We start from the raw sequence: 115,343 nt of genomic DNA, 5'->3' as shown, positions 1-115,343 counted from the left end.
CATGGCACCGCCATTGGGGCCACGCCCAAATTGAATATCGCCGCCCGTTCCACGTACCAGATGTTGCACAATTGACAGACCCAGGCCAACGCCATCGGTTTTGCCCGATTGAAAGGGTCGTATACCGCGCGTCAGCAAGGTTTCGGGGTAACCTGGCCCGGTGTCGGCAACCGTCAGGCAGGCGGTGTTGTCATCGACTTTAAACGAAACCGCAATGGTGCCGGGGCGATCGCCAATGGCCTCGCACGAATTTTTTAACAGATTAAGCAAGACCTGCCGGACGGTATCACGCGGCAGGATGACGCTGTTGTTTTGACTGTCAAGCGTGATTGAAACATGTTTGGGCAGGCGATAGCCAAACAGTTTTACAACATCGCCAATCAATTGATCGCTTGATACCAGCACCGGTGCTTCAAGCGTAAAGGATTTGTTTTGCAGCAGTGAATTTAACAACCGCGTCACGCGGTCCATTTCTTCAGCAATCAGCCCCACCCGTTCGCGGTGATCGGGGTCGTCAAGTTCGACTTCCATATTGCGAAGGGCAACCGAAATACCCGAAACCGGATTGCGAAGTTCATGGGCCAGGCGGGCGGAAAACTCGCCAATTGCCGCCATTTTGGCCCCGTTTTCCAGCTCGGCCTGCTGGCGTAACAAGGTTTCCGAGGCGGCCCGAACCTGACTTTGAAGCTGGTCGGTTTGTTCCCGGCTTTGTTGCGATACCGTGCGCAGGCTGGCGGTCATTTCGTTATAATGTTGATAGATAGGGGCCAGCGGATCATTTTCCGATAGCGGTTCAATATCAACAAACCGCAAACTGGCAACATTATCAAGCAGTTCGGAAAGCCTGCTTACCGCGCGAAAAGCCCGGCGGCGGAGCCATGCCATCACGGCAAGGGCGATGATCGGGGTGGCGATCAAGGCGATCAGGGCAATGGTAAATTCTTCATCGGCCGATTGGCGGGCCGTTTCAATTGCCTGGCGTTGCAGGATGTTTTCCTGTGTCAGTACCTTGCGGATCAGGGAAAGCGCGCCAATCAGGTTGCTGCTGGGATTGTCGATGGGCAGGGCAAGGTAATCAGAGGCCATGCGCAGATTTTCCGGGGTTTCGGGCGATAATTGTGCGTTTTGTTGCAGAAGGCCGTCCAACTCGTCCCGGATATGTTGCAGTTCAGCCGGGCTGGGCGGTTGATGATTGGCTAGGTGGCGGGTCAGCAATTTGCCAATATTGATGTCGGTTTGTTGTAACCCCTGAATTTGGCGGATGTGATTTTCAAGCGGATCAAGCCGATAGGCCGAATGCCAGGCGGTTAGGGCAAGAAACCCAAGCGACAGGGTCAGCGCGATGGTTGCCAGTGCCACAGAAACCCGCAGGGGTTGTAACAATGTGGTGCGCGCCGACATCGGCCTTGCGCCAGCAGGGGGCATGGGCTTTTTTCCTTGAAACACACAGAAAACCACGATCCTGAACCTTTAAAACCGGTTCAGGATCGTGAAAACAGGAGTGATTTGTTTCATAGGAACAGATTAAGGCAAACCGATGTTTGCCGGTAGAATTAGATTAGGTCAGATCAGCCCTGTTCGCGGGCGATCGCGCGCCAGCCAATATCGCGGCGGCAAAACCCGCCTTCCCAGTCAATGGCATCAACGGCCTGATAGGCCAGCTTTTGCGCATCGCGTACATTGGCCGCGCGGGCTGTGATCCCCAAAACCCGCCCGCCCGTTGCGGTCAGTTTATCGCCATCCATTTTGGTGCCTGCATGTAAAACCTTTACATTTTCCAGGGCATTGGCGGCATCGACATGTTTGATTTCTGTGCCTTTTTCATACGAACCCGGATACCCTTTGGCCGCCATCACCACCACAAGGGCAGTGTCGTCGTGCCATTCCGGGGTGACGCGGTCCAGGGTTTGGTTGGCGGAGCCTTCAAGAATATCGAGCACGTCGGATTTAAGAAGGCTCATCAGCACCTGGCATTCGGGGTCGCCAAAACGGATGTTGTATTCAATCAGTTTCGGGTTTTCGTTTTCATCAATCATCAGTCCGGCAAACAGAACCCCGCTAAACGGGTGGCCTTGCGCGGCCATGCCTTCAACCGTGGGCACGATAATATCGCGCATCACGCGTTCTTTAACAGTTGGGGTAAAGACCGGCGCGGGGGAATAGGCGCCCATACCACCGGTATTGGGGCCGGTATCGCCTTCGCCAACGGCTTTGTGGTCCTGTGCTGCAATCAGCGGGATAACGTTTTTGCCATCGCAGACGGCGAAAAACGATGCTTCTTCACCGCGCAAAAATTCTTCAATCACCAGTTTCGCACCGGCATCGCCAAATTTGCCGCCAATCATGGCGTCATCAATGGCTTCATAGGCTTCATCAATGGTTTCACAAATGGTCACACCTTTGCCCGCAGCCAACCCGTCGGTTTTGATCACAATGGGGGCACCGGTTTTTTCAACAAAGGCCCGGGCATCATCGCGGTTGGTAAAACGGCCATAACCGGCGGTGGGAACGCCGAACTTTGCGACCATATCCTTCATGAAACCCTTGGAGCCTTCAAGCTGGGCCGCGGCCTTTGAGCAGCCAAAATACTTAATGCCAGCGGCGGCCAATGCATCCCCCAAACCGGCAACCAGCGGGGCTTCGGGGCCAACCACCACCAGATCAACGTCATGATCGGTGGCAAATTTTACCAGCCCGTCCATATCGCTATCGGCAATGGCAACACATTGTGCAGAATCGGCGATCCCCGCATTGCCCGGCGCACACCAAAGTTTGGTCAAACGTGGGCTGCGTGCGATTGCCCAGCATAATGCGTGTTCCCGTCCACCGCCGCCAACGACCAGAACTTTCATGACTTTTACCCCGACTGCTTGATGGTCATGATGTGATCCTTTAGGGTCAGTATATATTGAATGACCCGAAGCAACACACCTTCACTGCGTAATGTTTTACGCAACCGCGTTCATAATTCACGCGGGCTTTTAGCATAAAGTACCCTTGATGGCGCAAGATTTGTTCGACCCATATGCACCGCAACCGCAACAATCTGGCAACCTGCCGGAATTTTCGGTTTCCGATTTGTCCAACGCGCTGAAACGCACGGTCGAGGATGCCTTTTCCTTTGTCCGGGTGCGCGGCGAAATTTCCGGTTTCAAACGGGCATCGAGCGGCCATTTGTATCTGGCGTTAAAAGATGACAGTGCGGTTCTCGATGCTGTGTGCTGGCGCGGGGCGGCGGCAAAACTGGGCATGCAACCCGAAGACGGCATGGAAGTGATTGTGACCGGGCGTCTCACCACCTTTCCGGGCCGGTCCAAATACCAGATCGTGATCGACAGCATGGAAGTGGCCGGTGAAGGCGCACTGTTGAAATTGCTGGAAGACCGCAAGAAAAAACTGGCCGCCGAAGGCCTGTTTGAGGCAGAGCGCAAACGCCCGATTCCCTTTTTACCCGACGTGATCGGTATTGTGACCTCGCCGACAGGGGCGGTGATTCGCGATATTATGCATCGCCTGCGCGAACGGTTCCCGCGCCGGGTTTTATTGTGGCCGGTCATGGTGCAGGGCAAAGGGGCCGCCGAACAGGTGGCCCATGCGGTGCGCGGCTTTAACGATTTGCTGCCTTATGGCGATATTCCCCGGCCAGATTTGTTAATTGTGGCGCGTGGCGGCGGATCGTTAGAAGATTTATGGGCCTTTAACGAGGAAATCGTTGCTCGTGCGGTGGCGGAATCGACCATTCCGGTGATATCGGCGGTGGGCCACGAAACCGACACCACCCTGATAGATTTTGTTTCCGACCTGCGCGCCCCGACCCCGACCGGGGCGGCAGAAAAAGCCGTTCCGGTGCGGCTGGATTTACTGGCACAGGTCAATGATGACGGTCAACGACTGGCACAGGCGGTACGGCGGCTGGAAGCGGAAAAGCGCACCGCCCTTGAGGGGGCGGCGCGGGGGCTGGGCGACCCGAAACGCCTGCTCGAAGATCGCGCCCAGATGCTTGATAACTGGGCTGATCGCTTGCCCCGCGCGGCACAGGCCCTGTTGCAACAGGCAAAATCGCGGTTAAGTGAAACCAGCGCCCGGCTGGTCAGCCCGCGTGAACAATTGTCGGAAAAACGGGGGCGGTTGGAAAATGCCCGTTTGCGGCTGGCTGGTGCCATGACGGCCCGGTTGCAAACCCAACGATCCCGGCTGGATCAGGCTGTCGCAGGTTTGCGCCCCGGCAATGCCACGCGCGATATTAACCGCGAACGTAAACATGTTGCCGATCTGGCATCCCGGCTGGAGGCGGCGGTTAAAAATACCATTTCGCGCGAAAAGGACGGGCTGGCTCGCTATGACCGGTTGCTGGAAAGTTATTCTTATCGCAATGTTTTAAAGCGCGGCTTTGCCGTGGTGCGCGACCGGGACGGTAAACTGATGGCACAGGCCGCGGCATTTGTGGCAGGCCAGGGTTATGTTTTGGAAATGCAGGATGGCGCGGCGAATGTGGTGGCAGGCAGTGCATCCACGGTGCCCGGCAATCAAACCCCGCCAGATGGGCAGAAAAAAACGGTCCCTGATAAAGATGTCGCATCGGCAAAACATGCGTTGGATGATGAAAAACAAGTGCAGCCGAAACCCGAAAAACCCCGGCGCAAAAAAGATCCGCGCCCCAAAGATGATGACCGCCAAGGGAGCCTTTTATAATGCGTGTGGTGACAAAACGGGCACTTGTTGCCGCCCTGCTGGCCGGTATGGTCGGGTTTGCGATGCCCGCTTTGGCGGTAGCGCCGGTATTTAAAGGCGTTTTTAGCCAGGGCGGTATCGTTTTTGGCCAGACCGACCCGGGCACCATGGTGAAGCTGGATGGTGAAAAGATTGATACCATTGCACCCGATGGCAATTTTGCCCTGGGGTTTGAACGCGATTATCAAGGCCCGGCAACCCTGACACTGACCCATGCCGATGGCAGTACCGAACAGTTCACCTATCCGATCCAACATCGTGAATTCAATATTCAGCGCATTGATGGCCTGCCGCCAAAAATGGTGACACCAGACCCCGCCGTGATGAGCCGGATCAAGGATGATTCCCGCCAGGCCCGCGAAGCCCGCACCGAACGGTTCACCACCGAATATTATAAATCGGGGTTTATCTGGCCCGCCACCGGCCGCATTAGCGGTGTTTATGGATCGCAGCGCATTTTAAACGGGCAGCCCCGCGCAGCCCATTGGGGCGTTGACGTCGCCGTGCCAATGGGAACCCCGGTTGTCGCCCCTGCGGATGGTGTTGTGACCCTTGCCCATCCTGATATGTATTTTTCAGGCGCAACCCTGTTTATTGATCATGGTCTTGGTGTTGTTTCGGCATTTTTGCATTTGTCTGAAATTAACGTCAAAGTCGGCGATGTGGTGCACCAGGGCGATGTCGTTGCCCATTCCGGGGCCAGTGGCCGGGCCACCGGGCCGCATTTGGACTGGCGGGTCAATGTGGGGCCAACCCGCATTGATGCGGCTTTGTTGGTGCCGCCAATGGAACAGGTTTTGTCGGAGGCGAAAAAATGAAAACACAAGGTGCCGTTGCCGCAGGACACGAAGAAACCGCACGGGCGGCCCAAAATGTACTTGAAGCAGGGGGCACGGCCTTTGACGCGATCATCGCGGCGATGTGGACGGCCTGTGTTGTTGAACCGGTGCTGGCATCCCTTGGGGGTGGCGGGTTTTTAATGGCGCGGCCCGCCGGGCAAACGCCCCGGCTGTATGATTTTTTCGTTGAAACGCCGCTGGCAAAGCGCCCTGGCGAAAGCCTGGAATTTGAACGCTGTATTGCCCGTTTTGCCGGTGGCGTAAAACAGGAATTTCACGGGGGATATGGCGCTGTGGCAACGCCGGGCATGGTCGCCGGACTTTTTAGCGTTCATGACGACTTATGCCACTTCCCGATGGCCGATCTGGCCCAGGGGGCGCAAAATCTGGCCCGTGACGGTGTTGTGGTCGATGATTTCCAAAATTACGTTATGAATATTGTGACGCCGTTATTGGGGTTTTGTGCGGAAACCCGTGCCATTTATGGTGCTGGCGGGGCATTGGAACCGGCAAATGAGGGGACTGAGACCGGCTTTCGGGTTGTAAATGCAGGCGAGCTTCACCGCCAGCCCCATCTTGCGGCCAGTATCGACGAACTGGTGAAAAACGGTGCGGCCAGTTTTTATCATGGCGATATTGCCCATGCCTTGATTGCCGCCTGCCGGGATAACGGCGGGTATATTGGCGCCGATGATTTGGCGCAATATCGCGTCTTGGTGCGCGATCCCCTGCTGGTCAGCGGGCGCAACGGTCGTTTCGTTTTAAACCCGCCGCCCGCATCGGGTGGGGTTTTGGCCGGGTTTGGTTTGAAACTGGCGCGTGATCTTGATCTGGGTGATTTTGGCGATGCGCTTCACCTTGATGCCATGTCGGAAATTCTTAAAACAACGTCGATTGTGCGCGGCGAATATGGGGCTGCGCCATCGATTTTGGGCGATGAATTTTGTGAAGGGTATCGCAATCTGATTGGCGACAGGCCGTTAACGCAAAATGGCACCACTCATGTTTCGGTGGTTGACCAGTTTGGCAATCTGGCGTCGGCAACATTATCCAATGGCTCGACCTCGGGCCGGATGATACCGGGCAGTGGCATTTTGCTGAATAACATGTTGGGCGAAGCCGATTTGTCGCCCGACGGTTTTCATAACTGGCCTTGCGGTGTGCGTATGACATCAATGATGACCCCGGCGCTTTATCTGGCGCAGGATGGCAACTCGGTTGCGCTGGGTTCGGGCGGGTCAAACCGTATCCGCTCAACAATGATGCAGGTGTTACTGAACCTTGATGTGTTTGGCATGTCGCTTGAAGATGCGATTGCCGCACCCAGAATGCATTTCGATGATGGTTTGCTCTCGATTGAGCCGGGCTTTGACCCGGCCATTCTTGATCAGCTTTTGCTTAATGATCAGCATCGCTGGCAGGAAAGTGACATGTTTTTTGGCGGGGTTCATGCTGCGGCATGTAACATCGAGGCGCACAAACTGCTGGCTTCCGGGGATTCGCGGCGCAACGGCCATCATTTTATTGTGCAATAACAGCGGTAAAATGCGTTGGTGCCGGGGATTGTCGCCCGGTCTGCGACCCTGTTTAGTGTTATTTTCAGGTTGCAGGTTGCTCGTTATCATGGGGAACAACGGCGGCGACATCAAGCAATGGCGAGGCATCGATTTTTTCGGCATGCATCATGGTTGCCACGCGTTGCAGCGATGACAGCATCTGGGTTTTTTCCCATACCGGCATGTCTTCGAACTGGCGAATGAATTCTTCCTGCAACAGGTCGGGGGCATTGGCAATAATGTCGCGCCCGGCATCTGTCAGCATGGTATTGACCACGCGCTTGTCGGTGGTTGAGCGGCGTCGTTCCATCAGGCCGCGTTGTTCCAGCCGGTTTAAAATGGTGGTTACCGTGGCCTGGCTAAGGGATACGTGGTTGGAAATGCGGCGCACGGTTACGTTTTGCAATTCGTCAATGGCGCGTAAAACCATAATTTGCGGAATGGTCAGTCCGCAAATCTTCATCATGCGTTTTGAATGAAGGTCCGTTGCGCGAATAATTTGCCGCAAGGTTACCAGAACATCCTGCCAATATGGTTGTTTGTTTTCCATTGTTGAATTCTTTGTTCCATGCGCCATGTGTTCCGCGCTAGGGCGTAGCGATCTTTGGGCGGATAATCAATTAAATTGACACCCGCCTGATCGGCAGCATGCCAGACATGCGGTTTTTGGCGGTGTGGATTTAACCCTTGAAACGGCGCAAATATAAATATAAGCCGCCAAATATCGCGGCTAATACGCCAAGCGCCCAGAGAACAAGGAAAAACTTTTCATAGCGCAGGTCATCGGCCATCCGGTCTTGCATATAGGCCAGGATGCGCTTGCGTAAATCGTCGATATCGGGGGTCAGTTCGCGTTGCGGGACGTATAAAGCCAACCCGGCACGCGACAGTAAATCATTGGTTTTATTCATTCTGTCATTATACAGGGCATAGCTATCCTCGGCGGCGCGCACATCTGTTAACGGTGTGGAGGTTGCATTTTCATTATCGACACCAGGTTTGAGGATAACAGCGTCGCGTGTAAGGTCCTGATACGGGCCTGTCAGGCAATTTTCCAATGTTTCCGGGCTGTTTTTGCATTGAATGACCCGGTCCGGCGCGATTTTCAAGGCATTCTTGAGCTGTTTTTGCCGATCCTGGTCGAACCTGGCAATGGTCAGCCGTAATTGCGTGGCATTATTGCGAATGTCGCTTTGGTCCGATGCCAGGCCCAGGCGGGCACAAGATGTTATAAACAGGATCAGTAACAACATACCGGTCAGCTGTCGCATGCGCGCGGCATTGTCTTTCATTGCATTCCTTTAGGCCATTTTCGGGGTAGCCCAGGTTCCAGATCGGCATCAGTCGGGCCAGCGGCGATGGACCCACAGCCATTGAGCGGGGCGTTCGCGGATCCAGCCTTCCATGATGGCGTTGACGTCGGTCATGATCGCAAGAATGTCTTTATGGCGTTCGCCAGTGGCGACAATATCGATTTGCGGGTAAAAGGTCATGCGGAAATATGCCCCTTGCAGGCGTTCCAGACGTACAGGTACCGCCGGTGCATCATATTTCAGGCAAAACTGTGCCAATGCCGGGGCTGTCATCGCATTGCGGCCAAAAAACGGTACGGCGACGCCGTCATTCATTTTTTGGTCAACCAGCATGGCGGCATGGCCCCCTTTGCGCATGAAGGCAGTTAGCTTGCGCGCCCCATCGGGCCCTTTGCGGACCAGTTCCCCCTTAAAGCCGCGCCGTGCCCGGGTAAAAATTTTATCAACCCAGGGGTTATCGGGGGCGCGGTAAACGCACATCATTTCCAGATCCATGGCGCGCGCCAGCAACATGGCCACTTCCCAGTTTCCGACATGGGCGGTAAAAAACTGGCCTGGTTTGCCATCGTTTTTCAGGGCCAGGCCATTTTCCAGCCCCACCACTTCGAGCCGTTCTGATCCTGGCTGGATCGTATGAATGTGGGGCACTTCGGCAATGCTGCGGCCCAGATTTTCCCACATATCGCCAATAATAACATTTATGTCGTCTGGTGTTTTTTCGGGAAAAGCCTGTTGAAGATTGCGTTGTGCCCGGCGCGTGACGCTCAGCCTGGGACCAATCCAGCGGCCAATTTTCCCCCCAACTGTCGATGCTTTATCAATCGACATGATGGAAAATAACCAGAAAAATGCATGTGCAATAAACCCCTGAAGGGGATAGCTGAAAAAGCGCTGAAAGTTGGTGATGTTTTTATTCTTATGCGCCATTGGCTAATACCGTTTCGATCATTTTGGTCACGCCCGGTAAATCGTCAAATTCCAAGGCAATTCGGAGTGTCTTTATGTCGTGTTGAAGGGCGAAAGGCAAGCGCACCAGGTCCTTTTCTGTCGTAACCAGATGTGCCCCATGGTGATGTGCCAGGTCTTGCAATTCCTTTATGTCGCCCGGCTTATACATGTGATGATCGGCAAAATCACGGGTGGCAACAATGTTGGCATCACAATCGCGCAGGCTTTGATAAAATTTTTCCGGACGCCCTATTCCGGCGAAGGCCACAACGTTTGTGTTTTTGAAATCATCCGGGTTTTGTGCACAAATGCGTGCCCCAAAAACCGCGACATGGGGCGAAATATGATGGCGAATGCCGGTTTGGTCCGCACCAATAATGATCGCCGCACGAACCTTGGAAAATCCGCTTTTTATGGTTTCGCGAAGCGGCCCGGCGGGCATGACCCGGCCATTGCCAAACCCGGTTGCGCCATCAATGACAACGATCCCCAAATCCTTGATCACGGAGGGGTTTTGTAACCCGTCATCCATGATAATGACATCGGCACCTGCTGCCTTTATCGCTCTGGCACCGGCAGCGCGATCACGCGAAATCCAGGCGGGGGCGTGCCGGGCCAGCAATAAGGGTTCGTCGCCCACATCCCGGGCGGTGTCGGTGGTTAAATTCACCTGATGCGGGCCGGGCAGGGTGCCGCCATATCCGCGGCTGAGAAAATGGGGCGTGTGGCCCAAATTGCGTAAAATGGCCTGTAATGCCTGCGCCGACGGGGTTTTGCCCGCGCCGCCAACGGTGAAGTTCCCCAGACAGATAATTTTGCACCCCGGATGAAAGGCCGTTGATGTTGCTATTTTCCATGCGGCCCCGGCGCGCCATATCCATGACAGGGGCGTCAGGGCGCGGGCCAGAAGGGTGTCTTTTTGCCAAAAATCAGGGGCGCGCATGCGGCCCCCTGCACGCCACGAGCAGGTCATGAAGGGCAGACATGGTTCGATCGAGCACTTCGGCCTTGCTGTTGGCATAGTGGCGCGCAGCATCGGTCAATGCCTGGCATGCTGGCTGGTTTGACAAAAGCTGGTCAAGCTGGCGGGTCAGGTCTTCGGTGTCGGTGCAGGGGCGACAGGCATGTTCGGCCAGCATTTCACGGCTGATCTCGCTAAAGTTGCTCATATCGGGACCATGCAGGATTGCGCAGCTCAGGCGGGCCGGTTCCAGCGGGTTTTGCCCGCCGCCAACGCACAGGGTTTTACCGATAAAGCAGATGGGCGCCAGGCGGTAATAAAGACCCATTTCACCAATGGTATCGCCGAGAAATATGTCCGTATCTTTTGTAATGATATGACCCATGCTGCGCCGGGCAACCCGCAGGCCCTTTGCCATCAGGTTTGCTTCTATCGCGGGGGCACGGTTGGGGTGGCGCGGGACAATCACGGTTAACAGACCGCGGTGTTTTTCGCGCAGTTTTACATGAATATCCGCCGCAATGGTTTCTTCACCCTCAAAGGTGCTTGATGCCAGCCAGACCGGACGGCCTTCAATCTGGATTTGGGTTTTATGAAGGTCGCTATCATCCACGGGTAGGGGCAGGGCGGCAAATTTAAGGTTGCCTGTGGTGATAACGTTTGGGGCGCCCAATTCGGCGAACCGGGCGGCTTCGTCGGCGCTTTGCGCCAGAACAACGTTAAAACAAGCCATCACCGGGCGGATAAAAGACGAAAACCGGCGATAGCTTTTAAAGCTGTGTTCGGAAATACGACCGTTTAACAGGGCAATTCTGGTTCCGGACTTGTGCGCCCGCGTCAGGATATTGGGCCATAGATCGCTTTCCAGCCACAAGGCGATATCGGGCCGCCAGTGATGCAAAAACCGGGCAACATAAACCTGACGATCCACCGGAATGAACTGGTGAATGACCCCGTCGGGCAGTCTTTCAAGCATCATCCGGGCAGAGGTCACCGTGCCGGTTGTCACCAGAATGTAAAATTCAGGATAATCCTGGCGAAGTCGGTCGATCACGGGCAAAGCCGACAAGGATTCACCGACACTGGCCCCGTGGATCCAGATCAAAGGGCCGTCGGGGCGTTGCTGACCGGGATGGCCGAACCGCTCGCCGATACGGCCCGGGTCTTCCTTGCCGCGGTTTTTGCGCCGATGCAGATACAGCCCAACAATTGGGCCCAACATGCGCGTTGCAGCACGATAGGCGTAAAACAGGCTCATCGGGTGGTGTCTCCAGCATCACGGGGGGGCCGTTTTTGCTTGGCCCCTTCATCAAGACCTGCCGGTTCGATAATGTCCAGACCATATTCGCGGTCATAATGCTGGGTCAGGGCGGTCAGGCTGTTTTCCAGTTCCAGCCGTTTTGCTTCCAGACCGGCAGCATCCAGGTCCTTGCCAACGTAAATCGGTTGGCCCCAGCCAAAAACACCACGGGAAAACGGCAAGGGCAAAATAAACCGGTCCCAGCTGCGCAGGACACGCCGGTTCGATGTGGCATAGGTAAGGGGAAAAATCGGCATGCCGCTCATGCGGGCGGCTGTGATAATGCCGCTTGATGCGCGCATGCGCGGGCCGCGCGGGCCATCTGGCGTCATGCCAACAACGTCCCCGGCCTTCAGCGCCTTTAGAATGTTGCGCAGGGCCGTGGCCCCGCCTTTGCCGGTTGATCCGGCGATGGTCTCAACGCCAAAAAGGCCAATAATCCGTGAAATGATTTCGCCATCGCGATGGGCAGAAATCAGCATTTTGAAGGGGGTATCTCCGCCGACAATGCTCCAGGTATAGGCCATCATTAAAAGGCGTTGATGCCAGAAGGCGACAATAAAAGGCTGGCCGTTTTCCAGCATCTGGCGCGGAAGGTCGGTGCCATCCTGTTGCCAGCGCCCGCTAAAACGGATGACCCGGACATAAAATGCAGCCATATGGCACAGAATTGCCCGTACCATATTACTTTTGATAATTCTTTTATGCCACTTCACGCGTCTTAGTCCTGATCTGTCACCATCTGCGGGTTTTTAAACGGTTCTTCGGAAAATTGAAGGTTATACAGGTTGGCATAGGCACCGCCAAGGGCAAGCAGCTCTTCATGTTTGCCCTGTTCAATCAGTTTGCCCCGATGGATGACGCAAATTTTGTCGGCATCAATAATTGTCGACAGGCGATGCGCAATCACCAGCGTGGTCCGGTCTTTCATCAGGTGTGACAGGGCGGTTTGAATGTGCCGTTCTGACTCGGTATCAAGGGCGGATGTTGCTTCGTCCAGCAACAGGATCGGGGCATTTTTCAACATTGCCCGGGCAATGGCAATGCGTTGGCGCTGCCCGCCTGAAAGTTTGACCCCATGTTCACCCACAATGGTGTCATAGCCGTTTTCAAGCTGCATGATAAATTCATGGGCGGCGGCATTGCGCGCTGCGGCCTCAATGTCGGCTTCGCTGGCACCAGGCCGACCATAGGCAATGTTGGCACGCACGGTGTCGTCAAACAGCGAAATTTCCTGGCTTACCAGGGCCGCGGACTTGCGCAGGCTGTCTAGTTTCACATCGCGGATATCCTGCCCGTCAATCGAAATGCTGCCATTGTTGATGTCGTAAAACCGTGGAATCAAATTCAGGATCGTTGATTTACCGGCACCGGACTGGCCAACAAGGGCCACGGTCTGCCCGGCCGGAATATCAAGGCTGATCCCGACAAGGGCATTGTTTTCCCCGTCTTCGCCATAGGCAAAATCAACGTTGTCAAACCGGACAGTCCCACCCGAAATCGCCAGCGGTTTGGCGTCGGGTTTGTCTTTAATATCGGGTTCCAGATCCAGAATGGTGAAAACCCGCTGGGATGCGGCAAGCCCCGCCTGCAAATTCATATTGATATTGGCCAGGCGTTTGACGGGTTCATAGGCCATCAAAAGGGCGGTGATAAAGGAGAAAAATCCGCCGGCATCGTTGCTGCCCTCAATAACGCGGTAGCCGCCATACACAATGATGGCGGTGACGGCGACGCCGCCCAGTGTTTCCATGATGGGCGAAGAGCGGGCACGCACCTTTTGTGCCTTGAAATTCAGGCGGAAAATATAATCAACCAGCTTGCCAACCCGCGTGCTTTCATATTCTTCCATGCCATAGGCTTTGACATGGCGAACGCCCTGAAAGGTTTGCTCCAGCAAGGTGGCAAATTCGCCAATTTGCTGCTGGGTGTTTGATGAGACCTTGCGCATGCGCTTGCCAAGACGCGCGATTGGCAGAATGGCGATCGGGAACACAAAAATGGCAATAAAGGCCAGTTGCCAGTCTTTGAAAAACATCACCGCGATCAGAAAAATTGCCGTCATCAGGTCTTTGCCAAAACCGGTCAGGCTTTCTGAGACGGCGGACCGCATCGCGCCAACGTCGCTGGTAAAGCGCGCAATCAGCTTGCCGGTGTTGGTGCCGTGGAAAAAGCCGATATCCAGGCTCATGACATGGTTATAAAGCCGGTTTTGAATGTCGGCCAGGATACGCCCACCGACATAGCTCATCATCACGGCCTGGCCATAATTGCCAAAGCCTTTAAGGGCAAAGGTGATTAAAACCGCAGCCCCGACGGGCAGCAGCATGTTGCCGTTTTTATTGATGAAAATTTCGTTGATTACCGGGTCCATCAACCAGGCAGACGCGCCGGTCGTTGCCGCAACGACAACCATGAATAACAGAGCCAGAACAATTTTACCGATATAGGGACGAACCGCTTCACGCACGATCCGCTTGACCATGGGCCAAGTATCCCAATGATGGGCGGTATAGTCGATATTCTGTTTGGACAAGTAGATATTCCTGATTGTTGTAGCAGATATTGGTGACACGGGAAGGTTGCCCCGGTTTTGCCTTTTATCAAGGCCCAATTCTGCCAGATTTTCTGTGCAGTTTGCTATCACGGTGATTGCTTTTGGGCAAGTATCTGTATACGCGAACGCATAGCCCTGCGTGCAAAGCGGACTTTAATAACAGCAAGTCCTATCCTGTATTCAGGCATATATGGTTCAAACAAAAAATAAGATATGGGCAAACAACTTAAAAACAAATTGAAGGCCCCCTTCGCAAAGGCGGGCATTGTGCACATGGTGCGCCATTTTTGCAAAACATCACGATTTGCAAAGCTGGCCGTATCGGGTTTGTTGACTTTGAAGAAGACCCAGAAGGATGGGTGCCGGTTGCTGATGCCCGGGTGCGGGATATTTTGCTGTTTCTGTTTTCAATTCAGCGCGAGATAAAAAACGGCCCGATCTGTTGGAACCTGGCGGGAAAAAATATCATTCACATGCCTGTAATAGCACCGCCCCGTTGCGTGTCTTGGCAACGGGGCGGCGTTGGATTTTTCCGGTTTAAGGGAAAAGTGCTTTAAGACACGTGCGGATATGACCAATCACCAGCCCAACAAGTTTTATTGGGCTGGTTGGGGCTGTGCCGCTGGTGGCAAGTTGTTGCCAGATATTTCGCCATCAATTGCGATGGTGTTTTTCGCGGTTAGACCTTCTGCCAGGGTCATTCTGGCCGCCGTTTCGCCGTTATAGCCCCCGGAAAACGGTGCCAGATTGTGCAGGAACTGCTGGGCAGAGTTATGCCAGCTATATTGTTCGGCAAGGGCGCGGGCATCGGCCCGGTCCAGTTTTAGGGCATCAAGGGCGGCCTGGCGTAAATCGGCGTTAATTGCACCGGCTTTGGTGCCGCGCACGATGTCGGCCGGGCCTTGCACCGGAAAAACGGCAACCGGGGTGCCTGACGCCAGGGCTTCGAGAATAACCAGGCCGAACGTATCGGTTTTACTGGGGAAAACAAAAACATCGGCGGAAGCAAAGGCAACAGCCAGGCTTTCGCCGGTTTTTTTACCCAGAAACTGCGCCTGTGGATGTTTCTGCTTGAGCTCGTTAAGTTGCGGACCATCGCCGACCACAAATTTGGTGCCGGGCAAATCCAGGTTGAGGAAATGGCCGATGTTTTTTTCCACCGCAACCCGGCCCACAAACAGCCAGTGCGGTTTGGGAAAATCGCCAAAGCTGACATTTTCACGCGGGTGAAAAAGCGACAGATCCACCCCGCGCGACCAGATTTGCAAATTACCAAATCCCCATTGGGTCAATTCATCACGCAGGGAATCGGTTGCCACCATGACTGATTGCGATTTGCCGTGAAACCGGCGCATTCCGCGATAGGAAATCGATAACGGCAATTTGGTTCGGGCGTGAAGATATTCGGGAAAGCGGGTGTGATAGGCGGTGGAAAACGGTAATTTCCGTTTCAGGCAATAGGCGCGTGCCGCCCGTCCCAGCGGCCCTTCGGTTGAGATATGAATAGCAACGGGCTGCATCGCATCAATCATACGCGACAGTTTGCGTTTGGCAAAAATCGCCAGCCGGATTTCCGGGTAAGTCGGGCAGGGAATGGTGGTGAATTGATCGGGCGAAATGACGCGAACGTCGTGTCCATCGGCAATCAGTTCTGCGCGTACGGTTTCCAGCGTCCTGACAACGCCATTAACTTGCGGACGCCATGCATCGCTGACAATCAGGATTCTCATGCTGTTTTTCCCAAGGGGGTGCTGTGCGCGGAGGGGGTAGATGTCTGTTTCTGAGCGGAGTTTGCGGATGTCGTTTGCGTGCTGGTACTGCGAAACAGGGACATTAACCGCCCCAGGCCAAGGGCCTGCGGGGTGCTGGCATTGGTGTCGGACGCGCCGATATAAGACATGGCCATATTGCGCATGTCGGCCCAGTGCAGCAGTTCCAGTTCGCCGTTTTTATGTTCGACAAGGGCGGTGCAGCTTTCAACCCAGTCGCCATCGTTGCAATACAGCACCTTGCCAATCATGCGTTTTTCGGCATGGTGAATATGACCACAAACCACGCCGTCTACCTTGCGTTTGGCGGCGGCATGGGCAACGGCGGTTTCAAAATTGCAAATGAACTGAACCGCGTTTTTGACCCGGTTTTTCAGATATGCCGACAGCGACCAGTATCCGTAACCCAGCTTGCGGCGGGCCGCGTTGAAATACCGGTTCAGCATGATGGCAAGGTTGTAGGCGGTATCGCCCAGATAAGCGAGCCAGCGCGCGTATTTGACCACCCCGTCAAATTCGTCGCCATGAATGACCAGCAACCGTTTGCCATCGGCTGTGGTGTGGATATCGTTCATGCGAACATCCACATGCCCGAAGGTCATATCCACAAATTCGCGGGCAAATTCATCATGGTTGCCTGGCACAAAAATAACTTTGGTGCCGTTTTTGGCTTTTTCCATAATATTGGTGATCACGGCATGGTGGCTTTCAGGCCAGTACCAGCTTTTCTTCAAGCGCCAGCCGTCGATGATGTCACCGACCAGATAATAGGTGTCAGCCGTGACTTCATTTAAAAAATCCACCAGCAATTCTGCTTGGCAACCGCGTGTACCCAGATGTACATCAGAAATCCACACCGTGCGGTAATGCGGTTTCGTGTTCATGGCTGTCATCGTTGCCCTCCATGTCCCCAAATAAAGGATGGTCAGGCACCGCTTTATTGGGCTCGACCACTATCTTGATAAAACAAAAAGATCGAACACATAACCCGTTCACATAAATTTATCAGTATTGAAAGGATTTTGTTACACGTTTACTTTTGTATAAGGGGCGTGGATTTTATTTTTCACTTTTATTACAGGTAACATTTGTTTCATGTCCGACGATGGCATCACGATTATTTTTAACCCGCGCGCCGGTGGTAACAAACAACGGTTTTTGTCATCTATATTACAACGGGCGGGGGTAAAGGTTGAATTACTGCAAACAACCCATCCCGGCCATGCCCGTGAACTTGCGCGAAAGGTGCGGGCGGGGCGGCGGTTATATGTTGCAGGTGGCGACGGGTCGTTAAACGAAGCCCTGAACGGTTTGCTTGATGCCCAGATCGATGGTCATGAAGTGCCGCCGCTGGGGATTATTCCGTTAGGAACTGCCAATGTTTTGGCCGTCGAGGTCGGGCTGGGGGTAAATACGCGGGCGGTTGCCGGGTATATCAATGATCCGGTCCATGTCTGGGTGCGACCGGGGCTGGTTAACGGGCGGGCATTTTTTCTGATGGTTGGTATTGGCGCCGATGCCGATACGGTTGCAAATGTATCGTTGAAACTAAAACGCCTGATTGGCAAAGGGGCCTATGTGCTTGAAGGGCTGCGCAACATGGCCTTTCCCCGGCACCGGGATTTTGAAGTTAGCATTGGCCGCGATCAGTACCGGGTTGCCGGGGTGGTTGCCACGCATGCCAGCCATTATGGTGGCAAGTTCATCATTTCACCGCAGGCATCGCTGACCGATAACAAACTTGATGTGGTATTGATGCCGGGCAGCGGCAGTTTGGCAACGGCGCGTTACGGGTTGGCATTGACAATGAACCGGCTTTTTCGTCAATCCGATGTCAGCGTGATCCGCACCGAACGGCTGACAATCACCAGTCACTGCGGCCCGGCCCCGGTGCAGATTGACGGCGAAAGTGCCGGTCAACTGCCCTGCGAAATCAGCCTGTCGCCCTATCCGGTACGCTTGATGGTGCCGCGGGCTTATCTTGGCGTCTCACAGCCAGATGTTGCGGGAAAACCAAAGCAGATGGAAACAAACGGCACGAAGACTTTGCCTTATTTTCCGCAAGAATAAAAACGGGCCATGTTGATGGAAGTCAACATGCAAGACGGGTTCAGCACCCCCGTAAAACATCAGAATCAGCCATTCACATGATCTGGGATAATGCGCCTTTTTCTGCGAAATATTCCCAAAATGGGATATAAAACAGTCTTGATTAAAACGGATACTTTAAAGCATATTTCCTTTAATATGACCCATTTTGTTTGTTTTTGGCGTGTCGTTTGGCAAGGCACAGCGCGCTGCGCGATGCGGCGCATCGGGCGAGCGGTGTAACGCTGCCAAACACCGCCAAAATCAAACCCTGTGGGCCAGCGCAGTCTGCCGCCTGGCCGCGTCGAAATCCTTGTCCGTAAACCCATTACGCCCTGCGGACTTCTCCTTACCAGGCGGCAGAATGAGCTGGCAAAATGGGTCATATTAAAGGAAAAATGCTTTAGGATCAGCTTTCCGATACCTCCCGTATCGTCTCATGCCAGAATTTTCGGGATCTGAGACAGGCGGGATATAGATCGAATAAATTTAAAACCACCCCGCACCGGTACAGGATGCGGGGTGGTTTTATGCTTGCTGGGATGTGCCGGGATTACTGCCCGGCGATTGTCAGGCCATCAATGCGCAGGGTCGGTGCGTTGGTGCCGTATTTGAAAGTCAGATCATTGGCCGGGGTGACCGATTTGAACATTTCCTTCAAATTGCCCGCGACAGTAATTTCAGAAACCGGATAGGCCAGTTCCCCGTTTTCAATCCAGTAGCCCGATGCCCCGCGCGAATAATCACCGGTCACACCATTAACGCTGCTGCCGATCATTTCGGTCACATACAGGCCCTGTTTGACATCCCTGATCATGTCCGCCGGGCTAATCGTGCCTGGTTCCATGTAAAGGTTGGTGGTTGATGGCCCCGGCAGGCTGCCTGCCCCGCGTGATGCGTTGCCGGTTGATTTCAGGCCCAACTGGCGGGCAGAACGCAAATCCATGATCCAGGTTTTCAAAACCCCGCTTTCCACCAGATTGCGCTTCATATTGGCGACCCCTTCGGCGTCAAACGGTTTGGATCGCAGGCCGCGTTTGCGATGGGGATCATCCACAATGGTGATGTTGGGGCCGAAAATTTCCTTGTCCATCATGTTGATCAGGAAGCTGGTGCCGCGTGCGATGCCCGCACCATTAATGGCCCCGGACAGATGACCGACAATTGATGCCGAAACCCGCGGGTCCATAATGATCGGCACCTGCATGCTTTTAATCTTGCGCGGGTTGAGGCGGCGCAAGGTTTTTTCGGCCGCCATGCGGCCAATATCGGCAGGATCACGAAGGTCGGTTGAAAAAACCGCACTGTCATAATCATAATCGCGTTCCATGCCGGTGCCCGTCCCTGCCAGCACCGAAACCGAAATATGGCTGCCACTACCGGCATAGCTGTTGGCAAAGCCGTTGGTGGCGGCCAGTGTTATCTGGTGGCGGCCCCAGCCAGCATCGGCCCCTTCGGAATTGGTAATGCCCTCGACCGAACGTGCGGCTTCTTCACAGGCCTGCGCCCAGGATATCAGCTTGTCCTGGGCAACTTCGCCCGGTTCGCACAGTTCCAGCCCGTCAATATCAAAGGTTTTTGCCAGTTCGGACGGGTCGGCAATGCCGCAAAACGGGTCATCCAGGGCATTTTTCGCCATGGCAACACAGCGTTCCACCAGTTCGTTCAGGGCGCTGTCGCTGGTGTCTGACGACGAAACAACCGCCTGTTTCTTGCCAATCAGCACCCGCAAACCCAGATCGGCCCCTTCGGACCGTTCCAGTTTTTCCAGTTTGCCCAACCGTTGAGCCACCGAAAGCGACGTGCCTTCGACATAAACGGCATCCGCGTCGTCTGCGCCGGCCTTTTTCGCACGGGCCAGCAGATCATTGATGCGATCAAGCGTCATTTCAGTTTTGGGCATTGATATTCCTTTTCACACAAAGTGTCTTACCACCGTTATAGGTAGCCAAATGCCAATGCGCAAAGGGGAACAGCCCAATTTAATGGTTTTGGGGTAAATTTCGCCGATCGTTTGAACTTGCTGCGATATGTTGAACCCGATTATCAGCCCGATGTTGCGGGGGCTGATAATCGGGCGCGACGACAGTTTAACGCAAGACCAACAGCTGAATATCCAAAACCCAGTATCATGCCAATATAGATGCCCGTCCAGCCCAATGGGGTGAAAGTCATCACGCCGTAAGACACCCCGATACCGATCCCCCAATATCCGATTAAAATATGGATATTGAATGTGGTTTTGTGATCAAGGGTCCGCAGGATCGCGGCAAGAAGGATGACAAGGCCGCTCGCCAGCGCCAACACCGGCAGATAAGCGATGGAACGAACGAGAAGGGTCAAAATCTCCTGCGTATTTTGTGCAGGCAGGATGCCTGGATGTAGAGATAGCACGGTTACGCCGCAAACAATCAGGGTTGAAACAACAAGAATTGTTGCCACACTGGCAATAAGGGCTTCTGTGATGTGCGTGTTGTGGTGTGATTTGCCCAGGGCATCGCACTGATGTGTGGCAAGCCTGCTTGACAGGGCCTGTGACAAGCCAACCGGAAACATGAAAACAATATCGAACAACAACATGAACCAGCCATGCATCGCAAGTTGCGTGCTGCCAAACTGGCCCATAAGCCAATAGCTTGACGAAACAAGTGTCGTTTCAACGGTGAGGATAAGGGCGATTGGCAGGCCGTGCCGGAAAAGGTTTTGTGATGTTTTCAGAATGGTTTGCAGGCTGTTTGTTTCCCGTTGGAACAGCATAATCTGGCGCGATTTGATAATTTCGCGCAGAAAAACGCCGATTAGAAACAGATAAGTCAGCACTGTTGCCGCAGCTATGCCCGCCATGCCCATTGAAATGTCCGGTGTGATGAAGCCGGTCAGAAGCAGGTTGCAAAACAGGTTTAACCCAAATGCGATGGCATAAAACAGGTCCAGCCTGGCGGCGCGCTGGATCGAGATAAGATAATGACGCAAGAAAACAGTGATCGCCGCAGGCACGCACGAAACAGCGATCAGGGTTTGAAAGAGGCGCGTTCCCTCAAAAATTGTTTCTGAAATGCCCGTCATGATGGCAAGGCGATCCACAAAAAAGATCACAAGGCAGGCAAAAGCCCCAAGGCCGGTAAAAAGTACCAGTCCAGCCCGGAAATGCAGGTTCATACCGGGCTTGTCGCCTTTGGCATAGAAGGCCCCGTTTACCGGAATAACCGCAAAGGCAAAGCCGGTTATGCCCAGAATGGCGACAAACACGTAACTGTTGATTAATCCGCCTGATGACATGGCCGCCGGGCCAAGCAAGCCGAGCACCAGCACATCAATTAAACTGATGGAAATCATCAGCAGTTGGCTAAGCACCATGGGACGGGCAAAAATAATGAACTCTATTGGCCGGATTGGCCGGGTTGGCCGGGCAGGAACAATCATGGGCCTCTTTCTCATCCGTCTGCGGCGAGCGGGATTAAAATATCAACATGACCGCAACCGGTATCGGGTTTGAAATCAGCGCTATAGCGTTCAAAATCCGGGGCGCTGATCGCTTTTTGGCCTGATTTCGGCAAATACTGGTTCCAAATCGTATATCTTGTCGCCCGAATGCCGGAAATATGGCCGCGATGGGTGAAAACAACATAGTTTTGCGGTGCTATGTCCATAACCGACAATTCAGGGTCTGTGATGCTGGCCGTATCGTTTATTGCCACGCCGGAAATATAGTCAAAGCAACTGGTGCCATCATTTTCGGTATTTTTAATTTCGCTGATGGCGGGTTGGGTTGCTTTTTCTGGCCGGGTACAAACGCCAAAAGTTTCCATGCCAGATTGCCCGTCAATCGTTCCGATCCAGGGGGCAAACTGTTGCCATTGGGCCGGGATCGATGGGCTTGTTTCAACACTGTAGCGGCGACGTAATCCTGCGATCCTAAGACTTTGGTGTTTTTCAAAGTGTGGTTTTTCAAGATCCACAATCAGGTGGTCTGACATGCGTAAACACGGCTGTAATGTCAGGTTTTTAAGGTGTCCGCGTGCTCGAAGGTTTTCCGGTGTCAGACCAAAACAGTCGCGAAAGGCCCTGCTAAAGGCCTCGTGCGAGGCATAACCCGCCTCGATGGCGATTGTCAGGATGGTTTGGCGATGCCGGGCTGGCGTTATCAGTTTTTGTGCCGCGACCGACAGTTTTCGGGCGCGTGCATAGCGCATAACCGACATGCCGCTTGCCGCCGCAAAGGCCCGCATCAAATGGCGGGAAGACACGCCACATTTATCCGCAATCATTGCCAGATCGGGGCTGGTTTCGGCATCATCCTCGATATGTGTTTCAATCAGCCATATGGCCTTGTCTGCGGGTGTCATGTGATCTCCTTGCGGGGGACCTGTTTGATATAGCCGCCCCAAAATCCGGCCATTTGATCAAAAGCGACCTCGCGTGTGATTTATGGCAGTATTTTTTAACCCTGCACTGCGATAGTTACGCAGGCACTGGGCCGGACATTTCCCCCGGTGCCACTTTGCGCTATCTTTGCCTGATTATTCCTGACGGAGACGACGATGTCCAAACTTGCTACCTGTTGTGTTCTTTCTGGCCTGACGGGCATTTTGGGGGCTGTTCTTGCTCCCCAAGCACTGGCCGCCGAGACCACAAAAGCGCTTATCGGGCAAGGCCATGGCGGGCAAGATAATACGCGTGCCGGTAAAACGGCTGTTGATGCAACCGCAAATGATACAGCCCTTCAAAATGCGCCTGTTTTAACACCTGCCTTGCAGGCTGGCCCGGTAACGGATGCCGATCTGTATGGCGAGATGCGTATTCAGGCCGGGCAATATGCCGCCCAAAACATGCACCAGATTTTGGTCGGCGATTTCACCTGTGATGGCCAGCCCGACCGCATTGCGGGCTGGGTCGATCGTGACACCCCCGACGGGCCGTTTTTTGATGTGCTGTTTGTAACGCGCGACGGCGGAAAGCTCAGCTCGGAAATGAAGCACATTCCCTTTGCCCAGGATAAACAGTTTGCCCTGTGTGTGGCCGATGATACCGCCCCGCCGCCCATGAGCTGGCAACAGGTTGAACCCGATTATGTGCGTGATGTCGTGGGGAATGCCGGTTTATGTACCACCGCTGTCCGGGTTGAGGATTTTATCTGTGATGCGCCCCAGTTTTACTGGAACAAGACCGCCGATAAAAACGGCGACCATTGGGTTTTCTATCGCAATTAAACCAAAAACGGGCCGGATGATCATGACCGGCCCGTTTTTGGTTTGGTCTTATTTCCAGATTTTACGGCCTGTGCCCGGCAGGCCGTAGCGCGCCCATTTCTGGTCAACGCGGTCAATGACGTCGTCGGGCATGTATAGTTTTTCGCCCCATTCGCGGTGGGTTTCGGGCGGTAGTTTGTTGGTGGCATCCAGCCCCAGTTTGCCACCCAGCCCGCTTTCGGGCGAGGCAAAATCCAGATAGTCAATCGGGGTGTCGGTGATGGTGGTAATGTCGCGCACCGGGTCCATGCGGGTGGATATTGCCCACATCACGTCTTTCCAGTCGCGCACATTAATGTCGTCATCCACCACAATCACGAATTTGGTATACATAAATTGCCGCAGGAATGACCAAACTCCCATCATCACGCGCTTGGCATGGCCGGGATAGGCCTTTTTCATCGACACCACGGCAATGCGATAGCTGCATCCCTCGGGCGGTAGCCAGAAATCGACAATTTCGGTAAATTGCTGTTGCAGCAATGGCACAAAAACATCGTTTAGCGCTTCGCCCAGCACCGAGGGTTCATCTGGCGGGCGGCCGGTAAAGGTTGACAGGTAAATCGGTTTTTTACGCATCGTGATGGCGGTAATGGTGAAAACCGGGAAGTTTTCGACCGAATTATAATAACCGGTATGGTCGCCATAGGGGCCTTCGGGCGCATATTCATCAAGCGATACATGGCCTTCGAGAACGATTTCGGCCGTGGCGGGGACTTTTAACGGAATGGTTTTGCATTCCACCAGTTCCACTTTTTCCCCGCGCAGCAACCCGGCGAACTGATATTCCGATAAGGTATCGGGTACGGGTGTGACTGCGGCCAAAATGGTGCCGGGGTCGGCCCCCAGAACAACCGCACAGGGCAGCGGGTCGCGTTTGGTATTTTTCCAGCGTGCGTGATGCTGGGCACCGCCACGATGCTTGAGCCAGCGCATAATCGCCTTGTCGCGGCCCAGCACCTGCATGCGATAAATGCCCAGATTGAACACATCGCGCTTGTCGCCATTTTTTTCGCCCACAGACGGGCCTTGTGTCACCACCAGCGGCCACGTAATCAGCGGGGCGGGTTCGCCGGGCCAGCAGCCTTGAATGGGCAGTTTGCCAAGGTCGATATCATCGCCGGTCAGAACAATTTCCTGACAGGGGGCCTTCGATACCGTTTTGGGTTTCATCGCCATCACGGTTTTGGCCAGCGGCAGCATCGAAAAGGCTTCGCGCAAACTTCCCGGGGGTTCGGGCTGTTTTAAAAAGGCCAGTGTTTCGCCCACTTCGCGCAGTTCTTCGGGCTTGCGGTTCATCCCGGCGGCAACACGTTCCACCGTGCCAAACAGGTTCACCAGAACCGGCATGTCGTATTTGCGGCCGTCTTCGCCGACGACATTTTCAAATATTACCGCCGGGCCGCCTTCGGCCAGCAGGCGGGTTTGAATTTCGGTCATTTCCAGATGGGGCGAAACCGGTTCGCTAACGCGCACCAGTTGGCCTTTCTTTTCCAGATCGTCAATGAAATCGCGCAAAGACTGATAGGGCATGGCACCGCAATCTTGTGGGGCGGTTAAACAAAGCCAACCGCATATGAAACAGGGTTACAGGTGGTAATACGCGGATCGGGTCTTGTCCAGTATCTGGCGTGATGACCTTGCGTATCACGGTGATGCAAACCGGCCAGTTCAACAGCGGGATTATTATTTAAACCACCAAAACCCGCGCAACCCCGGTAGTCGAGCGGGATTGCGCGGGATAACTCATGGTGCCTGACAGGTTGATGGATACCGCTTGCTTATGACTGCGTCATGTAATGAATGGTGCCGTCATTGTTGATGGTGGCAAGCTGACCGGATTTGGTAAAGACTGTGGCGCAATCGTCTTCTTCGCTTTGGTCCCACATGCATAAATATTTGCTTTGTTCGACCGTCCACAGGCGTTTTTTCATCCCGCGGTCGCCGTCATCGTTTGACCATGTCATGGAGGCGGCACCATTTTCAAAATAGGTGATATTGACATTGGCGTCTTCTTCGCCGTCGCGATACGAGAAGGTGCGGTTCGTAATCGTAGAAATCAGTGCTGTTCCGGTCAGGGGCTGATACCCCTGATTAACCAGCACGTTGCCAGCTTCGGTCATGTCGGTGCTATCAACGTCAATATCCGTACTGTTAACCGTTGTGGAGGACCCGCACGCCGATAGGGCCAGCGCCGATCCGAGCGCGATCATACCTGCCAGACCGATTTTCTTCATTTTGTTTGCGCGCATCATTCTTCTCCTTGTTTTGCTGTTTGAAACAAGTTTTGGCGCGGGCGAACACCCGAATGCGCCGTTGAAAACAAGGGTTGCTGCCAAACCTGGCAATTAAACGACGGTCATGCGTTGGTTGCATGGCAATATTATTGAAAATGTCGGTTTTGGTTCTTGGGTTGTTTGGTTATACAGTGAGCAGATTCGGTCGCATTGCCCACAGATGCGGCATTTTCACATCACCTATAAAACGAAGGACGCACAGATGGCCAATTACTGGGTTATCGGGGGCACCTATCAGGATACCGGTTTTGACGCACCCGTTGGCGAAGAAACCAAAGTAGGCCCGTTCGGTACGTTTGAAGACGCTGAAAAAGAATGGTCAAAGCTGGCCTGGCAGTCGGTTGACGATGCCAATTCGCGCTATCGCATTGAACGCCTGGACGAATACTGGGTTGTTGGCGGCGAATATGAAGACACCAATTTTGAAACCCCGGTTGGCGGTGCAGAAGAACGCCACGGCCCCTTCACCAGTTTTGAGCTGGCAGAAAAGGAATGGTCGAAACTGGCGTGGCAGAATGTTGATAACTGCAATTGCCGTTATCGGGTCATCGAAGGCTGATTGTTGCAGAAGATGTTTGCCCAATCTGACACCGGTTTGATTGACGACGACGATTTACGTCGACAAATTGAACAGCATCCGCGCGCGCAGGAACTCCTGCGCGCGCTTTTGTATCCCTATCCCGCCCCGGATCACGATTTTATTTTGCGCAATCGGAGGGTTAGCACGTTTCATGCCGGTTCGTCCGAGACCGTCGGGCGTTTGTTAAATGGCCGGGTACCGGTTTTGGCGGCGGGGTCCAACCGGTCTCCACGGCAACTGGCCCGCAAATATTTTCCGCCCTTTGATGCGGGCGATATTCCCGTCACAATGGGCTGGATGGACAATCATGATGTTGTTTATTGCGCGCATTTAACCGGTTATGGGGCCGTGCCTGCCACCGTAACCGAAAGTGCTGGAACCACAGTGCGTGTTGCTGTTAACTGGCTATTGCCCGATCAGCTTCACCATCTGCACGCGACCGAATCGCTGGGAAAACACTACGATTATGTGCAAATCCCCTCGGCGGGCATTGTTCTTGATTGCGGTCTGACGGTGTCGCGGGTTGGGGCCTATGTGGCACGCCATGGCTGCGAATTTTCGCCAGGCGATGTTTTCGCCCTTGCCGATATCAAGGCCGAAAACCGGCGCTTTCCCGCGCGCAGCCAATGGGAAATGCTGCAATATGTTGCACAGCGTGTCGGTCATGTCCCGCACCCCGATTTCATCATCCGCCTGATAGAAGACGAAGAATTTCGCCGCGCCCAAAATGGGTTGCGCAAACCGTAATTGCGCAGGCTGCCAGATCCTGCGTTTTGCGCAGCATGAGCATACAGTTTACCCGCTTTACATTCCCGTGCGATCGGGCAGCAATTGCCACACGCGGGTAAATTTGGTGTCGGTATCCTCTACCGCCACATCAACCGGGACATCATAGGTTTCAAGTTCGTCGATATTGCGCGTCGGGGCATAGGTGCGGCCGGGGTCGGCCAGAATAACGCGCGTGCCCAGCAGGGCCTCGGCCATCAGCCATTGCAAAACGGCATTGGCCATATCTTGCTGATAGCAGACATCGCCGGCAAAAATCACATCCCAGCGTTTTTCCGGGCTGCTTGTGCCCACCAGATTATCGGTCAGGGTGGCAAACTCGACATTGTTGCGCGCTGCATTTAACCGTGTGGCGGTAATGGCGACCGGGTCAATATCGTTGGCGACAACGTCAGCAGCCCCCATCATCACCGCCGCAATGGCCTGCATGCCGCCGCCACAGGCAAAATCAAGCACCCGTTTGCCGCGCACCAGTTCGGGATTATCCAGAATATAGCGGGTAATGGCCTGCCCGCCGGGCCAGGCAAAGGCCCAATAGGGTGGGGGAATGTCGAGCACGCCCAAAATGTCTTCGGTGGCTTGCCAAAGCGGGGTGATGTGCGTTGCCAGATACATTTCGATTTCAGGCGTTAAGGGTACGCGGGCTGGCACCGTGAAGGTGGCAATCAGGTCGGTAAATTGCGGATCATCAACCTTGGGGACCAGGGCATCGGCAAAAACATTGTCATTCATTCACAGTCACCGTCACCTTTCTGGCATTGTATCAGGACCCCCTGACCTGCCGGGGCTTACGGTCTTTCGCCCCGGCTGGCAAGCAAGATCGGTGGGCGGATCAGGCCAGTTTCCAAAAAAGTTGCCCCCAGCCCGTTATGTCGGACGGATTGGCACCAGAAACAACCATCGATTTCCAAACCGCCGTCTGGACCGTGTCATAAATCGGGATGCCCAGTTCGCGTTCCAGTTTGTCGACAATCGGGCCGCCGCGCAGATTGGTGCAAAAGATGACAATGGCATCGGGGTTGGTTTTGGCAACATCGCGGATCATGGTTTCCAGATCTGCTTCGGTTACCTCGGAAAACGAGAAATTGACTTTTTGTTCCAGATGTTGCTCGGCTGTGCATTCATAACCGTGATCGGCATAGTTTTTGATAATTCTGGATTGGATTTCGCTGATATAGGGGGTGACCAGCCCAAAGGTTTTAACGCCCGTGCGCGCGAATATTTCGTTAAGAGCCAACACCGATGAACAGGCCGGTATGCCGGTATGGGCCGTGATGGCCGCACATAACGCTTCATCCTTGTCAAAACCAAGCCACCCCGCCGAGGTGCCATTCCAGCAAATGCACGATACCAGGGCGTCTGCCAGAAGGTCCGATGCCGCCAGCATCGGTTCAAATTCAAATTGTCCCAAGGCCTGATCGCCGAGCGAAATTTCAGTGACGCGAAAGCGCCCGAAATGGGCCGAGACATTTTTGGCCTGGGCAATCATGTCAGATGTTACGGGTTCCAGGATCGTGTTCGAGGACGGGGTCAGCATCCCAAGCAAATGTCTTTTTGATGTTTTCATGGTTTCCTCAGATGAAATTATAAGGCGGGTGCGTCTTGTGGACGCACTGTAAATAATTTTGGCCGGGTCGATGAATGATCGCGCGCGACGCGGTGGCGCAATCCACAGCCATGGTTCATGGTAACGATATTTTGGTGGTACAACGGGTGACGTGTTGAATTTTTCGAGTGAAAAGCAAATGCTGTGCCGGAACGAAAAATGGCAAAGTTTCTTCATCTAACATTTTGAAAAAATTTAACATTCCATGGTTTTGGCGGTTGTGGCGATGATGTAAATTTATCATTTTGAATTCATAATTTTATATTATGTATATTTTTTAATCGAATTGATTGATTTCTAGGCACTCTTCCCACTACAAAAGTTCAGCACCCGTTAGTGATTGTGAGTAAAATGACCTCGTTTGTAAAAAAAACGGCCTCGCCGTCAACCCTGAGCGAAATTCCTGTTCTTCCGCGTCAATCCTTGCACGCCGCTGTCGCAGATCATCTTAGAAAGCTGATTATTGAAGGGGTGCTGGCAGAGGGATCGCGCATTATGGAGGCCGAATTGTGCCTGCAAATGAATGTGTCGCGGACCCCTTTGCGCGAAGCGTTAAAAGTTCTGTCTCACGAGGGGTTGATCGAGCTTTTGCCGAGCCGGGGCGCGCGTGTATCGAAGGTGAGTGCGCCTGAAATGCGCCAGCTTTTCGAGGTTATATCGACGCTGGAGCGCCTTGCCGCCGAAATGGTGACGGAAAAAGCAAACCCGCGCGATATTAGGGATTTACGCAAGCTGCATGATCGCATGGCAAAACACCATCTGGCCGATCAGCGGGAAGACTATTTTGCCCTTAACCACCAGATTCACCTGCGCATTGTCGAGCTTTCCGGCAATCTGGTTCTGGTTGATACCCATGCGGGATTGATGATCCGCGCCCGGCAGTTCCGGTATCAGGCCCTGGCCGATAACGATCGCTGGAACGAAGCCATGGCTGAGCATGAAGCCTTTATGACGGCGATTGAAAATGGTGAAAGTTATCGGGCAGGGTTGCTTGTGAAGGCGCATGTTGTGCGCACGGCAGAGGTTGTTGAACAGTCTGTCTTGCGGTTAAAGTAGCAAGGTTAAGCATCGCCGATGCAGAGACCCGACATTTTGGCACGTTGATTGCTTTTGTCTTGCTGTAAAATAAAGCAGGGAGACTAAAATGCATAAAATAGTGGCAACTTTCGTGGTGGCGGCATTCATGGCGGGTCCGGCTTATGCCGAGACGATTGACCTTAAAGTTCTTGGCCAACCCGCCAGTACCGGTCTTATTCAGAAGAATTCCGAACAGCCTTTCTTTGAAAATTTCGCAAAAAAGACCGGCCTTGATGTGTCGGTTAATTTTCAACCGCTTGATGTGACAGGCATCAAGGATACGGAAGAACTGCGCATCCTCAAGGGCGGGTTGTTTGACATCGTGTCGCTGCGTTTTTCGCAGGTCAGCCGCGATGAGCCGACAGTTCTTGGTCTGGATCTGGTGGGGTTGAATCCGACCTATGCCGATGCCAAAACCTCGGTGGACGCATATAAATCTGTTGTGGACAAGCGCCTTCAGGAAAAATTCAATGCCAAACTGTTGGGAGTATGGCCCTTTGGGCCGCAGGTTTTGTTCTGCAAACCTGAAATCAAACAGCTTTCAGATCTGAAGGGCTACAAGGTTCGCGTCTATGATCAGAACCTTGCAAAATTCATTGCATCGGTTGGCGGGATTCCGGTGCCGCTTGGTTTCTCCGAAGTGCAACAGGCATTGGCGCGCGGTGTGGTCGATTGTGCGGTGACCGGGCCAAGTTCGGCCAATTCATCTGGCTGGCCCGAAGTGACAACTCACGTTCTGCCGATTGCCTTTCAGGTGGCCATGAACGGGTATGCGATTAATCTTGATACCTGGAATAAATTCTCCCCCGATCAACAGACCAAAATTGAGGCCGCCTTTGATGGTTTGACCAAAGAAATCTGGTCTTATTCCGAAGAATTGTTTGACGATGCAATGCGCTGCAATGTTGGCAAAAAGCCCTGCGAGTTGAACAAGCCTTATAATCTGGTCGAAGTGCCGATTTCGGATGGCGATCTGGTAATCGTCAAGAATGCCGTCAAGGAATTGTCTTTCCCGGACTGGGCTGAAATTTGCGACAAAACCAACCCCGATTGTTCGGCTGACTGGAAAGCAACCGTCGGCGCAAAAATCGGCATGTGATTTGTCTTTCCCCGACATTTCCTGCCTGTAATGTCGGGGTTTTTCTTGTTCCTTCATGCAGGATCAAAAAGCCAATATGAATGCATTCATCAAAGTTGTGAGCTGGAGCTTCGGTCTGTTGTTGATCGGGTTCTCTGTTTTCGTTTCGCTTGAAACGATCAGTCGCAAGCTGTTCGATTTTTCGTTTCAGGGGGCCGATGAACTGGGGGGCTATATTCTTGCGGTCTGCGGCTCTCTGGCTTTTTCGCTGGCCCTTCTTGAACGCGGACATGTGCGGATTGACTTCATTTATGACCGTCTTTCGCGCAAATCCCGGTCTGTTTTGAACTGGTTGTCGGTGATGTGCATGGCAGCGGTGGGGCTGTTTTTTGCGCGTTATTGCTATGTCGTGATCCGCGATACCATTTCTTATGGCAGTACGGCGGCCACACCATGGGCAACGCCGCTGATCTACCCCCAAAGCTTGTGGTATGCGGCCTTGCTCATTTTTACGCTGACCAGTTTGGGGCTGGCTATTTGGGTGACCGTCTGGTTGTGCCAGGGAAAAAACCACCAGATCAATCAGCATTTTGGCCCTAAAAGCTCAATGGAAGAGCTTCAGGACGAACTAACGGATATTCAACAAAGATAGGGTGCCGCCAGATGGCAATATCGTCGATTTTTATCGCATTCCTGATCATGTTGGCGATCATGCTTATGGGAATGCCGATTGCTGCGGTTATGGCCCTGACCGGCATTGTTGGCGGGGTTCTGGCGTTTGGATGGCCGCTGGTCGACAGCATGGGGGCCGTGGTTTGGGGTGTTCAGAACGAAAATATTCTAACGGCGATTCCGCTTTTCATTTTGTTGGGTGAATTGTTGTTGCGCAGCGGCATTGCCGATCGGATGTATGGGGCTTTGTCCTTGTGGTTTGGGATGCTGCCCGGTGGTTTGTTGCATACCAATATCGGCTGCTGTGCGCTTTTTTCGGCGACTTCGGGGTCTTCGGTTGCAACGGCGGCAACCATCGGCACGGTTGCGATGCCCGCCCTTAAGGCGCGCGGATATGATAGTTCCCGCTCGCTGGGCAGTCTGGCCGCAGGGGGCACCTTGGGCATTCTTATTCCGCCCAGTGTTAATTTGCTTGTATATGGCGCGATGGCGGAACAATCGATTGGCGAGCTGTTTGTTGCCGGGATCATACCGGGGATTGTGCTGACATTTTTGTTTATGGCTTTTATTGCCATTAGCAGCCTGCGCAATCGCGGCGAAACCGTCATGGAAAAAACGCCGCTGTCGGTTAAAATTGCCGGACTGCCAGCCCTTTTTCCGCCGCTTGTGATTTTCTCGATTGTGATTGGCAGTATTTATCTGGGCATTGCAACCCCGACGGAATCGGCGGCATTGGGGGTGGTGACGGCGTTGATATTTGTAGTCGCCTATAAAAAAATGTCGCTGGAATTTCTAAACCGCTGCTTTGTGCAAACGGCCAAAACAACCGGTATGGTGTTACTGATTGTCACAGCCGCCTTCGTTTTGAATGTCACGCTGTCTTTGACCGGTGTGGCACAAAGCATGACGATGTGGATTGCCAGCCTCGGGTTGTCGCAAACCGGCCTGTTGCTGACATTGATTGTTTTTTACCTGATCCTCGGCATGTTCATGGATGTTCTTTCCATGCAGGTGCTGACAATTCCGATTGCGGTGCCCGTGATCATTGCTGCGGGGATTGATCCTGTCTGGTTTGGCATTTTTGTTGTTCTGATGTGCGAACTGGGGCTGATTACGCCGCCTGTGGGAATGAATTTGTACATTGTGCATGGCATTCGTCTCGATAGCGGACCCTTTTCCGATATTGTCCGGGGGGCGCTTCCCTATGTCATCATCATGCTGTTTTTCACGGTGCTGGTGATCGCTTTTCCCCAAATCGTGATGTGGTTACCAAGGATGATGTACGGATAATGAAGCATACATTATGGAAATGTTCGCTTGGCGAACTGGCCGATTGTCTTGCCCGGCGTGACATCAGTGCGGTTGAATTGCTGGACCATTATCTGGATCGGTTAGGGCGTTATGACCCGGTCTTAAATACCGTTATTGCCCTTAATCCATCGGCCAGAAAGGCCGCCGAGGCCAGCGATGAGCGCCGCCGCAAGGGCATGTCTTTGGGGATGCTTGATGGTATTCCCTTTACGGTGAAAGATAATATCCTGACCAGCGATCTGCCCACGCGCTGGGGCAGCCGGGTTTATGCCAATGAGGGGCCTGGCCCGGATGAGGAATGTGTGCGCCGGTTAAAGGCCGCAGGCGCGATTGTGATGGGTAAAACCAATGTCCCGGAATTTACGCTTGAAGGATTTACCGATAACCCGTTATTCGGGCCAACGAAAAACCCGTGGGACAAAACCAAAACGCCCGGCGGTTCAAGTGGCGGGGCCGTGGCAGGGGTGGCGGCGGGACTGGCACCTTTTGCCCTGGGTACAGATGGCGGCGGCTCCATCCGCAGGCCGTGCGGTTATACCGGTCTTTTCGGATTAAAACCCAGTATCGGGCGTATTCCCCGGACAGAAACCCTGCCGCAGATTTTATCGGATATGGAGGTTGTCGGCCCGATTTCGCGCGATGTTGACGGGCTGATCACGGTTTTTGAAACAATTGCGGGCATGTGCCTGACCGACCCTCGATCATGTTTGGCACCTGAAATATGCGATTATGACGGGCCGGGGAAAAAGCTGAAAATTTTGTATGTTCCCCGATTGGGGGATGCACCTGTGGCCCCGGAAGTTCTGGTTTCGACGGGCAAAATTGCGACCCGGTTCGAGGAAATGGGCCATGATGTGACACAAGGTGACATGCCAATCGATATTGGTTTTCTGACCGAAGCCTGGCCCATGATTGGCCGGGCAGGGTTGGGTTTTTTAGCGCGTCAGGTCGGGGGGCGATTTGAACGGGCATCGGAAAAATACCGGGCCATGGCCGATGACGGAACGCAACTGTCATCGGCAACCCTTTTTGGCATTTTTGATGCAATTGCAAATTTGCGCCGTGCTGCCGCCGCCGTCTTCAATCAGTGGGATGTGATTTTGATGCCCAGTTCGGCATCAATGCCCTGGGCGATAGGGCTTGATTATCCGCCAAAAATTGACGGGGCCGATGTGGGGCCGCGCGGGCATGCGGTTTATACCGGCTGGGTCAATGCGATTGGGTGTCCGGCCTTGAATTTACCAGGGCCGCAAGGGACCAATGGCCTGCCGGTTGGCAGTCAGATCATTGCCGGTTTTAACCGGGATCGATTTGTTTTGCGACTTGCCAAACACTACGAAACGGCATATCCGGCACCAGGCCTTTGGCCTGCTTTGGTGAATGATCAAGGGATGGAATGACGCATGACGACGGGCAGGGAACAGCAACTTGATCGCGCGGCGCATATTTTGGTGCAAAGCCGGATCATGCAAACGGTATCGTCGCGGCTTGCCCCCGATAGTCGGCCTGCAACCATTGAGGAAGCCTATATCCTGCAAAAGAAGGTTGCCTGCCTTTTGGGTGTAGAAAAAACCGGGTGGAAAGTGTCGCCTTATGGCGATGGCAAATCTGTTGCCGCGCCTATTTTTGCGGCCGATATTTTTGCATCAGGGGCCGATGTTGCCCATGTTACCGGCATTGAAACCGAAATTTTGTTGCATCTGAAGGCCGACTTGCCGTATCGGCCAACCCATCCCTATGATCGTGCCGAGATTTGCCAGGCAATTGATTTTTATGCCTTGGGGTTCGAATTGATACAATGCCGGTTTAGCGATGATGACCAGACCATTCTGGAACGTCTGGCTGATTGTTTGCTCAATCGGGGGCTGGTGATCGGGGCGCAGCAGGCCTTTGTTAAAGACGGCCAAATTCCATCAATGCTGCCAGAATTATACCGGAATGACCAACCCTGTTCATTCCGGCCCAATCCGATTGACCCGATTGCAAGCCTGCATGCCTATGCCAATAGCGGGGGAGACCAGTTTGGCGGCCTGTGCGCCGGGCAATGGGTGGCAACGGGGTCGATGACCGGCATGGAAAAGGCCTGCGCACCAGATCGCTGGCGCGCCACCCTGGATGGGGGATTGGAAGTTACGGTTACGTTGGTCGGTTAAGCGGGCTTTAGCCCACCGTCCTGGCAATGATGATGGATGCAGTAACCAGCAGGGCGAAATCGCGGTTGGATTTAAAACGTTTCAGGCAGTTGGCCGCATCGTTGATATTAACCGTGCGCACCTGCCACACCAGATGCAGGCAGCTAAGGGCCAGCAGCGGGAAATAAACCCAGTGCAATCCTGCAAGCCCGCCCGATACCGCCAGAAGGGTTGTTGTCAGGATGTAAAACCCCGTTGCCCATTGCGGGGTGGCATCGCCCAGGCGCAAGGCCAGCGATTTAACGCCGATTTTAATGTCGTCGTCTTTGTCCTGGTGGGCATAGATGGTGTCATAGCCCAGGGTCCAGAAAATGCCCGCCACATACATGGCGACGGCGGCAGGGGCGATGGTGCCGGTGACGGCGGCCCAGCCCACAAACGCCCCCCAGTTAAAGGTCAGCCCCAAAAAGGCCTGCGGCCAATAGGTGATGCGTTTCATGAACGGATAGGTAAAGACCAGCGGCAACGAACAAATGCCAACAATGATGGCCTCGATGCGAAACTGTAGCAGAACGCCAAGGCCGATCAGCAATAACAGCCCCAAAAAGGCAAATGCCTGCCATATTTTGATTTGGCCAGATGGAATGGGGCGGGTGGCGGTGCGTTCCACCTTGCCATCATAATTGCGATCCGCCAGGTCATTGACCACGCACCCGGCCCCGCGCATGACCAGGGCGCCAATGGCAAACAGCACAAACATTTTCCAGTCTGGCGCACCGTTCGATGCCATGGCGGTGGACCACCAGCAGGGCAGCAACACCAGCCATGTGCCAATCGGTCGGTCCATGCGGGCCAGCTTCAGGTAAGGGCGCACAGGGGCGGGCATGTATTTGTCAACCCAGCTATCGGCGGGCATATCATTTTTCGTTTGATGTAACGGTTGGTTGACCTGTGCCATAATAACCCTGTTTAACGCCTGCAAAATGATCGTAAATTTTCAATCCGGTTCGGGGACGATAGATGCATCAAGATACACCACGCGCCCGCCAAAGACTTTTCGTTGCCGATGCCATCACCGCCGGGGCGGAAATTGCATTGTCACCCGAACAGTCTCATTACCTTGAACATGTCATGCGCCTCAAGCCCGGAACGCCGGTAAAAATATTTAATGGCATGGATGGGGAGTGGCTGGCGACCCTTTCCGAACTGCACAAAAAGAAAGGCGTGGTCAGCGTTGAAACCTGTTTGCGCGACCAGCATAACAGCAACGGCCCGGCTTTGGCGTTTGCGCCGATCAAAAAACAGCGGCTGGATTTTCTGATCGAAAAGTCGGTTGAACTCGGCGTGTCGCGGTTAATGCCGATCATTACCGCACACAGCATTACCGACAAGGTGCGCCTGGACCGGTTGCAGGCCCAGGTGATTGAGGCCGCCGAACAAAGCGAACGCCTGGACGTGCCAAAAATTGATCAACCGGTAAAATTGTATGATTGGCTGGCAAACTGGCCTGAAAACAATCACTTGCTGTTTTGTGATGAAACCGGTTCGGGATCACCGATTGGTGATGTCCTGACAGAATCCTTGGCAAAACCCGCTGGCTCGGCTATCGACAACAACAATGTTGTTAACCATATACTCGTGATTGGACCCGAAGGCGGCTTTGCACCCGACGAAACAGACCGGATCAGAAAACAGCCCTTTGCCACCGCTGTCAGCCTTGGCCCGCGCATTTTGCGGGCTGAAACGGCGGCAATTGCGGCATTGGCGGTTTATCAGGACCGGATCGGCGACTGGTCGGCCCGCCCCGTTACGAGAGATTAAGGAATAGTCTGATGAGCGTCAGTGCCGCCACCGGGGATAGCCCGGAAATTGAAAACCGGGCACAACTGGTTGAATGGTTCGAGTCCGGGTGCAAACCCAAACGTGACTGGGCCATTGGAACCGAACACGAAAAATTCGCCTTCACCCGCGAAGATTTACGCCCGATCCCCTATGAAGGGGAACGCGGGGTTAAGGCCCTGCTTACCGCCCTTGCCGAGCGGTTTGACTGGGACCCGATTTTGGAAAACGGCAATGTGATTGCCTTAAGCAAAGAAAAATGTTCGGTGTCGCTGGAACCGGGCGGCCAGATCGAACTTTCGGGTGCACCGCTTAAAAATATTCACCAGACCTGTGGTGAAGTGCACCAGCACCTTCATGAAATTCGCGAAGTTTGTTCGGGGCTGGATATTGATATGCTTGGCGTTGGGCATCAGCCCAAATGGGCACGCGACGATATTCCGTGGATGCCCAAAGGCCGCTACGACATCATGCGCAATTATATGCCCAAGGTCGGATCGCTGGGCCTTGATATGATGCTGCGAACCTCGACCATCCAGGTCAATCTGGATTTCGACTCCGAAGCAGATATGGCGCATAAATTCAGAACATCGCTGGCCCTGCAACCTGTGGCAACCGCCCTGTTTGCCGCATCGCCGTTTGTCGATGGCAAACCCAGCGGTTATCTGTCCTCGCGGTCTCATGTCTGGACAGATACCGACCCGGACCGGTGTGGCATGTTGCCGTTCGTGTTTGAAGACAGTTTCGGCTTTGAACGCTATGTCGATTACATGCTTGATGTGCCTATGTATTTTGTTTATCGCGACGGTAAATATATCGATGTGTCGGGTAAATCTTTTCGGGATTTCATGGCGGGCAAGCTTGATGTATTGCCCGGCCAACGTCCGACCCTGAATGACTGGTCGGACCATATGACGACGGCATTCCCCGAAGTGCGGCTTAAAAAGTTTTTGGAAATGCGCGGTGCCGATGGCGGCCCGTGGCGCCGTATTTGTGCCTTGCCCGCGTTTTGGGTTGGCCTGCTTTATGACAGTGCCAGCCTTGATGCCGCCTGGGACCTGGTGAAAAACCTGACGACTGAAGAACGCGAAGCCTTGCGCAATGATGTGCCGAAACTGGGCATGCAGACGCCGTTTAAAAACGGCACCATGCAGGATTTGGCCAAGGATGTTCTGGCGATTTCAAAACAGGGCCTTAAAAACCGCGCCAAACTTGACAGCTACGGCGATGATGAAAGCCATTTTATCGAAAGTCTGGAAGATGTGGCGCAAAGCGGTCGGACCCTTGCCGACGAGTTTTTAGACCTTTATGAAACCCGTTGGGAAGGCTCGGTTGACCCGGTGTTTCGCGAATATGCCTATTGATTGTCAGGTGCGCTAAAACGTGCAAGGGCGGTGGTAAATCCACCGCCCTTGTTGTATCAGGCATGACGTTAAACCTGATTGCCACCCAAAAAAAGGATGCCCGAGCGATGAAAGCTGTGCCGTGCGAAACCATGCAGGATGTTCGCGACAATGTGGACCGTCTTGACCGGGTTTTGGTCGGAGTGCTGGCCGAACGGCTGGGCTATATCGAACAGGCCGCCCGCATCAAACAATCGCGCGATGCTGTGCGTGATGAAGACCGTATCGAAGATGTGATTGCCAAGGTGAAAGCCCAGTGCAAAATTGACGGGTTAGATGAAAACATCGCCGAACGCCTGTGGCGTTTCATGATGGAAGATTATATCGCCCATGAATTTGTGAAGTGGGATGATCTGCGCAAAAACGGCTAAAGCATGTTTCCTTTAATATGACCTATTTTGCCAGCGCAGTCTGCCGCCTGGCAAGGAGAAGTCCGCAGGGCGTAATGGGTTTACGGACAAGGATTTCGACGCGGCCAGGCGGCAGACTGCGCTGGCCCGCAGGGTTTGTTTTTGGCGGTGTTTGGCGGCGTTACACCGCTCGCCCGATGCGCCGCATCGCGCCGCGCGCTGTGCCTTGCCAAACGACACGCCAAAATCAAACAAAATGGGTCATATTAAAGGAAATATGCTTTAAATACCGGTTTGTAATCCACAAAAACGTCTTTGTGTGCTGGCGGTTGCAAAACAGGGTACTATATCTGGCGCATCGCCGGGTTCCCGCCCCGGTCAGTTTCATTTTCTGACACGGAGGAAATTTTGACCGACCAGCCACAAACCCGCACTGAACAAGACACCATGGGCGAAATCGAGGTGCCTGCCGACCGTTATTGGGGCGCGCAAACCCAGCGGTCGCGTGAGAATTTTCGCATTGGTGGCGAAAAAATGCCCGAAGCCCTGATCCGTGCCTTTGGCCTGCAAAAGCTGGCAGCGGCTCGGGCCAATCAGGTGTTGGGCAATCTGGAATCCAAAATTGCCGATGCCATTCAGGCAGCAGCGCGCGAAGTCGCCGATGGCAAATTATCTGATCATTTTCCGCTGGTGGTGTGGCAAACCGGCAGTGGCACGCAAACCAACATGAATGCCAACGAAGTGATCGCCAACCGGGCCTGTGAATATTTGGGCGCACCGCTGGGCAAGCGCGAACCGGTGCACCCCAACGATCATGTCAATCGCGGGCAATCATCGAATGACAGTTTTCCAACCGCCATGCACATCGCAGCCGTGGTTGAAATTGAAGAACGCCTCAAACCGGCCCTGCGCCATTTGCGCGAAACCCTTGAAACCAAAAGCCGGGCCTTTGAAAATATCGTTAAAATTGGCCGTACCCATATGCAGGACGCGGTGCCTTTGACATTGGGTCAGGAATTTTCCGGTTACGCCACCCAGATCGAACTGGGACTGGACCGCATTGAAGACGCCCTTAAACGTCTGTCAAAGCTGGCACAGGGCGGCACGGCCCTTGGCACGGGCCTTAACGCGCCGGACGGGTTTGATAAACAGTTCGCCCGCGAAATCAGCAGCCTGACCGGTTTATCGTTTGAAACCGCCGCCAACAAGTTTGAAGCCCTGGCCGCGCATGATGCCTGCGTTGAAATGTCGGGCGTGATGAATGTGTTAGCCGCATCCTTAATGAAAATTGGCAACGATATTCGTTTGCTGGGGTCTGGGCCGCGCTGCGGGCTGGGCGAGCTGATTTTGCCCGCCAATGAACCAGGATCGTCGATTATGCCCGGCAAGGTAAACCCGACCCAGGCCGAAGCCCTGACCATGGTCTGCGCGCAGGTGATGGGCAATCATGTTACGGTGACGGTGGCGGGGTCTAACGGTCACCTTGATCTGAATGTGTTCAAGCCGGTGATTATTTATAACCTGTTGCAATCCATTCGCCTGATTGCCGATGCCTCGGTCAGCTTTGCCGATCATTGCATTGTCGGGCTGGAGGCAGATGAAGAAAAGATCGATCATTATGTTGAACAAAGCCTGATGCTGGTGACCGCACTGGCCCCGCATATTGGCTATGACAATGCCGCTGCGGTGGCCAAAAAGGCGCATAAGGATCGTTCCAGTCTGAAAGAGGCCTGTCTTGCGCTTGGCTTCCTTGACGGGGATAAATTTGATGAGCTTGTTCAGGCACGCGACATGATCTGATGTGCCTTGCTGCGGCACCCATCCGTAATGATATGTGGCCGGGTGTTTAAAGCCCGGCCAATTTTATAGGGGGTAGGCCGCCTTTAGCATGGCCGGGACGATGACCTTGTGAAAGGGCATGATCGTTGCCAGATAGGCCCGGCCAAAAAGGTTGTAGCACTTTGTCAGGGTGATGGTGCGGATCAGTGTTCGATCATTGGTAATATGTTCAACCTCAATCACCAGCCTGAAATCAAGATGCCGGTCATCCAGCCCCAGCGTAATCGATGTATCCGTGCGGGAAACCACTGGAAAAATTCCGATGATATTTGGGTTTTCACTGTCATTTGCGCCGGATTTCAAACCAAACGGACTGACGACAAGATCCCGAAACCGCATTAGGTGAACGACCCAGTTTGGCCTGGACATCATGATTTTGCGCGCGGCATTTTCGGGGGTAATATCGCGATTTGATGTTGTGATTGCGAAAGCATCGGCCCAGTCGGCATTTGGCAGGGACGCATGAGGCAAGGATACCGGAACGGTAACTGCATTTGGCACGTGGCAGCCCTTTTTCGAGGTCCTGGACTGGCAATTTCGCCAGTATGCCCGGAACAAACTGATTGACGCGATAGTCGTATCAACTGATTTCGCGTGTATCAAGGACATAGATCTTGTTGAGGGCCTCGATGGTGTCGCGGTATGTGATTAATCCTGATCGGATCGGGGATTCTTCAGCCCGGTTTGATATAGGACATTGCTGATTGAACAGGGATTGGGCATACCATCCTGTATGGCAGCAAGATTCTCAGCATTTTTGTCGTATCCTGCCACGGTGTTTGATCCACTGATGGCTCGATTACGCCGCACCCTTGATGGTGTTCAAGGCTCCCCGCGACACAATCTGCGGGTGTGGGGGCTGATTTGTATTGTCTTGCTGGCATCGCTGACCCAGGCAGGGGTGCCACTCGCCCTGAATGGGGCCGGGGCGAAAGGCCCCGGATCGCTTCAGGCGGCATCGGATATTATCTATATCTGTACTGGAAGCGGTATTCAGCCGGTCCGTCTTTCGACAGTTGGTTCTGGCGTGGTCCCTGTTTCACTGGCGAGTGAAACCAGAGACCCCGGTACGAGCGGTAAGGCGGCACCATCCCATGCCTTTTGTGCCCATTGTGCATTTTGCCATACCATGCCGGTTATTACGGCCAGTTTTACCTGGACCCATTTAGCACGGCAAACCCGGTTGGCACCGGTTATTCGGGGCAGCCATACGGTGTTTGTGGCCACCGTTCTTGGTTTTGCGCCGCGTGGTCCACCTTTGCGCATCTGATCGGCCACATCTAAATTTTGTTTTTATATCAGACAGATGGAGCGCGTTATGTTGAACAGATTTTTGGGAATTGCCACCGTTGTCGCCGGAATTGCGGTGGCATTGCCTGCTTTTGCGGGCGATATTGCTGTCAAGGATGCCTGGGCCAAGGAATCAATCGGTCGTGCGCCCAATGGCGCGGTGTTTTTTACCATCGAGAATAACGGCGAAGCTGATCGCATTATCGGTGTCACGTCCGAGCTGGCAGATCGCACCGAATTGCATACCCACATTAAGAAAGACAATGTGATGAAGATGCGCCGGGTTGAGGGCGGCATCGACATTCCGGATCACGGCAGCGTTGCGTTTAAACCGGGCAGCTATCATGTGATGTTTTTGGACCTGCATCAACCGCTTGGCGTCGGCCAGCATATTAAATTGACCTTGCAACTGGAAAAGGCTGGCAATGTGCCGGTTGACGCGACCGTTCTGTCGCTAAGCGATGCCGCAAAGATGGATCATGCGCCGATGATAAGGCAGATGCAGGGCATGGGCGGCAACAAGGGGAGCGGAATGGGCGGCCAGAAGGGGAGCGGAATGGGTGGCCAGATGCAGATGCAAGGCAATGGTAATCAGACCGGGGACTGCGCGGGTCAAATGCAGATGCAGGGCACTGGCGCTCAGACGGGTGATTGTGTGCGCCAGATGAAAAAGCAGCCTTGATCTCCTTGATCTCTGCGTGGGCCGTGTTTGCGCCGTGCAAGAAACATGAACTGTTTTTTCCAAGGGTGCGGATTGAATCGCACCCTTTTTGCCATCATGATCAGGTTTTGCGAACAGGATGGTGAGAATGGCCGTGATCGACGCGCTGATTGACAAGCTGAACTTGCGGCCCCACCCCGAAGGGGGCTATTACGCCGAGACATTCCGCGCGACCGAGGTCACCAACCCGCAGGAGCGCTATCCTGCGGATCGGTCCACCGGGACGGCGATATATTATCTGTTAACCCCGGATACATTTTCGGGGATGCATATTTTAACCTCGGACGAGATTTTTCATTTTTATCTTGGCGATGCGGTAGAGCAATTGCAGTTATTTGCCGATGGCAGCCACCGTGTGGTTGAGATCGGGACCGGCATTGCCGCAGGTCAGCGCCCGCAACAGGTGGTGCCCAAAAATGTGTGGCAAGGCGCACGTTTAAAGCCCGGCGGCACATTTGCCCTGTTGGGATGCACGGTGGCCCCCGGGTTTGATTTTGCCGATTTTACCATGGGCAAACGCGCTGACCTGATCGCGAACTGGCCCGATGCGCATGAGATGATTACAGCCTTGACCCGGGACTGATTTTACGGCGCTATTGGCAGGTGAAATGATGTTTTTCTGTCGGGGTGTGTGATGTCTTTTGATGCGTGGCTGGTATTTGCTGGGGCTGCCTTTGCTTTGTCGATGGCACCAGGCCCCAATAATTTGATGGCAATGTTTAATGGGGCCCGGCATGGCGTTTGGGCGTCGGCCACGGGGGGCATTGGCCGCTTGTTGGCCTTTACCCTTATGATCATTGTTGCCGCCACCGGCCTTGGTGTGGTTTTGGCCGCCAGCGAGGTTGCCTTTACCCTTATCAAATGGGGCGGGGCGGCGTATCTGGTTTATTTGGGGGTGAAAACCTGGCGTAGCCACGTTCACAACCCGGCAGGGGATGCCGGGATTGCCGGGCAAGAAGGCGGATTTCAACCACGCCCCAAGGCGCTGGATTTGGCCCGGCGCGAGTTTTTAACCGCCATTGGCAATCCCAAAGCCATTTTGATTTTCACCGCTTTTTTCCCGCAGTTTTTAAATGCGCAATCCCCCTATGGTGCCCAGTTTGCCACGATGGGGCTGACTTTTATTGCCATGGAGGCCTGCGTGTTGATGGCATATGGGCTGGTTGGCGGGCAGGTGAAGGGTTTTGTGCGTTCTGCACGGCATTTGCGCCTGTTAAACCGGGTTAGCGGTGGTGCATTGATCGGTGCCGGGGCGTTGCTGGCTGCTGCACAGCGCTAACCTTCGTGGGGCATTGTCCTGTTTGGGGCGTTGAGGCAGGGTAGGTAAAATAGAAGGGCTACGTTCAAAAAGCGGCCCTTCTATTTTGATGATTTGGGCAGCCGATATGCTCTTTCGATCAGGCTGCATTCATCATGCTTGAAATGCACATGCCAAAAACAACCAATGTTAATGCAACCAGCGCATAGGCCCAATACCGCACCCGGATAAAAAAGATGCTATCGCCCCGTTTTAACAGAATGGTTTCGCCTGTTTTTGCATCAATTACTTCGCGGCCTTTGTCGGATTTTTCCAACCAGCGCATGGTTTGAAAACCCGCCAGCGTTGCGCCCAATGTAACAAAAGCAGGGAACAGCGCGCTTGGGATAATACCCTCAAGCAATGCTACGGCGAACATTGAAACAAGCGCCCCGATCAAGGCACCAAGTAACAACAGAACGCCCCAGCCTCTCCAAACAATAAACATATCAATCCCCGTTTTTGTGACGATGCTTTGTTCAACCCCTAAGCATTTGATATATGAGCCAGGATTGATTTATTGAAAACAAAAAATTGTGTTTCTTAATGGAAATATGCCCAGGAAAAGCAAAGGGGCGCAGCTTGTGAAAGCGCCCCCCTTTGCGGTTTGGTTTGCCCGGCGGTCCGGGGGATTATTTTTCGTCAGACAATCTCTTCAACCCGGTGGCAGGCGACTTCGCGACTGTCAATCATACGAAGTTCCGGGCGGTCCTGGCTGCAACGCGCGGTCGCAAACGGGCAGCGTTTGTGAAACGCGCACCCCGAAGGCGGGTTGATCGGCGAGGGGAGTTCGCCGCTGAGTGGTTCGGATTTTACCCGGTGGGCCGGGTCAATTTTCGGGGCTGATGCCAGCAGCGCCCTTGTATAGGGATGAAGCGGGCGGTTAAACAGATCCTCGGTCGGGCCTTTTTCGGCCACCCGGCCCAGATACATCACCATCACATCATCGGCAATGTGGCGTACCACAGACAGATCATGCGAAATGAACACATAGGCGACATTCATTTCGTCTTGCAAATCCATCATCAGGTTTAAAACCTGCGCCTGTACCGATACGTCCAGTGCCGAAACCGGTTCGTCGGCGACAATGACCTTTGGTTCCAGGATCAGCGCCCGGGCAATGGCAATACGCTGGCGCTGCCCGCCGGAAAACATATGCGGATAACGGCCATAAAATTCTGGCCGCAACCCGACCTTGGACATGGTGTCATGCACCCGTTCCTGGCGTTCCTTGCGGCTTAGATTATCCATATTCAGCAAAACCGGTTCTTCCAGAATCTGGCCGACCTTTTTGCGGGGATTAAGCGACCCGTAAGGGTTCTGGAAAATCATCTGCACGGTACGACGAAACAGCCTGGCGTCTTTGTCCGACAAATTTCCCACTGCGTCGCCATTGATTTTAAGCGCGCCCGAGGACGGTTTTTCGATCAAGGTTAACTGACGGCCAAGGGTGGATTTGCCACAACCGGATTCCCCGACAACCGCCAGGGTCTTTTTGGCTTCCAGCGAAAAGGAAACACCATCAAGCGCCTTGACCGATGCGGTGGGTTTGCCAAATCCGCCGCCTACAGTGTAATGCCGCGCCAGATTGTCGCCTTCCATCAGGGCGACGCCGGGTTTGGTATCAAGAAAGCTCATTTACACGTTCCTCCCGGTGGGCTGCCCGTTATCGTCCAGCGGATAGAAACACCGCACATCACGACCATAATAATCCGTCACCAGCGGCTGCTTTGCGACACATTGATCGGTAGCATAGCGGCAACGCGGGCTTAGCAGGCAGCCGGTCGGGCGGTCATGTGCGCCCGGAACCACACCGGGGATGGTGCGCAACCGATCATGCCCGGCGGATCGTTCCGGTAATGCTTCAAGCAAGGCCTGGGTATAGGGATGGCGCGGGGCGGCAAACAGGCCGTCCGCCGGCCCGCTTTCAAATAATTGCCCGGCATACATTACCTGAATACGGTCGGCGGCCTCGGACACCAGTGCCAAATCATGGGTGATCAGGATCAGGGCCATGTCACTGTCGGCCTGCAATTTTAACAACAAATCAATGATCTGGGCCTGAATGGTCACATCAAGGGCGGTTGTCGGTTCGTCGGCGACCAAAAGACGCGGATTGCACGCAATTGCCATGGCAATGACAATGCGCTGGCTCATCCCGCCCGAAAGCTGGTGCGGATAGGCCTTCATCCGTGATTTGGGGTCTGGGATGCCAACCTGGTTAAGCAGGTCAAGCGTGCGTTCACGCCGTTGCTTTTTGTTGCCTCCTTCATGGATCTTAAGGGCTTCCATGATCTGGGTTTCAACGGTGTAGCACGGGTCCAGCGACGACATCGGATCTTGAAAGATCATGGCGATGTCTTTGCCGGTGATATTGCGGCGCTTGCGCGCGGGCATACGCAACAGGTCCTGGCCGTCAAAGGTCAGGCTGTCGGCGGTGACGCGACCGGGATAGTCAATAAGGCCCATCAGGGCCAGGGAACTGACCGATTTGCCGGACCCGGATTCACCCACGATCCCCAGCACTTCGCCGCGTTCGACCGAATAGCTGACAGAATCAACCGCACGAAACGGATTGTTTTCCGAACCAAATTCGACCGTCAGGTTTTTTACTTCTAACAATGCCATGACGATTTACCGCTTCATCTTGGGATCAAGGGCATCGCGCAGACCATCCCCCATCAGGTTGAAGGCCAGCACGGTGATCAGGATACACAGGCCGGGCAAGGTGACGATCCACCAGGCAGAGCCGACAAATTCACGGGCATTTGCCAGCATCGACCCCCATTCCGGCGTCGGGGCTTGTGCGCCAAGGCCCAGAAAGCCAAGCGCCGCAGCATCAAGAATGGCATTGGAAATACCCAGCGTGCCCTGAACGATAAGCGGGGCGGCACAGTTTGGCAGAATGTTGATAAACATCTGTCGCAATGCACCGGCACCGGCAATTTGCGATGCGGTGACATATTCCTTGTTGAGTTCCGAAATGACAGAGGCCCGGGTCAGCCGCACATAATGGGGTAATTGCACAATCGAGATGGCCAGCATCGCATTGATCAGGCTGGGACCAAGGATGGTGACAATGGCAAGGGCCAGCACCAGACTGGGAATAGACAACATGATGTCCATCACTCGCATGATGCCAATTTCGACCCAGCCCCGGAAATATCCCGATACCAGACCCAGCGTTACGCCAATAAGCACCGACATCACGACAACGAACAGGCCGATAAACACCGATAGCTGCGCGCCATACATCAAACGTGAAACCATGTCACGGCCAACGGCATCCGTGCCCAATAAATATTGCATATTGCCGCCATCCTGCCATGCCGGGGGCATCTGGATGGCGGAACGGTCCTGTGCGATCGGGTCGTAAGGGGCAATCACCTGGGCGAAAACGGCCAGAAAAACCACAATGCCAACCACGATCAGTCCGGCCAGCGCACCACGGTTCTGGCGAAAATAGTGCCAGAACTCGGCAAGCGGCGAGGGCGGCTTTGCCAGCAGGCTTGCGTCAAGTTCCTTGCGCGCGGCATCGTCCTGGTTGGGCGTGGTCGCAGGATTTGTTTGTGTACTCATAAACTTGCCATCCCTTAGCGCGTATGACGAATGCGGGGATTGATCACGCTGTAGGTCAGATCAACAAACAGATTGACCATCATGATCATGATCGCGATCAGAAGAATTCCGCCCTGAATGGTCGGATAGTCGCGACGGCTCACAGCTTCGACAATCCATTTGCCAATTCCGGGCCAGGAAAAGATCGTTTCGGTCAGAATGGCACCTGCCACCAGCACGCTGACTTGCAGGCCAATCACGGTAACAACCGGAATAAGGGCATTGCGCAAACCGTGCAATACAACCACCTTGGTCGGGCTAAGCCCCTTGGCACGCGCAACACGGATGTAATCCTCGCGCAGGACTTCGAGCATCGAAGATCGCGTCATGCGGGCGATAACCGCCATTGGAATGGTGCCCAGTGCAATCGAGGGCAGGATCAGATGCTGCAACGCATCGACAAAGGCCCCTTTCTGGTCGCTCAGCAACGTATCGATCAGCATGAAGCCGGTCGTCGGTTCGATATAGTAAAGTACCGATAATCGGCCTGAAACCGGCGTCCAGCCCAGAAAGACCGAGAAGAACATGATCAGCATCGTTGCCCACCAGAAGATCGGCATCGAATAACCGGCCAGCGAGATGGTCATGGTGGTGTAGTCAAAGATGCCTCCCCGGCGCACGGCGGCGATAACGCCCAGAGGCAGGCCAACGACAATGGCAAATAAAATAGCGATAACGCCCAACTCAACCGTTGCCGGGAACAGGGTCATGAATTCTTCAAGGACGGGTTTTCTGGTTACAAAGGATTTGCCAAGATCGCCTTGGAAGACGCCCAGTAAATAATGGAAATACTGAACAATGACTGGCTGGTCAAATCCGTATTGTGCCTTGAGTTCGGCATAGCGGACAGCATCAACGCCACGTTCCCCCGCCATCATCAGGATGGGGTCGCCGGGAATGAGGCGGATCAGGAAGAAGACCAGCAGGGTGACGCCGAAAAACGTCGGGACGATGTCACCCAGTCTGCGGAAAAGGAAACCTAGCATGCCTTGGGGCCTTTTTGCTCATTCAGGCGCTGATCGAGCACGTGAATGTTCTCTCTTTTATTTTTTGATCTGGTAATGCGAAGAGGCCCGGAAAACCGGGCCTCTCGATAAAATGAAAGCGCGATTATTCTTTGATATCGACGCCATAGAAGATGTGACCGCCAAACGGGTCAATCTTGTAGTTTTCAACTTCCTTGCGGACCGGTTCGAAAACGACAGAGTGTGCAATGGTTGCCCACGGAGCCTGTTCTTTGAACACAACCTGTGCCTGTTCATACAGGCGGGTACGCTCCAGAACGTCCGAGGTGGTCTTTGCCTGCTGGATCAGCTTGTCGAAGTCTTCGTTGCACCATTGTGCGCGGTTTGAACTGCCAACGGCATCGCAACCCAGCAGAACGGCCAGGAAGTTATCGGGGTCACCATTGTCACCGGTCCAGCCCATCAGGAACGAACCTTGTTCGCCCTTTTTGGTGCGTTCCAGATATTCGCCCCATTCATAGGAAACGATTTTTGCCTTAACGCCGATCTTGGCCCAGTCAGCCTGGATCATTTCAGCCATGCGGCGCGCATTCGGGTTATAGGGGCGCTGTACCGGCATGGCCCAGATGTCGGTTTCAAAACCGTTCGGATAACCGGCATCGGCCAGCATCTTTTTGGCAGCTTCCGGATCATAGGGGTCATCAACGATGTCGTTGTTATAAGACCAGATGGTTGGCGGAATCGGGTTTTTCGCCTTGGAACCGGCACCCTGATAAACCGCTTCAAGGATGGCATCCTTGTTGATCGCCATGTTCAGTGCTTTGCGCACTTCGGTCTTGGTGAACGGTTCTTTTTTGGTGTTATAGCCAAGGTAACCAACGTTCAGACCTTCCTGGCTCATCAGGTTGATCGACGGGTCGGCATCCATCGCTTTCAGATCAGCCGGGTTCGGATACGGCATGACGTGGCATTCGCCCGCTTTCATCTTCTGATAGCGAACGGTGCTGTCCGGGGTGATGGCGAAGATCAGGTTGTCAATCGCGGCCGGGCCTTCCCAGTAATCGGGATTCGCCTTATAGCGAATGACGGCGTCTTTTTGGTACTGAACCAACTGGAACGGGCCGGTGCCGACTGGCAGCAGGTCAACCTGCTCCGGGGTGCCGGCTTCGAGCATGTTGTCGGCATATTCGCCCGACAGGATCGATGCAAAATCCATCGCCATGTTGGCAATGAACGGTGCTTCCGGACGGTTCAGAACAAATTTGACGGTGTAATCATCAACTTTGACGATGTCCTTGATCAGGTCGGGCATCGACATGGCGTTGAAATATTCGTACGAACCACCGCTGACACCGTGATAGGGGTTTTCTTTGTCCCACATGCGGTCAAAAGAAAACAGAACGTCGTCGGCATCGAATTCACGGGTCGGGGTGAATTCCTTGGTGGTCTGAAACTTTACACCTTTACGCAGGTGAAAGGTATATTCCAGGCCATCAGGCGAAATGTCCCAGCTGGTTGCAAGGCCGGGAACGATCGTTGTCGTGCCGCGCTTGAACTGAACCAGACGGTTAAATACGTTCTTTGACGTCGCATCAAAGGTCGTGCCCGAGGTGTAAAGCTGCGGGTTGAAACCTTCCGGGCTTCCTTCCGAGCAATAAACCAGGGTTTTTGCCGAAGCGGCCGTCGGTGCGGCCATGGCAGTTGTCGCAACAAGGGCTGCGCCCAAAGCCGCTTTGACGAAAGTCGCTTTCATTTATATGCCTCCCTCAAGGCTGGCCCGAACCGTCGTTTTGGTTTGCAAGTCTCACCCGCTGCATTCCGTACGATAAGTTCAGGCTGGTTGAGCCGATTCAACACATGTGTTGGTAATCGTCGCCCGAAAGTAATCAGGGTTTTTGCGTACCGTCAACGGTTGCTGAGGGAATTTACTTGGAAATCGTATCCGGGCAATAGATGAATTTATGTCAAGTGTTTGTTATTTTTATGAAATTGACGATAAATTTTTTCACTGGCTGCTATGTGTTTTTTTCAGGGCTGCTTGTGCTGCGACGTAAAAATGCGCCCGTTCTGTGTAGAAACAGGGCGCATTTTCATATTTTATCCAACATCGGGATTCGTGCATCGTTTCAGGAGATTAGTGAAACTTACAATCCGTGCAATCGCGTTTTCAGGGCATTGATTGCATTGATATCGCTGTTCCATGCGGTCACAAATCGATAGGCATTGGTACCAAGAGACGGCCAGGAATAAAACAGCATTCCGGCATCGCGTAATTTTTGTGCAATGGTATCGGGCAGGGCCACAAAAAGTTCATTGGCCTGCGGGGCAAGCAACATTTGCCCGCCCTGATCTGTTAGAAGGGTTGCCAAAGCCTGTGCGGCGCTGTTGGCATTACGGGCATTTTTCAACCAAAGATCGTTATCAATATAGGCGGCCAGTTGCCCGGCCAGATAGCGATGCTTGGACAATAAATGGCCGCTGCGTTTGCGGGCCTGCTCTGCCTCGGCGCGGCGTGCCGGGTCAAACAAAATAATCGCCTCAACCGCCATTGCCCCGTTTTTGGTACCCCCGAAACTTAACGCGTCAACCCCGGCTTTCCATGTGATGTCGGCGGGGGGACAATTCAGGGCGGCAACGGCATTGGCAAACCGGGCGCCATCCATAAACAGTTTTTTGTTAAACTGTTTGCAGATTGCGCCAATGGCAGCCATTTCGTCGGGGCTGTAAACCGCGCCCAGTTCGGTGGATTGGGTGACGGCCACACATTCCGGCGTTACCGAATGTACCCCGCGATCAACCCGGCTTTCGAGATAGGTGCTCAGGGTGGTTGCTTCAAGCTTGGCCGCTGGCCCATCGATCGGCAGCAATTTTGCACCACCGGTAAAGTGCGCCACGGCTGTTGATTCGTCTTCGTTAATATGGGCTTCGTGGTGGCAAACAATGCCGCCATAAGGCGATACCAAGGTGCTCAGGCTAATGCAGTTTGCTGCTGTTCCGGTGCTGACCGGAACCACGGCAACCTCGTGATCAAACAGGTCGGAAAAGGTGCGATCCAGCGATGCTGATACATCATCCCCGCCATAGGCCGGGGCGTTGCCCTGGCACTGGGCATCAATGGCGGCCTGTATTTCGGGGCAAACCGGGGTCACATTGTCGGAGGCAAAATTCATTGGGGGCTCGCTTTTTGTCGGATGTTAGATGTGGTCATAAGACCTGCAAAATGATGCATTGTTCTTGCATGGCCGCGGCGGGATACGCAATGTTTTGCTATGTCAGGTTCAGGTGTTGGGGCAGGGATGTAATGGCCTCAAGCGGGCTGTTCCACGCTGTAACAAACCGGTACGCGCCGGGGCCAATGGCAGGCCATGGGCGAAATATAATGCCGGTTGCACGTAACAGAGCGGCGAGGTTATCGTCCAGGCGGACAAACAATTCGTTGCCCTGGGGTTGATGCACCGTGGTGGCGCCCAGACGGGTCAGGGATTGCGCCAGCAGTTTTGCTGCCATATTGGCGTGGCGGGCATTTTTTAACCACAGGTCATTTTCCAGATAGGCCAGCAGTTGCACGGCCAAATAACGATGTTTGGAAAACAGGTGACCGCCGCGTTTGCGCGCCTTTTCGGTTTTTTTGCGCAGTGACGGATCAAACAACACAATCGCATCCACCGCCAGGGCACCATTTTTGGTCGCCCCGAAACTTAAAACATCAACCCCGGCCTTCCAGGTTATATCGGCCGGATGGCACCCCAAAGACGCCACGGCATTGGCAAAACGTGCCCCATCCATAAACAGGCGCATGTCATGGGTTTTGCACACCTGGCCAATGGCGGTAATTTCATCGACAGTGTAAACCGCGCCAAACTCGGTTGCCTGGGTGATGGCAACACATTCGGGGTCAACCGCGTGAATCCCGCGATTGCTTTGCGCGGTTAAAAATTGATCAAGGCGGTCAGCCTCGATTTTGGCCGATGGGCCATCCATGGTTAGCAATTTGGCCCCACCGCCAAAAAAGGCGACACCGGTTGATTCCGTTTGGTTGATGTGGGCTTCGTGGTGGCAAACAACCCCGCCATAGGGGGAAACAAGGTTGGAAAGGCCGATCAGATTGGCCGCTGTGCCGGTGGCAACCGGCACCACAACGCAGTCGGTTCCAAACACGGCGGAAAAGGCGGCATCCAGTTTGGCAGACAGCTCGTCCTGTCCGTAAGGCAGGGCACTGCCTTCTGATTCTTGGGTAATGGCAGCTAAAATTTCGGGGCATAAAGGTGAAACATTGTCGGATGAAAAATTCATGATGACCCGTTGTGCGAACTGGAAACAGGGGGTGGAATTTTACCCAGCATTGGCGCAACAGGTTTGAAATGCAAGCAGAACAAACCCGCCAGGCAGGGCGCGCGGCGGGTTTGTTGGTTAGGTAGCAATTGCGGGTTCTATTTGCTTGTCGCAACAAAAACACCGTCCCAGTCCGGGCCAGGGGGGCTTTGACGAAAAGCAGCGATGCGTTCATCATACATGTCATAAAGAACAGACAAGTTGCGCACCGGATTATGGCGCAAGGTCGCCAAAAGAGCCTCGGCCTGATCCCAGTTTTGTCGACGATAGGCGGTAATCATGGCGTCATGCTTTTGGGCCAGTTCGGTAAAATCGTCGCTGTCACGCAGATCGTGGTCGCCCAGCACGGTGAAAATTTCCACCGCTTCGCTTTTGCCTTTCACCGCAATCAGGTCCAGTTGCAAAACCGCAAAGCGGTCGGAAACTGTGATGGCACTATCCTGACCAATCACAATATCAACGCCATAGTTTTTAGACTGCCCTTCAAGCCGAGATGCCAGGTTAACCGCGTCGCCGAGAACCGAATAGTCAAACCGCTGGTCGGAGCCCATATTGCCAACAACGCAGGTGCCTGTATTCACCCCGATACCGATATTTAGCGGTAAAAACGGGCGGCCTTCGGCATGGGCTTCGGCCTCGCGTTCGGCATTTAAGGCCCGCAGGGCGACAAACATCGCCAGTGCGGCTTCACAGGCCTTTTCCGGGTGCAGGGGTACATCTAGCGGGGCGTTCCAAAACGCCATGATGCAGTCGCCCATATATTTGTCGATGGTGCCATCACGCTGCAAAATACAGCCGGTCAGCGGGGTTAACAGCCGGTTGATCAATTGGGTCAGGCCTTGCGGGTCTGATTTATAGCTTTCGGAAATGGTGGTAAAGCCGCGCACATCGCAAAACAGCAATGTCATATCACGCATTTCCCCGCCCAGTTTCAGCCGTTCGGGGTGTTGGGCCAATTGTTCGACCAGGGCTGGCGACAGATAGGTGGAAAAAGCGCCACGAACCTGGCGTTTTTCCCCTTCCGTGCGCATGAAACCGATCAGACTGCCTGTAATATAAACCAGAATGGTCGCGAGACTGGCATATAACGGATCAATCAGGATGTGGTGTTCGCGAAAGGCCCACCACGAAAAGCCAACGGCCCCGCCGATCATGCCAACACCGATAATCGCGGGCCAAAGTGGCCCCAACCGGGGAATGGCAATGATGAAAAACAGGCCGACAATCACCAATGCCAGCGTTTCTGCCTGCGATGCCCAATAGGGGCGGGACAAAAATTGCTGCAGCAGCATTTGTTCAAGCATTTCAGCGTGAATCTCGACCCCCGGTAAAACCGGGTTTAGCGGCGAGGATCGTAAATCGAGCAATCCCGCCGCACTGGTGCCGATCAGAACGGCCATGTCCTGAAGTGCGCCTTCAGGCAGTTTGCCATTTATGACGTCGGCTGCCGAAAGATAGCGGTCCTGTTGATGGCCGGTAAAATAGACCCACATATTGCCCGTGGCATCGGACGGAATGGTCAGTTGCCCCACCCGGATGGCATCGACCCCGTCGGTGGTTGTCCAACGGGCCGCACCACTGGCACCCGACAGGCGCACATTCATTGTTTTGGGGGCATCTTGCATTACGCGCAGCATTTCCATGCTTAGCGTCGGGTAAACCGGTTTGCCGATCAGGGGCTGTTCGGCATCAAGGGCCAGCAATAATGGCACGCGGCGTACAACCCCGTCGGCACCCGGTGTAACGTTAATCAGGGCATTGCCCGCAGCGGCGTCCTCGATGGCGGGCAGGTTGGTAATCGCCCCGCTCAGGGTCGGGATATATTCGGCAATGCGGCGTCCCTGGGACCCCGCGACGGAAAAATTGCCAATCTGGCGCGGGATGGTGCCCAACGGGCCGTTGGTTAACTGGGTTGCAGTTACAATCTGCCCCACGCCGCCAATGAACTGGGCAAACAGGGCATCATGGTCGGGCAGGCCGGTTGCCAGTTCGCGGATCTTGGCGGTGTTATCGTCTTGCGGCCAGTCACCAATCACACGCGATGGCGATGTGCGGTCGGGTTCGGCAAAAATAACGTCAAATCCGACAACAACCGCTCCGGCCGTGCGAAGCCGGTAAATCAGTTCGGCAAGGCGGGTGCGCGGCCATGGCCATTGGCCCAGTTCGGCCAGGCTTTTATCGTCAATATCAACAATGCGCACCCCGGCATCCTGATATTGGCGCGGTTCGATGCGTTGATAGGTATCAAACACATTCATCCGTAATTGCCCGACCAGTGGCACGTCCTGCCAGCGCAAAACAACGCATGTGACCAGCACAAGCAAGGGGATCAGATAATGTAAAAGTCCCGACAGTTTTTTGCGCATGATGATATTGCTTAACTACTCAAGGGCCAGTGGGGGTCGGTGTTGGCAGGTCGGGTGCATTACCGGGATCGGGGTCAATCTGACCACCGCCGCCGCAGTGAGGGCAATTATCAATGAGTTCATCCAGATCATATGAAGTTTGCGCACCTTCGGGCACGGCCGTTGTTGCAACATCAACATGTACGCTGGTTGGTGTTGTAAAAGTCACCGTTGCGGAACAGCCCGCTGCCACACAGCCTTCAGTTCTGTAAAAGTCTTCATTGGTCAAAATGGCATCGCCAGATCGACCGGTATAACTTTGTGAGTAGTGCATTGAAATATCGCCGTTGTATTGTTTCGATGAATTTAGTTCTTCGATATTGTTAATGTCCTGAGAAATGTATCTGTTCGAGAAATCTACTTGTGTATAGGATTCGTAGGCGAGCGAGCCATTATTTACGCTCGCGCCTTTTGCATAGGTTCCGCTTGTGATATTCTGCATTGCCTCGAATGTCGCAGCGTTCGTCGTACTTCCCGGGGTTTCATCGGTGACCGACGGATCGCTATGCACATCGTTGCTGGTCTGCGATGTTTCGTTGCTGGCGGCGCTCGACGTTGTCGTGACACTGGTTTGGGTCATAGCAACATCCAGCGTTCCGGCAACGGTTTGACCGCTATCGCTGTTGGCCGACGCCATGGCATTGCTGCTCAGCGTTGAACCGCTTCCGCCCGATGTCGATGTTCCCGACGAACCGGTACCAGATGCCGTCGGCGATGCTGACGACGACTGGGCAGAACCACCGCTGTTGCTGCTTCCGTTTCCGTTACCATTGCCTTTGCCGTTTTGTTTTGCATCACGCGGGCTGGGGCGGGTGACCAGTGAACTGATATCCAGCCCGGCAAGGTCGGCGGGAAAACGGGTGGGTGGGGTCACGGTATCGCCGGTCATAAAGGCACCAAAGCCTTCGCTCGACAAAGGCTGGGTGACGCCGTTGTTCGACGTCAGTTCAACCGCCCCGGGCCGCGAACCGGAATCATTGCGCCCGGCACCCGGCCCAAGATTAACCACGCCAACAATCGGCCCGGAATTGTTGTTTGACGAAGACCCTAGCTGATCCTGGGCAAATTTTTGGGTTGTCGGCGACCAGCTGTTTGAACTGCCAGTACCATTATTTCCGCCATTTCCCGGGCCATCCTGCACGGAGACCAGAAACTGGGTACCACGAATGCCGATGGAGCCGACCGGCAGGTTTATTTTCATGGTTTTCGGGTCGTTATGGGCCAGTTTCCCGGTCAGAACACGCACAACGCCACGGGTGATACTGGCGGTCATATGGCCTTGATTGTTTGACGGGTCATAGACAAAATCGTCAATGGCGATTTCGCTGTTCGGGCCGATGGTGAAAACGGTTTCATCCATCAGCAATATCTGCATCCCCGAGCCGGGTGAGGAGGTAATATAGTCACCCAGATAAATCGGCTGACCACTATCAATCCGGGTGCCGACCACGCCTTTGGCCTCTGCCAGTTCGACCTCGCCTCGCACAGCGGCACTGACCCCTGCCTGTTCACCGCGTGCCAATGCCGGATGCAGCGGAAGCATGGTGCCAAATGTGAACAATACCGCCAGCGAAGCACCCCGCAGCCCGGCCTGAAGGTGGGCGGGATCTGATCGTGTGTGGCGTTTGTCGAGGATGGAAACCGTCATGATCATGGTGCCTTGTGGTTAAAATGCCCAACGGCGCGAGAGAAGCAATTGCGTGCGCCAGTTGTCGTAATCGTAGTTCGCAATGTTGGAAGATGTCGCCTGGTATTCTTCGGTAATCGACCACGAAACGGGTGCGATGAACTGATAAATATCCTGCCCGATGTCGCTGCCAAACCACGATGCTTCCAGCAGGTTTCCGACATTTGATCCATAAGAAAGCCGGGCGCGTAGCGGATAATCCTTGCGTGTCATTGGTGTGTTGCCCGTAACCAGCGCGTCAGGTTGCTGATATTGGTCAACCCCATAGGAAAAGCTGCCCATCACGTATTTGCCACCAGCGAGCAAAAGGGTGTGGCTAAGCTCCGCACCAACACTGCGATAGGTGTAATAGCTGCGGGCGGCTTCCTTGCGGGCCAGTGTCAGGCCGAATGTGGTGCGGTTCTGGTTGTCCCAGGTATAAGTAGCACCGGTTTTCCCCTGATAGCGCTGACCTGATCGCAGCGGCAGTGCGCTTGAATCCGGTGTTGCACCATAGCGTTCGTCAAAATAGCTGGTTTGGCCCCACAGGGTGGTGTCGGGCCTGAATTTCCAGTCAGCACGCACCCGCACCCCGCGAGAGGTCAGGAATTTTTCGTTGTCAAGTTCGGCTGCCGTCTGGATCAGGGTCGGGGTGATGGTTAGATACGGGCTGCGCCAATGGCCGCCAATTTCGAAACTGGCGGTGCCAACATCGAGGTTATCGAGGCGGACTTGATCGTCGTAATAGCCGGTGACACCGGCAAAAACATCGTGCCCCGCCTGATAGCCGAGATCATAGGTAATGTCGTAATGGGCCGCCCCCATATAACCAAAATCCGACTGATGGCGGTCTTCGGTATTCGTGATTGTTTGCAAAGACCCCAAAACCATGCGTTCGTTATCGCTGGGTGCTGAATTGCGGTTGGTATCGTAATGAACACCGAAACTGACAGACAGGGTTTGTTTTACCCGCTGGCGACGTTTGTTGATGGCATCCAGATATTGGTCGATCTGGGCGGCCACGTCGGGACTGATCGGCAGCGCACGCAGTTTTTCAAACTGTGCTTTTGCGATATCAAGACTGTCGAGGCGATACAGGACGATGGCATAATAAAGCCGAACCGGCGCCAGATCAGGGTCAAGGATCAGGATGCGTTCAAGCGTTGAAGAAGCCCCGCGAATGTTGCCCTGTGCCATTTGCGCCTTGGCCCAGCGAAAATTCAGCACAATATTGTCAGGGTCGCGCAAAATATCGGCAAAGGTAATGCCTTTGCCGTCATCGGTGGATAACAAAAACCGTGATTTTTCCGCAGCCCCTGAAAGGGCCTGAAATTCCTCTTGTATTTGTGCAGAACGTTGTGCCGCATCCACAGCAGGCGGTTCCTGTGCCCACGCGCCATTCACAGCCAGTATCGATACAACGGCGCAAGCGGCACCTGCGGCGTACCTGCCGCACCGGAAATTCAAAACAGACAATTCAAGACCCCAATTCGCAGGTAAGCCAATCATGCGACATGGTCGTCATTTACGATTAAGGCTTACCAACCCCATATTATACGAACAGACTAAACCGAACCGAGGCTGTTGAAAAGTTCTAGATCATAAGCGGTAAGATTAAGGTGCACGCAGTGTCAGAGTTGCTTGAAAATGATGCAGAAACTACAAAGGCGCTGCCCGTTAGAGCATGTTTCCTTTAATAAGACCCGTTTTGCCAACGCATTTTGCTGCTCAGCAAGGAGAAATCCGCAGGGCGTAACGGGGTTACGGACAAGGATTTCGACGTCGCCGAGCAGCAAAATGCGCTGGCCCGCAGGGTTTAATTTTGACGGCGTTTGGCGGCGTTACACCGCTTGCCCGATGCGCCGCATCGCGCAGCGCGCCGTGCCTTGCCAAACGACACGTCAAAATTAAACAAAATGGGTCTTATTAAAGGAAATATGCTCTAAAAGCAGCGCCTTGTATTTTTAGCAAGTTTTGCAGGCGATTGGTTTACATCGCGGTGCCGCCAACCGTTAATCCGTCAATGCGCAGGGTGGGCTGGCCAACGCCAACCGGGACCCCTTGCCCATCCTTGCCGCAGGTGCCAATACCGTCATCCAGTTTCATGTCGTTGCCGATCATGGAAACTTTGGTCAGGCTGTCTGGTCCGTTGCCGATCAGGGTGGCACCTTTGACCGGCGCACCCAGCTTGCCATTTTCGATCAAATACGCTTCGGATGCCGAAAACACGAACTTGCCCGACGTAATATCCACCTGGCCGCCGGCAAAGTTAACGGCGTAAATGCCTTTTTTCACCGATGCCAGAATTTCTTCGGGGCTGTGATTGCCGCCGAGCATATAGGTGTTGGTCATGCGGGGCATGGGGGCGTGGGCATAAGACTGACGCCGTCCGTTGCCGGTGGATTTAACGCCGGTCAGGCGCGCATTCAACCGGTCCTGCATAAAGCCGGTCAGGATGCCATCCTCGATCAGGACAGTGCGCTGGGTGGGCGTGCCTTCATCGTCAATTGATAATGACCCGCGACGGTCATGCAAGGTGCCATCATCGACCACGGTGACGCCGGGTGATGCAATGCGCTGACCTAAAAGACCGGCAAAGGCCGATGTGCCCTTGCGGTTAAAGTCACCCTCAAGGCCATGGCCGATCGCTTCATGCAGCAAAATACCCGGCCAGCCCGGCCCCAGAACAACGGTCATTTCACCGGCAGGCGCGGCAACGGAATCCAGATTGACAATCGCCTGACGTAACGCTTCATCGACGGCGGATTTCCATGTTTTTTCGTCAAAGAAACCGTCAAAGCCGATGCGCCCGCCTTGCCCGTGCGATCCGCTTTCCATGCGGTCGCCATCCTTGACGACGACAGAAACGTTAAAGCGCACCAGCGGGCGAATATCACCAATACGCTGCCCGCCCGACCGCCAGATCTGCACCGCCTGCCAGTTGCCCGAAATCGATGCCGAAACCTGGGAAACGCGCGGGTCTTTGGCCCGGGCATAGGCATCAATCTTGCCCAGCAAATCGACCTTGGCTTCAAAGCTGGCTTCACCAAGCGGGTTAATGTCGGTGTAAAGCGAGACATTGGTGCCAATTGACCCCAAATCCACCTTGCCCGACCGGCCCGACCCAACCGCCTTGACGGTTTCTGCCGCCCGGCCCACGGCGGCGTTGGACAATTCGTTGGAATGGGAAAAAGCGGTGGCTTCATCGGCAACAGCGCGCAGACCAAAGCCCTGGGCGGTATCAAAATTCGCACTGCGCAGGCGACCATCATCCCAGGTCAGGCTTTCGGACTGGCGATATTCCAAAAACAGTTCGCCATCTTCGGCTGTGGCAAGGGCATCATTAACCTGGCTTTCCAGCCGGTCACGATCAAGTTCGCCCTTGTCGAAAAAGAGGCTATCGGTTTTGCTCAGATCGGTCATGAAACCTCCTTGTCCGTCAAAATCGCGCGGGGGGCGGATGACGGGTGAATTGTCCCTGCATGGCAAAAGTCCTGTGACAGTATTTACCCTTAGGTTTTGGGGCTTTCTGCTATTCTGGATTTTCGTTTATACAGAGTTCTGTAATATCTCTATATAGACCGGCGAAGGCGAAGATGAAAGCCCGTGGCAATGTTTGTTGAACATCCCCAGCGTGTCGCACTTCATAACGAAATTCATGCAAGGCCGTTTGGCGGCGTGCAAAGCCCGATGCGGTGCAGTTGTCTGGCTTTTCACGCCGGAGAGGACCTTGATGCCGAGGTCCGGCAGCATTTTCGCAGTTTTTGCGCGCGCTATACCCTGACGCCCCCCGCCGATGACCAGAAATATTTTGAAGCGGCCTGCGATGGCTTTACCGTTATCTGGGAGCGACATGCCGAATTTACGGTTTATGTTTTCAAGCGCCAGGCACCGTTTGAGCAGCCCTTTGAAGACCCGGTGATGAATTTGGTGCCAAGTGACTGGATGGAGGCCACACCGGGCCTGATGCTGGTCGGGCTGCATATTGCGATGGATCGGGAGGCGCGCAGCAGCGACGATATTGCCCGTTTGTTTGATTATAACGGCCTGACGGGCAGCCATGTTTTGGGCCGCGGCGCATTGTTATGGACCGATTTTCGCCTGCATGGTGATGGATTTGGCCGGATACTGGTACGTGACAACGGGTTGGAGCCCTTGCAGGCGGGACGTTTGATCCAGCGTATTCAGGAAATTGAAGTTTATCGCATGATGGCGTTGCTGGCCTTTCCCATGGCGCATTGCGCGACACCCAAGGTTTCTGAAATTGATGCCCGTCTGTCATCCATCACCGCCGAAATGGCCAGCAAAACCCACACCAATGATGAAGAAACCCTGCAAAAACTGACCGATCTTGCCGCCCAGACCGAAGAAATGGCGGCATCGTTAAATTATCGCTTTGGCGCAGCGCGGGCCTATTACCGCATTCTTCAAGCCCGGCTGGGCGAGTTGCGCGAAGAACGGATCGAGGGCATGCAGACCCTAAGCGAATTTATGGAACGTCGCCTGGCCCCGGCCATGCGGACCTGCCAGAATATTGGCGACCGGCTGGAGGTTTTGTCCAAGCGGGTGGCGCGGGCCAATAATCTGTTGCGGACCCGGGTGGATATTTTGCTAGAGGCGCAAAACCGCGATTTGCTTGCCAGTATGGACCGGCGGGTGAAACTGCAATTACGCCTGCAACAAACGGTCGAGGGGCTATCGGTTGCGGCCATTACCTATTATGCGGTGGGTTTGCTGGGATATTTGTTTAAAGCCGTTAAGGACGTTGGCATTCCCATGAATGACAAGGTCGCCAGTGGAGTGGCAGTGCCCGTGGTTTTGGCTGTGATATGGTTTTCCATGCACCGTATTAAAAAAGCCCTGCACCGGGACGAGGCGCAGGGCTAAATAATGAACCCTTGCGGGCAAGTTTATCAGGCGGAATCACGCAGTTTGTAGGCGCAAAACGTTGTCGCGCTGATCAAAATCACGGCACCGGCCTGATGGGTCACCCCCAAAGGCAACCACACCACACTTAGCAAGGTTGAAATGCCAAGGGCGACTTGCAGGCACACAGCGGCAAGCATCAAATGACAGGCGTTTTTTTGATCAGCGGTGATGTCTTGCCGGGTGGTTTGCCACCAGAAAAACAGCACGACAAAAAAGGTCAGCTTCGCCAGCCAGCGATGGTCAAACTGAATGGTTTTGACATCCTCGAACGGGGCCATCCAAGCCGGGTCAAAGGCAAATAAGCCGTTGGGGATCAAATGTCCGTCCATCAGCGGGAAAGTATTGTAAATAAACCCGGCATTGGTCCCCGCGACAAAGCCGCCAGACAGTGCGGTGAAAACCACCAGCGCCAAAACGCCTGAAATGCGTTTTGATTTGGCGGTTGCTATCGGGCGCGGGGCATATTGCTGTAAGCCAACCCATAACAGGGCAATGAAAATGACCAGGGCGAGGCCAAAATGGGCGGTCAGGCGGTATTGGCTGACATCGGGCCGATCCACAAGGCCACTCATGACCATGTACCAGCCCATCACACCTTGCAGGCCGCCGAGCACAAAAAGCCCGGCCAGCTTCCATTTGGTGGTGCCATCGATGCTGCGTTTGACCAGAAACCACACGAAAGGCACAAAAAACACCACGCCAATGAACCGGCCCCACAGGCGATGGATAAATTCCAGCCAGAAGATCGATTTGAAATCGGCCACCGACATCCAGCCATTTACTTTCTGAAACTCGGGATACTGGCTGTATTCCTGATACAGGCGTTGCCAGTCGCCTTCGTTCAGTGGCGGGATGACGCCGGTAAAAGGATGCCATTCAACAATGGACAGGCCAGACTCGGTTAATCGGGTCAGCCCGCCAATGACCACCATAACAAAAACCATGAAGGCACAAAAAAACAGCCACAAGGCAACAGCGCGGTGGGGCTGGGGCGCGGCGTTGTTCATGCTGGCGGCAGGATTTAGAGTGGGGGAAGCACTGCGAGACATCGAATCCTCTGGCTTTGGCAATGTAAATCTGGTCGGCACTATAGGCTGAAACAATTCTGATTTGTACGAAAAGCCGCACCAAATCGTTCTTGAGGGTCGATCACGAAGTTGTCATTGCCGAAAAATGGCCGGTAAACACCGGTTTTTCCGAGCTTCTCAAAATAAACACTAAATTTTTGTTCAATATAAATAAAACACATAAAAAATGTATTGAATTAAATAAAACACACCTTCATAGTCTCGATTAACAAACAGAAAACCGTATTTAGAGGATCGACGATGTTTCCCATCAATCTGGACCTTGGCCGCCTGTCGGTGGCTCTGGTTGGCAACGGCGAGGCTACGCTGAACCGTTTGCGCCAGCTTGACGGTGATGGGGCCAAATATGTCACCGTTTATAGCGAAGACCCAAATGTCGAACTGGCAGAGCAGGCGGGCGACCGTTTGCACCGCTATCTGCCCAATTCGGCCGATATCAATGCCGTTGCCATCATGTTTGTGGTGGATCTGCCCGAAGCCAGTGCTGCCGACCTTGCCGCTACGGCGCGCGCCGTTGGCACGATTGTCAATGTCGAGGATGTGAAAGACTATTGCGATTTTTTTAACCCGGCCCGTGTTCAGCGCGGCGATCTGGTGATCACGGTGTCGACCAACGGTTCCAGTCCGCGCCTGGCAGGGCGCATCCGTCGGGCGATTGAAAACTGGCTGTCCCCGCACTGGGGCGACCGTTTGGGCGAACTGGCAAACCAGCGCGCCAAATGGCGTGAATCCGGTGCCGACATGAAACAGCTTGTGCGCCTGACAGATGATTATATTGATCGCCGGGGGTGGTTATAATGGCTGCTTTGAGAGAGGAAGACGTCGTTACCGGTGGCAGCATGAGTGTTGATGAAACCAACGCGCGTGCCCGCACATTGCTGGACCAGTACGGCCATTTACAGGGTATTTCCCTGATTGAACCGATGGTGCACGAAGAATTTGCCGGTAAAATCACCATGACATCATCGTTCGGGACCGAGGCGGCCGCCCTGCTGGCTTTGGTCGCCGAGGTGGACCGCAACCTGCCGGTCATTTTTCTCGATACCCGCAAGCTGTTTGGCGAAACCCATCGTTACCGCGAACAACTGGTGGATCAACTGGGCCTGACCAATATCCGTATCATGCGCCCGGATGAAACAAAGCTGAAGGCCGAGGACCCGGAAGGCATGTTGTTTGCAAAGGACGGTAACCGGTGCTGCTTTATCCGCAAGGTTGAACCCTTGCAACGCGCCCTTCAGGGCTATGATGCGTGGCTGACCGGGCGCAAGCGCTTTCATGGCGGTGAACGCGGAACCTTGCCGGTGATTGAAACCGCAGGGACGCGCATCAAGGTTAATCCGCTGGCAGGGTATAACCGCCAGGATATCGAGGACATTTTCGAAAACCGGGCCTTGCCACGCCATCCGCTGGAATCAGAAGGCTATATGTCGATTGGCTGCATGCCCTGCACCGACCGGGTTGATGCCTCGGTTTCCGATGTTCGTGCCGGTCGCTGGGCCGGGCAGGACAAAACCGAATGCGGTATTCACTATATTATCTGATCATGTTGCGGGTCATTCCGTTATCATGCCAGTTGGCCTTGCCCGTGTTATCCGGGCAAGGCCTTTTTTGTTGATTGGTTTCAGGCAATTTTCAGGTGGCTTTGCAGGCTTACCATTCTGACATTTACCCAAAAGCTGTTTGGCATCGCGGGTTGGCTTTTAAAGCCGCGTTTTAAAACGCGTTTCTGCCGCCAATCAGCATGTGCTGGACTTCGATATTGCGCATTTTCATATAGGCGCTTTGCGCATCCATTTTGACCGGGTCCTCGCCCAGGATCACAAGGTCGGCCAGCTTGCCAATTTCGAGAGATCCCACCAGATGGTCGGCATGGCACTGCCAGGCTGCATTATAGGTTGCTGCGACCAATGCCTGGGCCGATGTGATGCGTTCTTGCGCATTCAGAACAGCCGCATTGGCCGAGCCTTCCATTTTGCGGGTCACGGCCTGTTCCATCATGCGAAGCGGGCCCAGCGGTGACACCGCGCAATCGCTGTGCAGGGTAAAACAGATATCGCGTTCAATGCTGCTATTGCAGCGATCAAGCTGTTCTTCGGCCTTTTCACGGAAAATATAGTTGCTGAATGTCCAGCCCCAATAGCCGACATGCCCGATCAGATAGCTGGGGTGAATGTCGGAATTTTTGATGCGTTCCAGCCGTTCGTCGGTCAGAAGCGAACAATGTTCAATCCGGTTGCGCAGGTCCGTTGCCGAAATGTCGGCATTTGCGATTGCCGATGCCTCATAGGCCTGCAAGGCATACTCGATGGCGCGTTCGCCGTTGGCATGGATCATCATCGGCCAGTTCTTTTGCCAGGCCGTTGACACAAGCTCTATGAAGTCTGCGGGGGCCTTTTCGGGTGTGCCCTTATCGGAGACAGAGGGGCTAACAGCGAAGTTATACAGGCCATAATGGTTTTCAGGCGGGCAGCAATAGGGATCAATCTGATAACCGGTCAGGCCCTGATTTGATCCGTCCGACACGATTTTCAAGCTGCCGAAATAGAAATTCAACGATCCGGTTTCATAGGGGTTGCAGATGGTCGGGTGGACTGGTTTGGCAAAGCTGTCTTTGGGGAGTTCGTCGAGCTTGCTGATCAAATGGGCCATGCCGATACGTGGGCTGGGCCATTTCGGATGCAGGAGTTTCTGGCCCTGCAACGTGTTTTTGATCATGGCGGCAAAGCTTGTTTGCATTCCGGCATCGTAAACCAGCGTGACGCCGCGCTTTTGGGCGACCTTTAACATCCTGATCAGATTGCCCGGCATATCTGCGATCAGGCTTTCCATCTGTCGTTTGTTAATCGAGATTAAAGCCGGAACGATTTCGTCCATTTCCTGAAGCACGCCGGAGGCTTTTTCGAGGAATTTTTCTTCGCTTTTGAACTGTTTTTTTAATTTCTCGTGAAGGGCAGGATTCTTCCACATCGCCTTTAGCACGGGTGTATTGACATAGGCGGTATGCTCTGACGCCGAGATAAGCATGATCGGGGTTTGATCACTAATCGGGTCCAGAAAGGTTTTGTCGATGCAGTTTAGCAGGTTTTTGCCATCGGCGTGATCGGGGAAATCGGTCATAAGCGACGTATCCACCCCATCACCAAGCAGCCACCAATCCGATTTGCTAGCATCTGTCTTTTGTTTGGCAAGGTCGGAGCTGACGGCCTCGCACAGCTTTGCCAGGCAGTAATCAGGCCGCAAACATTGTGCTTCCATCTCCGATGACGGATCGTCCGATGCTGATGCATCGCCAAGGGCTTTGTCGCCAAAGGGGGAATAATTGTTCCAGGCCATCATGACGGGCGATGTGGTGATATGAACGTGGGGCTCTATCAGGCCCGGAATAACACATTGCCCGTCACTGAGCGCAATGGTCTGTAAATCAGGAACCGACGGATTGTTTTTTGAAATTGCTTCTGCGGCGGTTTTGGCATCGCCCAGCGTTCCGACAAACAAAATCTGGTCGCCAAAAACAACCAGGGCCTCGGCCGTTGCTGTGCCATCCCCATCTGCCACGGTGCGGATCGTTCCTTTGCCACCATTGTTATGGATCAGGATAAACGGGGTTTCGGGCCGGGCCAGAACCGTGGCGGCAGGGGTGGCTTCTGCGTCCGGTGCCGGGGGCGAATTTTGAACGGCAATTCTTAGCAGGGCTTCCGCCGTCGGGTTATGACAACCGCAACTCAAGCCGTGATCGCAATGATGCGCCATGTCGATGCTTCCCAAATGAAGTGTGAGCACGATCGCCGCACCCCTCAAGAGATGCGGCTGTTTTCCAGGAATGAGACGTTAAACCAGCGCGTTTGTGACGGTGCCTGGGATTTGAAATGTGCTATGTGCTATGTGTGTGAATTGTTGGGGCTGGGGGCCGCAGCGTTTTTGCCAGGGCTGTTTTTTTCGCGTCGGCATCGATTTGAACAATATTTAACATCGTGCCAGTTTTCGGCCCATTTTTTGCGCCAGCTAAACGGACGATGGCAGACCGGGCAGGTTTTTGTCGGTAAATCGTGCTTTTTCATGGATACAGGCATTTTAAAAAGCGGGCGCTGTCATCGGCGATGGCCTGTTTTTTATCCTCCCCCATGCGGTCATAGGTTTTATACATCATGCCAAGACGATGGTTGTTTGCCAGTTTGGCACGATTGCGCGCCAGAAAATCCCAGTACAGGTAATTGAACGGGCACGCCTGCGGCCCGTTTTTCTTGCTGACCTTGAACGAACAGTTTTCGCAATAGTCCGACATTTTGTTGATATAACCGCCGCCTGCCGCATACGGTTTGCTGGCAAGATACCCGCCATCGGCAAACAGAACCATGCCGGTGACATTGGGCATTTCCACCCATTCGTAAGCATCGGCATAAACGATTAAAAACCATTCATTGACGGCGATGGGAGAAATGCCAGCCAGCAAGGCAAAATTGCCCAGCACCATTAAGCGTTGAATATGATGGGCATAGGCGTTTGCGCGGGTTTCTTGCACGCATTGGCGCAGGCAGTTCATTCTGGTTTGCGCGGTCCAGTAAAATTCAGGCAGGGCGGCTGTCGCATTAAAATAGTTTTCATCGCCATAGCCCGGCATTTTAAGCCAGTAAATCCCCCGGACAAATTCCCGCCACCCCAGAATCTGGCGAATGAAACCTTCGGCAGCATTTAACGGCACATCGCCCCGGTAATAGGCATTTTCCGCCGCCTTGATGCATTCAAGCGGTAAAAGCAAACCGCAATTGAGATAAAAAGCCAGATGGGCATGAAACATCCAGGGCTGGTTTTGCACCATCGCATCCTGATAATCGCCAAACTGTGCCAGCCGCTGGTCAATAAACTGGTCAAGCGCGTTTAGTGCCTGTTGTCGGGTAACGGCAAAATGAAACGGTTGCAGATCGCCAAAATGGCTGCCAAACCGAGCCTCAACCAGATCAAGCACGTCGTTTGTAATGTCATCGGGCCGGGACTGGTATGGGGTCGGAATACCCATGCCGTCTTTGGGCGGTTTGCGGTTTTGCGCGTCAAAGTTCCATTGCCCGCCCACCGGTTTGCCGTTTTCCAGCAAAATGCCGTATTTCTTGCGCATGTCGCGATAGAAAAACTCCATCCGCAATTGTGTGCGGTCTTTGGCCCAGTTGCGAAATTCATCAAGACTGCACAGGAACCGGTCATCCTCGTGAATTTCAACTGGCAGGCCAAAGGCTTCCTGCCAGTTTTTCACATCCTGCAACACGCGATATTCGCCGGGATGGGTGACAATGATTTGTTCTGGCGCATGGCGGGCGATGGCGCGGTTTACTTCACCGCGAAAGGAGCCGCTATTTTCGGCGTCATCCAGTTGGATGTAATCAATATTGTACCCCGCCTTGCGCAAATCACGGGCAAAATGGCGCATGGCGGAAAACAGAAAGGCGATTTTCTTTTTGTGATGGGCAACATAGGTGGCTTCATCCCACACTTCGCACATCAAAATAGTGTCGCGGGTTTTATCGCAGCCGGTAAGGCAGGAAATGGTTTGCGACAGCTGATCGCCCAGAATAACCCGCAAACGCCCCATAACCACCTGCTGCTTGTCGCTTAAAACACTGCCTGTCTATACGGTGCAGAACGGTGGGTTGGTTCAGATGGTAATGCCCTGCAATTTGCGAAACAGGGTGACGGCATAGCGGTCGGTCATGCCGGAAATATAATCCATCACCCGCATCAGGCGGTCATAAAGCGTATCACTGGCCGATAGTTTGCCCGATAGCAGCTTGTCGATCCGGTCGGCCTGGGGTGGCAGGCGTTTTTTGTGGATTTTATGTTCTTCAATGTCGATGGCTGCCCGGACAAAACTGTTCAGCAGGCCGCTAATCACCTCGAACCCGGCCATTTCAATCGGCAGAACATGCGGGGCGTTGTAGATTTTATCAACCGCAAGGGTTTTACAATATTTGGCATCCGTGCCCAACGGGGTATTTGCCAGCAAGTCGCCACTTAGGGTGCCGCACAGCAACGCCTCTTCGTTGGCGATAAAGGCATCTACTGCCGCCTTGACCAGATTGCCAATGGCCTTGCCGCGCAAAAAGCCGATACGGTCATTTTGCGATTTTTCGGCATACCATTTTTCGGCTTTCAAATCGGCCCAGCGCTGGTCGGCATTGCCGTCATATTTGTCGGGGTTGCGCGCAATCGGGGCCAGGGCGCGTTCAACTTCCTCAAACGTCACACAGCCCAGTTCCCAGCCATCTTCCAGATCAACCACCGAATAACAAATATCGTCCGCCGCCTCGACCAAATAAACCAGCGGATGACGCCGCCAGGCCCCATCAAGCCCGTCATGGGGAATTAACCCGCAATTTTGCGCAATCGCGGTGGCAATCGCGCGTTCTGACTGATAATAGCCGGGTTTTTTCAGGCCGGTATATGGTGTGCGCTGCGCGTCGTTCAGGCTGGTGGAACGGGGATATTTAATGAAGCTGCCCAATGTGCCATAGGTCAGGTTTAACCCGCCTTCAAAGCGTTTCATCTCCAGCTGGCTGATAATGCGCAGGCCTTGGGCGTTGCCTTCAAAATTGCATAAATCGGTGAATTCTTTTTCGCTCAGGCGGTCGCGGCGGTTCAGTTCCTGTTGGGCGAAGGCCGATGTTTTGAACCATTCATTAATGGCATCCTCGCCCGAATGGCCAAAGGGCGGGTTGCCAATATCATGGGCCAGGCAGGCGGCCTGCACCATATAACCAATATCGGCAATGGTGATGGCGCAATCATCGCCAAGCTGTTTGACGATATGCGCCCCGGCCATTAACCCCAGCGACTGACCGACCGACCCCACCTCGATGGTGTGGGTCAGGCGGGTATGCACATGGTCGTTATCGGACAGTGGATGAACCTGGGTTTTGTTTTGCAGGCGGCGAAACGAGGATGAAAAAATCACCCGGTCAACATCAATTTGAAACGGGCTTCTGCCATCGGTTGCTGGCCGGGCCGGGCCGTCGGACAGGGTGACGTTGCCGTTTGCCACATCAAGGCGATGGGCTGAAAGCAAGGTTTCCCAGCGCATTTTTGCGTTTTCTGCCATCGTCATAAAGCTGCCATTCCCTGTTTGTCAAAATCCCGCAGGCGACTTTAACGACGCTGCCTTCGCGGTGCAATTATTCCGCCATTTTTATCGATATAAGGAGTGATAAACGTGCGATCAGCCAAAAAACCAGCTTTGCGGATTGTTGATCGGCTTGCCTTCAAGCGCACGTAAAAGGCCAATCACGTTGCGGCCAATAAACCATGCGGCGGTATAAAGCCCCATCAGGCCAATGATGGCCCAGCCGATCAGCGGGATCCACCAGACGAAAAACGTCACAATCCCGGTCATCAGCGCATAGAGAATGCTGATCCAGAAGGTGCGAATGACAAAGGTGTAGTGGCTGTTGGTCCAGTGACCATCCTCTTCGCGCGTGACATAGGCCACAATCAGGGCGATCAGCCCGGTGGCATAGATGGTAAACAGGGTGGCAATCATCAACCCGTAACAGACAATGGCGGTAGTGCCACTGCGTTCTTCGGCATATCCCGGCTGTGCGGTGCGATCTGCCGGGTCCTCGGAAAAGCGGGCATCAGTCATAATGGTGTCGTCCTGTTTTATGGGGCTGTGCCGCGACGGGCAGTTTCACTGTTATCATATAGGATAAACCGTGCAAAACGCCATTCCCGGTTACACTTCACGAATAGGTGGCTGGCTGGGCAAACTCTGTCCTAGACTCTGGCGAATTGATCCTTACATTTGGCCTCATGTATCGGAAATTATCCAGACTGAGGATTCACGTTTATGTCGAACTATGATTTTGATCTGTTTGTGATCGGTGCCGGGTCCGGCGGTGTGCGCGCAGCGCGTGTCGCATCGGGCTATGGCGCAAAGGTGGCGATTGCCGAAGAAAGCCGGGTGGGCGGCACCTGTGTTATTCGCGGCTGTGTGCCCAAAAAACTGCTGGTTTACGGGGCCCATTTCGCCGAAGATTTTGAAGATGCCGCAGCCTATGGCTGGACCCTGCCGGGGGAGCCGACCTTTAGCTGGAAAACCCTGATTGCCAACAAGGATGCCGAGATTGACCGGTTAAACGGCATTTATCACAAACTTCTGGCCGGATCGGATGTGAAACTGTTCGAGCACCGCGCGACCTTTAAAGATGCCCATACCATTATTGTCGGCGACGAGGAAGTGAGTGCCGAACGCATTTTGATCGCGGTGGGCGGCCATCCGACCCTGCCCGATATTCCCGGCATTGAACATGCGATTTCGTCAAACGAAGCCTTCCACCTGCAAGACCTGCCCAAACGCATTGTCATTGTTGGCGGCGGCTATATTGCGGTGGAATTTGCCGGTATTTTTGCAGGTCTTGGTGCCGAAGTAACCCAGCTTTATCGCGGCGCGCAAATCCTGCGCGGTTTTGATGGCGATATTCGCGACCATTTGGCGGCTGAAATCATCAAAAAAGGCATCGACCTCAGGGTTGAAACCAATGTGACCGCGATTGAAAAACAAGGTGATGGCAGCCTGAAACTGACATTAACCGGCGGTGGCGACATGGAAGTCGATGCCATTATGTTTGCCACCGGCCGGGCACCCAATACCAAGGGGCTGGGTCTGGAACAGGTTGGTATTGAAACCAACGATAACGGCGCGGTCAAAATCAACAAGGGCCTGCAAACCAGTGTTGAAAATGTTTATGCCGTGGGCGACGTGACGGACCATGTGCAGCTTACCCCGGTTGCGATCAAGGAAGGCATGGCCTTTGCCGATACGGTTTATGGTGGCAAACCGTGGCATATGTCCTATCAGGCCATTCCAACAGCAGTCTTTTCGCAGCCACCGGTTGGCACCGTAGGCCTTAGCGAGGAAGAAGCCCGTGCCAAGGGCGGCGAAATTGAAATTTATAAATCGACCTTCAAACCGATGCGCCATACGCTTTCGGGCCGTGATGAAAAAACGCTGATGAAGCTGATTGTCGATAAAACAACCGATGTGGTGCTGGGCGCGCATATGGTCGGCCCGGATGCGGCAGAGATTATTCAGGGCATTGGCATTGCCGTGCGTTTGGGGGCGACCAAAGCCCAGTTTGACCAGACGGTTGCCGTGCATCCCTCGGCGGCTGAGGAATTTGTGACGATGCGGTTCCCGGTTGGGGGGTAAAACACATATCGGCTAACAGCGCCGGTAGGTGGTGAAACGGCAGATATAAACAAGGCGGCATTCCAAGTGGTGCCGCCTTTTAATTTTTGCAGCGACAGGGACGGGCTTAAAGCCCTAATTCCTTGCGCAGAACGTCGTCAACGCGCGTTTGCCAGCCCTTGCCGGTCGCCCGCAAGGCTTCAAGAACTTCGGGCGACAATCGGATCGATACCTTGGTTTTCGTGGTTTCGGCAAAGGGGCGTCCGCGCTTTTTGCGCATGAGGCTGTCCACCGGCAGCGCATCCGGGTCGTCCCTGGCGGCTTTGGTAATTGTGGCATCTTCTGCGTCTGTCATGTCCGTAAGGTTCTTTTGGGCCATGCGGCGCGCAGCTTCAAATTTGGTCGACATAGGCTTCAATCTCCCGCCGGTTGGCTTTGCGCAACGATATGACGCGGATGGTGGTGGTGGCGCGCAGGGTATAAACCATGACATGTAGCCGATCTTTTATAAAACCTACCGCGATCATACGTTCTTCGCCGTATTCCCGCCGGTCATCTTTGAACACAAGAGCCGTGTCAAAATCGAAATTCGAAACGGCAGTGAAGGGGACGCCGTGACGTTCGTCATTGCTGGCGGCCTTTGCGTTATCCCATTCGAAACTGACCATTTCAGTCCTTGTTTCTATATTTAATGTATACCCATTAATTAAAGTTGGCAATAATTATTGCCATGACATTAATTGTTGTTCGGATGCACCAAGATATACAGCTTAAAACGCCAACGGTGCATTATCCACAACCTCTTTCATCACGAAAAACGTCCGCGTTTGCCGCACGCCGGGGAGCGCAATCAACTGGTCGCCGTGCAGGTGGTTGAAGTCCGCCATGTCGCGCACGCGGATTTTGAGGAAATAGTCGAAATCGCCCGCGACCAGATGGCAATCGAGGATGAAGGGCAGTTTGCGGCAGGCGGTTTCAAATTCGGCGAAACTTTCGCGGGTTGAACGGTCCAGCACCACGCCGACCATGACAAGGGCGCTGCGTTCGACCTTTTTCGGGTCGATCATGGCGCGCACCGTGCTGACATAGCCTTCGTCAAACAGGCGCTGGATGCGGCGGTGGCAGGTGGCGGGGCTGACATTGACCCGTTTGGCAATATCGGCATTGCCCATGCGGCCATCGCTTTGCAACAGGCGTAAAATCTTTTGATCGGTGCGGTCCAGTGGCTGGGTCATGAAATTATCTTCCATATGATCGTCATTTTCTGGAAATTTAGGCACACTACTGGCTATTTTGGAAGTTTTGCGCGCAAAAATAACTTAAAATTCGAGAGCACCTTTCATTTAAGGCAGGGTAGCATTTCCCGATGAATAATCGCAAAACAGGGAGTGCGAAAAGTGAAAAAAATGAATTTGGGCAAATTTGAAAAATACAGTCTGACCTTTGGGCCAACCCCGATTGAAGCCTTGCCGCGTTTATCGGCGCATCTGGGCGGGGATGTTGAACTTTATGCCAAGCGCGAAGATTGTAATTCCGGTCTGGCCTTTGGTGGCAACAAGGTTCGCAAGATGGAATATATCATTCCTGATGCGATTAAATCGGGTGCGGATACATTGGTGACGATTGGCGGCGTGCAATCCAACCACACCCGCCAGGTGGCCGCGATTGCCGCCAAAATTGGCATGAAATGCCGGTTGGTACAGGAAAGCTGGGTGCCGTTTAACGATGCCGTTTATGACCGGGTTGGCAATATTTTGATGAGCCGGGTGATGGGGGCCGAGATCGAACTGGTCGATGAAGGCTTTGACATTGGCATTCGTGAAAGCTGGGAAGCCGCCCTTGAGGATGTGAAAGCCAAGGGGGGCAAGCCTTATCCCATTCCCGCCGGGGCATCGGTGCATAAATATGGCGGCCTGGGCTTTGTTGGCTTTGCCGAGGAAGTCCGCGCGCAGGAAGCGGAGCTGGGTTTCAAGTTCGACTATATCGTTGTTTGTACCGTTACCGGGTCCACCCATGCCGGAATGGTGGTGGGTTTTGCCGCCGATGGCCGGGCCGATAAAGTGGTGGGGATTGATGCATCCGCCACACCCGAACAAACCCGGGCGCAGGTTTTGGCGATTGCCGAAAAAACCGCCGATCTGGTGGAACTGGAAGGCGGCATTTCGGATGCGGATATTACCCTGATCAATGATTATGCCTATCCGGCCTATGGGGTGCCGTCTGATGAAACCAATGACGCCATTCGCCTGGCGGGCCGCATGGAAGGCATGATGACCGACCCGGTTTACGAAGGTAAATCGATGCAGGGCATGATTGATCTGGTGAAAAAGGGCTATTTCCCCAAAGGATCGAAGGTTCTTTATGCCCATTTGGGCGGGGTTCCGGCGATTAATGCCTATAGCTATCTGTATCGCAACGGCTGATCGCGCTGATACAGGCAATTTTGATGCAGCAAGGGAAGCATGTGCTTTCCTTGCTGTTTTTTATGGGCAAAAATCCCCGAAATGCAGGTTTCATCCGCCATTCGCGATCGGGGACAATTTTTGCGTGTTGCCTTACCGTCAAAAAACCGTTTTTCTGCACTTGTTTTAGGTTTCTGTCGCCAGCGGGGTGATGGCCGATCCACGTGAAATTGAGGTTTTGATGCACGGCGAAAAATGGCTTTTGGGCCTTTTCCTTGTTCTGTTTGCGCTGTTGTTGCCTGCTATGGTCCCGGTGGCGTCGGCGGCCTCTGTTGTAAATGCGGCTTCTGCGACCCGTGTTGATCAAACCTACCCGGCCAGTTTTCCGTGTGAAATGGCATCAACAAAGCTGGAAAAATCCATTTGTCATAGCCAGGTACTTGCCGCCCTGGATGTGGAAATGGCGAAAACGTATAAACTGGTTTTGAGCGAAGTTAGCGAAGGCAGGCAAAGCATTTTAACAGCCGACCAGCGCGCCTGGCTTCGCAATGAACGCAATGGCTGTGCCTTGAAGCCGGATGAAAAACCCGAAGCGCTGAGCGATGAGACAAAAACCTGTCTGAGCAATATTTATCAGACCCGGATTGCGAATTTGCGGGCCGAACTAAGCGGCGATCTGGCGGTTAAGGATGTGACAAGCAATGCCGACAAGGCGGTCAGCGAGGCCTGCATCGCCTTTGATCATGCCTTAAGCGATAGTCAGCCGCTTGATTTGCGGTCTTATATCGACCTGAGCCCCCGGCGCGATTATTCGGCCCGGATCATGGATGGCAAGCTGTGCCTGTTTGGGCTGCCCCATTCGCAAACCACAAAGGTCACCCTGCGCGCCGGGTTAAAGGGCGTTTATGACTATGCGCTTGCCCGCGATCTGAGCGAAAATATTGTGATGGGCGCGCGCAAACCCGAGATTGTCCTGGGTACCAACAGCTATGTTTTGCCCAAAAGCGACACACCGGTTATTCCGATTACCACGGTTAATCAGGACAGCGTCAATTTAACGTTTTACCGGGTTGTTGAACGCAATCTGGTATCCGCGCTGACTTCGAACCTGCTGGGTCGCGAGATTGATAATTGGGACATGCGCCGCATTCGCGATGAGGTGGGCGAACAGGTGTGGTCGGGCACGCTGGACATTCGCAATGTTGCCGATAGCGATGTTGTCACCCAAATTCCACTGGGCGACATGGTGGCGGATTTTAAACCCGGCCTGTATGCGCTGGTGGCAACCGCCCCGAATGATGATGACACCTGGAGCAACAAGCCGACCCAGTGGCTGGTGGTGACCGATCTGGGCCTGTCGGCCTATGACGGGGAAAAGGGCCTGTCGCTTCAGGTGCGATCCTTGCGCACGGCAAAACCGGTGGCCGGGGCCAAGGTAAAACTGATTGCGCGTAACAATGCGGTTTTGGGCGAAGCCATTGCCAATGACGATGGCTGGGCCGATTTTTCAGGCCCGTTGTTAAATGGCAAGGGCGGGCGGGAAGCCCTGTATCTGAGCGCGGAAACCAGCGCGGGTGATTTTTCGTTCATTTCGCTCAAAGAATCGGCGCTGGAGCTGTCAGACCGGGGTGTTTCCGGCCATGTGGCCCCTAAACCGTTACAAACCTGGTTGTATTCGGATCGTGGCATTTATCGGCCCGGTGAAAAGGTGCATCTGGGCTATTTGCTGCGCGATGATACATCGGCCGCGCAAACCGGTTTGCCCTTAACCATTGTGCTGTATCGGCCTGATGGCAAGGAAGCGTTTAAAACCGTGCAAAGCCCGGATGATCTGGGCGGGGGCCGGGTCGATATTGCCATATCGCCCGCCGCTGCCACCGGAAAATGGCGCGTTGCCGCCTATAGCGACCCCAAGGCCGACCCGATTGGCGATTTGTCGATCCAGGTGGAAGAATTTGTACCCGAACGGCTGGAGGTGAAGGCCACCACAACGGCCCCCTATATGGTGTTTGGCGCGGCCATGCCGCTTGATGTGCAAACCGATTATCTGTTTGGCGCACCGGGTAGCGGCCTGCGCGCTGGTGGCAATGCGTTTTTACAGGTCGATCATCACCCGTTTGACACCCTGCCAGGTTATTATTTTGGCCTTCAGGATGATGTTGCCCAGATCCGCAAAAACTTTGACGCGGTTAAAAGCAATGCCAGCGGCTATGCCGACATTAAAGTACCGGCCTTTGACCCGCTGGATCTGTCTTCGCCCCTGAAGGTGCGCCTGAATGTGGAAGTGGCCGATATTGATGGCCGCCCGTCGCGCACAGGTTTAAGCCTGCCATTGCACAGCAGCGACAGCCTGATCGGGATGCGTCCCGGGTTTGACGGCGATGGATTATCCTATGGGCAGGCTGCAAGGTTTGACGCCATTGCCGTTGATGCCATGGGGCGCGCGATTGCCGGGCGCGAATTGGTGGTGGACTGGGTGCGCGAGGAACGCGATTACAACTGGTATTATCAGTCCGGCCAGTGGCAATCGACTTATGACAAATATGACATGCCGGTGGGCCATGATGTTGTGACCACCGATGCCGATGGCAAAATTGCCTTTGATCGCGCGTTTGACCGCTGGGGATATTATCGGGCGGTGGTGCGCGACCCGTTAACCGGCAGTGCAGCAGACCAGACCTTTCGGGTGGGCTGGTGGGCCAATGGCCAGTCGCCCGACCGGCCCGATCAGCTGTCGCTAAGTGTTAAAGCCACCGACATTAAACCGGGCGGCGAGATTGAAGGCTTTGTCAAAGCGCCGTTTGACGGGCGGCTGTTGGTGACAGTGGCGCAGAAAAACGTGATGTGGCGCAAAGAATATGACATGTCGGGCGATGGCGTTGAATTTCATATTCCGGTTGATCCGTCATGGGGCAACGGGGCCTATGTTTTGGCAACCGCCTATCGCCCCGGTCTTGATAAAGACCAGCACGGCCCTGTGCGGTCTGTCGGGGCGCAATGGGTATCGTTTGGCAAGGAAAGCCGCACGATGCAGGTTGATTTTAACCTGCCCGCCGAGGTGCGACCCGATCGCCGGATCACGGTGCCGATCAAGGCCAGCGGTGCTGTGATTGGCACGGAAAAAGTGCGGGTTAATGTGTTTGCCGTCGATGAAGGCATTTTACGCTTAACCGGCTTTAAGGCCCCAAAACCCGAACAGGATTTGCTGGGCCAGCAATTGTTGCAGCTATCCTATCATGATTTGTATGGGCATTTGATTGCACCGCAAAAGGGCGATGTCGGTATATTGCGATCCGGTGGGGATGAAGCCGGACAGGGCAATCAGGCGTCGTTAAATTCCCGCGTGTTTAAAACCGTGGCCCTTGCCAGCGCAACGGTGGAACTTGATGATACCGGCGCGGGTGTTGCCCGTTTTGATATTCCCGATTTTAACGGCAAGCTGCGCATTTTTGCCGTTGCCTATAGCAAAACCGCGACGGGCAGTGGTGTGGCAAACATGCTGGTGCGTGCGCCGGTGGTGGCCGAATTGCTGCCGCCCCGCTTTATGGCCCCCGGCGACACGGCGTCGTTTGCCCTGCGTTTGCGTAATTTAAGCGGCACACCCGGTATTTATACGGCAAAACTGGGTGCCAGCCGTGAATTAACGGTTAGTGAACCTATATGGCAGGGAAACATCGCCCGCGACCAGCAGGTGGAAAACCGGTTTGACGTCACCGCCGCCCATGTTGGGCAAAGCAAGCTGACCCTGACGATTGACGGGCCGGAAGGCTATCATCAAACGCGGGCGTGGGATTTGGAAGTGCGCCCGGCCCAGCCATGGGAAACCAATAGCGGGCAGCGCCAGCTTGCCAAAGGCGAAAGCCTTGATCTCGATGGGTCATATTTGACGATGTTCCGCCCCGAAACGGCATCGTTGAACCTGACCCTGTCGCGGTTGCCGGAAATGGATGTGCAAAAACTGATTACGGAACTGGATCGCTATCCCTATGGCTGCCTGGAACAGGTCACCAGCCGGGCGTTTCCGCTGTTATCGTTTCGCGATGCACAGGATCGCTGGCAGGGTGTTACGTTTGATGCGGGCCATCTTGATGAAAAAATTCGCGATGGCATTGAGCGGGTTTTTGCCAAACAACGCACCGATGGCAGCTTTGGCCTGTGGGATCGCAACAGCGATGCCGAACCATGGTTAACCGCCTATGCCACCGATTTTTTGACAGCGGCGCGCGCCAAGGGGTATGACGTGCTGGGTAACCGTGTGGCCAGTGCGCTGGACTGGATGCAAAATGTGGTGCGTACCGAACAATATTCGCCCGAGGCACGGGCCTATATGGTGCTGGTTCTGGCGCGTAATGATCGCTATTCAAAATCGGCACTGGATTACGAAGCCACCCGTATCGAAAACAGGAAAACCGGGTCGCTTGCCCAGGCACAACTGGCGGCGGCACAGGTTTTAACGGGCGGCGCAGTGGCCGGATTTAGCGTTGACACCCTGACCGATAATTTGGGCAATGATCGCCTTTATTACCGCAGTTTCGGCTCGCCATTGCGCGATCTGGCGGCGGTTTTAACCCTGCCCGAACAGATTTTCAGCACGGATCAGGACCGTTTATCGTTGCTAACATCGGTGACGGAAATGGCCGAAAATGAAACCTATACCAGCACCCAGGAAAAGGCGTGGTTGTTGCAGGCAGCAACGTCTATCGCCGTTGGGGCGGGAAAATCCATTAGCCTTGCGGTGAATGACCAGCCCATTGAGGCGGTGCAAAGCTATCGGGCCGGGTTAACGCCCGATGTGCTGCGTGACCATTATGATATTAAAAATACCGGTGACAGCACGGTGTTTGTTAAATGGTCGGCCACGGGTATTCCGGCCCAGCCGCTTGTCGCGGCGGCACATGGTTTGTCGATCACGCGGCAGTATTTTGATGGGAACGGCACACCCGTGACCCTTGATAAGGTTCAGACCGGGGATCGGTATATTGTTGTTCTTACGGGCAAATCAGCCAACCATTTATCGCACCGGGCGCTGGTGGTCGATTTTCTTCCCGCCGGGTTCGAGATCGAGGCCAATGCCCGCTTCCCGGAACTGGAAAAGAAACTGAAAATTGCCGCCAATGATCTGTCGCCGACCGATTTCAGGGCCGAACGCGATGACCGGTTTGTGGCGGCGGTTAATTTGGGGCAAGATGAATATGGCACCGATAACGGGGCCAGCTTCCGGCTGTTTTACGTCGTGCGCGCGGTGACGCCGGGCGCATATGTCCATCCGGCCCCGTTTGTTGAAGATATGTATAAACCGGGTTATTTCGCCCGGGGGGCCGTATCGCAGCTTGTTGTATCGCCAGCACAATAGGGGCCGACATATGCCGGGCCGGGTGCAGTTTTACAAAGTGAGACGGGTGGCGGGGGCCAGCATTGCGGTGTTGGCCCTGCTTGCCGTGATTTTGTATGGGCTAGACCGGGCCTTTCCGCCCGATCTGGCCCGGTTATCGCAGGTTTCGGCGGTGGTGGAAGGCGAAAATGCGCGCCCGTTGCGCGTGTTTTCAACCGCAGACGGGTTGTTGCGCCTTAAAACCAATGTGGCGGATATTGACCCCACATATATCCGTTTTTTAAAAAGCTATGAAGACCGGCGGTTTGACCACCATATCGGGGTTGATCCGGCGGCCTTAATGCGTGCGATGTGGCAATGGGTACGGGCCGGGCATGTGGTTTCGGGCGGGTCCACCTTAACCATGCAGGTGGCGCGGTTGTTAGAACCGCGTGACCGGACCGTTTTGTCCAAGGCCGTTGAAATTTTGCGCGCGATGCAACTGGAATGGCACTATTCCAAAAGCGATATTTTAAACATGTATGCCACCCTGGCCCCGTTTGGCGGCCGGGTTGAAGGGGTGCGCAGTGCCGCCCATGTTTATTTTCAAAAAGACCCCGGCCATTTGACGATTGCCGAGGCGGCGTTATTAACGGTTTTGCCCCAATCGCCGTCCATGTTGCGGCCTGATCGTTTCCCGGAACGGGCCAGACAGGCGCGGGCAAAGGTGCTGCAACGCTTGCTGGGGCAAAATGAAATTACCGTTGCTGCCTATCATCAGGCCCTGGCCGAACCCCTGCCACAACAGCAATATCCGATCCCGATGCTGGCCCCGCATCTGGCTGAACGGCTGGTGGCGCAATATCCGGGGCAGGACCGGATCATCACCACGATTGAACCGTGGTTGCAGGGCGATTTGCAAAAGATGGTTGAATATTATGGCGGCAATGGTGCACGGGAACGCTCGGTTGCCGTGATGGTGGTGGAAAATAAAACCGGCAAGGTGCGCGCCCATTTGGGATCGCGCGATTATCTGGACCGGCCCAGTCACGGCTTTGTCGATATGACCAAGGCCGTGCGGTCGCCCGGTTCCACCCTGAAACCGTTTATCTATGCCCTGTCGTTTGATGACCAGCAAACCCACCCGCAAACCCTGATTTGGGACCGGGCCATTGCGGATGGCGGATACCGCCCGTCGAATTTTGATCATAACGAAGCCGGTGAAGTCAGCGTGGCCGATGCGCTGCGCTTTAGCCTGAACATTCCGGCGGTTAAGGTGCTGGGGCGTTATGGCCCGATCCGGTTTAGCGAAACCCTGCGCCAGAACGGTGTTTCCCTGCGCCTGCCCGGCGAGGCTGCGGTGCCCAACCTTGCCATTGCGCTGGGCGGGGTTGGTATTACGCTTGATGAATTAACGCAGCTTTATCGTGGTTTGGCAGCGAACCGCAAAAACTGCCCGTTACAATATTTGCGCGATGAAACTCCAAAACCGTGCCTGTCCCCGCACGAGATGTTTTCGCCCCGGACCCGGCACTGGATTACCGGCATTTTGCAAAATACCCCCCGGCCCGATGGCTATCGCGCCCAGGGCGCACAAAACCCCGACCCGATTGCGTTTAAAACCGGCACGTCCTATGGGTTTCGCGATGCCTGGGCCTTTGGCTATAATGCCGATTACACTGTTGGGGTATGGGTTGGCAAGGCATCGGGCCAGCCCATTGCCGGGCAAACCGGGCTAAACAGTGCGGCACCATTGCTGTTTTCGGTGTTTGAAAAACTGCCCCGTTTATCCCGCAGCACGATGGCGGCCCGGGATCAAAGCTGGAAAAACCCGGCACCCGACGGGCTGAAATATTTTACCATGAACCCAACTGCACAAAACCAGCCGGTTGCCGGGGGGCTGGACATTGAATTTCCGGCCGATGATACGACGTTTTTGCTGGCTGATATGGCGACGCGCGGCATGGTGTTGCGTGCGCGTGCCGGGATGCGCCCGCTGGTGTGGATGATAAATGGTGTGCCGCTGGCAACAGATCGCTGGAAAAGATCGGCCATCTGGACGCCAACCGAACCGGGTTTTTACGATATTACCGTGCTCGATAAAAACGCAGTTGCCCGCCATCGCCATATCACCATTCGCAAAACAGCACCGCAGCAGGGCCTTGTGAAACAGGCTTCGTTAACGTTGGATCAGAACGGCCAGTAACAGCCGGGGATGATGACCTGATCGACGATAACCCACCTTGGCCTATTGATAGGCAATATTGATAGAAATTATTGATCAATATTGCCGCATAATGGCATCGTTGACATTCGCTATACTGGGGGAAAGGGTTGCTATGACAAGGTGACGCGATCCGCATATCAGGAGGCAGGTGATGTTTGAAGGTTTTCGCGAAGAAATGATCCCCGGTGCGGGGGCCGACATTTTTGTGCGCCATGGCGGCAAGGTGGACGGGCCGGGTTTGTTGCTGTTGCATGGATATCCGCAAACATCGGCCATGTGGCACGACGACCGTCTCCCGCTGGTCGAAATGAAGACCCTCACCGGCTTTACCAATCTGGAGGAAGCCGCTGTCGGTCTGACCGAGGTGGTGCACTTTCTGTTGCAAAGCAAACTTGAGGAAGGTGGCGCGTCCTTTTCCGATGGCGGTGTCTTTTCGGAACATATCGTCGTGGACGGGCTGCTCATGACCGGGCAGAATCCGGTGTCCTCACATAAGGCTGCCAAGTCCCTTCTTGCCCTGCTGGGTAAGGAATGAGCGACAAGGAAAGCAAGAAGCTGTCCGGACCTGAAAGGGTCCGGGCGGATTTTCTCTGCCGCCAACTCCAACCGGTCATGCAAGCTTGCCCTTTCAGAAATATGGATTGTCGACAGAAGCCTCACGGAAGAATGCGTGCGCGTATTCAACTGGACAGGATGCTCTGGCCGGACCGCGGCGTGCGTTTGAACGTGTCGTTCCACTCGGACAATTGCGCGACGATTGCACCTAACGCCTGAGCCTTTTCAGTCAGCCCGTAACCGACATGCCGCCTTGCATCGTTCTTCTCCACACGTGCGACCAGACCGATCTTTTCCAGGTCGCGGAGCTGTTCGGTTAGAACCTTGCGGCTGATCCCAGGCAGGCTCCGCGTCAACTCAAGGAAATGCTGCTCTCCGCCCGACAGCGCATGCAGAATATTGGGCTTGTGTTTTCCGCCGAGCGTCCTGAGCGTTTCGGCCACCGGACACTCGCCTGCCTGCGATAGAAACCGCATTGCCTTGCGTTGATCGAAATCTTCCAAATCACTCTCCGGTTACAAAAAGGTGCTCAATTGTGCGGGTTATCCGACCTTGTTATACCCGTCCTGTAGAAACAAGACAGAGATGTTCAGAATGCCCGATAATACCATAGTCGAGACCATTCGTATGCTTCCATTCGGGATGCTGAACGCATTCCTTCTGATCCGCGGAAGTAACGCTATACTCGTAGATACAGGGCTTCCGAACTCTGCATCAATGGTCAAAAAAGCGTTGCAGAAAAACGGCCTGGATTGGTCGAATATCCGCATGATCGTATTGACCCACGGTCATATCGATCATGCGGGCTCGGCAGTGCAACTGGGTGAGCTTACTGCTGCCCCCCTCGTTGGGCATGCGGGTGACCTGTCCTACTTTCAGGGCGCGCGTCCGGTGCTGCGGCCCACGGGACCATTCGGATGGTTGTTCCACAAGACCGGAGCGATTCAGAGCCCGTTTGCCTATTTTTCGCCGGATATTGTCCTGTCCACAGACTTGCCCGACCTGACCGAGATGGGCATACCGGCGCGAATACTCCACACGCCAGGCCATACTCCAGGGTCGATTTCCGTGCTGATTGAGGATGGCAGGGTCATTGCCGGTGATCTTGCGGCGTCAGGTATCCTGTTGGGTGGCATATGGCTCAAGGACAAGCCGAAGCAACCGCCCTTCGAAGAGTCTGCTAGTCTTGCCGCGGATTCTCTCCGAATGTTACTGGCCCAAGGCTGCACCCATTTCTATCTGGGCCATGGTGGCCCGCTTGAGGCTGATGCAATTCGCAAACACATCGTGCGTCTGGAAACATTGGGAGCTTAACCACCGCAATACGCAGTCAGCGGTGGAGAAATCGCAACGCCCATCGTCAAATTTTAGCTCCGCGCGATCCTCGAACCTTAATAAACGACGTGGCTTCTTGGTCTAAAGGCAGAAGGAACTCCATGCACAGAACGAGTCCTTTCCTCCGCGATTGCTGATTCAAAACTGGCTATCCGGCTTTCCAATCTCACGCAAACGGGGCTAGACCGTTGCCGAACGACCAATTTTCTCGCGCCGTTTCGACCAGGTTGATAATCACATCGTTTTCGGTGACGCCGACACGCGCGAGGTTCGCGGCAATCTCGGCGAACAGCGCCTTCTTTTGCTCGACCGACCGGCCCTCCGTGCAGGTGATCTGGACAAAGGCGACCGTGCTGTCATGTGTTATGCCGAGAAAAGAGTCCGGCCAGATCATGCCTTCTCCCGGAACATGCTCGGAAATGATCTAAAACCTGTCGTCCTCAGGCACGTTGAATGTGTCGACCATGGCGCTGTGCACGCCCTGCGAAACCCCTTCGGAAAGGGCATTCGGGCCATTGCGGATGGCGGATACCGCCCGTCGAATTTTGATCATAATGAAGCCGGTGAAGTCAGCGTGGCCGATGCCCTGCGCTTTAGCCTGAATATTCCGGCGGTTAAGGTGTTGGGGCGTTATGGCCCGATCCGGTTTAGCGAAACCCTGACCCGATTGCGTTTAAAACCGGCACGTCCTATGGCTTTCGCGATGCCTGGGCCTTTGGCTATAACGCCGATTGCACTGTTGGGGTATGGGTGGGCAAGGCATCGGGCCAGCCCATTGCCGGGCAAACCGGGTTAACCAGCGCGGCACCGTTGCTGTTTTCGGTGTTTGAAAAACTGCCGCGTTTATCCCGCAGCACGATGGCGGCCCGCGATCAAAGCTGGAAAAACCTGGCACCCGACGGGCTGAAATATTTTACCATGAACCCAACCGCACAAAACCAGGCGGTTGCCGGGGGGCTGGATATTGAATTTCCGGCCGATGATACGACGTTTTTGCTGGCCGATGTGGCATCGCGCGGCATGGTGTTGCGCGCGCGTGCCGGGATGCGCCCGCTGGTGTGGATGATAAATGGTGTGCCGCTGGCAACAGATCGCTGGAAAAGATCGGCCATCTGGACGCCAACCGAACCGGGTTTTTACGATATTACCGTGCTCGATAAAAACGCAGTTGCCCGCCATCGCCATATCACCATTCGCAAAACAGCACCGCAGCAGGGCCTTGTGAAACAGGCTTCGTTAACGTTGGATCAGAACGGCCAGTAACAGCCGGGGATGATGACCTGATCGACGATAACCCACCTTGGCCTATTGATAGGCAATATTGATAGAAATTATTGATCAATATTGCCGCATAATGGCATCGTTGACATTCGCTATACTGGGGGAAAGGGTTGCTATGACAAGGTGACGCGATCCGCATATCAGGAGGCAGGTGATGTTTGAAGGTTTTCGCGAAGAAATGATCCCCGGTGCGGGGGCCGACATTTTTGTGCGCCATGGCGGCAAGGTGGACGGGCCGGGTTTGTTGCTGTTGCATGGATATCCGCAAACATCGGCCATGTGGCACAAGGTTGCCCCGCAACTGGCCGATCAATATCATGTAGTTTGTGCCGATTTACGCGGTTATGGACGGTCATCGAAACCGAAAACCGATGCGCAACATAGCCCCTATTCCAAGCGGGCGATGGCGGCGGATATGGTAAAAGTGATGGCGCATTTGGGCCATGACCGTTTTTATGTGGGGGCGCATGACCGCGGCGCACGGGTGGCGCATCGTTTGGGCATGGATCATGCCGGGGCGGTTAAGGCCATTGCCATGCTTGATATTGCGCCCACACGTGAAATGTACCGCGAAACCGACGATGCCTTTGCCCGTGCTTATTGGCACTGGTTTTACCTGATACAACCTGCCCCGTTGCCCGAAACCATGATTGGCAGCAACCCCGATGCCTATTGGAAATTTAAATGCAAGGTGCCGAATGCTGGGGCATCGCCCTTTGCCCCCGAAGCACTGGATGAATATTTGACCCTGTTTCGCAACCCCGATGTCATTCATGCCAGTTGCGAGGATTACCGGGCTGCGGCCAGCATCGATATTGCCCATGATGATGCCGACGGGGACCGCAAACTGAGTATGCCGTTATTGGCAATCTGGGGCGGGCGCGGGGTGATTGAACGGTGTTTTGATGCACTGGCACTGTGGCGCGAACGGGCCGAAAACGTGAGCGGTTTTGCCCTGCCCGGCGGGCATTATCTGGCGGAAGAACTGCCTGACCCGGTGACCGCCCATTTTCGCGGCTTTTTTGATAAATATTAATTGGGGCACCGCCCGGTTACGGGCGGTTTGTCGGGCCATAAAGCGGGGCGAAAATGGAAATCAGGCAGCTACAATGCTTTGTCGCGGTGGCCGAAGAATTGCATTTTCGCCGTGCGGCTGTGCGACTTTCGATCAGCCAGCCAGCATTATCGGCCAGTCTGGCCGCGCTTGAGGCCGATTTGGGCTTTGCGCTTTTTTTTCGCACCACCCGGCAGGTGAGCCTGACCCAGGCCGGGGCGGTGTTTTTAAAAGATGTGCGCCATATTTTACGCAGCATGGATAGCGCCAAACGCCATGCCCGCGAGGTTGCCCACGCGGCCGTGCCGTCTATCCGGGTGGGCGGTGTTGACGAGGCGATTGTTACGCTGGTACCTGCCTTGATGACGCAGTTTCGGGCGCGCTATTCCGATATCCATTTACAAATTCACGAGGTTTCCTCGTCGGGGCGCAATGTGCAAGCACTTGAGGCCCACCGGGCCGATGTGGTGTTTATTCGTGAAAATGTTCATCGCGATTTTGTTGAAAGCCGGTTGTTATATCGTCAGCGTATTATGGTGGCCCTGCCTGTGGCGGTTGCCAATGAAACCGAAACTGAAACGCAAACTGCCGGATGGCGCCGTGAAATTGGCCCGCCAGGAACCTTTGTAACGCCCGATCAACTGGTCCGCTGGCCGCTTATCGGGTTTCCCCGCCATGCCCGGCCTTTGTTGCATGATTTAATGATGGGCAGTTTGGCCCATATCGAAACCCCGCCGGAAGTTACCTGCGAGGTGATAGATAAATCAACCATGTTGCAATTGGTGCATCAGGGCATGGGGGGGGCGCTGGTGCCAGAATGGGTGCAAATCATCGCGCCAGACGGGGTCATGTTTCGGCCTTACGGTGACCCGGCGCTGGAATTGCCGTTATATATTGCGTGGCGTAAACGGGATTATTCGCCGCGACTTGGCGAATTTATCGACCTTGCCAGCAAGATTTGCGCCATGCGCCATCGCGGTAATGAGGGGGCGTTGCCAGGTGATACATCACCATGACAAACGGGCGGGATGCATTTGCAATCCCGCCCGTTTGATGGGGCATTATTCATGCCTGCCGTGTTGTTTTTTGATTATCGCCCGGTAATGCCGGGGAAGATAATCAGGATGGCAACGGCAAGCACCTGCAAGCAAATGAACGGCACCAGTGATTTGAAAATGGTGCCAAGTGTTATGTCAGGCGGGGCCACCGATTTAAGGTAAAAGGCAGCCGGGCCAAAGGGCGGCGAGAGGAAGCTGACCTGCATATTCATGGCGAACAAAACGCCGAACCATACCGGGTCAAAGCCAAGGTCTTTGACGATGGGGACAAAGATGGGCATGGTCAAAAGGGCAATGCCGACCCAGTCCAGGAACATGCCAAGGACAAACAGAATCAACATCATAAACAGGATCACGACGGTCGGGTCATCGGAAATGCCTGTGATCATGGCCGAGACAAATTTGATGCCGCCCATCAGGTTAAATACGCCAACCAGGGCCGATGCGCCAATCCCGATCCAGACAATCATGCCGCAGGTTGACAACGTTTGCATTGCGGCACCCTTGAGCATCGATGGCGAAAACTCGCCGCGCAGGATGGTCGATAAAATAACGCCTGCAACACCCACTGCCGATGCCTCGGTGACGGATGCGATCCCGCCATAGATGGAGCCCAAGACGCACGCCACAACAACAAGCGGCAGAAAAAGACCCTTCAGCAGGCGCATTTTTTCCGATGCCGGGATGCTTTCGGTGCGCGGCGGCGGGGCAACATTGTCGCCGAAATAACAACGCACCAGCACATAGGCGACATAAAACCCCGCCAGCATGAAGCCGGGGATAAAGGCCGATGTGAACAGATCGCCGATAGAGACATTGGCAGTCAGGCCATAAATGATCAAAACAATCGAGGGCGGTACCATGGTGCCAAGCGACCCGCCTGCACAAACCACCCCGATGGCCAGGTTTTTGTCATAGCCCTGTTTAAGCATCTGGGGCAGGGCGATCATGCCCAGCAGCACAATTTCACCGCCGATAATGCCGCTCATGGCGGCCAGAATAACGGCAACAAAAATGGTTTGAACCGCAACCCCGCCTTTCAGACGCCCGCCAAACAGGCGCATGGCTTCAAACAGATCTTTGGCAATGCCGGATCGGTCGAGCAAGGCGGCCATCAGCACAAACATCGGTACCGAGACAAAAACGAACGACGAGACAAAGGAATAAACCCGGCTGGTGATCAGCGGCACCGCCATCGGGCCAAACCAGCCAACGGTAAAAAGCAGGGCGACCAGCAAGGTCACGAAAGCCAGCGGCATCCCGGTCAGCAAAAAGCCGATCAGCAGGATAAACATTGTCAGCGTGCCGTATTCAATACCCAGCGATTGCAGATGAAACATGGGAAAATATCCTGGTGCGCCCGAAGCGCAGGAAAAAAGACATGGGACGATCAAGGGCGCGATTAGCGCCGCGCGATGGCATCGTCAGCGGGCATATCCAGTTTTTTGCGGGCATAATTATATGCCAAAATCAGGAACTGGATGGTCAGTGCCACCATGACGACCAGCATGAATATTTTAAGAATGGCTGGAAAAGGCGGGTTCCAGGCGCTGCCGCTGGTTTCGAGGCGGAAACGGCCATCGGGTGTGAAGGCCGCGCGTTTGACCATCAGCCACGCTGCAAAAGCAAAAAAACCGGTCGAGGCCGCACAGACCAGCGAAATGATAACATCAAGAATGCGCCGGGTACGGCGGCCAACCATGTCATAAATGATCACGACCCGAATATGCTGGTTGCGCGACGCACAAAACAGCCCGGCAAAAACAAATCCCATGCCACATAAAAAGGTCGTGGTTTCATGCGCCCATATTGTCGGGGCATCGAAAATGTGCCGCATACAGATTTCAAAGATCAGTGCCGACATCGAACACAGAAACCCGATGGCAAATATCGATCCAAGAAAGTTGACGCATCGGCCAAACATACCCGATTCCGGCGACAGGACGGCGCGGGTATCGTCAATGAGGTCGGCGACATTGCCCTCGGATGTGCCAAGGGGGGAATGGGGGTCGGGGTGGGGCGTGTTGGTCATGGAGCCGCGTCCTTAAACGAATTGGGATTATCGCCAGGTGTTGCCCGATAGCATCGGTGCCGGTCCTTTTTGGTGAACGGGGTTCGATGATATTTTCAGGTAATTCCCCGGCCCGATCAGGGCCGGGGAACGATGGTTCCGTGTTTAGTTCAGCAGTCCCTGCGAGGTCAGATATTTGATCAGGGTCTGATAGACTTCTTCGGCATTGGCCGAACGCTCGGCAACTTTTTTCCACTGCTTCATGGCGATCTGGCGGAATTTTGCCCGTTCGTCGTCGGACCAGTTGCTGATGTGGATGTCACCTTTTTTCAGGTCAGCAGCCACAGCTTCGCGGTCTTTCATTTGCAGGCGAGACACCAGATCCTGCGACAGGTCACGGACCGAAACGGTCAGAATTTCCTGTAAATCCTTGGGCAGGGCATCCCATTTTTCTTTGTTCATCGATACTTCAACCAGCGGCATCGAATGGAAGCCCGGATAGACCGGATATTTGGCAATATCGTTTAAGCCCATTGCCTGGTTGGTGGCAAAAACGGTGGCATCGGCCGCGTCGATCACTTTTTTATCAAGCGATGTATAGACTTCGGATTGCGGGATGTTCACCGGGGCGGCACCCGCGGCGGCAAAAACTTCCTGCACCATGCCTTCAGGGGCGCGCACTTTCAGGCCTTTAAGGTCGGCAACGCCATTGATGGGAACGGTCGACACAAAGGATTCAAGGCCCGGGGTTGTCGCCCCGATGAAATGCAGGCCATAGGGCCCTTCGAGTTTGTTCATCAGTTCGTTGCCGCCGCCATAATTCATGAAGCGGAACATTTGTTGCGGGTCGGCCCACGCGCCAATCGGGTTGGCGATCAGGCTGAATGCCGGGTCTTTACCTGAAAAATAGCTGACATCGGTGATGTGACCGTCAAGAATACCCGCCGCGATCGCATCCTGGGTTTCGGAATGTTCAACAATCGCACCAACCGGCAAAAGTTCAATTTTGATGCGTCCATTGGTCATTTCTTCAACACGTTTGGTCCATTCCGTGTCGATTTCAAAGGTCGGTGTGCCAGCGGTGTCGCTGGACTGGAATTTCCATTCATAATCGGCTGCATGTGCGGCAAATGAAGTGGTGCTGGCCAGAGCAACGGCAAAGGCCGCGCCCAAAATCGTATTGATAGACGTCTTCATCGGAAATATCCTCCCTTGGACATTGATTTTTCAGGATGCCCGGATTTGGCAAAACCCCCTCCGGGACGTGTTTAGCTGTTTATATTCAACAATTCTTCCGCTTGTCGGACAATCCCGTCAAGCGGGCCTTCAATCGATACGGTAATTGCGTTTTCATCAGGGTCGAGTGGTTCAAGATCGGCAAGTTGACTGTCGAGCAAGGCAGAAGGCATGAAATGGCCTGTTCGGCTGTTCATGCGTTCCAAAATCAGGTCCCGTGGGCCGTCGAGAAAAAGAAACAAAAGTTCCTGTGTCAGAAACTGGCGCAAAAAATCGCGATACCGGCGTTTAAGGGCGGAACAGGCAATAAAAGTGATCGCCCTGTTCACCGGGGCGGTTGTGGCGCCCTTTTTGAAATCTTTGGTGTCGTTTTGGGTTTTAAGGGCCGCTTTGCACACAGCATCAAGCCACGGCCAGCGCATTTCATCATTCAACGGCAGACCACGGCGCATATGTTCGACATTTTCGATTGGATGATAGTCATCAGCATCAAGCCACGTGCCATGTGCGCTTGCGGCAAGGCAACGTGCAACTTCGGTTTTACCCGATCCGCTGACACCCATGACAATGACGAAATTCGTGGCGTTACGCATTGGTCAATACTGTTTCCCGGACGGTGAAGGCGGTGACCTTGCTGGCCCCTGATTTGTTAGCGCTAACATAATGAGGGAATCAATCGTGAGTCAACCGATAAATCCCCCCATTTTTCTGTTTTGAAATCCGGCTGGAATACAGCATGTTGGAATGGTTATAATCAGGCCGGGCGCGTTATTCCAAAGCGTGATGGGCTGTCTGTGGTAAAACAGGCTAAAATTTTGGCAATGGTCATGCCGCAGGGGGCAGACACCGGGCCACCGTTTGGGAAGATGTTATAGGCAGGGCTGTGTTGGCTTAATTTCATCGGGAAGAGTGCAATGTATACCAAAACCATTCTCGCCTTTGGCGATAGCCTGACCTGGGGCCATCACCCTGAACATGGCCGTCGCCATCCCTATGATGATTTGTGGCCCAGTGTGCTTGATGCCGGGCTGGGCGTGCAGGGACGTGTTATTTCCGAAGGGCTGGGCGGACGGACAACGGCCTTTGACGATGACACGGCACCAACCAATCGCAACGGCGTTAAAATTCTGCCGACATTGCTGGGCAGCCACGACCCGCTGGATCTGGTGATTATCATGCTGGGTACCAATGATTTAAAGCCGTTTATCTGCGGTGATGTTTTGGGGGCAACCGCCGGAATGAGGCGACTGGTCGATATTGTGCGCGGATATTCCTATTCATCGGGCCTGGCACCCGCTGTTTTGATTATGTCGCCCCCGCATTGTTGTAAAACCACCAAAACAGGGGGTACATTGTCATCGGCGGGCTGTATCGCCGAATCGCAAAAACTTGCCACTGCTTATCGATCCCTTGCCATCGAGAAGAATTGTTTTTTCTTTGATGCGGCAAGTGTTGCTGTAGCATCGCCGGTTGACGGGGTGCATCTTGATGCGGCCAATACACGGGCAATCGGCACCGCATTGATACCCGTGGTCGAAGAAATTTTACGTGGGGGCCCACACGATTAATGCAAATGGTAGTCAGGCACGCATGAGAAAACGCAAAGGGGCCGGTCGGCCGACAATCGCCGATGTCGCCGATCAGGCCGGGGTGAGTTCGATTACCGTGTCGCGTGCGCTGCGTGACCCGCAAAAAGTATCGGAACGGTTGCGCGCGCGCATTGATGCGGCGGTGCGCGCCCTTCATTACATCCCCGACACCCATGCCAGTGCGCTGGCATCGTCGCGATCCAATGTGGTGGGCGTGCTGGTGCCGTCGCTGACCAATAACGTGTTTTCCGATACGTTGCGCGCCATTTACGATGCCCTTGCCGATGGTCCGCTTCAGGTGCAATTGGGCAATTCGCGCTATTGTGCTGCCGAACAGGAACGTTTGGTGGGCATATTTCTAAGCCAGCGGCCAACTGCAATGATTGTATCGGGTATTGATCAAACCCCCGTTGCCCGAAAAATGCTGGAACAGGCCAATTGCCCGGTGGTGCAAATCATGGAAACCGGGCCGGACCCGATAGATATGATGGTGGGGTTTTCGCATTTCGGCGGCGGCAAGGCAGCGGCCCGGCATTTGATCGATCAGGGATACCGGCATATCGGATTTTTAGGCGCGCGGATGGACCCGCGCACCACCCGCCGCCTGGCCGGATTTAAAAGTGCGCTGGAGGAAGCGGGTCTGTTTGACCCCGATCTGGTGCGCACCACCACCACGTCCTCGAGTGTGACGCTGGGCGGGGTGCTTTTGCGCGAACTGGCCGGTCATCGGCCCGATCTGGATGCGGTTTTTTGCAACAATGATGACCTGGCCCTGGGGGCATTGTTCGGGGCGCAAAAGGCCGGAATTTCCGTGCCCGATCAATTGGGCATTGCCGGTTTTAATGACCTTGAAATGATGGAAGCCGCATATCCGACCCTGACCAGCATTCGCACGGATCGTTACGGCATTGGCCGTCATGCGGTGAATATGATTAATGCTGCCCTTGAGGGCCATTCGCCGGTCAAAAAGATCGTTGATTTAGGGTTTGAACTGCAGGCGCGCCAAAGCACAGAACGCGATTATCGCGCGGTCTGACGGGCAGGGCCGTGATTAAAGGAAAAATGCTTTAGGTGTTATCGTCGTTGGTCAACAGCGGGAACCGTGCCGCCAGTTCCAAAACTGTGTCTTTCGGGCCGCTGATGTGAATAAGGGTTCCAAGGGTATCAAACTGGCGGTCAAGAACGGTCATATCAGGTGTGGCGCAGGCTTGCTCCATCGTTCCGGCATCGGCAAAACGGGCAAACAGGCGGGCTGTTGCCTGCGGCACATAAGGGATAATTTTGGCTGCGTCGCAAACCGCCTGTACCGCCCCGCTATAGGCCCGGACCAATCCGCCAGTGCCAAGTTTGGTGCCGCCAAAATACCGGGTGACGATAACGGCAACATTGATCAGATCACGGCCCTGTAACACCTTCAGGCACGGCATTCCCGATGTGCCCGAGGGTTCACCGTCATCCTTGCCATGTTCAATCAGCTGGTCTTCCGCATTAAGGTAACGATAGGCCGTAACATGGTGGTTTGCCTTGGGGTGGGCCTTGCGCAAGTTTGCCAGTGTGTCGGCAAACTGGTCATAGGGGACCAGTGTTGCTAAAAAACGCGACTTCTTTTCTTCGGTTTCGCAAACGGCAATCTGGTGGAGTGTGTTCATGGTGTGTGTCATAGCAGACCGGGTTTGTCCGCAACAGGTGTTATCCGAAAATGGCCTTGCCGACCAGAATCAGGCCAAAGGCGATCAGCATGATCAAAACCAGCTTGCGAAATGTTTCAGCGGGCAGTTTTTCACGCACAAAACTGCCCGCCTTCACCCCGATAAATACCGGAACAAGGCCCGCCAGCGAGATCGCGACACTGTGCCACGTCATCAAGCCGATTTTGGTCAGGCCTGCCGCCATTACCAGACTGGACAGGGTGAAAGATATGTTCACCCCCTGGACAAAGCGTTTCGGGTCCAGCCGCAGGGATAGCAAAAAAGGCAGGATCGGCATCACCTGCGACCCGGTAATGCCATTGACCAGCCCGGTGAGAAACCCCGATATCGGGGCAAGCCTGCCTGCCAGATGGTCTGGCAAATGAAATGCCGGGCGGCTGATGCTGACAAGGCCATACAGGATCAGAACGGTGCCCAAAACCGCCCCGGCGACAAGGCCGTTAACCCGGTCTAAAATCAGCAGGCCAACAATCAAGCCGGGAATGGTGGCCAAAAACATCGGCCAGAACCGTTTCACGGTTTCGCGAAAATGCCCGGCCTGCACCATGACAATGGTATTGCTGACCACAGATGGAATAATCACCAGCGGCATCGCCGGTTTAAGGCCCAGCCCCAGGGTCAGCACCGGCAGGGCCGAGGTTGAAAACCCAAGCCCGGTCGCCCCTTTGACAAAGGCCGCAATGAAATAGGCGCACGCAATAATCACCGCAGTTTCAACTGTCATCAGGTATCCTGAAAAAAGGAGGGCATGGTTCCTGCCACGATGTGTCAGGAGGCGCAGTTTGCGAGGATTTACCCCAGGGTGCAACCGTTTCAATCGGGGTGTAAGCTGCTTGGGCAAAAGGGTTTACATCACGACAGGGCCGGGACATGACACATATTACGAAAAACGCGCAGCCGTTACTGACCGGAGGATGCCAGTGTGGTGAGGTTCGATATTGTATCGCAGCTGTGCCGGTTAAGATCTATATTTGCCATTGCCGCGAATGTCAGAAACAGGCGGCGTCGGCGTTTGGTATTTCGGTGCTGGTGCGCGGATGCGATATTACGGTGACACAAGGCCAGCTTAAAACGTGGCAGCGCCCCACCGATAGCGGGGCGGTTTTGGACTGTCATTTTTGCCCGCAATGTGGAACGCGGCTGTTTCATGGTGCTTTGGATTGTTCCGAACTGACAAGTGTAAAGGGCGGGTCGCTTGATGTGGTGCCAGACCTTGCCGGGGTGGTTCATATCTGGGCGGCACGCAAAGTGCCCGGCATTGCGATTCCAAAGGGGGCAAAAACATATCCCGGTGAACCTGACGATGATTTTGCCTGATCGGAGCGCGGATTCGCACGGGGGCCGTGCGCGTGGCGTGTTTTGTGCGGGGTATGTTTCATCCGTGGGTGGCGAAAATGAGTGGAATTTTGCGCACATACGCACTGTATTGGCAAAAATTTGCCATTTTTCTGTTGGCGCGGTGCGGGAAAGACTGGAAACCGCACAGCAAAACCCTTATCTAGTTGGACCCGGCACATGGCGGGTTTTGGCCCGGATAAATCGGGCCGCATGATATTATTTGATGATATGCTAGGGGTGTTGAAAGAGACATCCGATGGAGAGGAAGCAAATGAGCAAGAGCTGGAGCACTGATAGTTGGCGGAACCTGCCTGTGAAGCAGATCCCGTCATATCCGGATGCACAGGCCCTCAAGGCCGTCGAACAAGAGCTCGGCAGCTATCCTCCTTTGGTATTTGCTGGCGAGGCGCGCGCGCTTAAGGAAAAACTGGGTGCGGTGGCAGAAGGCAAGGCCTTTCTGCTGCAAGGCGGGGATTGCGCCGAAAGTTTTAAGGAATTTCATCCTAACAACATCCGCGACACCTTTAAGGTCATGTTGCAGATGGCTGTGGTACTGACCTATGGCGCGTCGTGCCCGGTGGTCAAGGTTGGCCGTATGGCAGGCCAGTTTGCCAAACCGCGTTCGGCCGATATGGAAACGATCGACGGTATGGAACTGCCCAGCTATCGCGGTGACAATGTTAACGGGATCGAATTTACCGAAGAATCGCGCACCCCGGACCCGCAGCGCCAGATCAAGGCCTATAACCAGTCAGCGTCGACGCTGAACCTGTTGCGGGCCTTTGCCCAGGGTGGTTTTGCCGATCTGACCCAGATCCATCGCTGGAATCTGTCATTTGTTGATAACAGCCCCGCGGGGGAACGATATCGTCAGATGAGCACCCAGATTGATGAAGCTGTTGCGTTTATGCGTGCCTGCGGCATCACCCCGGAATCCGCGCCGCAAATGCGCGAAACCGATTTTTATACCTCGCACGAGGCATTGTTGCTGGGATACGAACAAGCATTGACCCGCCAGGACAGCCTGACCGGGAAGTATTACGATTGTTCGGCCCATATGCTGTGGATTGGCGACCGTACCCGCCAGCCTGACGGGGCGCATGTCGAGTTTTTGCGCGGGGTTAAAAACCCGATTGGCCTTAAATGCGGACCGACCCTTGATGAAGACGAACTGATCCGCCTGATCGATATTCTGAACCCGGCCGATGAAGCAGGTCGTTTGACCCTGATTTGCCGGATGGGGTCGGGCAAGGTGGCAGAACATCTTTCGCGTCTGGTGCGCCGGGTGCAGGCCGAAGGCCGCAAGGTTGTCTGGTCGTGCGATCCGATGCATGGCAACACGGTTAAGGCCAGCAACGGATACAAAACCCGTGCATTTGATTCGATCCTGGGCGAGGTCAAAACATTTTTTGACATCCACAAGGCCGAAGGCACCCATGCCGGTGGCGTTCATTTTGAAATGACCGGCACCGATGTGACCGAATGCATTGGCGGGGCACAGGCGATTACCGAAGATAGCCTGTCGGATCGTTACCACACCCATTGTGACCCGCGCCTGAACGGCGCCCAGGCCCTTGAACTGGCGTTTCTGATGGCGGAAATGATCAAGCAGGATCGCGACAATGTGCGTGACGAATTGCTGGCAAGCGCCTGATCGTTTTTAGTGGTCCCAAAGATGTTGGGTTAGACCTTATAAAAGGGTGTCCGGTTTGCCGGGCACCTTTTTTCGTCGCTACATTGACCGTTTGGACAGCAGTTTTGCGGTGTTTTGGGGTAAAAAAACGGTCAAAACGTCCCTATTTGAGGATTTGTTTCATATTGATATTGATGCGAAGCTTGTGCTTTAGCATATAACAGAAACAGGGCGCATTTGCCGGCGAGAGAGGGACACCCGCGAACATGTCATCCGATGACGATTTTGCACTCTGGCAAAAGAAAGTTGAGGGAACCAACATTTCCTCGGCAACGCTGCTTGCAACGGATTATCTGAATCATTTCAACGAAATCGTGATGTTGTTGGAAATGGTGCCCGATATGCCTGATATGCTTGAAGATTGTCAGGAATGGGCACCGAAAAGCTATCAACAGCATTTTCAGAACAGTGCCTTTTCTGATCGTGAACTGGCAATCGAGGCCTATGATCACGTGCCCGAAAAATTTCGCCACCCGTTCGAGGAAACTGTCGAGCATATGAATGCCGTGGTGTTGCGCGCCAATGAACAGCTTGCAATCGTCATTGATAAAGGCAACCCGGAAGTTATTCGTATGACAGCCAACAGCGCAACGTCCGCTTTGCAGCGGTTTATGGATGTTGCCAGCGCGATCATTCATGGATCGGCCAAAACCATGAGCCAGGATGAAATCGACGCCGCGATGGCACTTTAGGCCATGTGTACTGATGTGTCGGGTGATGGGTTGTAAAAGCATCGGGGGCTATTGCAATTTCCGCAATTGACTTGCGGGCGGACCCCTCCTATTCCAAACACTATGAAAAACAAACTCGCCATTGCCATTGCCCAGTTAAACCCCGTTGTCGGTGACATTGCCGGTAATGCGGAAAAGATTGTGGCTGCCTGGGAATCTGCGGCCGCCAGGGGCGCGGATATTGTTCTTTATTCTGAACTGGTGTTATCGGGCTATCCCCCCGAAGACCTGGTGATGAAGCCATCTTTCATGCGCCATTTGCGCGAAGCGGTCGATGATATTTGCCAGCGTACCGCAAATCGCAAAAACGGACCGGCCCTGTTGCTGGCGACGCCGTGGGAGTTTAACGGCGCGCGCTATAATGCCGTTTTGCTGATTGATGGTGGCAAGATTGAAACCGTGCGTGCCAAAAACGATTTGCCTAACTATGGCGTTTTTGACGAAAAACGCGTTTTTGATGCCGGCCCCATGCCCGATGTCGTTGATTTTCGCGGCATTCGCCTGGGTGTGCCGATTTGCGAGGATGTGTGGACACCGCATGTGGTGGCCCATTTGGCCGGGCGCGGTGCCGAATTTATGCTGGTTCCCAACGGGTCGCCCTTCGAGGCTGACAAGGACGGGCTGCGTCGCCAGCTTATCCGCGACCGGGTGCTGGAATGTGGCCTGCCGATGATTTATTGCAACGAGGTTGGCGGACAGGACGAACTGGTTTTTGATGGCGGTTCGTTTGGTCTGGATGGCGATGGTGTGCTTGCGGTTGCCTTGCCTGCCTTTGTCGAATCGGTGGTGATATCGAACTGGTCACGCGACGGGGATGGCAAATGGTATTGCGATGATGCTGCGCCCGATGCGCGTTATCCATCCGGCCTTGATGCGATTTACCAGACACTGGTTTTGGGCCTGCGCGATTATGTAAATAAAAACCGGTTTCCAGGTGTTGTGATTGGCATGTCGGGCGGGGTTGACTCGGCCCTGTCTGCTGCCGTGGCGGTGGACGCGCTGGGGGCGGATCGCGTGCGTCTGGTGATGATGCCGTCGCCCTATACCTCGGCCGATAGCCTGGAAGATGCGCAAATTTGCGCCGATATGTTAAAAACCGGCATCGAAAGCATTAATATCGGCCCGGCGATGGAAGCCTTTGGCACCATGCTGGCCCCGGCTTTTGCCGGGCGTGATCCTGATATTGCCGAAGAAAACATTCAGGCCCGCTCCCGCGGGATCATATTGATGGGGCTTTCCAACAAATTTGGCCACATGGTGTTAACCACGGGCAACAAATCGGAAATGTCGGTTGGTTATGCCACGTTATATGGTGACATGTGCGGCGGGTATTCGGTTCTTAAGGATCTTTATAAAACCACGGTGTTTGCCCTGTGCCACTGGCGCAACGCCCATTGCCCGCAAGGTGTTTTGGGGCCGAAGGGCATGGTGATCCCCGAACGGATCATTACCAAGCCGCCCTCGGCCGAATTGCGCCCCGATCAGAAAGACGAAGACAGTTTGCCCCCCTATGATGTTCTTGATGATATACTGCACCAGATGATTGAAGGGGAACGGAGTGTTGCTGAAATTGTTGCCGGTGGCCATGACGAAGAAACAGTGCGCCGGGTTTGGCGGTTGTTGGACCGTGCTGAATATAAACGCCGACAGGCGCCGCCGGGGGTGAAAATTACACCGCGTGCCTTTGGCCGTGACCGGCGATACCCGATTACCAATGGTTTTACCAATCTGGTTACCTGATGTTAAAACGCGTTGACCGACATCGTTCAACGCGCCCCTCACTCGGCGGGCGGGCTTTAATAAAGCCCTTGCCTCTCGCGGCACAGGCCGCGCGGCGCAGTCGCGCCTAACCGGATTTCGACGAGGGTTACCCTCGACGGGTCTGGTATGACATGGATTTTGTTTGAAAAATATTGATATGAAAAAACCTGTTTTACGTTTTGCCCCCAGCCCGACCGGCTTGCTTCATGTCGGGAATGCCCGTGTTGCCATGATGAACTGGCTTTATGCCCGCAAGCATGGCGCGGAATTTATCCTGCGGTTTGATGATACCGACCCGGAACGCTCCAGGGATGAATATGTTGATGCCATTCGCGAGGATTTGCGTTGGCTGGGCATTGACTGGGACCGCGAGGAACGCCAGTCCCTGCGTCAGGACAAATACGACGTTGCGATTGAAAAACTGAAAGCCGAAAAGCTGCTCTATCCGTGCTATGAAACGGAAGGCGAACTGAACTGGAAACGCAAGGCGGCCCGCCAGCGCCACCAGCCTTTCATTTATGATCGCAAGGCGCTTATTTTGGACCCGGCTGAAATCAAAGCCTTCGAAGCCGAAGGCCGCAAGCCCCATTGGCGCTTTTTGCTGCCCGACGGTGTGGTCGAATGGGAAGATATGTGCCGTGGCCTGTGCCATTTTGACACCGAACATGTCTCGGACCCGGTTCTGATCCGCGAGGACGGATCGTTGCTGTATATGCTGGGATCGGTGGTGGACGACCTTGAAATGGGTGTTACTCATATCATTCGTGGGGAAGACCATGTGACCAACACCGTGGCGCAAATTCTGGTTTATATGGCGCTGGGCGGCAAGGCGGGCGGGCTTGATTTTGGTCATATGCCGCTTTTGGCCGGGCCGGGCGGATCACAGCTTTCGAAACGATTGGGCAGCCTGTCGCTGCGCGAATTGCGCAATGATGGCTTTGAAGTGCCGGCCCTGGTCGGGCTTTTGACCGGGCTTGGCGCGTCTGAGCGGATCGAACCGGTGACCATGCGGGGTGCGATTGAAACGTTTGATATTTCGGCATTCGGGCGTTCGACACCGAAATTTGACCCGGCTGATCTGGCATCGCTGAACGAAAAAATCGTTCACGAAATGCCCTTTGAGCAGGCCCGTGACAAGCTGGTTGCCGCAGGCATGGAAGATATTGACGAGCCGTTTTGGCTGGCGGTACGCAGCAATTGCTGGCGTGTGGCCGAAGCCCGCGAATGGTGGGATGTGATCCACACTGTGACCGTGCCTGAAATTGATGAAGAAGACCGTGACTTCCTGCGTCAGGCGGCCGATATATTGCCGATGGGCGCACTGGATGCTACAAGCTGGAAAAGCTGGACGGGGGCATTGAAAGAGGCCACTGACCGTAAAGGAAAGCAGTTGTTTATGCCGTTACGCAAAGCCCTGACCGGGCGCGAACATGGCCCGGAAATGTCGGCAATGTTGCCGCTGATTGGCAGCGAAAAGGCCCGTGCACGGCTGTGTGGCACGGCGGTCTGATTTCGGTCGGATCGCCCGAATATGACAGTCGCCCTAACGCCATTTGAACGGACCATAAAAAATGACTGACACATATCCTGCCTTGCGTATTTACGACAGCCTGACCCGCGAAAAACAGCTATTTGAACCGATTGATGAAGACGATGTACGTTTGTATGTCTGCGGACCAACGGTTTATGACTATGCCCATGTTGGCAATGCGCGCCCGGTTGTGGTGTTTGATACGCTGGTGCGTTTGTTGCGCTATCTGTATCCGAACGTCACCTATGTTCGTAATGTCACCGACATTGATGACAAAATCAATCAGCGCGCCCGCGACAGCGGTGAGCCGATTTCGGCGATTACCGCGCGCACCCATCAGGCCTATCTTGAAGATATGGACGCGCTGAATGCGGACAAGCCCGATATTGAACCGCGTGCGACCGACCATATCCCCGATATGATCGCCATGTGCGAAAAACTGATCGCGCAGGGCTTTGCCTATGCTGTCGAAGGTCATGTGTTGTTTGCGGTGTCCAAATACGAACAATATGGCAAATTATCGCGCCGCAACCGTGATGAAATGATTGCCGGTGCCCGCGTTGAAGTCGCCCCTTATAAAAAGGACCCGGCGGACTTTGTATTGTGGAAACCGTCTGACGAAGACACGCCGGGCTGGGACAGCCCGTGGGGCCGTGGGCGTCCGGGCTGGCATATTGAATGCTCGGCCATGGCAACGCGCTATCTGGGCGAAAATTTTGACATTCATGGCGGCGGGATCGACCTGGTGTTTCCGCATCATGAAAACGAAATTGCCCAAAGCTGCTGTGCCAATCACGGGTCCAGCTATGCCAAATACTGGATGCATAACGGCCATCTGATGGTTGAAGGCGAAAAAATGTCCAAGTCATTGGGCAATTTTGTCACCGTGCATGAATTGCTGGAAAGCTGGCCGGGCGAAGCCATTCGACTGGCGATGATGAGCACCCATTATCATCAGCCGATCAACTGGACACTTGATAACCTGCGCCAGGCCAAGGAAGCCCTGGACCGTTTTTATACGGCCCTGCGTCAAACATCCTCGATTGTTTATGAAGATGCCGACGTGCCTGACGGGGTGTTGAACGCGCTGTGTGATGATTTGAACACACCATTGGCCATTGCCGAGTTTCACGAGCTGATCACGCAGCTTAACAAAGCCAGGAACGACCGTAAAAAGGCCGAAGCCAAAGGTCGTGTTCTGGCGGCAGCCGAATTGCTGGGTATTCTGGAAATCGATGTTGATAGCTGGTTTACCGGTGGTAGCGATGCAGATGAAGCCGCCGAAATTGACGCGCTGATTATCAAGCGGGCGGATGCCAAGAAAAACCGTGATTTCGCGGTTGCCGACCAGATCCGCAATGATTTGCTGGCACGCGGCATTATTCTGGAAGACTTCAAGGACGGGACAACCTGGAAACGCGGTTGATCTGTTCTTTTGTGACCTTTGCGAAAGGCGCCATCGGGAAACCGGGGCGCCTTTTTTCTTTGAAAAAGGGCGGGGTTCGGCGGAAAATGGCGTTCCTTGCATGGGGGGCTGTTTTACGGCACCCTTGGGCTGTGATACGAACCACGGATGATCAAAGGAAATGCCAACATGACCTTTGCTGATATCAGTCGGCGCACGTTTTTGATGGGGGCAGCCCGGTTGGGGGCCGTGACCATTGCCGGTGTGCCGTTTATCGGAACGTCGCATGGTCAGCAGGTTGCGTCCGGATCGGGGGTGTTGCACCGTAAAATTCCTGCCAGTGATGAAACAATACCGGCGATTGGTCTGGGCAGCTGGATTACCTTTAACGTGGGTAATGATCCGGTTTTGTTGAAAAATTGCGCCGATGTCATGGGGGCGTTTTTTGCCGGGGGCGGCAAAATGATTGATTCATCCCCGATGTATGGATCATCGCAGGCCACCATCGGCCATGGATTGGCATCACTGGGCATTAACCGCCAACAGGTGTTTGCCACCGACAAGGTTTGGACCCGCGATGAAAAGGGCGGGGCGGATCAAATTTCCCAAACTGCCGAAAACTGGGGCATATCGCGGTTTGATTTGCTGCAGGTGCATAATATGCTGGACTGGGAAGATCAGTTGCCGTTGCTGCAGGACAAAAAGAACGCAGGCGCGCTGCGATATGTTGGTGTGACCACATCGCATGAACGTCGTCACGACCTGCTGGGTGTGGTCATGGAGCGCGCGCCGCTGGATTTTATTCAGGTGACCTATAATCCGCTGGATCGGGCCGTGGAAAACCGCATTTTGCCCATGGCGCAGGAACGCGGCATGGGCGTTATTATTAACCGGCCCTTTCGCGGCGGACATTTGACCAAGGCGCTACGCGGCACCCCCCTTCCCGGTTTTGCCACTGAACTTGGCGCGCAAAGCTGGGCGCAACTGATTTTGAAATACATCATTTCTCACCCGGCAGTGACCTGCACCATCCCGGCCACAACAAGGGTGGATCATCTGCGCGAAAACCTTGCCGCAGCCATGCAGGATGCCGGTACAAATACAAACACAAATGCCCAATATTCTGTATTGCCCGATGAAAAAATGCGCCACGCCATCGCCACGGCCATAGGAAACGCCCTATGACGGAATGGTGGGATTATCATTTGGTTGATTTTTTGCTGTTTTCCAGCCGGGTGTATTACCGGTTATTTGCCATTTTCAATCAGGCATTCTGGCCGGTTAATCTGCTGTTATATCTGGCCGGGGCGGGATTGGTGTTTTGGGTATTGCGACGAGCACACACGGGCAGGCGGCACCTTATGTCGCGTCTGGTGCCGCTGGTGCTGGCCATGATGTGGGCGTGGTCGGGCGCGGTTTTTATGGGATATTATTATCAACCCATCAATTGGGCTGTGCCTTATGTGTTGCCGTTATTCGGGGTGCAAACCTTTATGCTGGTGGTGTTTTGCGTTCGTAAAACCCCGTTATTGTTTTGCTGGCGCGGTGATTTTTCCAGCATGGCCGGGGTGGCGTTGCTGATTTTGGCGATACCGGTTTACCCGTTTTTCAGCCTGCTTTCAGGCCGCGAAATAATGGCCGCCGAACTGTTTGGCAGTGCGCCCGACCCAACAGCGATCGGGACATTGGGCCTGCTGTTGCTGGCACGGGGCACATGGCGCTGGCTGTTGTTGCCCGCCCCGGTTTTATGGTGCCTTGTTACCAGCCTGACATTGTGGGCAATGGATCAGGATATTGCCTGGTTGCCCGTGGTCTCGGCGTGGCTGGCAATATTGGGGGGCTGGATGGATGCCAAAAGCGGCGTCACACGCAAATCAGCCAGCGGCACCGACCGATGCCCGACTTAAAGCATCTTTCCTTTAATTCACTGCCAATAAACCCCAAGCAGCACAGCAAGGCGCTAACATCCGCCATGCCTGGGCTGCAAGCCGCCCGTTTACCGGTTAAACAGCAATTTCAGGCCGATTGCCGCGAAAAACAGGCCGAGAATGCCGTTGATCCAGCGTGCCATGCGCCGATAAAGCGCAATAACCGGCCGGGTCGAAAAAGCCGTGGCATAAAACAGATGTATGCCGGTTGATAAAAGCCCGCAGCCCGCAACAATAGCCATTCCCACCCAAAGCGGTGCGCCCGGCTGAAAGCCAATCGAAATAATGGCGATCCAGGTCAGGATGGCTTTGGGATTGGTTAAGTGAAGTGCCAGGCCGCGGCTGTAATAATGCGCGGGCGATTGCTGTGGGTCGTTATCGGCTTTGGCGGCAACGGTTGCAGGGCGCGCGGCCGATTTAAAGGCCTTGTAGGCCAGCCATAACAGGTAACAACCACCGGCGATGCGAATGGCATACATGGCATCTGCATAGGCAACAAGCAGGGCCGACAGGCCCGAAAGGGTAATGACCCCAATGCAGAATGAACCACTGCCAATGCCAAGGGCAAAGAAGCGTCCTGCCCGGCGGCCATCGCCAAGTGATACGCCCATCAATGCCATCAAGGCCGGGCCGGGGCTGATCAAACCGACCAGCAAGGCGGCATAAGCCAGCAAAATACCGGGTAAATACATTTGAAGCTCTGCCATCACATCACCCTTTGTTGCATCAATTCAAAAACCATATGCCAATACCGGGACGGCGTCGATTGTGGAAAACCCGTTTATGATCTGTACTGACAGCAGATGTCAGGGGCGAGAGGATCAATTATCCGGCTCTGAGGCGATCCTGCGCTACGGTGTAAACACTCAAAGCCCGACGGATGCCGCCGGGCTTTGAGCGAGGGTCTATCCTTTGGCAGGGGTCGGGGCGGCTTATTCCTCGCCGGTCACGCCACGGGCAATTTCGGATAAGGCCTGTTCAAAAACTTCGGGCGGGTGGCCGCCGCTAATGGCGTATTTGCCATTTACCACATAGGTCGGAACCGACGTAATGCCGGCGGATTTAAATTCTTCTTCCTCGGCGCGGACTTCGCTGGCATATGTATCTCCTGCCAGAATTTCGTCTGCTTCTTCCGGTGACAGGCCCACTTCTTCGCAGCAACGTTTTAAAACACCGTGATCACCAGGGTTTTCGCCTTCCTGAAAATAAGACCGAAACAGCGCCAGTTTCAGGTCGGTTTGTTTGCCCTTTTTGCCCGCCCAATACAGCATGCGGTGGCAATCGAAGGTGTTGTAAATGCGGCTGTCAGAACTGAAATGAATGTCAAAACCGGCATTTTCGCCCATCATCTGGATGCGGTCCCGGTTTTCGGCACTTTGGTCCGGTGTCAGTGCGTATTTTTCATGGATATGTTCGCCCAGTTCCTGGCCTTCAGGCCCCATGTCGGGGTTAAGCTCGAACGGGTGCCAGCGCAGTTTCACATCAAGCTGGCCTTGCAGATTGTGCAGGGCCTGCTCAAGATGTTTATAGCCGATAATGCACCACGGGCAGACAATGTCGGAAACAATGTCGATCTGCATTTTGGTCGTTTGGGTCATGCCGGGACCTTTTGTTATGAATGAACTTTCCCCAGACATAAGCCCTTGTCACAATAACGCAACCATTCGTGCATGACGGGGCTTTCAGAAATCCGTGAAACGGATGGTTCTGTGTATCTGAGAAGCACGGCAATTGACGGTGGTGTTCAAGCCGGACGGTTTAAAGCAAAAGACGTTCCGGCTTTGAATGGCTGGGGCGGGACCGGTGAACAGGTCTGCCGTTAATTGCGATTAATCGATGTCCGTGCGGGTATGGCGAACCTGATCAATCATGTATTCCGCATAGGTTTCGATTGTCGGGCAGGACCAGTCTGCGTGGGTTTTGACACCATTGCGGACCCAGTAGCCATGCCATCTTTCATCGACATCCCAGCAGATGGTATATTCGGCAAAACGGTCGACCGCCCGCCAGCAATGTTTGCCGTCGCGGTGCCATGTCAAGCCGCCCAGAAATATCAGATCGTCTGTTCCGGAAGCAATGCGACGCATATAACCATTTCCTTAGGACCAAGAGGATCTATTTATACGCATGGATATCAACGCAAGGGTGTGACAGGTGTTTTTTCACATCTGAAAGTATGTACAGCAACATAATGTGAGTTCCGGTGTCGCACAATCATGCAAGGGGACAGGGTAACTACTCTAAAGGTGGAGAAATCGCAGAATTTGTCGTTTTTTTGCTGCGCGTGGCAACGAGGTTGCACCGGAAGCGGTTTTGCGGCAATTTGCCAGACCGTCCCGACCCTGAAAGCCGGGGAACCACCCGTTTTCGCGGGCTGCCCATGAGGCACCGCATAAAAATGCAGATTTGGAACCAATATGTCTGACAAGCGCGTCTATTTATATGACAGTACCTTGCGTGATGGGCAACAGACCCAGGGCGTCGATTTTTCAGCCGCGGATAAAACCGCGATTGCCAAGGCACTGGACGAGCTGTCGATTGACTATATTGAAGGCGGCTGGCCAGGGGCAAACCCGACAGATGACGCGTTTTTTGCCAATCCGCCCAAACTGAAAAATTCACGCCTGACTGCCTTTGGCATGACGCGCCGTGCCGGTCGGTCGGCATCGAACGACCCGGGCCTGACCACCCTGATCCAGAATGCGCCGGTGGTGTGCATGGTGGGGAAAAGCTGGGATTTTCAGGTGACCGAGGCGTTAGGCATCGAACTTGATGAAAACATCGCGATGATTTCGGAATCGGTCGCGCATGTAAAACAGCATAGCGAAGAAGTGCTGTTTGATGCCGAACATTTCTTTGATGGTTATAAAGCCAACCGGGATTATGCCTTGTTGGCCATTCAGGCGGCCTATGATGCCGGTGCGCGCTGGGTTGTGCTGTGCGATACCAATGGCGGCACATTGCCCGACGAAATTTCGCAAATTGTCAGCGATGTATGTACCCGCATTCCCGGCAGCCACATTGGCATTCATTGCCATAATGATACCGAAAATGCGGTTGCCAATTCGCTGGCGGCTGTGCGGGCCGGGGCGCGCCAAATTCAGGGCACGCTCAATGGTCTTGGTGAACGGTGCGGCAACGCCAACCTGATTTCCATCATTCCGACCCTGATGCTGAAAATGGGTTATGATGTGGGCATCAGCGCGCAACAATTAACCCAGTTGCGGCGTATTTCACATATTCTTGATGACCGGCTCAACCGCGAACCAACCCGGCAGGCGGCCTATGTTGGTGAATCGGCCTTTGCCCATAAGGGCGGTTTGCATGTGTCGGCGGTCGAGAAAAACCCGGCCTGTTATGAGCATGTTGAACCGGAAAAAGTTGGCAATCAGCGCCAGATTCTGGTGTCGGACCAGGCGGGACGATCCAATATTCTGGCGCGGTTTCGGGAAATCGGCGTCGATGTTGACCCCAAATCCGAAGCGGTTGGCAAACTGGTGGAACTGGTTAAACAGCGCGAATTTGACGGTTATGCCTATGACGGGGCCGAAGCCAGTTTTGAATTGCTGGCCCGCAAGGCGATGGGGCAACTCGAACGGTATTTTCGCGTGACATCCTTTCGCGTGATCGACGAACGCCGCTGGGTGGATGAGCAGGACGAACAGGTTATCACGATGTCCGAGGCCACGGTAAAAGTGGTTGTGGGCGATGAACAGTTCATGTCGGTGGCCGAAGGGAACGGCCCGGTCAATGCGCTGGATGCGGCATTGCGCAAGGTTTTGCTGACCGTGCCGGAATATCGCGACGTGATCGCACCGATCGAACTGATCGATTACAAGGTGCGGATCATAACAAGGGGGGATGGCACCCGTGCTGTTACCCGCGTCATGATCGAAAGCCGCGATGCCGAAGGCAACAGTTGGGCGACCGTCGGGGTTTCGAGCAATATTATCGAGGCGTCTTATAATGCCCTGCGCGATTCTATAAGTTACAAACTGTTCAAAGCCGGTATCAGTAGCCAGCATTCATAAGCCTTAATGTATTTTCCCTAACCAGCCGCACATCGTGCTGACCGGTTACGGGGATTGCATGTGACCCATGCGGGTGCTGGTGCTGTGGGGCAGGAAATGCTAAGCAGCCCGCAATCACGGGCGGGTTTGCCGCCTTTATGGATAGGTGCTGGTTATTGGCTGGTGTGTAATCTGCGCCGATTAACCTAACAGGAGACGTCAGGGGATGAGCGATACCCCAACTGCGGCCCGCCCTGAAACGGCAGGCGTGGTTAATCCACCCGTTATCATCTTAATCGAACCGCAGCTTGGCGATAATATTGGCAAGGCGGCGCGCGCGATGCTGAATTGCGGCCTGGTTGATTTGCGTTTGGTGCGCCCGCGCGATGGCTGGCCCAATGAACGGGCCACGGCCAATGCATCGGGTGCGGATATCGTGATCGACAATGCCAAAGTGTTCGACCGCGAAGAAGACGCGCTGGCCGATTTGAACCGCATTTACGTGACCACGGCGCGCACCCGCGATGCGGTGAAACCGGTTTTCACCCCGCGTGGCCTCGGCCCGGAAATGCGGGCCAATATTGGCAAGGGTGAAAAAATTGGCGTGATGTTTGGCCCCGAACGCACCGGTGTGCGCAACGAACATATTGCCATGGCGGATGCCGTTGTTACCGTGCCGCTAAATCCCGGCTTTACCTCGCTTAACCTGGCACAGGCCGTGTTGTTGATTGGGTATGAATGGTGGCAGGCCGGGGTGGATGTGCCTGATTATCAGATGATGATGAACGATTCGTTCCCCGCCACCCATGACGAGGTTGAACGGATGTTTGTTCATCTTGAACACGAACTTGATGAAGCGGGCTTTTTCCGTGTTGAAGCCAAGCGCCCGGCAATGGAACGTAACATTCGCAATATTTTTAACCGGATCGGCCTGACCCATCAGGAAGTGCAAACCATTCGTGGCATGATCGTTGCCATGCGCGGCGGAAAATACAAACCAAAACAGAATTAACGGTTTAAATCTGCTATTTCAGGGGGCGGGACGCGTTTGTACCTTTCAGGCACGGTTACCGGATTTTACAGATGTTTGCGCCCGGTCGGTTTGGCTGGGCGTTTTGTGAAGAATTAATTAAGTTTACCTGCCTTCTCATCATAATGTGATGCACCCTCGGTTTATTCTAATTATTTTGATGCTGACCATCGGGTTTGTGATCGAAAGTGCCGATCAAGCGTTTTCTCGCATTATTGAATAGTTTGTCTGCTCAACCGCGCGTGATGCGTGTGGGTGCGTCTGACAAAAAGAGGGGCAGAGAAAATGAAGGCTTTTACCAATTTGTCGATGAAAGTTCAGTTGCTGCTGGCAATGTCGGCACTGGCTCTTTTTTCGATTGCGGTCGTTCTGATTGTGACGCAAACATCCTCGTTTGATGCTCTTCGTTCTGTATCGATTGAAAAGACCCGCGAACAGGCCGTGCGGTATGGAAATTCTGTATCAGAAGAATTAAACAAACCGGCAGAGGCTGTGCGCACTGTCGCGGCCTCGCTTAAGGGGCTGCATAATGCGGGGAAGACAGATCGTAAACTTGCGGCTGAAATTATCTCGCAAATGCTGCGTCAGCACCCGCAAATTTTTGGCAGCGGTACGATATGGGAACCCAATGCCTTTGATGGTAAGGATGCCGAGCATATCAACGCCCCTTACAGCGACGCAAAAGGCCGCTTTGCCCCGTATTTTTACCGTGATGATAAAGGGGGGATTATTTCAGAACCTCTTGTTGGTTTTGATGTGCCAGGCGATGGTGACTGGTGGCTGATCCCGCGCAAGGAGCGGCGGGAATCTATCGTTGAACCTTATATTTATCCGGTGAATAACACCGAAGTTTTGATGACCACGATTAGCGCACCGATATTTGAAGATGCGCCGGGCAGCAAGGTTATTGGCGGGGTGACAGTTGATTTGGCCCTGGAAACCTTGCAGAAAATTATCGATCAGATCTCGTTGCCCGAAGGGGGGATTGCCACGCTGGTTTCATCGGGCGGTTATGTTGTTGCCCATACGCAGCGTGATTTTGTGGGCCAGAATATTACCAATGTTGAGGCCAATTTTGGGCCGGCATTGGCGACAACCGCACAAGGCAACATTTTTTCTGATCAACAAATGCTGGCGAACAACGAAACATTTTATACTGTTTTCAGCCCGGTTGTTATTGGCAGCACCGGCACAAACTGGGCCTTGGGCATTTCTGTTCCCATGAAGGCGGTTCTGGGGGCCGCGAACCATCAACTTGTTATTGCATTAATTGTTGCCGCCATCGTTGTTTTGATCGGGGCATTGATTGCTTTCTGGCTGGGGGGAGCCTTGGGGCGGCCTGTGCGTTTGATGACGGCCAGCATGAACGCGCTGGCGAAAAACGATATATCGATTGAAATTCCCTATACGGACCGGGAAAACGAATTTGGCGATATGGCAAAGGCGGTTGAAGTGTTTCGCGAAAACGCCATCAGGGTTCGCATGGCAGAAGAAGAGAAACACAAGGCCGACCAGGCAGCCGAAGAAAAACGTCGTCAGCATTTAACCTCCCTTGCCGACTCGTTTGAAAGCTCGGTTGGCACAATTGTACATTCCGTGAGCCATGCGGCACATGGCTTGTCTGATTCTTCGGGGCTTTTAAATCAGGTTGCCATTGATACAAGCCGCCAGGCCGGGACCGTTTCCCATGCCGCAGAAGAAGCGTCTAGCAATGTGCAGGCAGTTGCTTCTGCAACCGAACAGCTTTCAGCCTCCATTCGCGAAATATCGGCCCAGGTGGCACAGGCCAACCAGGTGACGTCGGAGGCTGTTGAAGAATCGAACCGTACCTCAAAACTGATTAATGGTTTGGCGGAAACGTCGGAAAAGATTGGGAATGTGGTGACGCTTATTCAGGATATTGCGGCCCAGACCAATCTTTTGGCGCTGAATGCGACCATTGAGGCCGCCCGGGCTGGCGAGGCGGGCAAGGGGTTTGCCGTGGTTGCCAACGAGGTTAAAAACCTTGCCAGTCAAACGGCAAAGGCAACAGATGAAATCTCCAGCCAGATTGGAGGAATTCAAGGGGCAACCCGGGAAGCGGTAGATGCGATTTCGGGTATTTCAAATACCATCACTCGGATCAGTGAAATCGCCTCTATGATTTCTGCTGCAGTTGAGCAGCAGGGGGCCGCAACCGACGAAATTGCCGAAAATGTTGGCCGTGCCGCCAGCGGCACATCGCAGGTTACCGAAACAATTGGCGATGTGACGGCATCGACCGCCAAGGTCGGCAGTTCCGCGACCGAAGTGGCGAATGCGGCAGAGGAGCTTACGGCGCAAGCAGCAACCTTGCGGGAAAAAGTGCAGATTTTCCTGGAAAATGTGCGTCCGTAAGTGCCGTTCTTGTCAAAAACAGACCGGTCGTATCGCTGGCTGCGACTGATTTAAAGGTGCCCTCTTGGCGCAAAAGGCAGGAATTCGGCGGTTTCCGTTTGACTCGTGGGGATTCATCTCTATATTGCGCCTCACTTCCGAGAAAGCGGGTCGCGGCAAGGTTCTGCGTCCCCGTTCTGTAACCACCTTGTGGTTCAGAAACTATCGGGACAACAAAGCACTTTTAAAAAAGCGAGTTTACAATGTCGAAACGTATTGCTGCCAAGCATAAAATTGACCGCCGCCTTGGTGTAAACCTTTGGGGTCGTTCCAAATCGCCGCTCAACAAGCGCGAATATGCTCCGGGCATGCACGGCGCAACCCGCCGCAAAAAACCGACCGATTATGGTATCCAGCTGTTCGCCAAACAGCAGCTCAAGGGCTATTATGGTTCCATTTCGGAAAAACAGTTCCTGCGTTATTTCAAAGAAGCATCGCGTCGCCCGGGTGATACCTCGGAAACCCTGATCGGGATTCTCGAAACCCGTCTGGACGCTGTTGTCTACCGTATGAAATTCGTTCCGACCGTGTTTGCTGCACGTCAGTTCGTGAATCACGGCCATGTCCTGGTCAACGGCAAGAAGGTCACCATTCCTTCTTACCTGGTCAAGGAAGGCGACGTTGTTGAAGTCAAATCGGCTTCGCGCGAAATCCCGATGGTTCTCGAAGCTGCGACCTTGGCAGAACGTGACATTCCCGAATATGTCGAAGTTGACCCGAAAGCCTTCAAAGGTACTTTCGTTCGCGTCCCGAAATTCGCCGAAGTCCCGTACCCGGTCCAAATGCAGCCGAACCTGGTTGTCGAATTCTATTCGCGTTAATCTGTTTTTCAGGTTTCGCCGAATACAAAAAGAAACGCTCGCTGTTTTCAGCGGGCGTTTTTTTGCATCTGTTGTTTGATGGTGTTTGATCCATCGGATACTTTAAAGCACATTTCCTTTAATATGACTCATTTTGCCAGCGCAGTCTGCCGCATGGCCGCGTCGAAATCCTTGTCAGTAAACCCATTACGCCCTGCGGACTTCTCCTTACCAGGCGGCAGACTGCGCTGGCAAAATGGGTTATATTAAAGGAAACATACTTTAGCATACCAAAACGAGGACGACCTCGCCCGGTCCGGGTTTTATATGTTCGGGACGACCCGAAAAAATATGAGGTCGCCATGCGCACGACACTTGACCGTATTCGTCATACTCTCAGCTTTGAAATCATCGGCCTTGCCATTGTTGCCCCGCTGGGCACATGGATTTTTGACATGCCAATCCATGATATTGGAATGGTGGCCCTGTTTAGCGCCATTCTGGCGGCGGTGTGGAACTATGTTTTTAATGTGCTGTTTGACCGCAGCATGGTCGCACTTTGCGGCAGCGTTCACAAAACTGTGCCGTTGCGTGTGGCGCATGCCGTTGTGTTCGAGGCGGGTCTGCTGGTTGTTTTAATGCCGCTGATCGCCTGGTATCTGCATGTCAGCCTGTTGCAGGCTTTTATGATGGATGTATCGTTTTCGGCGTTTTATCTGGTTTATGCGTTTGTCTTTAACTGGGCCTATGATGTGTTGTTCCCGATCCCGCAAGTGTCCCGCAAGGACGCAAAACAGGCCAACCGCGCAGATAGCATCAGTTGGTAGATCTTCGTAAGGGCAAAATATAAAACACGCCCGCGATGTAACGCCGGGCGTGTTTTGTAAATCAGATGCGTTGTGCGAAAATCAGGCAGCCGCAGCAACGCCTTTTTCACGCATATGCTGGCCCAGTTCGCCATTGGCAAACATTTCGCGAATGATATCGCAGCCACCAACAAATTCGCCTTTGACGTAAAGCTGGGGAATGGTCGGCCAGTTCGAGAAATCCTTGATCCCTTGACGGATGGCCGGGTCTACCAGAACGTTCACGTCCTTGAACGGAACGCCAAGTTCGGCCAGAACCTGCACAACGGCGGCAGAAAAGCCGCATTGCGGGAACATGGACGTCCCTTTCATGAACAGAACGACGTCGTTCTCGTCGATATCCTTCTGGATGCGGTCAAAAACCGGATTTTCGGACATTGCGGGTATCCTTGACTGTGATAAATGCGGCACGGCATACTACCGTTGATAAGGTGTTTCTGGCCGAAGATATGGCGCTCCGCGGCGTTTATGTCAACTGTTGGCACGCAACTGACGGGCTGTACGCAAATTATCCCAGGTAAACAGGGCCATCCCGCACCAAACAAAAATATACGTGATCAGATGCGCCCGGGTAAAATTTTCGCCAAATAACAAGACGGCGACAAACATCTGGATGGTCGGGTTGACATATTGCATCAGGCTCAGGGCGCTAAATTTCATGTTGCGTGCGGCAAAGGCAAACATCACCAGCGGAATCGTCGTCATGATGCCCAACCCAACCAGCATGGCATCGTTCTGGATGCCGGTATGTAAAAAAGCCAACTGGTCTGTGCTTTGCAGCCAGCCCAAGTAAATCAGGGCAAAAGGCAGCAGGGTAAGGCATTCAACAAACAGCCCGGCAATCGGATCGGCGGGGATAAGTTTGCGCAGCAATCCGTAAAAGCTGAAAAACAGTGCCAGGGCCATGGCGATCCACGGAAATGTGCCAAAAAATACCAGCAGGTTCACCACCCCCGCAAGCACAATGACGACAGATGCAATCTGGGTTCGGTTCAGTTTTTCCTTTAGAAAAATGCGCCCCAGCAACAGCATGATCAAGGGCATGATATAATAGCCAAGGCTGGCTTCCAGGGCATGTCCGTGGTTGACCGACCAGATATAGGTCAGCCAGTTTGCGGCAATCAGCAGGCCGGTTGCAAATAAAAGACCAACGGTGCGCGGCGAGCGCAATAACGTCATCAGGGCGGCCCGGCGGCCCAGGGCAAAAATCAGGATCAAGGTCAGAACCGTTGACCACAAAACACGCTGGCTAAGGATTTCCATTGAACTGGCAAAACCGACCGCGTGAAAATAGGCGCCTGCAAACCCCCAGGCAATAAAGGCACCCAGCCCGGCAAGGGGGCCAGCCCCGATCAGGGCGGGTTTGTTTGAATGCGACATATCAGGTGAACCAGGGTCAGTTATTGGGGCATAATCCGGCCCGGAAACCACCTGCACCGGTCATGCGCGATGACCGGTGCCATTGGGCGGGCTTTGCGAAAGGCAGCCTTATTCGGGAACAGAGGTTTGCAGCGCCAGGGCGTGCAATTCATCGCCCATTTTGCCTTTCAGGGCTGAATAAACCATCTGATGCTGGATCACGCGGGTTTTGCCGCGAAAGGCCTCGGAGACAACCATTGCGGCATAATGATCGCCGTCACCCCGCAAATCCTCGATTCGCACCTGCGCATCGGGAAGGGCTTCCTTGATCATGGTTTCAATTTCGTGTGCTGCCATCGCCATGTGTGTCATCCTTGTTTTAAGGCAAATTGGTGCGCGCGTGCGGGCAGGCGCCGGTGCCGTTCATTCACTGTTGGTTCTGGTATATGGTGCGCCACCGGGGCTGTCAATCAGGGCGGCCTGGTTGAATGGCCTCGTCGCCATAATGCCCCATCGGTATCGGGGTGCCAGATACATTTTACACCATGTTCCGGGCGGGCGGAACATCATGGCATTGAACTTTGTCACTCTTTGCGCTATTGCCTTTATCGGCTTTGCAACAGCCAGCCGTTCGCACCCGCAAGGGAGGGTGAATGTTGTGATCTGATCTTTTTCGGTTCCGCGTCGGACCGGCAATGCGAACACCCGGCCTCCTGTCAGGAGACGATGATGCGTTCAGAGACCCCGATAGATCAAATCCCGGATGCGCAGGCCACCGGGATTCCTGCCAATTTCTCCCATGATGCCGTCGATGCGCTAAAGGCCCGGGCCAAACGCTTGCGCACCGCCCTTGCCAGCCGGGATGTGATGGTATCCCATGCCGGTAGCCTGGAATTAAAGCATGTTTCCTTTAATATGACCCATTTTGTTTGATTTTGGCGTGTCGT

104 protein-coding genes (1 of these 104 running past the window's edge) are annotated in these 115,343 nt (G+C 54.1%); 49 read left to right on the top strand and 55 right to left on the bottom strand.

Annotated features, from left to right (window positions below):
• Together AAC086_RS18915 and purD are read right to left on the bottom strand one after the other, a co-directional pair.
• Nucleotides 1–1,425, bottom strand: partial view of an ATP-binding protein gene (locus tag AAC086_RS18915; RefSeq protein ID WP_339781047.1) — the 5' portion only. Its footprint begins 57 nt before the window's first position; 1,425 of the gene's 1,482 nt are visible here — the first part of the coding sequence; the start codon lies at nt 1,423–1,425; its stop codon lies off the left edge, out of view.
• Nucleotides 1,426–1,568: 143 nt separating this feature from the next.
• On the bottom strand, nt 1,569–2,852 hold the full coding sequence (purD, locus tag AAC086_RS18910; RefSeq protein WP_339781045.1) for a phosphoribosylamine--glycine ligase: 1,284 nt from the start codon (nt 2,850–2,852) through the stop codon (nt 1,569–1,571).
• A gap of 148 nt (nt 2,853–3,000) precedes the next feature.
• Between purD and xseA the strand changes: the two genes are divergently transcribed.
• The 3 genes from xseA to AAC086_RS18895 are packed head-to-tail and all read left to right on the top strand — an operon-like array spanning nt 3,001 to nt 7,105.
• Entirely contained in the window at nt 3,001–4,692 is a 1,692-nt protein-coding gene (gene xseA, locus AAC086_RS18905) for an exodeoxyribonuclease VII large subunit (RefSeq protein ID WP_339781043.1), read from the top strand.
• The gene (locus AAC086_RS18900; RefSeq protein ID WP_339781042.1) at nt 4,692–5,549 is read left to right on the top strand and encodes a M23 family metallopeptidase; all 858 of its coding nucleotides are present in this window, start codon (nt 4,692–4,694) and stop codon (nt 5,547–5,549) included. Before xseA ends, AAC086_RS18900 begins: the two co-directional genes overlap by 1 nt.
• Nucleotides 5,546–7,105 carry a gamma-glutamyltransferase gene (locus tag AAC086_RS18895; protein WP_339781041.1) on the top strand — a complete coding sequence of 520 codons (1,560 nt, stop codon included), beginning with the start codon at nt 5,546–5,548 and terminating at the stop codon, nt 7,103–7,105. The genes AAC086_RS18900 and AAC086_RS18895 overlap by 4 nt, the downstream gene beginning before the upstream one ends.
• A gap of 64 nt (nt 7,106–7,169) precedes the next feature.
• Here the strand turns inward: AAC086_RS18895 and AAC086_RS18890 are convergent, their stop codons facing one another.
• From AAC086_RS18890 to AAC086_RS18850, 9 genes are all read right to left on the bottom strand, one after another.
• Entirely contained in the window at nt 7,170–7,676 is a 507-nt protein-coding gene (locus AAC086_RS18890) for a MarR family transcriptional regulator (protein WP_339781039.1), read from the bottom strand.
• A gap of 130 nt (nt 7,677–7,806) precedes the next feature.
• Entirely contained in the window at nt 7,807–8,418 is a 612-nt protein-coding gene (locus AAC086_RS18885; RefSeq protein ID WP_339781038.1) for a hypothetical protein, read from the bottom strand.
• A 48-nt stretch (nt 8,419–8,466) separates the two neighbouring features.
• On the bottom strand, nt 8,467–9,366 hold the full coding sequence (locus tag AAC086_RS18880; RefSeq protein WP_339781037.1) for a lauroyl acyltransferase: 900 nt from the start codon (nt 9,364–9,366) through the stop codon (nt 8,467–8,469).
• Entirely contained in the window at nt 9,356–10,330 is a 975-nt protein-coding gene (gene lpxK, locus AAC086_RS18875; RefSeq protein WP_339781036.1) for a tetraacyldisaccharide 4'-kinase, read from the bottom strand. The genes AAC086_RS18880 and lpxK overlap by 11 nt, the downstream gene beginning before the upstream one ends.
• On the bottom strand, nt 10,317–11,606 hold the full coding sequence (locus AAC086_RS18870; protein ID WP_339781035.1) for a 3-deoxy-D-manno-octulosonic acid transferase: 1,290 nt from the start codon (nt 11,604–11,606) through the stop codon (nt 10,317–10,319). The genes lpxK and AAC086_RS18870 overlap by 14 nt, the downstream gene beginning before the upstream one ends.
• On the bottom strand, nt 11,603–12,307 hold the full coding sequence (locus AAC086_RS18865; RefSeq protein WP_339781034.1) for a lysophospholipid acyltransferase family protein: 705 nt from the start codon (nt 12,305–12,307) through the stop codon (nt 11,603–11,605). The genes AAC086_RS18870 and AAC086_RS18865 overlap by 4 nt, the downstream gene beginning before the upstream one ends.
• Before the next feature lie 62 nt (nt 12,308–12,369).
• The gene (msbA, locus tag AAC086_RS18860) at nt 12,370–14,184 is read right to left on the bottom strand and encodes a lipid A export permease/ATP-binding protein MsbA (RefSeq protein ID WP_339781033.1); all 1,815 of its coding nucleotides are present in this window, start codon (nt 14,182–14,184) and stop codon (nt 12,370–12,372) included.
• A 617-nt stretch (nt 14,185–14,801) separates the two neighbouring features.
• On the bottom strand, nt 14,802–15,935 hold the full coding sequence (locus AAC086_RS18855; protein ID WP_339781032.1) for a glycosyltransferase family 1 protein: 1,134 nt from the start codon (nt 15,933–15,935) through the stop codon (nt 14,802–14,804).
• Nucleotides 15,932–16,867: a UDP-2,3-diacylglucosamine diphosphatase gene (locus AAC086_RS18850; protein ID WP_339781031.1), complete on the bottom strand. Its 936-nt coding sequence runs from the start codon at nt 16,865–16,867 to the stop codon at nt 15,932–15,934. Before AAC086_RS18850 ends, AAC086_RS18855 begins: the two co-directional genes overlap by 4 nt.
• A 202-nt stretch (nt 16,868–17,069) precedes the next feature.
• Between AAC086_RS18850 and AAC086_RS18845 the strand changes: the two genes are divergently transcribed.
• Nucleotides 17,070–18,044, top strand: a complete 975-nt coding sequence (locus AAC086_RS18845; RefSeq protein WP_339781030.1) for a diacylglycerol kinase family protein — start codon at nt 17,070–17,072, stop codon at nt 18,042–18,044.
• A 571-nt stretch (nt 18,045–18,615) separates the two neighbouring features.
• On the opposite strand, the gene AAC086_RS18840 is transcribed toward AAC086_RS18845, so the two are convergent.
• The 3 genes from AAC086_RS18840 to AAC086_RS18830 all read right to left on the bottom strand — a co-directional run bounded on the left by AAC086_RS18840 (nt 18,616) and on the right by AAC086_RS18830 (nt 22,408).
• Complete coding sequence (locus AAC086_RS18840; protein WP_339781029.1) at nt 18,616–19,965, bottom strand: TldD/PmbA family protein; 1,350 nt, start codon at nt 19,963–19,965, stop codon at nt 18,616–18,618.
• Nucleotides 19,966–20,108: 143 nt separating this feature from the next.
• A complete protein-coding gene (locus tag AAC086_RS18835; protein WP_339781028.1) occupies nt 20,109–21,485 on the bottom strand; it encodes an MATE family efflux transporter in 1,377 nt (458 codons plus the stop codon).
• An 11-nt stretch (nt 21,486–21,496) separates the two neighbouring features.
• Nucleotides 21,497–22,408 carry an AraC family transcriptional regulator gene (locus AAC086_RS18830; RefSeq protein WP_339781026.1) on the bottom strand — a complete coding sequence of 304 codons (912 nt, stop codon included), beginning with the start codon at nt 22,406–22,408 and terminating at the stop codon, nt 21,497–21,499.
• A 195-nt stretch (nt 22,409–22,603) separates the two neighbouring features.
• Between AAC086_RS18830 and AAC086_RS18825 the strand changes: the two genes are divergently transcribed.
• A complete protein-coding gene (locus AAC086_RS18825; protein WP_339781024.1) occupies nt 22,604–23,272 on the top strand; it encodes a hypothetical protein in 669 nt (222 codons plus the stop codon).
• 48 nt (nt 23,273–23,320) lie between these two features.
• Here AAC086_RS18825 and AAC086_RS18820 read toward each other — a convergent pair whose 3' ends face one another.
• Both AAC086_RS18820 and AAC086_RS18815 read right to left on the bottom strand, forming a co-directional pair.
• On the bottom strand, nt 23,321–24,844 hold the full coding sequence (locus tag AAC086_RS18820; RefSeq protein ID WP_339781022.1) for a UbiD family decarboxylase: 1,524 nt from the start codon (nt 24,842–24,844) through the stop codon (nt 23,321–23,323).
• A gap of 248 nt (nt 24,845–25,092) precedes the next feature.
• On the bottom strand, nt 25,093–25,566 hold the full coding sequence (locus AAC086_RS18815; protein ID WP_339781020.1) for a hypothetical protein: 474 nt from the start codon (nt 25,564–25,566) through the stop codon (nt 25,093–25,095).
• A 244-nt stretch (nt 25,567–25,810) separates the two neighbouring features.
• Between AAC086_RS18815 and AAC086_RS18810 the strand changes: the two genes are divergently transcribed.
• Nucleotides 25,811–26,167 (top strand): hypothetical protein, encoded by a 357-nt coding sequence (locus AAC086_RS18810; protein ID WP_339781018.1) that lies wholly within the window; start codon nt 25,811–25,813, stop codon nt 26,165–26,167.
• 3 nt (nt 26,168–26,170) lie between these two features.
• The gene (locus tag AAC086_RS18805) at nt 26,171–26,935 is read left to right on the top strand and encodes a hypothetical protein (RefSeq protein ID WP_339781016.1); all 765 of its coding nucleotides are present in this window, start codon (nt 26,171–26,173) and stop codon (nt 26,933–26,935) included.
• Nucleotides 26,936–26,992: 57 nt separating this feature from the next.
• Here the strand turns inward: AAC086_RS18805 and AAC086_RS18800 are convergent, their stop codons facing one another.
• Both AAC086_RS18800 and AAC086_RS18795 read right to left on the bottom strand, forming a co-directional pair.
• Nucleotides 26,993–27,706 carry a 50S ribosomal protein L11 methyltransferase gene (locus tag AAC086_RS18800; protein WP_339781014.1) on the bottom strand — a complete coding sequence of 238 codons (714 nt, stop codon included), beginning with the start codon at nt 27,704–27,706 and terminating at the stop codon, nt 26,993–26,995.
• 100 nt (nt 27,707–27,806) lie between these two features.
• A complete protein-coding gene (locus tag AAC086_RS18795; protein WP_339781012.1) occupies nt 27,807–28,541 on the bottom strand; it encodes an aspartate/glutamate racemase family protein in 735 nt (244 codons plus the stop codon).
• A gap of 390 nt (nt 28,542–28,931) precedes the next feature.
• Between AAC086_RS18795 and AAC086_RS18790 the strand changes: the two genes are divergently transcribed.
• From AAC086_RS18790 to AAC086_RS18765, 6 genes are all read left to right on the top strand, one after another.
• Complete coding sequence (locus AAC086_RS18790) at nt 28,932–29,636, top strand: GntR family transcriptional regulator (RefSeq protein WP_339781010.1); 705 nt, start codon at nt 28,932–28,934, stop codon at nt 29,634–29,636.
• An 88-nt stretch (nt 29,637–29,724) separates the two neighbouring features.
• Nucleotides 29,725–30,756, top strand: a complete 1,032-nt coding sequence (locus tag AAC086_RS18785) for a TRAP transporter substrate-binding protein (protein ID WP_339781009.1) — start codon at nt 29,725–29,727, stop codon at nt 30,754–30,756.
• Between the two features lie 76 nt (nt 30,757–30,832).
• Nucleotides 30,833–31,387, top strand: coding sequence for a TRAP transporter small permease (locus AAC086_RS18780; RefSeq protein WP_339781007.1), 555 nt, complete (start codon nt 30,833–30,835; stop codon nt 31,385–31,387).
• Nucleotides 31,388–31,398: 11 nt separating this feature from the next.
• A complete protein-coding gene (locus tag AAC086_RS18775; protein WP_339781005.1) occupies nt 31,399–32,697 on the top strand; it encodes a TRAP transporter large permease in 1,299 nt (432 codons plus the stop codon).
• Nucleotides 32,697–34,118, top strand: coding sequence for an amidase (locus tag AAC086_RS18770; RefSeq protein ID WP_339781003.1), 1,422 nt, complete (start codon nt 32,697–32,699; stop codon nt 34,116–34,118). Before AAC086_RS18775 ends, AAC086_RS18770 begins: the two co-directional genes overlap by 1 nt.
• Nucleotides 34,119–34,121: 3 nt before the next feature.
• Nucleotides 34,122–34,871, top strand: a complete 750-nt coding sequence (locus AAC086_RS18765; RefSeq protein WP_339781002.1) for a hypothetical protein — start codon at nt 34,122–34,124, stop codon at nt 34,869–34,871.
• A gap of 7 nt (nt 34,872–34,878) precedes the next feature.
• Here the strand turns inward: AAC086_RS18765 and ubiA are convergent, their stop codons facing one another.
• A complete protein-coding gene (ubiA, locus tag AAC086_RS18760; protein WP_339781000.1) occupies nt 34,879–35,808 on the bottom strand; it encodes a 4-hydroxybenzoate octaprenyltransferase in 930 nt (309 codons plus the stop codon).
• Nucleotides 35,809–35,870: 62 nt separating this feature from the next.
• Between ubiA and AAC086_RS18755 the strand changes: the two genes are divergently transcribed.
• From AAC086_RS18755 to fumC, 4 genes are all read left to right on the top strand, one after another.
• Entirely contained in the window at nt 35,871–36,671 is an 801-nt protein-coding gene (locus AAC086_RS18755; protein WP_339780999.1) for a 16S rRNA (uracil(1498)-N(3))-methyltransferase, read from the top strand.
• An 11-nt stretch (nt 36,672–36,682) separates the two neighbouring features.
• Nucleotides 36,683–38,053 carry a glutamate--cysteine ligase gene (locus AAC086_RS18750; RefSeq protein ID WP_339780997.1) on the top strand — a complete coding sequence of 457 codons (1,371 nt, stop codon included), beginning with the start codon at nt 36,683–36,685 and terminating at the stop codon, nt 38,051–38,053.
• Nucleotides 38,054–38,160: 107 nt separating this feature from the next.
• The gene (locus AAC086_RS18745; RefSeq protein ID WP_339780995.1) at nt 38,161–38,463 is read left to right on the top strand and encodes a chorismate mutase; all 303 of its coding nucleotides are present in this window, start codon (nt 38,161–38,163) and stop codon (nt 38,461–38,463) included.
• Between the two features lie 387 nt (nt 38,464–38,850).
• Nucleotides 38,851–40,242: a class II fumarate hydratase gene (gene fumC, locus AAC086_RS18740; RefSeq protein ID WP_339780993.1), complete on the top strand. Its 1,392-nt coding sequence runs from the start codon at nt 38,851–38,853 to the stop codon at nt 40,240–40,242.
• 63 nt (nt 40,243–40,305) lie between these two features.
• Here the strand turns inward: fumC and AAC086_RS18735 are convergent, their stop codons facing one another.
• Nucleotides 40,306–40,782 (bottom strand): DUF2867 domain-containing protein, encoded by a 477-nt coding sequence (locus AAC086_RS18735; protein WP_339780992.1) that lies wholly within the window; start codon nt 40,780–40,782, stop codon nt 40,306–40,308.
• 289 nt (nt 40,783–41,071) lie between these two features.
• On the opposite strand from AAC086_RS18735, the gene AAC086_RS18730 reads away from it, so the two are divergent.
• From AAC086_RS18730 to AAC086_RS18715, 4 genes are all read left to right on the top strand, one after another.
• Nucleotides 41,072–41,551 (top strand): hypothetical protein, encoded by a 480-nt coding sequence (locus AAC086_RS18730; protein WP_339780990.1) that lies wholly within the window; start codon nt 41,072–41,074, stop codon nt 41,549–41,551.
• Between the two features lie 48 nt (nt 41,552–41,599).
• Nucleotides 41,600–42,253 carry a copper chaperone PCu(A)C gene (locus AAC086_RS18725; RefSeq protein ID WP_339780988.1) on the top strand — a complete coding sequence of 218 codons (654 nt, stop codon included), beginning with the start codon at nt 41,600–41,602 and terminating at the stop codon, nt 42,251–42,253.
• 127 nt (nt 42,254–42,380) lie between these two features.
• Entirely contained in the window at nt 42,381–42,875 is a 495-nt protein-coding gene (locus tag AAC086_RS18720) for a cupin domain-containing protein (RefSeq protein WP_339780987.1), read from the top strand.
• 51 nt (nt 42,876–42,926) lie between these two features.
• Nucleotides 42,927–43,571 (top strand): LysE family translocator, encoded by a 645-nt coding sequence (locus tag AAC086_RS18715; RefSeq protein ID WP_339780985.1) that lies wholly within the window; start codon nt 42,927–42,929, stop codon nt 43,569–43,571.
• A 118-nt stretch (nt 43,572–43,689) separates the two neighbouring features.
• On the opposite strand, the gene AAC086_RS18710 is transcribed toward AAC086_RS18715, so the two are convergent.
• From AAC086_RS18710 to tldD, 12 genes are all read right to left on the bottom strand, one after another.
• Nucleotides 43,690–44,037, bottom strand: coding sequence for a hypothetical protein (locus tag AAC086_RS18710; RefSeq protein ID WP_339780983.1), 348 nt, complete (start codon nt 44,035–44,037; stop codon nt 43,690–43,692).
• A 194-nt stretch (nt 44,038–44,231) separates the two neighbouring features.
• On the bottom strand, nt 44,232–45,227 hold the full coding sequence (locus AAC086_RS18705) for a peptide ABC transporter ATP-binding protein (RefSeq protein WP_339780981.1): 996 nt from the start codon (nt 45,225–45,227) through the stop codon (nt 44,232–44,234).
• Nucleotides 45,228–46,217 (bottom strand): dipeptide ABC transporter ATP-binding protein, encoded by a 990-nt coding sequence (gene dppD, locus AAC086_RS18700; RefSeq protein ID WP_339780980.1) that lies wholly within the window; start codon nt 46,215–46,217, stop codon nt 45,228–45,230.
• Between the two features lie 6 nt (nt 46,218–46,223).
• Entirely contained in the window at nt 46,224–47,168 is a 945-nt protein-coding gene (locus AAC086_RS18695; RefSeq protein WP_339780978.1) for an ABC transporter permease subunit, read from the bottom strand.
• A gap of 14 nt (nt 47,169–47,182) precedes the next feature.
• Nucleotides 47,183–48,193, bottom strand: a complete 1,011-nt coding sequence (locus AAC086_RS18690) for an ABC transporter permease subunit (protein WP_339780977.1) — start codon at nt 48,191–48,193, stop codon at nt 47,183–47,185.
• Between the two features lie 124 nt (nt 48,194–48,317).
• On the bottom strand, nt 48,318–49,925 hold the full coding sequence (locus tag AAC086_RS18685; RefSeq protein WP_339780976.1) for an ABC transporter substrate-binding protein: 1,608 nt from the start codon (nt 49,923–49,925) through the stop codon (nt 48,318–48,320).
• A 391-nt stretch (nt 49,926–50,316) separates the two neighbouring features.
• Complete coding sequence (locus AAC086_RS18680) at nt 50,317–51,342, bottom strand: beta-eliminating lyase-related protein (protein WP_339780974.1); 1,026 nt, start codon at nt 51,340–51,342, stop codon at nt 50,317–50,319.
• Between the two features lie 97 nt (nt 51,343–51,439).
• Nucleotides 51,440–52,465 carry a beta-eliminating lyase-related protein gene (locus AAC086_RS18675; RefSeq protein WP_339780972.1) on the bottom strand — a complete coding sequence of 342 codons (1,026 nt, stop codon included), beginning with the start codon at nt 52,463–52,465 and terminating at the stop codon, nt 51,440–51,442.
• A gap of 137 nt (nt 52,466–52,602) precedes the next feature.
• Nucleotides 52,603–54,870: an adenylate/guanylate cyclase domain-containing protein gene (locus tag AAC086_RS18670; protein WP_339780970.1), complete on the bottom strand. Its 2,268-nt coding sequence runs from the start codon at nt 54,868–54,870 to the stop codon at nt 52,603–52,605.
• A gap of 19 nt (nt 54,871–54,889) precedes the next feature.
• Nucleotides 54,890–56,557 carry a FecR family protein gene (locus tag AAC086_RS18665; protein ID WP_339780968.1) on the bottom strand — a complete coding sequence of 556 codons (1,668 nt, stop codon included), beginning with the start codon at nt 56,555–56,557 and terminating at the stop codon, nt 54,890–54,892.
• 18 nt (nt 56,558–56,575) lie between these two features.
• On the bottom strand, nt 56,576–58,084 hold the full coding sequence (locus tag AAC086_RS18660) for a hypothetical protein (protein WP_339780966.1): 1,509 nt from the start codon (nt 58,082–58,084) through the stop codon (nt 56,576–56,578).
• Between the two features lie 480 nt (nt 58,085–58,564).
• Entirely contained in the window at nt 58,565–59,998 is a 1,434-nt protein-coding gene (gene tldD, locus AAC086_RS18655; protein ID WP_339780964.1) for a metalloprotease TldD, read from the bottom strand.
• Nucleotides 59,999–60,187: 189 nt separating this feature from the next.
• Here tldD and AAC086_RS18650 point away from each other — a divergent pair, with 189 nt between their 5' ends.
• The gene (locus AAC086_RS18650) at nt 60,188–61,462 is read left to right on the top strand and encodes a DUF3422 domain-containing protein (protein ID WP_339781071.1); all 1,275 of its coding nucleotides are present in this window, start codon (nt 60,188–60,190) and stop codon (nt 61,460–61,462) included.
• Between the two features lie 26 nt (nt 61,463–61,488).
• Here AAC086_RS18650 and AAC086_RS18645 read toward each other — a convergent pair whose 3' ends face one another.
• A complete protein-coding gene (locus AAC086_RS18645; RefSeq protein WP_339780962.1) occupies nt 61,489–62,553 on the bottom strand; it encodes a COX15/CtaA family protein in 1,065 nt (354 codons plus the stop codon).
• Between the two features lie 279 nt (nt 62,554–62,832).
• On the opposite strand from AAC086_RS18645, the gene AAC086_RS18640 reads away from it, so the two are divergent.
• Nucleotides 62,833–63,390, top strand: a complete 558-nt coding sequence (locus tag AAC086_RS18640; protein ID WP_339780960.1) for an NAD(P)-dependent oxidoreductase — start codon at nt 62,833–62,835, stop codon at nt 63,388–63,390.
• Nucleotides 63,390–64,133: a phosphoadenylyl-sulfate reductase gene (locus AAC086_RS18635; protein WP_339780958.1), complete on the top strand. Its 744-nt coding sequence runs from the start codon at nt 63,390–63,392 to the stop codon at nt 64,131–64,133. The genes AAC086_RS18640 and AAC086_RS18635 overlap by 1 nt, the downstream gene beginning before the upstream one ends.
• A gap of 172 nt (nt 64,134–64,305) precedes the next feature.
• Here AAC086_RS18635 and AAC086_RS18630 read toward each other — a convergent pair whose 3' ends face one another.
• From AAC086_RS18630 to AAC086_RS18610, 5 genes are all read right to left on the bottom strand, one after another.
• Nucleotides 64,306–66,372 (bottom strand): amidohydrolase family protein, encoded by a 2,067-nt coding sequence (locus tag AAC086_RS18630; protein ID WP_339780956.1) that lies wholly within the window; start codon nt 66,370–66,372, stop codon nt 64,306–64,308.
• Nucleotides 66,373–66,470: 98 nt separating this feature from the next.
• Complete coding sequence (locus AAC086_RS18625) at nt 66,471–66,650, bottom strand: DUF2256 domain-containing protein (RefSeq protein WP_339780955.1); 180 nt, start codon at nt 66,648–66,650, stop codon at nt 66,471–66,473.
• Nucleotides 66,647–68,173: a cryptochrome/photolyase family protein gene (locus AAC086_RS18620; RefSeq protein WP_339780953.1), complete on the bottom strand. Its 1,527-nt coding sequence runs from the start codon at nt 68,171–68,173 to the stop codon at nt 66,647–66,649. Before AAC086_RS18620 ends, AAC086_RS18625 begins: the two co-directional genes overlap by 4 nt.
• A gap of 63 nt (nt 68,174–68,236) precedes the next feature.
• Nucleotides 68,237–69,682 carry a deoxyguanosinetriphosphate triphosphohydrolase gene (locus tag AAC086_RS18615; protein WP_339780951.1) on the bottom strand — a complete coding sequence of 482 codons (1,446 nt, stop codon included), beginning with the start codon at nt 69,680–69,682 and terminating at the stop codon, nt 68,237–68,239.
• A 111-nt stretch (nt 69,683–69,793) separates the two neighbouring features.
• Nucleotides 69,794–70,216, bottom strand: coding sequence for a hypothetical protein (locus tag AAC086_RS18610; protein ID WP_339780949.1), 423 nt, complete (start codon nt 70,214–70,216; stop codon nt 69,794–69,796).
• Nucleotides 70,217–70,420: 204 nt separating this feature from the next.
• On the opposite strand from AAC086_RS18610, the gene gor reads away from it, so the two are divergent.
• The gene (gor, locus tag AAC086_RS18605; protein WP_339780948.1) at nt 70,421–71,782 is read left to right on the top strand and encodes a glutathione-disulfide reductase; all 1,362 of its coding nucleotides are present in this window, start codon (nt 70,421–70,423) and stop codon (nt 71,780–71,782) included.
• A gap of 106 nt (nt 71,783–71,888) precedes the next feature.
• Here the strand turns inward: gor and AAC086_RS18600 are convergent, their stop codons facing one another.
• From AAC086_RS18600 to AAC086_RS18590, 3 genes are all read right to left on the bottom strand, one after another.
• The gene (locus tag AAC086_RS18600; protein ID WP_339780947.1) at nt 71,889–72,170 is read right to left on the bottom strand and encodes a BrnA antitoxin family protein; all 282 of its coding nucleotides are present in this window, start codon (nt 72,168–72,170) and stop codon (nt 71,889–71,891) included.
• The gene (locus tag AAC086_RS18595; RefSeq protein ID WP_339780945.1) at nt 72,154–72,429 is read right to left on the bottom strand and encodes a BrnT family toxin; all 276 of its coding nucleotides are present in this window, start codon (nt 72,427–72,429) and stop codon (nt 72,154–72,156) included. Before AAC086_RS18595 ends, AAC086_RS18600 begins: the two co-directional genes overlap by 17 nt.
• Nucleotides 72,430–72,531: 102 nt before the next feature.
• Nucleotides 72,532–72,996, bottom strand: a complete 465-nt coding sequence (locus tag AAC086_RS18590) for an Lrp/AsnC family transcriptional regulator (protein WP_339780943.1) — start codon at nt 72,994–72,996, stop codon at nt 72,532–72,534.
• 171 nt (nt 72,997–73,167) lie between these two features.
• Between AAC086_RS18590 and AAC086_RS18585 the strand changes: the two genes are divergently transcribed.
• The 4 genes from AAC086_RS18585 to AAC086_RS18570 all read left to right on the top strand — a co-directional run bounded on the left by AAC086_RS18585 (nt 73,168) and on the right by AAC086_RS18570 (nt 82,236).
• On the top strand, nt 73,168–74,184 hold the full coding sequence (locus tag AAC086_RS18585; protein ID WP_339781070.1) for a 1-aminocyclopropane-1-carboxylate deaminase: 1,017 nt from the start codon (nt 73,168–73,170) through the stop codon (nt 74,182–74,184).
• Nucleotides 74,185–74,374: 190 nt separating this feature from the next.
• Nucleotides 74,375–79,516, top strand: coding sequence for an MG2 domain-containing protein (locus tag AAC086_RS18580; RefSeq protein WP_339780942.1), 5,142 nt, complete (start codon nt 74,375–74,377; stop codon nt 79,514–79,516).
• Nucleotides 79,517–79,526: 10 nt separating this feature from the next.
• On the top strand, nt 79,527–81,680 hold the full coding sequence (gene pbpC / locus AAC086_RS18575; RefSeq protein WP_339780941.1) for a penicillin-binding protein 1C: 2,154 nt from the start codon (nt 79,527–79,529) through the stop codon (nt 81,678–81,680).
• Nucleotides 81,681–81,852: 172 nt separating this feature from the next.
• Entirely contained in the window at nt 81,853–82,236 is a 384-nt protein-coding gene (locus AAC086_RS18570) for a hypothetical protein (protein WP_339780939.1), read from the top strand.
• 145 nt (nt 82,237–82,381) lie between these two features.
• Here AAC086_RS18570 and AAC086_RS18565 read toward each other — a convergent pair whose 3' ends face one another.
• Nucleotides 82,382–82,759, bottom strand: a complete 378-nt coding sequence (locus AAC086_RS18565) for a helix-turn-helix domain-containing protein (protein WP_339780938.1) — start codon at nt 82,757–82,759, stop codon at nt 82,382–82,384.
• A 91-nt stretch (nt 82,760–82,850) separates the two neighbouring features.
• On the opposite strand from AAC086_RS18565, the gene AAC086_RS18560 reads away from it, so the two are divergent.
• A complete protein-coding gene (locus AAC086_RS18560) occupies nt 82,851–83,570 on the top strand; it encodes an MBL fold metallo-hydrolase (RefSeq protein ID WP_339780936.1) in 720 nt (239 codons plus the stop codon).
• A gap of 187 nt (nt 83,571–83,757) precedes the next feature.
• Here AAC086_RS18560 and AAC086_RS18555 read toward each other — a convergent pair whose 3' ends face one another.
• Nucleotides 83,758–84,012, bottom strand: a complete 255-nt coding sequence (locus tag AAC086_RS18555; RefSeq protein WP_339781069.1) for a tautomerase family protein — start codon at nt 84,010–84,012, stop codon at nt 83,758–83,760.
• Nucleotides 84,013–84,341: 329 nt separating this feature from the next.
• Here AAC086_RS18555 and AAC086_RS18550 point away from each other — a divergent pair, with 329 nt between their 5' ends.
• The 3 genes from AAC086_RS18550 to AAC086_RS18540 all read left to right on the top strand — a co-directional run bounded on the left by AAC086_RS18550 (nt 84,342) and on the right by AAC086_RS18540 (nt 86,942).
• On the top strand, nt 84,342–84,854 hold the full coding sequence (locus AAC086_RS18550; RefSeq protein WP_339780934.1) for a hypothetical protein: 513 nt from the start codon (nt 84,342–84,344) through the stop codon (nt 84,852–84,854).
• A 172-nt stretch (nt 84,855–85,026) separates the two neighbouring features.
• On the top strand, nt 85,027–85,908 hold the full coding sequence (locus tag AAC086_RS18545; RefSeq protein ID WP_339780932.1) for an alpha/beta hydrolase: 882 nt from the start codon (nt 85,027–85,029) through the stop codon (nt 85,906–85,908).
• 53 nt (nt 85,909–85,961) lie between these two features.
• Nucleotides 85,962–86,942: a LysR substrate-binding domain-containing protein gene (locus AAC086_RS18540; RefSeq protein WP_339780930.1), complete on the top strand. Its 981-nt coding sequence runs from the start codon at nt 85,962–85,964 to the stop codon at nt 86,940–86,942.
• A 74-nt stretch (nt 86,943–87,016) separates the two neighbouring features.
• On the opposite strand, the gene AAC086_RS18535 is transcribed toward AAC086_RS18540, so the two are convergent.
• The 4 genes from AAC086_RS18535 to AAC086_RS18520 form a co-directional block, all read right to left on the bottom strand.
• Nucleotides 87,017–88,324: a TRAP transporter large permease subunit gene (locus tag AAC086_RS18535; RefSeq protein WP_339780928.1), complete on the bottom strand. Its 1,308-nt coding sequence runs from the start codon at nt 88,322–88,324 to the stop codon at nt 87,017–87,019.
• Between the two features lie 62 nt (nt 88,325–88,386).
• On the bottom strand, nt 88,387–89,016 hold the full coding sequence (locus tag AAC086_RS18530) for a TRAP transporter small permease (protein WP_339780926.1): 630 nt from the start codon (nt 89,014–89,016) through the stop codon (nt 88,387–88,389).
• Nucleotides 89,017–89,160: 144 nt separating this feature from the next.
• Nucleotides 89,161–90,192: a TRAP transporter substrate-binding protein gene (locus AAC086_RS18525; RefSeq protein ID WP_339780925.1), complete on the bottom strand. Its 1,032-nt coding sequence runs from the start codon at nt 90,190–90,192 to the stop codon at nt 89,161–89,163.
• Between the two features lie 71 nt (nt 90,193–90,263).
• Nucleotides 90,264–90,824: a gluconokinase gene (locus AAC086_RS18520; protein WP_339780924.1), complete on the bottom strand. Its 561-nt coding sequence runs from the start codon at nt 90,822–90,824 to the stop codon at nt 90,264–90,266.
• 321 nt (nt 90,825–91,145) lie between these two features.
• Here AAC086_RS18520 and AAC086_RS18515 point away from each other — a divergent pair, with 321 nt between their 5' ends.
• Nucleotides 91,146–91,799, top strand: coding sequence for an SGNH/GDSL hydrolase family protein (locus AAC086_RS18515; protein WP_339780922.1), 654 nt, complete (start codon nt 91,146–91,148; stop codon nt 91,797–91,799).
• 22 nt (nt 91,800–91,821) lie between these two features.
• Nucleotides 91,822–92,856: a LacI family DNA-binding transcriptional regulator gene (locus AAC086_RS18510; protein WP_339780921.1), complete on the top strand. Its 1,035-nt coding sequence runs from the start codon at nt 91,822–91,824 to the stop codon at nt 92,854–92,856.
• 31 nt (nt 92,857–92,887) lie between these two features.
• Here the strand turns inward: AAC086_RS18510 and AAC086_RS18505 are convergent, their stop codons facing one another.
• Together AAC086_RS18505 and AAC086_RS18500 are read right to left on the bottom strand one after the other, a co-directional pair.
• Complete coding sequence (locus tag AAC086_RS18505) at nt 92,888–93,469, bottom strand: YigZ family protein (protein ID WP_339780919.1); 582 nt, start codon at nt 93,467–93,469, stop codon at nt 92,888–92,890.
• 40 nt (nt 93,470–93,509) lie between these two features.
• The gene (locus tag AAC086_RS18500) at nt 93,510–94,253 is read right to left on the bottom strand and encodes a sulfite exporter TauE/SafE family protein (RefSeq protein WP_339780917.1); all 744 of its coding nucleotides are present in this window, start codon (nt 94,251–94,253) and stop codon (nt 93,510–93,512) included.
• A 146-nt stretch (nt 94,254–94,399) separates the two neighbouring features.
• Between AAC086_RS18500 and AAC086_RS18495 the strand changes: the two genes are divergently transcribed.
• The 8 genes from AAC086_RS18495 to AAC086_RS18460 all read left to right on the top strand — a co-directional run bounded on the left by AAC086_RS18495 (nt 94,400) and on the right by AAC086_RS18460 (nt 103,895).
• The gene (locus AAC086_RS18495; RefSeq protein ID WP_339780915.1) at nt 94,400–94,846 is read left to right on the top strand and encodes a GFA family protein; all 447 of its coding nucleotides are present in this window, start codon (nt 94,400–94,402) and stop codon (nt 94,844–94,846) included.
• Nucleotides 94,847–95,138: 292 nt separating this feature from the next.
• Nucleotides 95,139–96,521 (top strand): 3-deoxy-7-phosphoheptulonate synthase class II, encoded by a 1,383-nt coding sequence (locus tag AAC086_RS18490; protein ID WP_339780913.1) that lies wholly within the window; start codon nt 95,139–95,141, stop codon nt 96,519–96,521.
• Between the two features lie 245 nt (nt 96,522–96,766).
• Nucleotides 96,767–97,252, top strand: a complete 486-nt coding sequence (locus AAC086_RS18485; protein ID WP_339780911.1) for a hypothetical protein — start codon at nt 96,767–96,769, stop codon at nt 97,250–97,252.
• 102 nt (nt 97,253–97,354) lie between these two features.
• The gene (locus AAC086_RS18480) at nt 97,355–99,031 is read left to right on the top strand and encodes an NAD+ synthase (protein ID WP_339780909.1); all 1,677 of its coding nucleotides are present in this window, start codon (nt 97,355–97,357) and stop codon (nt 99,029–99,031) included.
• 178 nt (nt 99,032–99,209) lie between these two features.
• Entirely contained in the window at nt 99,210–100,562 is a 1,353-nt protein-coding gene (gene gltX, locus AAC086_RS18475; RefSeq protein ID WP_339780908.1) for a glutamate--tRNA ligase, read from the top strand.
• A gap of 61 nt (nt 100,563–100,623) precedes the next feature.
• A complete protein-coding gene (gene cysS, locus AAC086_RS18470; RefSeq protein WP_339780906.1) occupies nt 100,624–102,009 on the top strand; it encodes a cysteine--tRNA ligase in 1,386 nt (461 codons plus the stop codon).
• 168 nt (nt 102,010–102,177) lie between these two features.
• Nucleotides 102,178–103,173 (top strand): aldo/keto reductase, encoded by a 996-nt coding sequence (locus AAC086_RS18465; protein WP_339780905.1) that lies wholly within the window; start codon nt 102,178–102,180, stop codon nt 103,171–103,173.
• Nucleotides 103,170–103,895: a DUF6064 family protein gene (locus AAC086_RS18460; RefSeq protein ID WP_339780903.1), complete on the top strand. Its 726-nt coding sequence runs from the start codon at nt 103,170–103,172 to the stop codon at nt 103,893–103,895. Before AAC086_RS18465 ends, AAC086_RS18460 begins: the two co-directional genes overlap by 4 nt.
• 89 nt (nt 103,896–103,984) lie before the next feature.
• On the opposite strand, the gene AAC086_RS18455 is transcribed toward AAC086_RS18460, so the two are convergent.
• The 3 genes from AAC086_RS18455 to AAC086_RS18445 all read right to left on the bottom strand — a co-directional run bounded on the left by AAC086_RS18455 (nt 103,985) and on the right by AAC086_RS18445 (nt 106,003).
• Nucleotides 103,985–104,623: a LysE family transporter gene (locus AAC086_RS18455; protein ID WP_339780901.1), complete on the bottom strand. Its 639-nt coding sequence runs from the start codon at nt 104,621–104,623 to the stop codon at nt 103,985–103,987.
• A 225-nt stretch (nt 104,624–104,848) separates the two neighbouring features.
• Nucleotides 104,849–105,514: a DsbA family oxidoreductase gene (locus tag AAC086_RS18450; protein WP_339780899.1), complete on the bottom strand. Its 666-nt coding sequence runs from the start codon at nt 105,512–105,514 to the stop codon at nt 104,849–104,851.
• Between the two features lie 231 nt (nt 105,515–105,745).
• Nucleotides 105,746–106,003: a hypothetical protein gene (locus tag AAC086_RS18445; RefSeq protein ID WP_339780897.1), complete on the bottom strand. Its 258-nt coding sequence runs from the start codon at nt 106,001–106,003 to the stop codon at nt 105,746–105,748.
• Between the two features lie 330 nt (nt 106,004–106,333).
• On the opposite strand from AAC086_RS18445, the gene cimA reads away from it, so the two are divergent.
• The 5 genes from cimA to AAC086_RS18420 all read left to right on the top strand — a co-directional run bounded on the left by cimA (nt 106,334) and on the right by AAC086_RS18420 (nt 112,998).
• Entirely contained in the window at nt 106,334–107,947 is a 1,614-nt protein-coding gene (gene cimA / locus AAC086_RS18440) for a citramalate synthase (RefSeq protein ID WP_339780895.1), read from the top strand.
• A 205-nt stretch (nt 107,948–108,152) separates the two neighbouring features.
• Nucleotides 108,153–108,938, top strand: a complete 786-nt coding sequence (locus AAC086_RS18435) for an RNA methyltransferase (RefSeq protein WP_339780893.1) — start codon at nt 108,153–108,155, stop codon at nt 108,936–108,938.
• A gap of 303 nt (nt 108,939–109,241) precedes the next feature.
• Nucleotides 109,242–111,332: a methyl-accepting chemotaxis protein gene (locus tag AAC086_RS18430; RefSeq protein WP_339780891.1), complete on the top strand. Its 2,091-nt coding sequence runs from the start codon at nt 109,242–109,244 to the stop codon at nt 111,330–111,332.
• A 242-nt stretch (nt 111,333–111,574) separates the two neighbouring features.
• On the top strand, nt 111,575–112,192 hold the full coding sequence (gene rpsD, locus AAC086_RS18425; RefSeq protein ID WP_339780890.1) for a 30S ribosomal protein S4: 618 nt from the start codon (nt 111,575–111,577) through the stop codon (nt 112,190–112,192).
• A gap of 341 nt (nt 112,193–112,533) precedes the next feature.
• The gene (locus AAC086_RS18420; RefSeq protein ID WP_339780889.1) at nt 112,534–112,998 is read left to right on the top strand and encodes a PACE efflux transporter; all 465 of its coding nucleotides are present in this window, start codon (nt 112,534–112,536) and stop codon (nt 112,996–112,998) included.
• 81 nt (nt 112,999–113,079) lie between these two features.
• Here the strand turns inward: AAC086_RS18420 and grxD are convergent, their stop codons facing one another.
• From grxD to AAC086_RS18405, 3 genes are all read right to left on the bottom strand, one after another.
• Complete coding sequence (grxD, locus tag AAC086_RS18415) at nt 113,080–113,415, bottom strand: Grx4 family monothiol glutaredoxin (protein ID WP_085589612.1); 336 nt, start codon at nt 113,413–113,415, stop codon at nt 113,080–113,082.
• 93 nt (nt 113,416–113,508) lie between these two features.
• Complete coding sequence (rarD, locus tag AAC086_RS18410; protein WP_339780887.1) at nt 113,509–114,417, bottom strand: EamA family transporter RarD; 909 nt, start codon at nt 114,415–114,417, stop codon at nt 113,509–113,511.
• A 108-nt stretch (nt 114,418–114,525) separates the two neighbouring features.
• Nucleotides 114,526–114,759 carry a BolA family transcriptional regulator gene (locus AAC086_RS18405; RefSeq protein WP_085581238.1) on the bottom strand — a complete coding sequence of 78 codons (234 nt, stop codon included), beginning with the start codon at nt 114,757–114,759 and terminating at the stop codon, nt 114,526–114,528.
• A gap of 363 nt (nt 114,760–115,122) precedes the next feature.
• On the opposite strand from AAC086_RS18405, the gene AAC086_RS18400 reads away from it, so the two are divergent.
• The gene (locus AAC086_RS18400) at nt 115,123–115,329 is read left to right on the top strand and encodes a glyoxalase superfamily protein (RefSeq protein WP_339780884.1); all 207 of its coding nucleotides are present in this window, start codon (nt 115,123–115,125) and stop codon (nt 115,327–115,329) included.
• The last annotated feature ends 14 nt before the right edge of the window (nt 115,330–115,343 follow it).

It is taken from the genome of uncultured Thalassospira sp., from assembly GCF_963976115.1.
Classification (GTDB): Bacteria; Pseudomonadota; Alphaproteobacteria; order Rhodospirillales; family Thalassospiraceae; genus Thalassospira.
The sequence above is the reverse complement of the archived record's forward strand: the minus strand, read 5'-3'. Positions and strand labels throughout refer to the sequence as shown.

Coding starts and splice junctions, on each gene's coding strand:
- purD (WP_339781045.1), bottom strand. CDS start 2,852: ATGAAAGTTCTGGTCGTTGGCGGCGGTGGACGGGAACACGCATTATGC.
- xseA (WP_339781043.1), top strand. CDS start 3,001: ATGGCGCAAGATTTGTTCGACCCATATGCACCGCAACCGCAACAATCT.
- AAC086_RS18900 (WP_339781042.1), top strand. CDS start 4,692: ATGCGTGTGGTGACAAAACGGGCACTTGTTGCCGCCCTGCTGGCCGGT.
- AAC086_RS18895 (WP_339781041.1), top strand. CDS start 5,546: ATGAAAACACAAGGTGCCGTTGCCGCAGGACACGAAGAAACCGCACGG.
- AAC086_RS18890 (WP_339781039.1), bottom strand. CDS start 7,676: ATGGAAAACAAACAACCATATTGGCAGGATGTTCTGGTAACCTTGCGG.
- AAC086_RS18885 (WP_339781038.1), bottom strand. CDS start 8,418: ATGAAAGACAATGCCGCGCGCATGCGACAGCTGACCGGTATGTTGTTA.
- AAC086_RS18880 (WP_339781037.1), bottom strand. CDS start 9,366: ATGGCGCATAAGAATAAAAACATCACCAACTTTCAGCGCTTTTTCAGC.
- lpxK (WP_339781036.1), bottom strand. CDS start 10,330: ATGCGCGCCCCTGATTTTTGGCAAAAAGACACCCTTCTGGCCCGCGCC.
- AAC086_RS18870 (WP_339781035.1), bottom strand. CDS start 11,606: ATGAGCCTGTTTTACGCCTATCGTGCTGCAACGCGCATGTTGGGCCCA.
- AAC086_RS18865 (WP_339781034.1), bottom strand. CDS start 12,307: ATGGCTGCATTTTATGTCCGGGTCATCCGTTTTAGCGGGCGCTGGCAA.
- AAC086_RS18855 (WP_339781032.1), bottom strand. CDS start 15,935: ATGAGAATCCTGATTGTCAGCGATGCATGGCGTCCGCAAGTTAATGGC.
- AAC086_RS18850 (WP_339781031.1), bottom strand. CDS start 16,867: ATGACAGCCATGAACACGAAACCGCATTACCGCACGGTGTGGATTTCT.
- AAC086_RS18845 (WP_339781030.1), top strand. CDS start 17,070: ATGTCCGACGATGGCATCACGATTATTTTTAACCCGCGCGCCGGTGGT.
- AAC086_RS18840 (WP_339781029.1), bottom strand. CDS start 19,965: ATGCCCAAAACTGAAATGACGCTTGATCGCATCAATGATCTGCTGGCC.
- AAC086_RS18835 (WP_339781028.1), bottom strand. CDS start 21,485: ATGATTGTTCCTGCCCGGCCAACCCGGCCAATCCGGCCAATAGAGTTC.
- AAC086_RS18830 (WP_339781026.1), bottom strand. CDS start 22,408: ATGACACCCGCAGACAAGGCCATATGGCTGATTGAAACACATATCGAG.
- AAC086_RS18825 (WP_339781024.1), top strand. CDS start 22,604: ATGTCCAAACTTGCTACCTGTTGTGTTCTTTCTGGCCTGACGGGCATT.
- AAC086_RS18820 (WP_339781022.1), bottom strand. CDS start 24,844: ATGCCCTATCAGTCTTTGCGCGATTTCATTGACGATCTGGAAAAGAAA.
- AAC086_RS18815 (WP_339781020.1), bottom strand. CDS start 25,566: ATGATGCGCGCAAACAAAATGAAGAAAATCGGTCTGGCAGGTATGATC.
- AAC086_RS18810 (WP_339781018.1), top strand. CDS start 25,811: ATGGCCAATTACTGGGTTATCGGGGGCACCTATCAGGATACCGGTTTT.
- AAC086_RS18800 (WP_339781014.1), bottom strand. CDS start 27,706: ATGAATGACAATGTTTTTGCCGATGCCCTGGTCCCCAAGGTTGATGAT.
- AAC086_RS18795 (WP_339781012.1), bottom strand. CDS start 28,541: ATGAAAACATCAAAAAGACATTTGCTTGGGATGCTGACCCCGTCCTCG.
- AAC086_RS18790 (WP_339781010.1), top strand. CDS start 28,932: ATGACCTCGTTTGTAAAAAAAACGGCCTCGCCGTCAACCCTGAGCGAA.
- AAC086_RS18785 (WP_339781009.1), top strand. CDS start 29,725: ATGCATAAAATAGTGGCAACTTTCGTGGTGGCGGCATTCATGGCGGGT.
- AAC086_RS18780 (WP_339781007.1), top strand. CDS start 30,833: ATGAATGCATTCATCAAAGTTGTGAGCTGGAGCTTCGGTCTGTTGTTG.
- AAC086_RS18775 (WP_339781005.1), top strand. CDS start 31,399: ATGGCAATATCGTCGATTTTTATCGCATTCCTGATCATGTTGGCGATC.
- AAC086_RS18770 (WP_339781003.1), top strand. CDS start 32,697: ATGAAGCATACATTATGGAAATGTTCGCTTGGCGAACTGGCCGATTGT.
- AAC086_RS18765 (WP_339781002.1), top strand. CDS start 34,122: ATGACGACGGGCAGGGAACAGCAACTTGATCGCGCGGCGCATATTTTG.
- ubiA (WP_339781000.1), bottom strand. CDS start 35,808: ATGGCACAGGTCAACCAACCGTTACATCAAACGAAAAATGATATGCCC.
- AAC086_RS18755 (WP_339780999.1), top strand. CDS start 35,871: ATGCATCAAGATACACCACGCGCCCGCCAAAGACTTTTCGTTGCCGAT.
- AAC086_RS18750 (WP_339780997.1), top strand. CDS start 36,683: ATGAGCGTCAGTGCCGCCACCGGGGATAGCCCGGAAATTGAAAACCGG.
- AAC086_RS18745 (WP_339780995.1), top strand. CDS start 38,161: ATGAAAGCTGTGCCGTGCGAAACCATGCAGGATGTTCGCGACAATGTG.
- AAC086_RS18730 (WP_339780990.1), top strand. CDS start 41,072: ATGGCTCGATTACGCCGCACCCTTGATGGTGTTCAAGGCTCCCCGCGA.
- AAC086_RS18725 (WP_339780988.1), top strand. CDS start 41,600: ATGTTGAACAGATTTTTGGGAATTGCCACCGTTGTCGCCGGAATTGCG.
- AAC086_RS18720 (WP_339780987.1), top strand. CDS start 42,381: ATGGCCGTGATCGACGCGCTGATTGACAAGCTGAACTTGCGGCCCCAC.
- AAC086_RS18715 (WP_339780985.1), top strand. CDS start 42,927: ATGTCTTTTGATGCGTGGCTGGTATTTGCTGGGGCTGCCTTTGCTTTG.
- AAC086_RS18710 (WP_339780983.1), bottom strand. CDS start 44,037: ATGTTTATTGTTTGGAGAGGCTGGGGCGTTCTGTTGTTACTTGGTGCC.
- AAC086_RS18705 (WP_339780981.1), bottom strand. CDS start 45,227: ATGAGCTTTCTTGATACCAAACCCGGCGTCGCCCTGATGGAAGGCGAC.
- dppD (WP_339780980.1), bottom strand. CDS start 46,217: ATGGCATTGTTAGAAGTAAAAAACCTGACGGTCGAATTTGGTTCGGAA.
- AAC086_RS18695 (WP_339780978.1), bottom strand. CDS start 47,168: ATGAGTACACAAACAAATCCTGCGACCACGCCCAACCAGGACGATGCC.
- AAC086_RS18690 (WP_339780977.1), bottom strand. CDS start 48,193: ATGCTAGGTTTCCTTTTCCGCAGACTGGGTGACATCGTCCCGACGTTT.
- AAC086_RS18685 (WP_339780976.1), bottom strand. CDS start 49,925: ATGAAAGCGACTTTCGTCAAAGCGGCTTTGGGCGCAGCCCTTGTTGCG.
- AAC086_RS18680 (WP_339780974.1), bottom strand. CDS start 51,342: ATGAATTTTGCCTCCGACAATGTGACCCCGGTTTGCCCCGAAATACAG.
- AAC086_RS18675 (WP_339780972.1), bottom strand. CDS start 52,465: ATGAATTTTTCATCCGACAATGTTTCACCTTTATGCCCCGAAATTTTA.
- AAC086_RS18670 (WP_339780970.1), bottom strand. CDS start 54,870: ATGCGCAAAAAACTGTCGGGACTTTTACATTATCTGATCCCCTTGCTT.
- AAC086_RS18665 (WP_339780968.1), bottom strand. CDS start 56,557: ATGACGGTTTCCATCCTCGACAAACGCCACACACGATCAGATCCCGCC.
- AAC086_RS18660 (WP_339780966.1), bottom strand. CDS start 58,084: ATGATTGGCTTACCTGCGAATTGGGGTCTTGAATTGTCTGTTTTGAAT.
- tldD (WP_339780964.1), bottom strand. CDS start 59,998: ATGACCGATCTGAGCAAAACCGATAGCCTCTTTTTCGACAAGGGCGAA.
- AAC086_RS18650 (WP_339781071.1), top strand. CDS start 60,188: ATGTTTGTTGAACATCCCCAGCGTGTCGCACTTCATAACGAAATTCAT.
- AAC086_RS18645 (WP_339780962.1), bottom strand. CDS start 62,553: ATGTCTCGCAGTGCTTCCCCCACTCTAAATCCTGCCGCCAGCATGAAC.
- AAC086_RS18640 (WP_339780960.1), top strand. CDS start 62,833: ATGTTTCCCATCAATCTGGACCTTGGCCGCCTGTCGGTGGCTCTGGTT.
- AAC086_RS18635 (WP_339780958.1), top strand. CDS start 63,390: ATGGCTGCTTTGAGAGAGGAAGACGTCGTTACCGGTGGCAGCATGAGT.
- AAC086_RS18625 (WP_339780955.1), bottom strand. CDS start 66,650: ATGAAAAAGCACGATTTACCGACAAAAACCTGCCCGGTCTGCCATCGT.
- AAC086_RS18620 (WP_339780953.1), bottom strand. CDS start 68,173: ATGGGGCGTTTGCGGGTTATTCTGGGCGATCAGCTGTCGCAAACCATT.
- AAC086_RS18615 (WP_339780951.1), bottom strand. CDS start 69,682: ATGACGATGGCAGAAAACGCAAAAATGCGCTGGGAAACCTTGCTTTCA.
- AAC086_RS18610 (WP_339780949.1), bottom strand. CDS start 70,216: ATGACTGATGCCCGCTTTTCCGAGGACCCGGCAGATCGCACCGCACAG.
- gor (WP_339780948.1), top strand. CDS start 70,421: ATGTCGAACTATGATTTTGATCTGTTTGTGATCGGTGCCGGGTCCGGC.
- AAC086_RS18600 (WP_339780947.1), bottom strand. CDS start 72,170: ATGTCGACCAAATTTGAAGCTGCGCGCCGCATGGCCCAAAAGAACCTT.
- AAC086_RS18595 (WP_339780945.1), bottom strand. CDS start 72,429: ATGGTCAGTTTCGAATGGGATAACGCAAAGGCCGCCAGCAATGACGAA.
- AAC086_RS18590 (WP_339780943.1), bottom strand. CDS start 72,996: ATGACCCAGCCACTGGACCGCACCGATCAAAAGATTTTACGCCTGTTG.
- AAC086_RS18585 (WP_339781070.1), top strand. CDS start 73,168: ATGAATTTGGGCAAATTTGAAAAATACAGTCTGACCTTTGGGCCAACC.
- AAC086_RS18580 (WP_339780942.1), top strand. CDS start 74,375: ATGGCCGATCCACGTGAAATTGAGGTTTTGATGCACGGCGAAAAATGG.
- pbpC (WP_339780941.1), top strand. CDS start 79,527: ATGCCGGGCCGGGTGCAGTTTTACAAAGTGAGACGGGTGGCGGGGGCC.
- AAC086_RS18570 (WP_339780939.1), top strand. CDS start 81,853: ATGTTTGAAGGTTTTCGCGAAGAAATGATCCCCGGTGCGGGGGCCGAC.
- AAC086_RS18560 (WP_339780936.1), top strand. CDS start 82,851: ATGCCCGATAATACCATAGTCGAGACCATTCGTATGCTTCCATTCGGG.
- AAC086_RS18545 (WP_339780932.1), top strand. CDS start 85,027: ATGTTTGAAGGTTTTCGCGAAGAAATGATCCCCGGTGCGGGGGCCGAC.
- AAC086_RS18540 (WP_339780930.1), top strand. CDS start 85,962: ATGGAAATCAGGCAGCTACAATGCTTTGTCGCGGTGGCCGAAGAATTG.
- AAC086_RS18535 (WP_339780928.1), bottom strand. CDS start 88,324: ATGTTTCATCTGCAATCGCTGGGTATTGAATACGGCACGCTGACAATG.
- AAC086_RS18530 (WP_339780926.1), bottom strand. CDS start 89,016: ATGACCAACACGCCCCACCCCGACCCCCATTCCCCCCTTGGCACATCC.
- AAC086_RS18525 (WP_339780925.1), bottom strand. CDS start 90,192: ATGAAGACGTCTATCAATACGATTTTGGGCGCGGCCTTTGCCGTTGCT.
- AAC086_RS18520 (WP_339780924.1), bottom strand. CDS start 90,824: ATGCGTAACGCCACGAATTTCGTCATTGTCATGGGTGTCAGCGGATCG.
- AAC086_RS18515 (WP_339780922.1), top strand. CDS start 91,146: ATGTATACCAAAACCATTCTCGCCTTTGGCGATAGCCTGACCTGGGGC.
- AAC086_RS18510 (WP_339780921.1), top strand. CDS start 91,822: ATGAGAAAACGCAAAGGGGCCGGTCGGCCGACAATCGCCGATGTCGCC.
- AAC086_RS18505 (WP_339780919.1), bottom strand. CDS start 93,469: ATGAACACACTCCACCAGATTGCCGTTTGCGAAACCGAAGAAAAGAAG.
- AAC086_RS18500 (WP_339780917.1), bottom strand. CDS start 94,253: ATGACAGTTGAAACTGCGGTGATTATTGCGTGCGCCTATTTCATTGCG.
- AAC086_RS18495 (WP_339780915.1), top strand. CDS start 94,400: ATGACACATATTACGAAAAACGCGCAGCCGTTACTGACCGGAGGATGC.
- AAC086_RS18490 (WP_339780913.1), top strand. CDS start 95,139: ATGAGCAAGAGCTGGAGCACTGATAGTTGGCGGAACCTGCCTGTGAAG.
- AAC086_RS18485 (WP_339780911.1), top strand. CDS start 96,767: ATGTCATCCGATGACGATTTTGCACTCTGGCAAAAGAAAGTTGAGGGA.
- AAC086_RS18480 (WP_339780909.1), top strand. CDS start 97,355: ATGAAAAACAAACTCGCCATTGCCATTGCCCAGTTAAACCCCGTTGTC.
- gltX (WP_339780908.1), top strand. CDS start 99,210: ATGAAAAAACCTGTTTTACGTTTTGCCCCCAGCCCGACCGGCTTGCTT.
- cysS (WP_339780906.1), top strand. CDS start 100,624: ATGACTGACACATATCCTGCCTTGCGTATTTACGACAGCCTGACCCGC.
- AAC086_RS18465 (WP_339780905.1), top strand. CDS start 102,178: ATGACCTTTGCTGATATCAGTCGGCGCACGTTTTTGATGGGGGCAGCC.
- AAC086_RS18460 (WP_339780903.1), top strand. CDS start 103,170: ATGACGGAATGGTGGGATTATCATTTGGTTGATTTTTTGCTGTTTTCC.
- AAC086_RS18455 (WP_339780901.1), bottom strand. CDS start 104,623: ATGGCAGAGCTTCAAATGTATTTACCCGGTATTTTGCTGGCTTATGCC.
- AAC086_RS18450 (WP_339780899.1), bottom strand. CDS start 105,514: ATGACCCAAACGACCAAAATGCAGATCGACATTGTTTCCGACATTGTC.
- AAC086_RS18445 (WP_339780897.1), bottom strand. CDS start 106,003: ATGCGTCGCATTGCTTCCGGAACAGACGATCTGATATTTCTGGGCGGC.
- cimA (WP_339780895.1), top strand. CDS start 106,334: ATGTCTGACAAGCGCGTCTATTTATATGACAGTACCTTGCGTGATGGG.
- AAC086_RS18435 (WP_339780893.1), top strand. CDS start 108,153: ATGAGCGATACCCCAACTGCGGCCCGCCCTGAAACGGCAGGCGTGGTT.
- AAC086_RS18430 (WP_339780891.1), top strand. CDS start 109,242: ATGAAGGCTTTTACCAATTTGTCGATGAAAGTTCAGTTGCTGCTGGCA.
- rpsD (WP_339780890.1), top strand. CDS start 111,575: ATGTCGAAACGTATTGCTGCCAAGCATAAAATTGACCGCCGCCTTGGT.
- AAC086_RS18420 (WP_339780889.1), top strand. CDS start 112,534: ATGCGCACGACACTTGACCGTATTCGTCATACTCTCAGCTTTGAAATC.
- grxD (WP_085589612.1), bottom strand. CDS start 113,415: ATGTCCGAAAATCCGGTTTTTGACCGCATCCAGAAGGATATCGACGAG.
- rarD (WP_339780887.1), bottom strand. CDS start 114,417: ATGTCGCATTCAAACAAACCCGCCCTGATCGGGGCTGGCCCCCTTGCC.
- AAC086_RS18405 (WP_085581238.1), bottom strand. CDS start 114,759: ATGGCGATGGCAGCACACGAAATTGAAACCATGATCAAGGAAGCCCTT.
- AAC086_RS18400 (WP_339780884.1), top strand. CDS start 115,123: ATGATGCGTTCAGAGACCCCGATAGATCAAATCCCGGATGCGCAGGCC.